The organism is Pseudomonas indica NBRC 103045 (genome assembly GCF_002091635.1).
GTDB lineage: Bacteria > Pseudomonadota > Gammaproteobacteria > Pseudomonadales > Pseudomonadaceae > Pseudomonas_M > Pseudomonas_M indica.
On the sequence record NZ_BDAC01000019.1, the window covers coordinates 1 to 113061 of the forward strand.

103 protein-coding genes and 4 pseudogenes (1 of these 107 only partly in view) are annotated in these 113061 nt (G+C 64.4%); 55 read left to right on the forward strand and 52 right to left on the reverse strand.

Annotated features, from left to right (window positions below; all coding sequences use genetic code 11):
- The 13 genes from PIN01S_RS27245 to PIN01S_RS19760 form a co-directional block, all read right to left on the reverse strand.
- A partial coding sequence (locus PIN01S_RS27245) for an SPM autocatalytic domain-containing protein (protein WP_501193797.1) occupies window positions 1–2347 on the reverse strand: 2347 nt, incomplete at its 3' end.
- Between the two features lie 99 nt (window positions 2348–2446).
- A complete protein-coding gene (locus tag PIN01S_RS26495) occupies window positions 2447–3064 on the reverse strand; it encodes a hypothetical protein (protein ID WP_139198620.1) in 618 nt (205 codons plus the stop codon).
- 338 nt (window positions 3065–3402) lie between these two features.
- On the reverse strand, window positions 3403–4830 hold the full coding sequence (locus PIN01S_RS19710) for an HlyD family type I secretion periplasmic adaptor subunit (protein ID WP_084338126.1): 1428 nt from the start codon (window positions 4828–4830) through the stop codon (window positions 3403–3405).
- 119 nt (window positions 4831–4949) lie between these two features.
- The gene (locus tag PIN01S_RS19715) at window positions 4950–7100 is read right to left on the reverse strand and encodes a type I secretion system permease/ATPase (RefSeq protein ID WP_084338128.1); all 2151 of its coding nucleotides are present in this window, start codon (window positions 7098–7100) and stop codon (window positions 4950–4952) included.
- A gap of 186 nt (window positions 7101–7286) precedes the next feature.
- Complete coding sequence (locus PIN01S_RS19720; protein ID WP_084338130.1) at window positions 7287–8381, reverse strand: PLP-dependent cysteine synthase family protein; 1095 nt, start codon at window positions 8379–8381, stop codon at window positions 7287–7289.
- A gap of 10 nt (window positions 8382–8391) precedes the next feature.
- Complete coding sequence (locus PIN01S_RS19725; protein ID WP_212633104.1) at window positions 8392–9276, reverse strand: DMT family transporter; 885 nt, start codon at window positions 9274–9276, stop codon at window positions 8392–8394.
- A gap of 281 nt (window positions 9277–9557) precedes the next feature.
- Window positions 9558–9890 carry a Na+/H+ antiporter subunit G gene (locus PIN01S_RS19730; protein WP_084338134.1) on the reverse strand — a complete coding sequence of 111 codons (333 nt, stop codon included), beginning with the start codon at window positions 9888–9890 and terminating at the stop codon, window positions 9558–9560.
- Between the two features lie 10 nt (window positions 9891–9900).
- On the reverse strand, window positions 9901–10170 hold the full coding sequence (locus PIN01S_RS19735) for a K+/H+ antiporter subunit F (RefSeq protein WP_084338136.1): 270 nt from the start codon (window positions 10168–10170) through the stop codon (window positions 9901–9903).
- Window positions 10155–10658 carry a Na+/H+ antiporter subunit E gene (locus PIN01S_RS19740; protein WP_084338138.1) on the reverse strand — a complete coding sequence of 168 codons (504 nt, stop codon included), beginning with the start codon at window positions 10656–10658 and terminating at the stop codon, window positions 10155–10157. The genes PIN01S_RS19735 and PIN01S_RS19740 overlap by 16 nt, the downstream gene beginning before the upstream one ends.
- Window positions 10655–12160, reverse strand: coding sequence for a monovalent cation/H+ antiporter subunit D (locus PIN01S_RS19745; RefSeq protein ID WP_084338140.1), 1506 nt, complete (start codon window positions 12158–12160; stop codon window positions 10655–10657). The genes PIN01S_RS19740 and PIN01S_RS19745 overlap by 4 nt, the downstream gene beginning before the upstream one ends.
- Window positions 12157–12486 carry a Na+/H+ antiporter subunit C gene (locus tag PIN01S_RS19750; protein ID WP_084338142.1) on the reverse strand — a complete coding sequence of 110 codons (330 nt, stop codon included), beginning with the start codon at window positions 12484–12486 and terminating at the stop codon, window positions 12157–12159. Before PIN01S_RS19750 ends, PIN01S_RS19745 begins: the two co-directional genes overlap by 4 nt.
- Window position 12487: 1 nt before the next feature.
- Complete coding sequence (locus PIN01S_RS19755; protein WP_084338144.1) at window positions 12488–15280, reverse strand: monovalent cation/H+ antiporter subunit A; 2793 nt, start codon at window positions 15278–15280, stop codon at window positions 12488–12490.
- A gap of 396 nt (window positions 15281–15676) precedes the next feature.
- Window positions 15677–16141 (reverse strand): outer membrane lipoprotein, encoded by a 465-nt coding sequence (locus PIN01S_RS19760; protein WP_084338146.1) that lies wholly within the window; start codon window positions 16139–16141, stop codon window positions 15677–15679.
- Window positions 16142–16353: 212 nt separating this feature from the next.
- Here PIN01S_RS19760 and PIN01S_RS19765 point away from each other — a divergent pair, with 212 nt between their 5' ends.
- Complete coding sequence (locus tag PIN01S_RS19765) at window positions 16354–16590, forward strand: 30S ribosomal protein S3 (RefSeq protein ID WP_084338148.1); 237 nt, start codon at window positions 16354–16356, stop codon at window positions 16588–16590.
- A 97-nt stretch (window positions 16591–16687) separates the two neighbouring features.
- Here the strand turns inward: PIN01S_RS19765 and pdxH are convergent, their stop codons facing one another.
- The 4 genes and pseudogenes from pdxH to PIN01S_RS26505 all read right to left on the reverse strand — a co-directional run.
- Complete coding sequence (gene pdxH / locus PIN01S_RS19770; protein ID WP_084338150.1) at window positions 16688–17335, reverse strand: pyridoxamine 5'-phosphate oxidase; 648 nt, start codon at window positions 17333–17335, stop codon at window positions 16688–16690.
- A 47-nt stretch (window positions 17336–17382) separates the two neighbouring features.
- On the reverse strand, window positions 17383–18048 hold the full coding sequence (locus PIN01S_RS19775) for an OmpA family protein (protein ID WP_084338152.1): 666 nt from the start codon (window positions 18046–18048) through the stop codon (window positions 17383–17385).
- A 293-nt stretch (window positions 18049–18341) separates the two neighbouring features.
- A pseudogene (hepT, locus tag PIN01S_RS26500) lies at window positions 18342–18578 on the reverse strand (type VII toxin-antitoxin system HepT family RNase toxin); the annotation flags it as partial.
- Between the two features lies 1 nt (window position 18579).
- Window positions 18580–18759, reverse strand: a pseudogene (locus tag PIN01S_RS26505) (nucleotidyltransferase domain-containing protein); the annotation flags it as partial.
- Window positions 18760–19250: 491 nt separating this feature from the next.
- Here PIN01S_RS26505 and PIN01S_RS19785 point away from each other — a divergent pair.
- The 3 genes from PIN01S_RS19785 (at window position 19251) to PIN01S_RS19795 (ending at window position 21733) form a co-directional block, all read left to right on the forward strand.
- A complete protein-coding gene (locus PIN01S_RS19785; RefSeq protein ID WP_084338156.1) occupies window positions 19251–19754 on the forward strand; it encodes a BRO-N domain-containing protein in 504 nt (167 codons plus the stop codon).
- Window positions 19755–20061: 307 nt separating this feature from the next.
- A complete protein-coding gene (locus tag PIN01S_RS19790) occupies window positions 20062–20403 on the forward strand; it encodes a helix-turn-helix domain-containing protein (RefSeq protein WP_084338157.1) in 342 nt (113 codons plus the stop codon).
- Window positions 20404–20413: 10 nt separating this feature from the next.
- On the forward strand, window positions 20414–21733 hold the full coding sequence (locus PIN01S_RS19795; RefSeq protein ID WP_139198618.1) for a type II toxin-antitoxin system HipA family toxin: 1320 nt from the start codon (window positions 20414–20416) through the stop codon (window positions 21731–21733).
- 231 nt (window positions 21734–21964) lie between these two features.
- On the opposite strand, the gene PIN01S_RS19800 is transcribed toward PIN01S_RS19795, so the two are convergent.
- The 3 genes from PIN01S_RS19800 to dinG form a co-directional block, all read right to left on the reverse strand.
- The gene (locus PIN01S_RS19800) at window positions 21965–23110 is read right to left on the reverse strand and encodes a serine hydrolase domain-containing protein (protein WP_084338160.1); all 1146 of its coding nucleotides are present in this window, start codon (window positions 23108–23110) and stop codon (window positions 21965–21967) included.
- A 395-nt stretch (window positions 23111–23505) separates the two neighbouring features.
- The gene (locus PIN01S_RS19805) at window positions 23506–25890 is read right to left on the reverse strand and encodes a beta-agarase (RefSeq protein WP_084338162.1); all 2385 of its coding nucleotides are present in this window, start codon (window positions 25888–25890) and stop codon (window positions 23506–23508) included.
- A 76-nt stretch (window positions 25891–25966) separates the two neighbouring features.
- Complete coding sequence (gene dinG, locus PIN01S_RS19810) at window positions 25967–28111, reverse strand: ATP-dependent DNA helicase DinG (protein ID WP_084338164.1); 2145 nt, start codon at window positions 28109–28111, stop codon at window positions 25967–25969.
- Window positions 28112–28201: 90 nt separating this feature from the next.
- Here dinG and PIN01S_RS19815 point away from each other — a divergent pair, with 90 nt between their 5' ends.
- On the forward strand, window positions 28202–28666 hold the full coding sequence (locus PIN01S_RS19815) for a CopD family protein (RefSeq protein WP_084338166.1): 465 nt from the start codon (window positions 28202–28204) through the stop codon (window positions 28664–28666).
- 160 nt (window positions 28667–28826) lie between these two features.
- Here PIN01S_RS19815 and PIN01S_RS19820 read toward each other — a convergent pair whose 3' ends face one another.
- The 4 genes and pseudogenes from PIN01S_RS19820 to PIN01S_RS27250 form a co-directional block, all read right to left on the reverse strand.
- Window positions 28827–29591 carry a collagen pro alpha-chain precursor gene (locus tag PIN01S_RS19820; protein ID WP_084338168.1) on the reverse strand — a complete coding sequence of 255 codons (765 nt, stop codon included), beginning with the start codon at window positions 29589–29591 and terminating at the stop codon, window positions 28827–28829.
- Window positions 29584–29859, reverse strand: a complete 276-nt coding sequence (locus PIN01S_RS19825; RefSeq protein WP_084338170.1) for a DUF1145 domain-containing protein — start codon at window positions 29857–29859, stop codon at window positions 29584–29586. The genes PIN01S_RS19820 and PIN01S_RS19825 overlap by 8 nt, the downstream gene beginning before the upstream one ends.
- 118 nt (window positions 29860–29977) lie before the next feature.
- Window positions 29978–30715 (reverse strand): PA1041 family peptidoglycan-binding anchor lipoprotein, encoded by a 738-nt coding sequence (locus tag PIN01S_RS19830; protein ID WP_084338172.1) that lies wholly within the window; start codon window positions 30713–30715, stop codon window positions 29978–29980.
- 183 nt (window positions 30716–30898) lie between these two features.
- Window positions 30899–31261 (reverse strand): annotated as a pseudogene (locus PIN01S_RS27250) (OmpA family protein); the annotation flags it as partial.
- Between the two features lie 405 nt (window positions 31262–31666).
- Between PIN01S_RS27250 and PIN01S_RS19840 the strand changes: the two are divergent.
- The 3 genes from PIN01S_RS19840 (at window position 31667) to PIN01S_RS19850 (ending at window position 33830) form a co-directional block, all read left to right on the forward strand.
- On the forward strand, window positions 31667–32164 hold the full coding sequence (locus tag PIN01S_RS19840; RefSeq protein ID WP_084338176.1) for a DUF6231 family protein: 498 nt from the start codon (window positions 31667–31669) through the stop codon (window positions 32162–32164).
- A 2-nt stretch (window positions 32165–32166) separates the two neighbouring features.
- Entirely contained in the window at window positions 32167–32655 is a 489-nt protein-coding gene (locus PIN01S_RS19845) for a YchJ family protein (protein WP_084338178.1), read from the forward strand.
- Window positions 32656–32723: 68 nt separating this feature from the next.
- Window positions 32724–33830 (forward strand): hypothetical protein, encoded by a 1107-nt coding sequence (locus tag PIN01S_RS19850; RefSeq protein ID WP_084338180.1) that lies wholly within the window; start codon window positions 32724–32726, stop codon window positions 33828–33830.
- Between the two features lie 36 nt (window positions 33831–33866).
- Here PIN01S_RS19850 and PIN01S_RS19855 read toward each other — a convergent pair whose 3' ends face one another.
- Entirely contained in the window at window positions 33867–34412 is a 546-nt protein-coding gene (locus tag PIN01S_RS19855; RefSeq protein WP_084338182.1) for a hypothetical protein, read from the reverse strand.
- A gap of 115 nt (window positions 34413–34527) precedes the next feature.
- Between PIN01S_RS19855 and PIN01S_RS19860 the strand changes: the two genes are divergently transcribed.
- The 8 genes from PIN01S_RS19860 (at window position 34528) to pdeM (ending at window position 44628) form a co-directional block, all read left to right on the forward strand.
- A complete protein-coding gene (locus tag PIN01S_RS19860) occupies window positions 34528–35025 on the forward strand; it encodes an LEA/WHy family protein (protein ID WP_084338184.1) in 498 nt (165 codons plus the stop codon).
- A 7-nt stretch (window positions 35026–35032) separates the two neighbouring features.
- Complete coding sequence (locus PIN01S_RS19865; protein WP_084338186.1) at window positions 35033–35221, forward strand: SEC-C metal-binding domain-containing protein; 189 nt, start codon at window positions 35033–35035, stop codon at window positions 35219–35221.
- Between the two features lie 7 nt (window positions 35222–35228).
- Window positions 35229–35693, forward strand: coding sequence for a DUF2489 domain-containing protein (locus PIN01S_RS19870; RefSeq protein ID WP_084338188.1), 465 nt, complete (start codon window positions 35229–35231; stop codon window positions 35691–35693).
- 122 nt (window positions 35694–35815) lie between these two features.
- Window positions 35816–38368 carry a penicillin acylase family protein gene (locus PIN01S_RS19875; protein ID WP_084338190.1) on the forward strand — a complete coding sequence of 851 codons (2553 nt, stop codon included), beginning with the start codon at window positions 35816–35818 and terminating at the stop codon, window positions 38366–38368.
- A 293-nt stretch (window positions 38369–38661) separates the two neighbouring features.
- Complete coding sequence (locus PIN01S_RS19880; protein WP_084338192.1) at window positions 38662–39699, forward strand: ligase-associated DNA damage response exonuclease; 1038 nt, start codon at window positions 38662–38664, stop codon at window positions 39697–39699.
- Complete coding sequence (locus PIN01S_RS19885; protein ID WP_084338194.1) at window positions 39696–41390, forward strand: ATP-dependent DNA ligase; 1695 nt, start codon at window positions 39696–39698, stop codon at window positions 41388–41390. Before PIN01S_RS19880 ends, PIN01S_RS19885 begins: the two co-directional genes overlap by 4 nt.
- Window positions 41387–43978 (forward strand): ligase-associated DNA damage response DEXH box helicase, encoded by a 2592-nt coding sequence (locus tag PIN01S_RS19890; protein WP_084338196.1) that lies wholly within the window; start codon window positions 41387–41389, stop codon window positions 43976–43978. The genes PIN01S_RS19885 and PIN01S_RS19890 overlap by 4 nt, the downstream gene beginning before the upstream one ends.
- A complete protein-coding gene (gene pdeM, locus PIN01S_RS19895; RefSeq protein WP_084338197.1) occupies window positions 43975–44628 on the forward strand; it encodes a ligase-associated DNA damage response endonuclease PdeM in 654 nt (217 codons plus the stop codon). Before PIN01S_RS19890 ends, pdeM begins: the two co-directional genes overlap by 4 nt.
- A gap of 15 nt (window positions 44629–44643) precedes the next feature.
- Here the strand turns inward: pdeM and PIN01S_RS19900 are convergent, their stop codons facing one another.
- On the reverse strand, window positions 44644–44877 hold the full coding sequence (locus PIN01S_RS19900) for a hypothetical protein (RefSeq protein WP_084338199.1): 234 nt from the start codon (window positions 44875–44877) through the stop codon (window positions 44644–44646).
- 193 nt (window positions 44878–45070) lie between these two features.
- Here PIN01S_RS19900 and PIN01S_RS19905 point away from each other — a divergent pair, with 193 nt between their 5' ends.
- Together PIN01S_RS19905 and PIN01S_RS19910 are read left to right on the forward strand one after the other, a co-directional pair.
- A complete protein-coding gene (locus PIN01S_RS19905) occupies window positions 45071–46423 on the forward strand; it encodes an erythromycin esterase family protein (RefSeq protein ID WP_084338201.1) in 1353 nt (450 codons plus the stop codon).
- A 3-nt stretch (window positions 46424–46426) separates the two neighbouring features.
- Window positions 46427–47095, forward strand: coding sequence for a phosphoribosyltransferase (locus PIN01S_RS19910; RefSeq protein ID WP_084338203.1), 669 nt, complete (start codon window positions 46427–46429; stop codon window positions 47093–47095).
- Window positions 47096–47114: 19 nt separating this feature from the next.
- Here PIN01S_RS19910 and PIN01S_RS19915 read toward each other — a convergent pair whose 3' ends face one another.
- From PIN01S_RS19915 to apbC, 7 genes are all read right to left on the reverse strand, one after another.
- Window positions 47115–48254 carry a sterol desaturase family protein gene (locus tag PIN01S_RS19915; RefSeq protein WP_084338205.1) on the reverse strand — a complete coding sequence of 380 codons (1140 nt, stop codon included), beginning with the start codon at window positions 48252–48254 and terminating at the stop codon, window positions 47115–47117.
- A 175-nt stretch (window positions 48255–48429) separates the two neighbouring features.
- Window positions 48430–49257 (reverse strand): transporter substrate-binding domain-containing protein, encoded by an 828-nt coding sequence (locus PIN01S_RS19920; protein ID WP_084338207.1) that lies wholly within the window; start codon window positions 49255–49257, stop codon window positions 48430–48432.
- 167 nt (window positions 49258–49424) lie between these two features.
- Window positions 49425–49661, reverse strand: coding sequence for a hypothetical protein (locus PIN01S_RS19925; RefSeq protein WP_084338209.1), 237 nt, complete (start codon window positions 49659–49661; stop codon window positions 49425–49427).
- Window positions 49662–49856: 195 nt separating this feature from the next.
- A complete protein-coding gene (dcd, locus tag PIN01S_RS19930; RefSeq protein WP_084338211.1) occupies window positions 49857–50423 on the reverse strand; it encodes a dCTP deaminase in 567 nt (188 codons plus the stop codon).
- 105 nt (window positions 50424–50528) lie between these two features.
- A complete protein-coding gene (locus PIN01S_RS19935; RefSeq protein WP_084338213.1) occupies window positions 50529–51521 on the reverse strand; it encodes an SDR family oxidoreductase in 993 nt (330 codons plus the stop codon).
- Window positions 51522–51546: 25 nt separating this feature from the next.
- The gene (locus PIN01S_RS19940) at window positions 51547–53007 is read right to left on the reverse strand and encodes a vitamin K epoxide reductase family protein (RefSeq protein ID WP_244506026.1); all 1461 of its coding nucleotides are present in this window, start codon (window positions 53005–53007) and stop codon (window positions 51547–51549) included.
- Between the two features lie 492 nt (window positions 53008–53499).
- Window positions 53500–54594: an iron-sulfur cluster carrier protein ApbC gene (apbC, locus tag PIN01S_RS19945; RefSeq protein ID WP_084338215.1), complete on the reverse strand. Its 1095-nt coding sequence runs from the start codon at window positions 54592–54594 to the stop codon at window positions 53500–53502.
- A 220-nt stretch (window positions 54595–54814) separates the two neighbouring features.
- Between apbC and metG the strand changes: the two genes are divergently transcribed.
- From metG to PIN01S_RS19965, 4 genes are all read left to right on the forward strand, one after another.
- Entirely contained in the window at window positions 54815–56857 is a 2043-nt protein-coding gene (metG, locus tag PIN01S_RS19950) for a methionine--tRNA ligase (protein ID WP_084338331.1), read from the forward strand.
- A gap of 142 nt (window positions 56858–56999) precedes the next feature.
- Window positions 57000–57320: a hypothetical protein gene (locus PIN01S_RS19955; protein ID WP_084338217.1), complete on the forward strand. Its 321-nt coding sequence runs from the start codon at window positions 57000–57002 to the stop codon at window positions 57318–57320.
- Window positions 57320–58438, forward strand: a complete 1119-nt coding sequence (locus PIN01S_RS19960) for a glutathionylspermidine synthase family protein (RefSeq protein WP_084338219.1) — start codon at window positions 57320–57322, stop codon at window positions 58436–58438. Before PIN01S_RS19955 ends, PIN01S_RS19960 begins: the two co-directional genes overlap by 1 nt.
- 30 nt (window positions 58439–58468) lie before the next feature.
- Window positions 58469–58867 (forward strand): DUF350 domain-containing protein, encoded by a 399-nt coding sequence (locus tag PIN01S_RS19965; RefSeq protein WP_084338221.1) that lies wholly within the window; start codon window positions 58469–58471, stop codon window positions 58865–58867.
- A gap of 5 nt (window positions 58868–58872) precedes the next feature.
- Here the strand turns inward: PIN01S_RS19965 and PIN01S_RS19970 are convergent, their stop codons facing one another.
- From PIN01S_RS19970 to PIN01S_RS19995, 6 genes are read right to left on the reverse strand one after another with little or no spacing between them, the layout of a single operon-like run.
- On the reverse strand, window positions 58873–59400 hold the full coding sequence (locus PIN01S_RS19970; RefSeq protein ID WP_244506025.1) for a GspH/FimT family pseudopilin: 528 nt from the start codon (window positions 59398–59400) through the stop codon (window positions 58873–58875).
- Entirely contained in the window at window positions 59397–62429 is a 3033-nt protein-coding gene (locus PIN01S_RS19975) for a pilus assembly protein (protein WP_084338335.1), read from the reverse strand. Before PIN01S_RS19975 ends, PIN01S_RS19970 begins: the two co-directional genes overlap by 4 nt.
- A gap of 23 nt (window positions 62430–62452) precedes the next feature.
- Window positions 62453–62935, reverse strand: coding sequence for a PilX N-terminal domain-containing pilus assembly protein (locus PIN01S_RS19980; protein WP_084338223.1), 483 nt, complete (start codon window positions 62933–62935; stop codon window positions 62453–62455).
- Window positions 62932–64032: a PilW family protein gene (locus PIN01S_RS19985; protein ID WP_084338225.1), complete on the reverse strand. Its 1101-nt coding sequence runs from the start codon at window positions 64030–64032 to the stop codon at window positions 62932–62934. The genes PIN01S_RS19980 and PIN01S_RS19985 overlap by 4 nt, the downstream gene beginning before the upstream one ends.
- A complete protein-coding gene (gene pilV, locus PIN01S_RS19990) occupies window positions 64029–64580 on the reverse strand; it encodes a type IV pilus modification protein PilV (protein WP_084338227.1) in 552 nt (183 codons plus the stop codon). Before pilV ends, PIN01S_RS19985 begins: the two co-directional genes overlap by 4 nt.
- Before the next feature lie 5 nt (window positions 64581–64585).
- The gene (locus tag PIN01S_RS19995) at window positions 64586–64978 is read right to left on the reverse strand and encodes a type IV pilin protein (protein WP_277224561.1); all 393 of its coding nucleotides are present in this window, start codon (window positions 64976–64978) and stop codon (window positions 64586–64588) included.
- A 232-nt stretch (window positions 64979–65210) separates the two neighbouring features.
- On the opposite strand from PIN01S_RS19995, the gene rsxA reads away from it, so the two are divergent.
- From rsxA to PIN01S_RS20035, 8 genes are all read left to right on the forward strand, one after another.
- Complete coding sequence (rsxA, locus tag PIN01S_RS20000) at window positions 65211–65795, forward strand: electron transport complex subunit RsxA (RefSeq protein WP_084338229.1); 585 nt, start codon at window positions 65211–65213, stop codon at window positions 65793–65795.
- On the forward strand, window positions 65792–66364 hold the full coding sequence (gene rsxB, locus PIN01S_RS20005; protein WP_084338231.1) for an electron transport complex subunit RsxB: 573 nt from the start codon (window positions 65792–65794) through the stop codon (window positions 66362–66364). The genes rsxA and rsxB overlap by 4 nt, the downstream gene beginning before the upstream one ends.
- Complete coding sequence (gene rsxC / locus PIN01S_RS20010; protein WP_084338233.1) at window positions 66361–68862, forward strand: electron transport complex subunit RsxC; 2502 nt, start codon at window positions 66361–66363, stop codon at window positions 68860–68862. Before rsxB ends, rsxC begins: the two co-directional genes overlap by 4 nt.
- Window positions 68863–68909: 47 nt before the next feature.
- Entirely contained in the window at window positions 68910–69941 is a 1032-nt protein-coding gene (gene rsxD / locus PIN01S_RS20015) for an electron transport complex subunit RsxD (protein WP_084338235.1), read from the forward strand.
- A gap of 4 nt (window positions 69942–69945) precedes the next feature.
- Window positions 69946–70581, forward strand: a complete 636-nt coding sequence (gene rsxG / locus PIN01S_RS20020; RefSeq protein ID WP_170837222.1) for an electron transport complex subunit RsxG — start codon at window positions 69946–69948, stop codon at window positions 70579–70581.
- The gene (locus PIN01S_RS20025) at window positions 70574–71287 is read left to right on the forward strand and encodes an electron transport complex subunit E (protein WP_084338237.1); all 714 of its coding nucleotides are present in this window, start codon (window positions 70574–70576) and stop codon (window positions 71285–71287) included. The genes rsxG and PIN01S_RS20025 overlap by 8 nt, the downstream gene beginning before the upstream one ends.
- A complete protein-coding gene (nth, locus tag PIN01S_RS20030) occupies window positions 71284–71922 on the forward strand; it encodes an endonuclease III (RefSeq protein WP_084338239.1) in 639 nt (212 codons plus the stop codon). Before PIN01S_RS20025 ends, nth begins: the two co-directional genes overlap by 4 nt.
- A 107-nt stretch (window positions 71923–72029) precedes the next feature.
- The gene (locus tag PIN01S_RS20035; protein WP_084338241.1) at window positions 72030–72212 is read left to right on the forward strand and encodes a PA3496 family putative envelope integrity protein; all 183 of its coding nucleotides are present in this window, start codon (window positions 72030–72032) and stop codon (window positions 72210–72212) included.
- A 127-nt stretch (window positions 72213–72339) separates the two neighbouring features.
- On the opposite strand, the pseudogene PIN01S_RS26515 reads toward PIN01S_RS20035, so the two are convergent.
- The 4 genes and pseudogenes from PIN01S_RS26515 to PIN01S_RS20050 form a co-directional block, all read right to left on the reverse strand.
- Window positions 72340–72490: pseudogene (locus PIN01S_RS26515) on the reverse strand (IS5/IS1182 family transposase); the annotation flags it as partial.
- Between the two features lie 185 nt (window positions 72491–72675).
- Complete coding sequence (gene gloA / locus PIN01S_RS20040) at window positions 72676–73068, reverse strand: lactoylglutathione lyase (protein ID WP_084338243.1); 393 nt, start codon at window positions 73066–73068, stop codon at window positions 72676–72678.
- 82 nt (window positions 73069–73150) lie between these two features.
- The gene (locus PIN01S_RS20045; RefSeq protein WP_084338245.1) at window positions 73151–74368 is read right to left on the reverse strand and encodes an argininosuccinate synthase; all 1218 of its coding nucleotides are present in this window, start codon (window positions 74366–74368) and stop codon (window positions 73151–73153) included.
- Between the two features lie 117 nt (window positions 74369–74485).
- Entirely contained in the window at window positions 74486–75379 is an 894-nt protein-coding gene (locus tag PIN01S_RS20050; protein WP_084338247.1) for a flagellar protein MotY, read from the reverse strand.
- A 162-nt stretch (window positions 75380–75541) separates the two neighbouring features.
- On the opposite strand from PIN01S_RS20050, the gene pyrC reads away from it, so the two are divergent.
- Together pyrC and rnt are read left to right on the forward strand one after the other, a co-directional pair.
- On the forward strand, window positions 75542–76588 hold the full coding sequence (gene pyrC / locus PIN01S_RS20055) for a dihydroorotase (RefSeq protein ID WP_084338249.1): 1047 nt from the start codon (window positions 75542–75544) through the stop codon (window positions 76586–76588).
- Window positions 76585–77259: a ribonuclease T gene (rnt, locus tag PIN01S_RS20060; protein WP_084338251.1), complete on the forward strand. Its 675-nt coding sequence runs from the start codon at window positions 76585–76587 to the stop codon at window positions 77257–77259. The genes pyrC and rnt overlap by 4 nt, the downstream gene beginning before the upstream one ends.
- A gap of 46 nt (window positions 77260–77305) precedes the next feature.
- On the opposite strand, the gene PIN01S_RS20065 is transcribed toward rnt, so the two are convergent.
- Window positions 77306–78640: an IS4 family transposase gene (locus PIN01S_RS20065; RefSeq protein ID WP_169715855.1), complete on the reverse strand. Its 1335-nt coding sequence runs from the start codon at window positions 78638–78640 to the stop codon at window positions 77306–77308.
- A 262-nt stretch (window positions 78641–78902) separates the two neighbouring features.
- Window positions 78903–79505 (reverse strand): peroxiredoxin, encoded by a 603-nt coding sequence (locus tag PIN01S_RS20070; RefSeq protein ID WP_084338253.1) that lies wholly within the window; start codon window positions 79503–79505, stop codon window positions 78903–78905.
- A 293-nt stretch (window positions 79506–79798) separates the two neighbouring features.
- On the opposite strand from PIN01S_RS20070, the gene PIN01S_RS20075 reads away from it, so the two are divergent.
- Window positions 79799–80020 (forward strand): bacterioferritin-associated ferredoxin, encoded by a 222-nt coding sequence (locus PIN01S_RS20075; RefSeq protein ID WP_084338255.1) that lies wholly within the window; start codon window positions 79799–79801, stop codon window positions 80018–80020.
- A gap of 200 nt (window positions 80021–80220) precedes the next feature.
- A complete protein-coding gene (gene bfr / locus PIN01S_RS20080; protein ID WP_084338257.1) occupies window positions 80221–80691 on the forward strand; it encodes a bacterioferritin in 471 nt (156 codons plus the stop codon).
- 41 nt (window positions 80692–80732) lie between these two features.
- On the opposite strand, the gene PIN01S_RS20085 is transcribed toward bfr, so the two are convergent.
- The 3 genes from PIN01S_RS20085 to PIN01S_RS20095 form a co-directional block, all read right to left on the reverse strand.
- The gene (locus PIN01S_RS20085) at window positions 80733–81893 is read right to left on the reverse strand and encodes an MFS transporter (RefSeq protein ID WP_084338259.1); all 1161 of its coding nucleotides are present in this window, start codon (window positions 81891–81893) and stop codon (window positions 80733–80735) included.
- A gap of 111 nt (window positions 81894–82004) precedes the next feature.
- Complete coding sequence (gene grxD / locus PIN01S_RS20090; RefSeq protein ID WP_084338261.1) at window positions 82005–82331, reverse strand: Grx4 family monothiol glutaredoxin; 327 nt, start codon at window positions 82329–82331, stop codon at window positions 82005–82007.
- 105 nt (window positions 82332–82436) lie between these two features.
- Entirely contained in the window at window positions 82437–84548 is a 2112-nt protein-coding gene (locus PIN01S_RS20095) for a molybdopterin oxidoreductase family protein (RefSeq protein WP_084338263.1), read from the reverse strand.
- Between the two features lie 322 nt (window positions 84549–84870).
- On the opposite strand from PIN01S_RS20095, the gene argF reads away from it, so the two are divergent.
- Window positions 84871–85791 (forward strand): ornithine carbamoyltransferase, encoded by a 921-nt coding sequence (argF, locus tag PIN01S_RS20100; RefSeq protein ID WP_084338264.1) that lies wholly within the window; start codon window positions 84871–84873, stop codon window positions 85789–85791.
- Window positions 85788–86897, forward strand: a complete 1110-nt coding sequence (locus PIN01S_RS20105) for an ABC transporter ATP-binding protein (protein ID WP_084338266.1) — start codon at window positions 85788–85790, stop codon at window positions 86895–86897. Before argF ends, PIN01S_RS20105 begins: the two co-directional genes overlap by 4 nt.
- Here PIN01S_RS20105 and PIN01S_RS20110 read toward each other — a convergent pair.
- Together PIN01S_RS20110 and PIN01S_RS20115 are read right to left on the reverse strand one after the other, a co-directional pair.
- Window positions 86879–87946 (reverse strand): GGDEF domain-containing protein, encoded by a 1068-nt coding sequence (locus tag PIN01S_RS20110; protein ID WP_084338268.1) that lies wholly within the window; start codon window positions 87944–87946, stop codon window positions 86879–86881. The genes PIN01S_RS20105 and PIN01S_RS20110 overlap by 19 nt on opposite strands.
- A 67-nt stretch (window positions 87947–88013) precedes the next feature.
- On the reverse strand, window positions 88014–88796 hold the full coding sequence (locus tag PIN01S_RS20115; RefSeq protein ID WP_084338343.1) for a PhzF family phenazine biosynthesis protein: 783 nt from the start codon (window positions 88794–88796) through the stop codon (window positions 88014–88016).
- Between the two features lie 230 nt (window positions 88797–89026).
- Here PIN01S_RS20115 and PIN01S_RS20120 point away from each other — a divergent pair, with 230 nt between their 5' ends.
- From PIN01S_RS20120 to guaD, 11 genes are all read left to right on the forward strand, one after another.
- Window positions 89027–89809, forward strand: coding sequence for a type IV pili methyl-accepting chemotaxis transducer N-terminal domain-containing protein (locus PIN01S_RS20120; RefSeq protein WP_084338270.1), 783 nt, complete (start codon window positions 89027–89029; stop codon window positions 89807–89809).
- 299 nt (window positions 89810–90108) lie between these two features.
- Window positions 90109–90492: a glycine cleavage system protein GcvH gene (gene gcvH / locus PIN01S_RS20125; RefSeq protein ID WP_084338272.1), complete on the forward strand. Its 384-nt coding sequence runs from the start codon at window positions 90109–90111 to the stop codon at window positions 90490–90492.
- Between the two features lie 10 nt (window positions 90493–90502).
- On the forward strand, window positions 90503–93358 hold the full coding sequence (gene gcvP, locus PIN01S_RS20130) for an aminomethyl-transferring glycine dehydrogenase (RefSeq protein ID WP_084338274.1): 2856 nt from the start codon (window positions 90503–90505) through the stop codon (window positions 93356–93358).
- Window positions 93359–93445: 87 nt separating this feature from the next.
- Window positions 93446–94702 carry a serine hydroxymethyltransferase gene (gene glyA / locus PIN01S_RS20135; RefSeq protein WP_084338276.1) on the forward strand — a complete coding sequence of 419 codons (1257 nt, stop codon included), beginning with the start codon at window positions 93446–93448 and terminating at the stop codon, window positions 94700–94702.
- Between the two features lie 54 nt (window positions 94703–94756).
- Entirely contained in the window at window positions 94757–96133 is a 1377-nt protein-coding gene (locus PIN01S_RS20140; RefSeq protein WP_084338278.1) for an L-serine ammonia-lyase, read from the forward strand.
- Window positions 96134–96230: 97 nt separating this feature from the next.
- Window positions 96231–97352, forward strand: a complete 1122-nt coding sequence (gene gcvT / locus PIN01S_RS20145; RefSeq protein ID WP_084338279.1) for a glycine cleavage system aminomethyltransferase GcvT — start codon at window positions 96231–96233, stop codon at window positions 97350–97352.
- A gap of 524 nt (window positions 97353–97876) precedes the next feature.
- Window positions 97877–99334, forward strand: coding sequence for a xanthine dehydrogenase small subunit (xdhA, locus tag PIN01S_RS20150; protein WP_084338281.1), 1458 nt, complete (start codon window positions 97877–97879; stop codon window positions 99332–99334).
- Window positions 99327–101726 (forward strand): xanthine dehydrogenase molybdopterin binding subunit, encoded by a 2400-nt coding sequence (xdhB, locus tag PIN01S_RS20155; protein WP_084338283.1) that lies wholly within the window; start codon window positions 99327–99329, stop codon window positions 101724–101726. Before xdhA ends, xdhB begins: the two co-directional genes overlap by 8 nt.
- Before the next feature lie 64 nt (window positions 101727–101790).
- Entirely contained in the window at window positions 101791–101955 is a 165-nt protein-coding gene (locus PIN01S_RS26800) for a hypothetical protein (protein ID WP_169715856.1), read from the forward strand.
- The gene (xdhC, locus tag PIN01S_RS20160) at window positions 101952–102788 is read left to right on the forward strand and encodes a xanthine dehydrogenase accessory protein XdhC (RefSeq protein WP_084338285.1); all 837 of its coding nucleotides are present in this window, start codon (window positions 101952–101954) and stop codon (window positions 102786–102788) included. Before PIN01S_RS26800 ends, xdhC begins: the two co-directional genes overlap by 4 nt.
- Before the next feature lie 87 nt (window positions 102789–102875).
- Window positions 102876–104180, forward strand: a complete 1305-nt coding sequence (gene guaD, locus PIN01S_RS20165; RefSeq protein ID WP_084338286.1) for a guanine deaminase — start codon at window positions 102876–102878, stop codon at window positions 104178–104180.
- A gap of 202 nt (window positions 104181–104382) precedes the next feature.
- On the opposite strand, the gene PIN01S_RS20170 is transcribed toward guaD, so the two are convergent.
- Window positions 104383–105144 (reverse strand): GntR family transcriptional regulator, encoded by a 762-nt coding sequence (locus PIN01S_RS20170; RefSeq protein ID WP_084338288.1) that lies wholly within the window; start codon window positions 105142–105144, stop codon window positions 104383–104385.
- A gap of 87 nt (window positions 105145–105231) precedes the next feature.
- Here PIN01S_RS20170 and PIN01S_RS26520 point away from each other — a divergent pair, with 87 nt between their 5' ends.
- From PIN01S_RS26520 to PIN01S_RS20180, 3 genes are all read left to right on the forward strand, one after another.
- On the forward strand, window positions 105232–105606 hold the full coding sequence (locus PIN01S_RS26520) for a hypothetical protein (RefSeq protein WP_139198637.1): 375 nt from the start codon (window positions 105232–105234) through the stop codon (window positions 105604–105606).
- Window positions 105607–105729: 123 nt separating this feature from the next.
- The gene (locus tag PIN01S_RS20175) at window positions 105730–107076 is read left to right on the forward strand and encodes an NCS2 family permease (protein WP_084338290.1); all 1347 of its coding nucleotides are present in this window, start codon (window positions 105730–105732) and stop codon (window positions 107074–107076) included.
- A 61-nt stretch (window positions 107077–107137) separates the two neighbouring features.
- Window positions 107138–107764, forward strand: coding sequence for a LysE family translocator (locus PIN01S_RS20180; protein WP_084338292.1), 627 nt, complete (start codon window positions 107138–107140; stop codon window positions 107762–107764).
- A 301-nt stretch (window positions 107765–108065) separates the two neighbouring features.
- On the opposite strand, the gene uraH is transcribed toward PIN01S_RS20180, so the two are convergent.
- Complete coding sequence (gene uraH, locus PIN01S_RS20185) at window positions 108066–108419, reverse strand: hydroxyisourate hydrolase (protein ID WP_084338294.1); 354 nt, start codon at window positions 108417–108419, stop codon at window positions 108066–108068.
- 408 nt (window positions 108420–108827) lie between these two features.
- Between uraH and puuE the strand changes: the two genes are divergently transcribed.
- The 5 genes from puuE to PIN01S_RS20210 all read left to right on the forward strand — a co-directional run.
- Window positions 108828–109760: an allantoinase PuuE gene (gene puuE, locus PIN01S_RS20190; protein WP_084338296.1), complete on the forward strand. Its 933-nt coding sequence runs from the start codon at window positions 108828–108830 to the stop codon at window positions 109758–109760.
- Window positions 109757–110272: a 2-oxo-4-hydroxy-4-carboxy-5-ureidoimidazoline decarboxylase gene (gene uraD, locus PIN01S_RS20195; RefSeq protein ID WP_084338298.1), complete on the forward strand. Its 516-nt coding sequence runs from the start codon at window positions 109757–109759 to the stop codon at window positions 110270–110272. Before puuE ends, uraD begins: the two co-directional genes overlap by 4 nt.
- A gap of 50 nt (window positions 110273–110322) precedes the next feature.
- Window positions 110323–111318: an allantoicase gene (gene alc, locus PIN01S_RS20200; RefSeq protein ID WP_084338300.1), complete on the forward strand. Its 996-nt coding sequence runs from the start codon at window positions 110323–110325 to the stop codon at window positions 111316–111318.
- Window positions 111319–111428: 110 nt separating this feature from the next.
- On the forward strand, window positions 111429–111932 hold the full coding sequence (locus PIN01S_RS20205) for an ureidoglycolate lyase (RefSeq protein ID WP_084338302.1): 504 nt from the start codon (window positions 111429–111431) through the stop codon (window positions 111930–111932).
- Window positions 111933–112124: 192 nt separating this feature from the next.
- Window positions 112125–113061: the 5' portion of a urate hydroxylase PuuD gene (locus tag PIN01S_RS20210; protein WP_084338303.1), read on the forward strand. It continues 365 nt past the right edge of the window; the window shows 937 of its 1302 coding nt (coding positions 1–937); its start codon is at window positions 112125–112127; the stop codon falls past the right edge of the window.

The following is a 113061-nucleotide window of genomic DNA, read 5'->3' on the forward strand; positions in this document are numbered from 1 at the left end:
AACGGCTGATCACGATGTCGCCCGGGGCGATGTCTTCGCCGAATGCGATGGCATCCACCTTCCCGGCGCTGGTGTCGTAGTTGTTGATCGAATCCTGGCCCCAGCCCCGGTTGAAGCGGTACACGTCCGAACCGGCGTCGCCGACGAGGTAGTCGTTACCTTCTCCGCCTTCGAGGATGTCGTTGCCGTTACCGCCGTAGAGTGTGTCGTTACCTTCCCCACCCTTCATGAGGTCATGGCCGTTATTTCCTTGGAGGATATCGTTCCCCGCACCGCCCACGAGTACATCGCTTCCTGTGTTGCCCACCAACGAATCATTGCCGGCAAGGCCGAAGAGATAGCTGTTGCTGGAAATAGCCTGCACCGTTTCGCCGATATCGCTACCGGCAATCAATCCGGGGAAAGCACTCTGGACAGACGTCAATTCGGCAGGTGACAAGGAAAGAATGAAGCTCTCCGCCAACCCCGTCATTTCATTGGGCAGCGACTTGTTCATCGACGAGCCGAGTAGTTCGAGCAGATCGACCAAGCCAGTGGCGTGAGAAGTAGCGAACACCGACTGGAACTTTTCCACTACACCCGAATAATCCAAAGAAAGACCATCAGCAGTCAGATTCAGCTGGACTTCGTCGATATAAGGCTTCAGCCGAGTCTGTAGCAGCAGCCCATCATAAATAGACTGCTTGAGTGCGGCATAAGACTGGTTGAGCAATGCCGCCTGCCCCGCGTTGGGAGCCAAATCCTCTTCCGTCAGGTAGATGACCATGGTCCCCGTTGCTATCCCAGCCAGAGAACGGGTCCCACTGTTTGCACCAACCGAAGATGTCAGAGCGAGTTGGGTATTACCACTGCTGTCCTTCGTCTCTACGCTGCTGAAGTTGAAGAAGCTCTGCCCATTGAAGATTTCCAGCAGCTTGATCTTGTCCAGCAGGGCTTTCTTTTCCAGTTGAGCTTGCGTCGGGCCAGCCTCTTCGCCCATCGAAAGGCTACCGCTGCCACCGGAGGAACCGGACCCCATCAGGTCCTGCCCGGTGTTTTCCCACGAATAAGCGAACTTGAACTCGAACCGCTCGCTGTTCATATCGGAAATGCGTTGATCGAACGTCCGATAGGTACTGCTGCTGGCCCACTCGACCAACAGTTTGTCCAGCAGGGCGAGCTGCTGCTCGCGTGTCTGCGCCTGGGCATATTGAGTGAGTACGTTTTTCAGCCCGGCGTCGAGCATTGCGGCTTCGCGCAAATCCCTGACCGCGCCGGAGCCCTGCATGTTCGGAAGTGCCTTGGCGGCATCATCCAGAGCGATCTTGTCGGTGTAGTGGCGATAGAAGGGATTGGACGCCAGGTCCAGGTTGGCGGCCAGGCTCTGGTTGGCATTGACTTCGCCTTCCGTGCCATCGCCACGGACGAAGCTGCCCACCGCACTGACGATATTGCCATTGGAGTTCTGGCTGCTTTGCGTGGAACCCAGGTTGATCGCCGTGATGTTGTGCTCGGCCAGGGTCTTCAGCTCGCTGGCTTGGCTGATGCCATCCTGGTTAGCGTCCTGCCAGACGCGGACATTGGCGAACTGGGCATCCTTGGCGTCGAATACGCCATCCGCATTGCTATCCAGATCGCTCAAGGCATCGAAGCCATTGACCGCTTTCTGCCCGTTGCTCTTGATGGTATCCACACCGAACAGCTCACGGCCGGTATCGATGGTGCCGTTGCCATTACGGTCCAGCACCAGGAAACCATCGTCGCCCTTGACCCAACCGGTGCCGGTTCTCAAGCCATCGCCATCGAAATCGAAGGTGATGCCGGTATTGGCGGAAGTGGTTTCGATGCCGTCGGCGTCGAGGTCCAGGGTGAGTGGGTCGTAGCGTTGGATGAAGTTGAGGGCGCTTTGATAGTCGGTGTTCGCTGTCGGGTCAATGCCGGCATTTGGATTCAATACCGGAACAATATTCCTCAACCACCAATCGCCAAAATTGTTAAGGAAATCTTCAAAAGCTTGTCCCGAAACGGCATCATACAGACTTGAAAAAATATTCTCGATCAAGCTTGCAAAGTCCTCGGAGCCTGTAGCCCAAAGAACTAGTTCAAAAGCGGCATCACTGCCGTTTTTTATGGCGTCTTGAGAACTTTTATAATCAATTGGTGGAAATTGATCAGCATTAGATCTTAAGTCTGTTTTTTCTTGTTCGCTAAGTGGAGGGTATCCGGAACTTTCCAGCTTTTTGTCGAGTGATTCATACTCTCTTCTCCACGCCTCATTCTCTATATCATAATCGTCTCGTACTGCTTGCATATCCTGAGCGCCTGGGCCAAGAAAATCCAAAACCGGATCATACTCCTTTGCAAGCATAGCGGAGCTCTTTGCAATATCGATCCTGGTATTTAAATTACTACTATCAATATGCTCAAGTATAACTTCTTCCCTAGTAATCATAAAAATCCCCTTCTATCAATTTGACACATTGTTTTTGCGCAATAAGTTTCTGGAAAAAATCCCGACAAGCATTGACACTCCTCCAAGGAGAAACAAAGATAAAACAAGAATTGTCTTGGCCTTCAAATCAGCCATATCCAGCCATTTTTTTACCAGACCACAATCAGCTGCTGATATACCCTTTATGCAGTTCTCCTTGAGAATCTCCATACCTTGATCGCTCCAAGAGCCCTGTAGGTAACTCCATATATGAAGCTTCAATGCGAAGGATGCGTATTGAGCTACTAGAAATAATGCGAACAGAAAAGACGCAAGAACGCATAAGTCTCGAAAACCTTCTTTCGACAATCTCCCATCAATACTTAACTTAATAATCACCGTGGCAGTAAGGAAGGAAAGGATGACTAGAAAAATCTTATCTATCGATAAGAATCTATAGCTAATCAGGTGTCTAACTTGGTCACCTGGGGCGCAGAAAGCAAAACCATTCCTCAAGCATGCGACGGCTTTTTGCATCTCTGCTGTAGAGGCTTCTATTCCATGTGACATGCTGAATGTTTTATACATCCATACTGAAATAATCAAACAAACAAATATCAGGCAAGATATTATTAGGCTTCCAGGCTTGACCATGCGATATACCTTTCGTTTTGTATGCATTGAGAAAAGATGAACAACCATAAAATATAATCACCACATACCGCTACGCCCTCCTGTCTGAACAGAAAACCAGCAACGCAACGTAAAGCACAAGGAAAATATGAGACAAAGCAATACTTGCTGCCCTACACGCAAAACAACCGTCTTACGCTTGATCTCTGCAATGTGCTCGGCAGCTACAACAACAGCCTTATTGTCATCAGTATTTAACTTCTTCCCAAGAAAAATCAACAGACAAGAAAACCGCCAAAATAATCTAATCAACCAGTCCACCTCCACCACTCATCAAAAACATTAAAAAATCATAACCGTTATCTTTCAATCAAACTCTCATCCACATACTCCTTCAACGGACTCAGGAAATAATCGATCACCCTGCGCTTATCCGTTTTCACTTCCGCCCTTACCGCCATGCCCGGCGACAGGGCGATTTCCTTGCCGCCGACCGGGAGGGTCTTTTCCTTCAGTTGGATGCGTGTGCTGTATACGAGGCCAAGTTTTTCGTCTTCGATGGCGTCGTTGGAGACGCTTTGCACGGTGCCGTGGACGACGCCGTATTTGGTGAAGGTGAAGGTCTCGACCTTGATCTCCACTTCCTGGCCGGGGTGGACGAAGCCGATGTCCTTGTTTTCCAGCATGGCCTCCACTTCCACCGGTTGGTCGCTGGGGACGATGACCATCAGGGGCTGGGCTTCGGTGACGACGCCGCCGGGGGTGTGGATGGCGAGTTGTTGCACGGTGCCGTCCACCGGGGTGGTGAGGCGGGTCAGGCGGTCGCGCTGTTCCGCCTTTTTGAGTTCCTGGGTCAGGCTGGCGGCGCGTTGTTCGGCTTCGTGCTGGAGGTCGAGCATGGCCCGGCGGGTCTGGGCGATGACGCGGTGCTGCTGGCGTTCGGCGGCGCTCCGGGCGGCGGTGAGTTCGAGGACGCGAGCCTGCTGGATGGCCAGTTCGCGCTCCTGGTCGAGGCGTGCCTGTTCCTTTTCCAGGTAGGCGTGCTTGGCGACGTAGGCCTTGTCCAGCAGGCGCTTGTAGTCGGCGCTGAGCTGGCGGGTGATGGGCAGGGATTCCTGCAGTTTGCCCACCCAGGCCTTGGCCGCCTGGATTTCCGCCTGGCGCTGTTCGATCTCGGCATCGCCCTGGTCGAGGGCGCTGCGCAGTTCCAGGTATTGGCCGCGCAGCCAGGTATCGGCGGCGCGCTGTTGCTCGGGGGTGGCCTGGGGCAGCAGGGCCGCCAGGGACGCCGGTTCGCGGTCGTGTTCGATGGCGCCCAGCAGGGACCGGGCGCGGGCGCTGTCGACCTGGGCGGCGAGCAGGTCGCTCTTCAGGCGGTCGACGTCGGCACCGGTCATGCTGGCGTCCAGTTCCACCAGCAGGTCGCCGGCCTTCACCTGTTCGCCGTCGTAGACGTGGATGGCCTTGACCACGGCCACTTCGCTGGGCTGGATGATCTTGCTCTTGCCGCTGGGGACGATCTTGCCGCTGGCGGTGGCGACCACGTCGATTTCGCCGACGCAGGCCCAGATCAGGGCGATGACGGCGAAGGCCAGGATGGTCCACTGGATGTAGCGTGGCGCCGGGTGTACCGGTTGTTCCTGCAGGGCCAGGGCGGCGGGCAGGAATTGCACTTCGTGGCTCAGGCGCGGCGGCGCGTCCATGGCCTTGCGCTGCCGCCAGGCGTGGCGCCAGGTGCTGCGGTAGCGGTTGAGCAGGTCGCGGCGAGCGCTGGTGGATTGGGTCATTGCTGAAGTCCCTTGTTCGATGATGCCTTCCTGACGGAGAAGCCTTGGCCGGATATCAAATGGCGTTGAATCGGGCCCCGAGTCCGGCCCCTCACCCTTCTCTCCTCACACCTCCCACTTCACGCTGCCCCTCCCTGTTGCAAACGGTGCAGCCTGGAGTAGTGCCCGGCCTGGTGGGTGAGGAGTTCGGCGTGGGTGCCCTGTTCGACGATCTGCCCGCGGTCCATGACCAGGATGCGGTTGGCGTCGCGCACGGCGGAGAGGCGGTGGGCGATGATGATGACGGTGCGGCCCTGGCAGATGGTTTTCATGTTCTGCTGGACGATCCGTTCGGACTCGTAGTCCAGGGCGCTGGTGGCTTCGTCGAAGATGAGGATGCGCGGGTTGCCCATCAGCGCGCGGGCGATGGCGATGCGTTGGCGCTGGCCGCCGGAGAGCGAGGCGCCGTGTTCGCCGACCACGGTGTCGTAGCCTTCCGGCAGTTCGAGGATGAAGTCGTGGGCGCCGGCCATCCGGGCCGCCTGCATCACCGCGTCGATGGGCGCGCCGGGGTCGGTCAGGGCGATGTTTTCGCGGATGCTGCGGTTGAACAGCATGTTGTCCTGCAGCACCACGCCGATCTGCCGGCGCAGCGAGGAGACGTCGGCCAGGGCGAGGTCCATGCCGTCCACCAGCACCCGGCCCCGCTCGGGGGTGTAGAGCCGCTGCAGCAGGCGCGTCAGGGTGCTCTTGCCGGAGCCGGAGCGGCCGACCACGCCGATCACTTCGCCCGGCTGGATGCTCAGGCTGATGCCGCGCAGGATTTCCGAGCCGTCGGCGCGGTAGCGGAAGTGCACCTGGTCGAATTCGACCTGCCCTGTCAGCGGCGGCAGCGCGCTGCGGCTGGCCTGGGACAGTTCGGTGCGGGTGTTGAGGATGTCGCCCAGGCGCTGTACCGAGACGCCGGTCTGCTGGAAGTTGGTCCACAGCTGGGCGAGGCGCATGATCGGCTGCGACACTCGTCCGGCGAGCATGTTGAAGGCGATCAACTGGCCCACCGAGAGGTCGCCGTCGATCACCAGTCGCGCGCCGAGCCAGAGGGTGGCCACGGTGACCAGCTTGCCGACCAGGCCGACGCCTTCGTTGGCCAGGGTGGAGAGGGTCTGGGTCTTGAAGCTGGCGCTCACATAGCCGGCAAGCTGGTTGTCCCACTTGCGGGTGATCTGCGGTTCGACGGCCATCGCCTTGAGGGTGTCGATGCCGTTGACTGTTTCCACCAGGAACGCCTGGTTCTCCGCGCCGCGGCTGAAGCTCTCGTTGAGGCGCGCGCGCAGGACCGGGGTGATGAACATCGAGAGCAGGAAGTACAGCGGCAGCGAGAGCAGCACCACCAGGGTCAGCCAGCCGCTGTAGAAGAACATCACGGCGATGAACACCACCGAGAACAGGACGTCGAGGATCAGGGTGATGGCGTTGCCGGTGAGGAAGCTGCGGATGTTTTCCAGCTCGCGCACCCGCGCCACCGAGTCGCCGACCCGCCGCGCCTGGAAGTAGGCCAGCGGCAGGGTGACCAGGTGGCGGAACAGTTTCGAGCCCAGCTCCACGTCGATGCGGCTGGCGGTGTGGGCGAACACGTAGCTGCGCAGGCCGGAAAGCAGCGTCTCGAACAGCATGATGCCGAGCAGGCCGATGGCGATCACGTCGAGGGTGGACAGGCCCCGGTGCACCAGCACCTTGTCCATCACCACCTGGAAGAACAGCGGCGTCAGCAGGGCGAAGATCTGCAGCACGAAGGACACCAGCAGCACTTCGCCGAGCAGCTTGCGGTATTTGACGATGGCCGGGATGAACCAGGTGAAGTCGAACTTGGACAGCTCGCCGGCCAGCGCGGCCTCGGAGCGGATCAGGACCAGCTCGCCGGTCCAGCGTGCCTGGAGGTCTTCGAAGCTGAGGACTTCGGGACGTTGGGCGCGGGGGTCGTGGATCAGCGCCTGGCCATCGTCGAGCCGGGCGATGATGAAGAACCGCCCTTCCCCGTCGGCGGCAATCGCCGGCAACGGCGTGTGGCTCAGGCGCACCAGCGTGCTGCGCGCCGGCTTGGCCTTGAGGCCGAGTTTCTTCGCCGACAGCAACAGCTCGGCCTTGCCGAACCGGCGGCCGTCTTCGGCGAATTCGTGGGTGAGTTGTTCGGGGGAAGCGGCCACGTTGTGGAACCGCGCCAGCATCACCAGGCAGGCGAGGCCGGTGTCCAGCTCCGGGGTGGGCTGGGCGTTTGAGTCCTGTGTGTACATCGTTGCGTCCCTGTCAGAAACAAGCGGCCTTGGCCGGGCAAGGCAAAGGGCCGCTATTGTCCCCACTAAGAATCGGGACGCGGCGTGACACTGATCACGCCGAGCACACGAATATCAAAAGGCTTACATAGGGGTCAGAATTGCCCCAGCATGGGTCAGGAAACCCGCTACCGACCCGCGGCTCTCTTACCGCACAATCATCGGCACATCCACCCGCAACGCTTCGCCCCGCTCCGCACAGGCGGCGACTTGCTCGATCAATGGCTCCAGGACGAAGCCCTGGGCGGCGAGCCAGGTGGGATCGTAGTAGGTCGTGGCGTAGCGTTCGCCGCTGTCGCAAAGGATCGCCACCACCGATCCCCGTTCACCTGCCGCAACCATGCGCTGGGCGGCCAGCAAGGCGCCGATCAGGTTGGTGCCGCTGGAGCCGCCGACGCGGCGGCCCAGTCGGCGCGCCAGGTAGTGCATGGCTGCCAGCGACAAGGCATCCGGCACCTTGCACATGGCGTCGATCACCCGGGGCAGGAACGACGCTTCGACGCGCGGCCGGCCGATGCCTTCGATGCGGGAACCGCAATCCAGTCGCAGGCCGGCATCGCCGTCGCGGAAGTAGTCGAAGAACACCGAACGCTCGGCATCGGCGCAGAGCACGCGGGTGGCGTGCTGGCGATAGCGCACGTAGCGCCCCAGGGTCGCGGTGGTGCCGCCGGTGCCGGGGCTCGACACCAGCCAGCTCGGTTCCGGGCAGCGTTCGAAGCGCAGTTGCTGGAAGATCGATTCGGCAATGTTGTTGTTCGCCCGCCAGTCGGTGGCCCGTTCGGCGTAGGTGAACTGGTCCATGAAGTGGCCGCCGCTTTCACGGGCGAGGCGCTCGGACTCCGCGTAGATCTGCGTCGGGTCGTCCACCAGATGGCTTTTCCCGCCGTAGAAGGCGATCTGGGCGATCTTCTCCGGCGAAGTCGACGAGGGCATCACGGCGATGAAAGGCAGCCCCAGCAGCCGGGCGAAATAGGCTTCGGAGATCGCCGTGGAGCCGCTGGAGGCTTCGATCACCGGTGCTCCCGGCTTGAGCCAACCGTTACACAGCGCATAGAGGAATAGCGAGCGGGCCAGGCGGTGTTTGAGGCTGCCGGTGGGGTGGCTGGATTCGTCCTTGAAGTAAAGATCGACACCCGGCAGGCCCGGTACGTCGAGCGGAATCAGGTGTGTGTCGGCGCTGCGCTGGAAATCCGCTTCGATGATGCGGATCGCCTCGCGTGTCCACTGGCGCAGGTCTGTCATTGCGAACCTCTCAGTCAAGAATGCCGGCCGGTGCCGGCGGTGCACTTCGCCACTGGCTCAGCCCAACCCCGGCGAACACCAGTGCGACGGCCAGCATCTGCACCAAGGTAAGGCTTTCGCCCAGCAGCAGCACGGCGAAGATCAGGGTGAACACGGGAATCAGGTTGATGAACCCCGATGCCTGGCTTGCCGGTAGATGGCTGACGCCGAAGTTGTACAGGCCATAGGCGCCCACCGTCACCACCACGCCGAGATAGAACACCGCCCCCAGGCCCAGGGGACTGATGGACGCGGGCATCGGCTCGGTCAGCGCCGCCAACGGCAGGAAGAACAAAGCACCGATGAACGCCTGCATGGCGGTGAGCATGAATGCCGAGTAACGCGTCGAGAGATGCTTGAGCAACAGCGTATAGCCGGTCGCACAGAGCATGGCGAGGAACTCGAAGAAGTTGCCGAGCAACGGCGCCGGCGCATGGTCGTCGACCTCCCCCGCCAGACTCAGCCAGACCGCCCCGACCACCGCCAGGAGGAAGCCGGCCAGGGTGGTACGGCTGACACGCTCACGCAAGAAGAGGAACGCGCCCATGGCCACCAGCAGCGGCAGCAGCGCGGTGATCATCCCGGCCTGGGAGGCGCTGGTCCGTTGCAGCGCCAGGGCTTCGAAGATGAAGTACAGGCAGGGTTCGCAAGCGGCCAGGCCGATCAGGTATTTCCAGTCACCCGGGCGGTAATCGAGACGACCGCGCCAGCGCCAGGCCAGCAGAAACACCAGGCTGCCGAACGCCATGCGGCCGAAGATCACCCACAGCGGCGGCAACTCGCCGAAGGCCAGCTTGAGTGCGATGAACGAGCTGCCCCAGAGCGCCATCGCGATGATCAGGCAGCCGATTGCCATGCCTCTGTTCTGCACCGCCATGTCGCCTCCTCGGTAAAGCGCTCCAGTCTACGAAGAGTCCGGGGCGGACGACAGGCACAGCGGGAAGGGGAAACTGTTCGGTGGGCACTCCTGGATTGCGCCGAGGCTTTTCCGAGCTACGTGTTTGGGTAGGAGCCAGCTCTGCTGGCGAAGCTTCTGCGCTGTCCCATTCGCGAATGAATTCGCTCCCACGAGACAGTCCGGACCGCTTCTGTGGGAGCGAATTCATTCGCGAATATGGGCCGCCATGTTAGGCGACCTTACTGCTCCCAGGGACGGCCGCGGGTTTTCTCGTGCAGGCGCAGTTTCTGCTGCAACGCGGCCTTGGCCAGCATGTGGGCGCTGACCGGGGCGGTGATGAAAAGGAACAGCGTGATCAGCAGCTCATGCAGGCTGAGACCTTGGTCGCGCGCGCCGAAGTAGATCATCGAAGCGATGACCATCCCCCCTACGCCGAGCGTGGTGGCCTTGGTCGGCCCGTGCAGGCGCATGAAGAAATCCGGCAGGCGATACAGGCCGAGGGCGCCGACCAGGGCGAACAGGCTGCCGAGCAACAGGAACAGGGCGACGATGCCTTCAATCCATTCATTCATGACCGTGCCCTTACTCGATGATGTCGCCGCGCAGGAGGTATTTCGCCACCGCCACGGTACCGACGAAGCCCATCACCGCGATCAGCAGGGCCGCCTCGAAATACAGGTCCGAGCCCAGCCAGATGCCGAACAGAACCAGCAGGGCGATGGCGTTGATGTACAGGGTATCCAGGGCCAGGATGCGGTCCGGGAGGTCCGGCCCCTTGAACAGGCGCGCCAGGGTCAGCGCCAGGGCGAGACCGATGATGGCCAGGCAGATCGGAATCACGTAGCCGAGCATGCGAACACCTCCAGCAACGGCGCTTCGTAACGGGCCTTGATGTCGCGGACCAGTTGCTCCTCGTCGGCCACGTCCAGGGTATGGACCAGCAGAGTCTTCCGGTCGTCGCTGAGATCGGCGGATACCGTACCCGGCGTAAGCGAAATGACGCTGGCGAGCATGGTCAGCGCCAGCTCGTCTTCCAGTTGCACCGGAATTTCGACGAAGGCCGGGCGCAACCGGCTCGACGGGCCGAGAATCAAGCGGGCGACCTGCAGGTTGGCGAGCAGGATGTCCCAGATGACATGCAGCAGGAACAGGCACAGCTTGATCGGCTTGCGTATCCGCGGTGGGTTGATCCAGAACACCTGCGTCACCAGCGGAATCAGCCAGCCGAGCAAGGCACCGAGCAGCAGATGGCCCAGGCTGAAGCCGTTGATCAGCAGCAGCCAGACCACCAGCAGACAGATGCTCAGCAAGGGATGAGGCAACCAGCGACTCGGTTTCATGCCGCACCTCCGGGAGTCAGGATCTGCCGGTACAGGTCGAGGTCGTGCAATTGCGCCGCGGTGGCTTCCAGGTACTCCAGCACGGGATGCGCGAAGGCCACCAGTAGCGGACTGAGCAGCAACAGGCCGACACAGGCCAGCAGCCCCTTGCCGTCCCGTTCGGCACTGCCGAGCACGGTCAGGCCGGTTCGCCAGAACAGCGTGCTGCCGGCCCGGCTGAAGGCGATCAGGCTGCCGAGGCTGCCGATCAGGATCACCGGCCACAGCAACACCGCCTGCGGCCCCGGCTGCAAGGCATGCAACAGCAACACCTTGCCGAGGAAGCCGGAGAGCGGCGGCAACCCCACCACCGCAATGGCGCCGATGAAGAACAAGGCGCCCAGCACGTGCGGTTGCAGGAGCGCGGGACCTTGCAGCAGCAGCCCGCCTTTCACGCCCCGCTGACGGGCGATCAGATCGGCGAGGAGGAACAGCGCACCGGTCGCCCAGGTGGTGTGGATCAGGTAATAAAGCGACGCCGACAACGCTTCCGGGGTGCCGATGGCAATGCCGGCCAGCAACGTGCCGACGGAGACGATCACCAGGTAGGCGATCAGCTCCTGCAGGCTGGTCGCCGCCAGGGCACCGATGACGCCGACAGCCAGGGTCAGCAGTGCCAGCGGCCAGAGCCAGTCCAGCGCCATGTTCGCCAGCGAGCCCGCCTCGGCGCCGTAGATCAGCGTGTAGACCCGCAGGATCGAGTAAATCCCCACCTTGGTCATGATGGCGAACAGCGCCGCCACCGGCGCAGTGGCCGAGGCGTAGGTGCGCGGTAGCCAGAAATACAGCGGCAGGAAGGCCGCCTTGAGGCCGAACACCACCAGCAGCAGCATCCCTGCAGCACCCAGCAGCGGTGCCTGGTCGGCGCTGGCCTCGGACACCTTCACCGCCAGGTCGGCCATGTTCAGGGTGCCGGCGATGCCGAAAAGCACGCCGAGGGCGATCAGGAAGAACGAGGAGCCCACCAGGTTAAGCACCACATAGTGCAGCCCGGCCTTCGCCCGCTCCGGCCCGCCGCCGTGCAACAGCAACGAATAGGAAGCGATCAGCAGGATCTCGAAGAAGACGAACAGATTGAACAGGTCGCCAGTGAGAAAGGCGCCGTTGATGCCCATCAGCTGGAACTGGAACAGCGCATGGAAATTGCTGCCCCGGGTATCGTCGCCGCGTGTCGCATAAAGCAGCGAGAAGAGCGCCAGCAGCGCGGTGATGAACAGCATCAACGCACTCAGGCGGTCGAACATCAGGACGATGCCGAACGGCGGGCGCCAATCGCCCAGCGCGTAGACCTGTACCTGCCCGTCGCCGGCCTGGACGAGCAGCCAGGCGCTGACGGCCACCTGCAGCCCCACGCTGAGCAGCGACAGTCGTCGCGTGGCCGGCATACCCAGACGCGCCCCGAGCAGCAACAGGCTGCCGGCGAACATCGGCAGCAACACCGGCAGGATCAACGCATGGTTCATGGCCTGGGCTCCCGGCCGTCCACGTGGTCGTTCTTCAGCTCACCCAGGCTGCGTAGGGACAGCACTACGACGAAAGCGGTCATGGCGAAGCCGATCACGATGGCGGTCAGCACCAGGGCCTGGGGCACCGGGTCGACATGCTCGGCGCTCTTACCGATCACCGCCGCCGCGCCCGTTTGCAGCCGGCCCATGGCGAACAGGAACAGGTTCACCGCGTAGGAAATCAGCGTCAGGCCCATCACCACGGGAAAGGTGCGCGCCCGCAGCAGCAGGTAGACACCGCTGGCCGTCAGCACGCCCAGGGCGATTGCGAACAATGCCTCCATTTCAGAGCACCTCCTTGCCCGCCCTCTCCTGGGTCAACTTGCCCAGGTTGGCGAGAATCAGCAGCGTCGCCCCGACTACCGTCAGGTACACGCCCAGGTCGAACAGCATGGCGGTGGCCAACTCGATGTCGCCCACCAGCGGGATATGGAAATGCCCGAACGCCGAGGTCAGGAACGGCCGACCGAACAACCAACTGCCCACGCCGGTCAGGCCGGCGATCATCACGCCGCCGCCGGCGAGGAAGGTGTAGTTCAGCGGCAGGCGCGATTGCGTCCACTGTACCCCGCTGGCGACGTACTGGAGGATCAGCGCCACGGCGGTGATCAGGCCGGCGATGAAACCGCCGCCCGGCAGGTTATGCCCACGCAGGAAAATGAATACCGAGACCATCAGGGCCATCGGCAGCATGACCCGCGACAGGGTCGAGAGGATCAGCGGGTGGCGATCGCGGGCCCAACTACGGCCTTCCGCGTCCTCACCCGGCTGGAACAGGCGCAGCCCATCGAGCATGGCGTAGATGCCCACCGCCGCAATGGCCAGTACGGTAATCTCGCCCAGGGTGTCGAAACCCCGGAAGTCCACCAAGATCACGTTCACCACGTTCGCCCCACCGCCGCCCGGCACGCTGTTCTCGAGGAAGAACGCGCCGATGCTGTCGTAAGGCCGCGAGAGCACGGCGAATGCCAGCAGCGCGACGACCACGCCGCTGACGATCGCCAGCACGAAGTCGCGCAGCCCACGCAAGCTGCTCGACTCCCCCGGCGTCGCCGATGGCAGGAAGAACAGCGCGAGCATCAGCAGGATGATGGTCACCACCTCCACCGACAGCTGGGTCAGCGCCAGGTCCGGTGCGGAAAAGCGGGCAAACGCCAGGGCAACGAACAGGCCGACCACACTGAGCATCACCAGCGCCACCAGCCGCTGGCGGTGGAACACCACCGTGGTCACCGCCGACAGCGCCAGCAGCACCAGCCCCAGCGCGGTGATCCCGTCGATCGGCGTCAGCTCCCGCGGCCCGCTCAACTGCGGCAACGGGCCGAGGGCCAGGGTCACCACCACCAGGCCGGAGCCAACCAGCAACGCCAGATAACGCTGCAGGGAGCCGCTCTCCAGCCAGCCGGTCAGCCGCACGCAGCCCGCCACCAGGCTTCGCACGCCACGTTCGAAGACCAGCTTGGAATCCACTTCGGGCAGGCCGGCGTACCAGCGGAACAATGGCTGCCGGCACGCATACACCAGAATCCCGCCAAACAGTGCGACGAAGCTCATCATCAGCGGCAGGTTGAAGCCGTGCCAGATCGCCAGGTCGTACTCCGGCAAGGTGCCGCCCAGGCTGGCCGAAGCCGCCGCGGCCAGCAACGGCGCGACGGTGTAGCCGGGCAGCATGCCCACCAGCAGACAGAGAAACACCAGGATTTCCACCGGCACCTTCATGTAGCGCGGCGGCTCATGGGGCGGAAACTTGGGCAGGTTGATCGGCTCGCCGTTGAAGAACACGTCGTGGATGAAGCGCAGCGAATAGGCCACCGAGAAGACCCCTGCCAGGGTCGCCGCCGCCGGGATGACCCAGTTGAAGCTGCCCAGCAGGTGCTGGTGAAGGGTTTCGCTGAAGAACATCTCCTTGCTGAGGAAGCCGTTCAGCAGCGGCACGCCGGCCATCGCCGAGGACGCCACCATCGCCAGCACCGCCGTGTGCGGCAGGTACTTCCACATACCGTTGATACGCCGCATGTCGCGGCTGCCGGTCTCGTGGTCGATGATCCCGGCGGCCATGAACAAGGACGCTTTGAAGGTGGCGTGGTTGATGATGTGGAACACAGCCGCCACGGCCGCCATGGGCGAATCGAGGCCGAACAGCAGGGTGATCAGGCCGAGGTGACTGATGGTCGAATAAGCCAGCAAACCCTTGAGGTCATGCTGGAACAGGGCCATGCAGGCGCCGACCAGCAACGTGGCGAGTCCGGTCAGGCTGACCAGGTAGAACCACCACTCGGAACCGGCCAGCGCCGGGTACAGCCGCGCCAGCAAAAATACCCCGGCCTTCACCATGGTGGCCGAATGCAGATAGGCGGAAACCGGCGTGGGCGCGGCCATCGCCTGGGGCAGCCAGAAATGGAACGGGAACTGCGCCGACTTGGTGAACACCCCGAGCAGCACCAGCACCAGGGCGACCGGATACAGCTCATGGGCGCGAATCGCGTAACCCGCGGCGAGCACCTGGGACAGCTCGAAACTGCCGGCGATATGACCCAGCAGCAACACCCCGGCCAGCAGCGCCAACCCGCCGCCCCCCGTCATCGCCAGCGACATCCGCGCGCCTTTGCGGGCATCCGAACGTTCGCCCCAGAAGCCGATCAGCAGGAAGGAAGACAGGCTGGTCAGTTCCCAGAACACCAGCATCAGCAGCAGGTTTTCCGACAGCACCACTCCGAGCATGGCGCCCATGAACATCAGCAGGAAGGCGAAGAAGCGCCCCATCGGCTCCTTCTTCGCCAGGTAGTAGCGGGCGTAGAGAATGACCAGCAGACCGATGCCGAGAATCAGCAACGCGAAGAGAAAGCCCAGGCCATCCAGCCGCAGGCTGAGGTTCAACCCCAGCTCCGGCAACCAAGTCACACGGAGTCGCAGCACTTCGCCGGCGAACACTTCCGGCTGCATCGACAGTAACAGCACCAGACCGATCATAGGCGCCAGCGCCGCCCCCGCGGCACAGGCCGATCGACCGAAACGCTCCCCGAGCAAGGGCAAGAAAACGCCCAGAAATGGCAAGGCGACAATCAGCGCAAGCGCCATGAGCAAACCCCTTATGCGATCCGTCGGTGCCTGCCGCCAGACATCCGCGGAATCGATCCGCTTCCGGCCCGGCATGACACCGGGCTCGCTTTTGCATATTCACCCACGTTCACCTAAGCCATTGTCGGCACAGGAGAACTCACCGATTATCCATACCTATCGGTGCAGCGTCATGAATTGAATTATTACTAAAACTGTGAGACGGCCCCTGTCGGTCAACCCGGCAATACACCGACGACCGACGGCCCCGTCCCGCGGATATCGCTCCGCATTCCGCGGTGGGTCAGCCGCTCATGCGAAGAAAGCCCGCAAGCGGGCCAATCAGTGGGCATCAATGCGAATTCCGACGCCCGGATACGACGAAGCCGGAGCAGCGGCACCGCTCCGGCTTCTCGATCAATGCGCTACGCGACTGGTGCCATTGACGGTCAGGATGCGCACGCGTTCGCCGACCCGGAAGACTTCATTGGGCTGCACCTCCTGTACGTAGGCGCGCATGGTGCCGTCGTCTTCGCGCACGGTGATCTCCACGCCCTGGGTGCGGGTGATGCCCTCTTCCGCCGCCGCACCGAGCAGGCCACCGGCCACTGCCCCGATCACCGCGGCCACCGCGCTACCGCGTCCGCCACCGACACCGCTGCCGGCCACGCCACCGACCACAGCACCGGCGCCAGCGCCGATCGGCGTCTTGGTGCCTTCGATCTTCACCGGCCGCAAGGACTCGATGGTACCCATGCGCACGGTCTGCACGGTGCGCGCCTCGTCACGGCTGTAGGTATCGCCGGTCAGACTGGAGGCGCAGCCTCCCAAGGCCAGCGTCACCGCAGTGAACGAGGCGACCAGCAGAACGGACTTACGCATAGCAATTCCTCCAGATGGACAGATGTCCCATTAGACCCCGCCGCTCATCCCGCTGTCACGGCGGACTCTTCACAAAATGCATGTCATTCAAGCTTCGTACAGCTTTTCCACCATGCAAGCCGCTCGGAGACACCCGAGGCTTTCCCCTCTCGGAGGCACTTCTAGCCAGTCGTGGAATCGGCTAGGGTGAGCCTCCGTTCGAGAGGACTCCAATGGATTACTTCATTATCGTAGTCGTTACCGTGGCCGGCCTGTACTTCCACTGGTGGCTGTACGTGCGCATCAAGCGCTGGGTGGACCGCGACCTGGCCCTGTCCATGGCCGGACAGGACCCGACCAAGCGTGACTACATGCTGAAACGCCTGGAAGAAGCCCGTGCGCAAGGCATCAAGCGCAAGGACTTGCCGAAATGGCTGGAACAGGCCGCTGCCGACTACCGCGCTCCCTGACGCCATCGCACGTCGGGGTGGCGAATGAATTCGCCCCTACGGGAAAGTGCCACCACATTACGGATAAGCCCTGGCGTAACCCGGGGCCATTCCCGACTCAGGGCGCCAACCGCTCCCGCACCCACTCCCCCGCCTGCAGGCGGTAGTTCAGGCGGTCATGCAGACGGCTCGGACGGCCCTGCCAGAACTCGATACGCTCGGCCAGCAACCGATAACCGCCCCAATGCTCCGGACAATGCGGTGCCTGGTTGAGGAAACGGCGCTCCGTTTCCGCCAGCAATGCCTCCAGTTCGGCGCGATCACGGATCACCCGGCTCTGCGGCGAAGCCCAGGCGCCCAGGCGGCTGCCCAGCGGGCGCACCTGGTAATAGGCATCGGATTCAGCCGGGCTGACCCGCTCGATCCGGCCTTCGATCCGCACCTGGCGCTCCAGGCTCGGCCAGAAGAACGTCATCGCGGCGAAGGGATTGGCCTTGAGCTGGTCGCCCTTGGCACTGTCGTAGTTGGTAAAGAAGGTGAAGCCGCGGTCATCCAGCCCCTTCAACAGCAGCACCCGGCAATGCGGGCGGCCTTCGGCATCCACCGTCGCCAGGCACATGGCGTTCGGCTCCACCGGCGGCTGCTCGGTCTTCACCGCATCGGCGAACCATTGCTGGAAAAGCGCGAAAGGCTCATGGGGAGCCTTTTCTTCGCTGAGGCCGTCACGGGTATAGTCACGGCGCATGTCGGCCAGGGTCTGGGTCATAGGGGCGCTCCTTCTGGACAGAGGCCCCTAGCTTACCCAGCCTGGACTTACTTGGCTTGATCTGCGGCAACGACCTGCGCAACCTTGGTCGGCTGCGCCGCGTCCCCTGCCGGGGCCGGCTGGGAATACCTGGCCACCAGCGCCACCAGGGTCTCCTGCGGAGTGAGAATGACCTCCACGCGGCGATTCAGCGAACGGCCTTCCTTGCTGTCGTTGGCGGCGCGCGGCATGTCGGAGCCCACCCCCTTGAGCATCAGCCGGTCGCGCTGCAGACCGCTGAGACGGAAGATCGCCGCCACGGCCTTGGCCCGGTCCTCGCTCAGGGTCATGTTCGCCTTGGCTTCGCCACTGCTGTCGGCATGGCCGAGCACCAGCACGCCGGTCTTCGTGTCGCCTTCCACCAGCTTGGCGACCCGGCTGAACGGGCCGAGGGTCACCGGCATCAGCATGCTCGGACGGTCGGGGTTGAACGAGTAATCCACCGGCGCGGTCACCACCAGCACGTTCTCACGGCGCTCCAGCTCGAACTTGCTTTCCTTCAGCGCCTCGCGCAGCCGCGGTTCGTACTCATCCAACCAGGCCTGGGTGACCTTGACATCGATCTTCGCCGGCTCGGCCTTGGCTTCCGCCTGGGCCTTTTCGTCACCGCCGAAGAGCGAACAACCGGAAACGGACAACAGCAGAATGAGGGTGGCGCTCTTCAACAACTTCATGAAAGGGGTCATCCATCTTGTTCGAGTTGGAAACCAAGGCCACGAACGCGGCGGCTCACTTGAGATGCAGTGTTGAATTGTGAATGCAAGTGATTAATTGGCAAGGCCTTCGAGACAACAACTGACGAACGGAGAAATAGGCCCTCCGTAGCGCCTGGATGCCCTGCGTAGGAGCCAGCTCTGCTGGCGAAACCTTCGTGCAGACCCATTCGCGAGCACAGCTCGCGCCTACAAGGGCACCGGCTCACATGGGCGAATTCATCCGCGAACGACCGAAATGAGTGCCACAGCACTCAATCGCCAGGACTCCCCGCATCGCGGCGCAGGATCGTCGAGCTGAACACAAGAAACTCATCCAGGTGCTGGGTGATGATGGCAACCGTGATCGGCAGTTGCAGCGTCTGGTACTCATGCACTGCAATGTTCCGGAAGCCCACCATGTTCTTCAAGCCCGCCGCCAGGGACGCCTCGATCCATCCCCCTCTGGCCAGCAACTCGAAGACATCCCGCGCCCTCTGGGGTACGCCGAGAGGCCAACTCGCCAGCAATCTCGAACAAACGCAGCGGCTCGACCTGGCCGGGCACCAGCACTGCCAGATCGACATCACTGCCCGCCGCCGCCGTCCCAGTGGCGTGACTGCCGAACAGATAGACCGCCAGCAGATCGGGCAGCCGTTTTCGCAGGTGTTCGAGTAGTGGATCGGTATTCATGGCGCCACCTTAAGGGCGAAATCGGCATGGGGGGCAAATCTAATGTAAGTCTTCCCCGACTCGACCGACTCGCCACGTCAGCCAGGGGCCATCCCCGAATCTGCGGGGAACACGCCATGGCCTCCTCTTCACTGGGAACGTAGCTCGGTTCATCCCCGCACCCGCGGGGAAAACCCTTGCCGTAACCAATTGTTTTCATAGGACAATTCCGGCCTCTAATTTTTTACCGAAGGAATCGTTCAAAAAACAACCAGCCTCGTGCCCGGCAAGCCGCCTCGAAAGATACCCCCATTCAGCGCTTCTACAACAGCATGTCAGGCAACCGGCTTGTGCAATCCGGCCTGCCTCCCTATCCTCTCGCCCGTCACGGCCAATTCCGTGACCGGGTTTGACAGCCCGCAAGTACTCGACACGTTGCGTTGCCACGCCGCGATAGCTCCTGCTTTGCGGTTGAGTTGCGCATGGGTTAACCAGAACTCGGAGTACCGCTGATGGATGCTGTCTTCACCCCTACCCATTTCCTCCGCCACAACCGCCCCCTGCGTGCCGTTCTGATCGACGATCAGCCCTGGTTCGTTGCCCGCGACCTCGCTCTGTTGATCGGTCACAAGTTGGAGGACCGTATCGTCCACCGGCTGGATGCCGACCAGACGCGCTCGGTCGCCCTCGTCTATGCCGCTGGCGAACCCCAGCCGACGCTGATGATCAGCGAGTCCGGCCTCTATGCGGCGCTGATTTATTACCGCCACCCGGAGAACCGCAGCCTACGCCGGTGGATCACCGGCGAGGTGGTGCCGGCGTTGCGGGGCGAGCCGGAGAAGCCGGAGCCACGGCGCAGTCTGTTGCTCTGGGAGCGGCAGGAGGTGACGTTATTGCACTGGCAGGATTGTTTGTGGGTGCGGTTCAGCGATATGCCGTTCCTGCTGGAGTCGGGCTACCCGCGAGCGAAGATGCGGCGGCCGCGGTTGCTGGGGTTGTGGGCGCGGCGGTCGTGAGGTGTGGGCGGCTCGGTTGGAGCAGTCGGACCGCCGCTGAACGGATCGTGTAGGGGCGAATTCATTCGCCCTTTGGGACGCGGAGCGTCCCGGGAAGCATTCCCACGCGGAGCGTGGGAACGATCAAGTCAAGGGTCGTGTAGGGGCGAATTCATTCGCCCTTTGGGACGCAGAGCGTCACGGGAGGCATTCCCACGCGGAGCGTGGGAACGATCAGTGGCATGGTCTGTACAGCGCGGTTTGCCTTTCATATTTTTGCACCTAAAATCGATCACTAAGCGGTTAGTGTATTTTTTTAGGTGCAAATATGAAGCGACAACAAGCCTCGGCGATGCCCGATCATCTGAGCAGTCAATTGGCCGAGTTGGGTCAGGCGCTGGCGGATAGCCGTATCGCTCGCAAGATCACCCAGGCGGAGGTGGCGGTCAGGGCGAATGTCAGTCGCAACACCATCGTGCGTATCGAACGGGGCGATGCCGGGGTGGCGGTCGGGCAAATTCTTCGTTACCTGGATGCCGTGCGGCCAGGCGTCTCGCTGCAGGCGTTTCTCAGCCAGCCGGACACGGCCGTGGTTCAGATGGAGGCCCAGGGTAAGCGCCAGCGGTCGCGGCCGCTCGGCGAGAAGGAGCTGAAGCGTTATGACTTCTGAACGCGAGCTGATGGTGCATGCCTACCTGCCCGGCGCCACCGTGGCGGTACCGGCCGGGTTGCTGACGCTGACCGAATCCGACACGCAGGTGGTCGCCGCCCGATTCGGCTATGGCTTGCGCTATCTGAAGCGTCCCGGGGCAATCGAGATCGACCCGGTGGATTTGGGCTTTCTCAACGGGCAAGAGGTCGCCGGTCGTGAATTGTTCCCAGAGGGAGCGGCTCTGTTCGGCGGTATTCGGGACGCGGCGCCGGATGCCTGGGGCCGGCGGGTGATCGAGGCGCGACATCGGGCACCGGCCAATGGGTTGCCGGAGTCGGTGTATCTGCGGGAGGCAGGCGGTAATCGCGTCGGCGCGCTGGATATCACCGAACGCGGCGAGGAGCCGAAGGGGCTCGCCCAGGCGGTGGATGTTCGCCGCTTGCATTACCTGCAGGAGGCGGTGGAACGCATTGAGTCCGGCGTCCCCGTTCCGGCCAATCTGCATGCGTTTTTCGAGGCTGGCTCGAGCATGGGCGGCATGCGGCCGAAGGCGACGCTGCTGGATGCGGATGGTAGCCATTGGCTGGCGAAGTTCTCTTCGGTGACGGACCGTGGCTTCAACGTACCGGCGGTGGAGCGGGCAACGCTGGAGCTGGCTCGAGCCGCCGGATTGAGAGTGCCGAAAACGCGCCTGGAAGACCTCGGTGCGGGGCGTTACGCGATGCTGATCGAACGCTTCGACCGTGCCGGTACGGGGGAAGCCGTGGGACGGAGGCACTACATCACGGCGCTGACGCTGATGAACATCCACGAAATGGCTTCCATCGAAAGCAGCTATGCGGCCCTGGCGGACCGGATGCGGCGGTTCTTGAATGCCGAGCATCTGGCCGACGATCTGGCCGAGCTGTTCGACCGCATGGTGTTCAACATTCTGGTCAGCAATGACGACGATCACCTGCGCAACCACGGTTTCATCCTGCAGGAGACGCCTGGGCAGAAGCCCCGCCCGGGGTCACAGGATCCGGAACGGCGGGTGGCGCTGGCTTGGCGGCTAAGCCCGCTGTATGACGTAGTGCCTCGACCGAGCGTTGCAAGCAGCCGTTATCTGCACTTGGGCGTGGGTCAGTATGGGCGCGAGGCCACTCTGACCAATGCACTGTCCTGGGCGGAGCGTTTTGGCCTGCCCTCCTCCATGGCCGTTACCCGGATCGAGCGGATTTGGCGGGCCGTGCGCGAGTGGCGCACGCACTTCGAAGAGGCCGGTGTCAGCGGCGGCGATATCGATGCGGTGGGCTCGGCCTTTCCGCATGCGCGGGATATCGGTGGCAAAGCGTTGGGAATTTGTTGAGCCTGGCTTGGGTACCAGGGGGACGCGGAGCGTCCCGGGAAGCATTCCCACGCGGAGCGTGGGAACGATCAAGGGTCGTGTAGGGGTGAATTCATTCGCCCTTGGGACGCGGAGCGTCCCGGGAAGCATTCCCACGCGGAGCGTGGGAACGATCAAGGGTCGTGTAGGGGTGAATTCATTCGCCCTTGGGACGCGGAGCGTCCCGGGAGGCGTCCCGCGCGGGATCGGAGTTTACAGGCACTCGCCGACGACGCGGGCGAGCTTCTGGGCGCGGGGGTCCATGAGGACGTAAGGGCCGAGGGTGTTGGTGACGAAGCCGAAGGCGAGGTCGCGCTCGGGGTCGGCGAAGCCGCTGGAACCGCCGGCGCCGGGGTGGCCGAAGGCTTTCGGGCCGAGGCCGTAGGTGGCGTTGGCGACGTCCGGCTGGTCGAGCATGCAGCCGAGTCCGAAGCGGGTGCTGGTGAGCAGGGTCTTGTCTTCGCCGCGACAATGCTCGCGGGTGAGTTCGTTGAGCAGATCGGATTCCAGCAGGCTGCCGTCCAGCAGACCGGCATAGAGCCCGGCCAGGGCTCGGGCGTTGCCGTGGCCGTTGGCAGCGGGTTGCTGCATACGACGCCATTCCGGTTTGTTGGTGCTGGTCATGATGGACGGCGGGTTGGTAAAGGCCCGCGTCGGCATGGAGGTGGGCTCGGTCATCATGCACTTGAGCAGACGCTGGGCGGCGGCATCGCCGAGGTTGCCCTTGGCCCGGGCGATGTGGGCGACGCGGGGGAATTCGGCGTCGTCCAGGCCGACATGGAAGTCCAGGCCCAGGGGCTTTGCGGTACGAGCGACGATGGATTCGCCGGGGCCACGGCCGTCGGCGCGTCGCAGCAGTTCGCCCACCAGCCAACCGTAGGTGATCGGGGCATAGCCATGGCCTTCGCCGGGCGTCCACCAAGGCTGCTCGGCGGCCAGGGCCTGAATCATGGCATTCCAGTCGTAGAGGGCTTCGGCGGGGAGCAGTTCATGCAGCGCAGGCAGGCCGGCCTGGTGGCAGAGCAGTTGGCGCAGGGTGATCTTTTCTTTGCCGGCAGCAGCGAACTCGGGCCAGAGGCGCGCGACGGGGGCATCCAGCTCCAGCTTGCCCTCGCCGACCAGTTGCAGGGCGGTGACGGCGGTGAAGGTCTTGGTGCAGGAGAACAGGTTGAGGATGGTGTCGCTGTTCCACGCCTCGGTGCCGTCCTTGTCGGCGACGCCGGCCCAGATATCCACCACGGTTTCGCCGCCGACCTTGATGCAGAGCGCCGCACCGCGTTCCTGGGGATTTTCGAAGAGGGCGGCGAAGGCGTCCTTCACCGCTTCGAATTTCAGGTCGAAAAAGCCTTGAATCTGCACGCGGGCTCCTTGGGATGGTTCGGCAATGCCGCGCATTGTTTCAGCCGGGCGCAGGAATGTGAACCGGTCGGGAGGTGGGATTGTTTATGGGAATGGTTGAAGGGAGTGGAGGGTTATTCAATTGCCGGGGAGGTGTGTAGGCCGAACCTATGTGCGAACCGACAGGCCGTCCCCTCTCCCCAAAGGGGAGAGGGGGGTTGTTCGTGCGAGCGCGCAATACCCTGTAGGGGCGAATTTATTCGCCTGGCAGGTAGCGCAATTCCCTACCCTCGCAAATCCGGACGTTATGCGCAGGGCCGAGAACTTACCCCTCACCCTAGCCCTCGGCTTTGCATCCTTGAAGTCGTTTCCCCTGCGAGGAAAGGCACGTACGGTGCGGGGTCGCATGAACGAGCTTACTGCGCCGGCTGCTGAGGCGGGGCCTGTTCGCCGATCGTCTTCTTCGCTTCTCCCTTGTTGTTCTCACCCACCGGAGCCGGCGGGGCCAGGAGGGTCTTGGGGACGTCGAGGTTGGCCTTGCGCACGGCTTCGACGAAGCCCTGGAACGGGCGATCGGTAATGCCGACCAGGCCGAGGTGGCCGTTCTCGCCGTCGAGCAGACGGCCGGTCACCGGCTGGTCGAGATACTGGAACCAGTGGGCGCCGACGATCATCGGGTCGGTCAGGGCCTGTTTCAGGAAGTGGGCGTAGGCCGGGCCGCGCTCTTCTTCCTTGTAGACCTCGGCGACACCACCCCAGAACGGGCCGCGATCGCGCGAGCCGAAGTGGAACTCAGTGATGAGCACCGGCTTGTCCAGCGCACGCAGGGCGTCGAAGTCGTAGCCCTGCTGCGGCTCGCGGGTATAGAAGTTGAAACTCAGCACGTCGCAATACTGGGCGCAGGCCTCCACCGCCTCGGGGGTGCTGACAGCGAAGCGGCCGCCAAGCAGCAGGTGGTTGGGAGCGTGCCAGTCGAGCGAGTCGGAGATGGTCTTGAAGTAGGTGTCGGCGAACAGCTTCTGGAAGCGTTTGAAGTCTTCCTCGATGGCCGGGTGTTCCGGGCTCGGCAACGGCGCTTCGAAACCGGGGTCCTCCAGCAGCTCCCAGGCTGGCAGGTCGATGCCCCAGGCCGCAGACAGCCCCTGCTGGTTGCGATACTTGTCGCGCAGTTGCTTGAGGAAGGCGCGCTTGGCCGGTACATCGGTGGTCAGGCGCAGGGTGCCGTAGGCCAGGGCGTAGCGGGCTTTGGGATCAGTGCCGACGCCCGCCCAGGCGAGTTCGTTGTCGGCGAAGTAGCCCAGCAGCCAGGGGTCTTCGCGGTGATCGCGGGTGGCGATGGCGATGGCCCGTTCGGCTGCCATGGCGAAGCGCGGATCGAACGGATCGGGGATACCGCCCCACCAGTCGTGGCCGGTGCTGATGGTGGCGTAGTCGCCCTGGATTGACAGCGGCAGCGTATAAGGCATGCGCTTGGCCTCGCCGAGCGCGTTGTCGCTCCAGTTGCCGAGGGTGTTGAACCCCCAGCCCTGCAGGCGGTCGAGGGTCTGGTTAACCCAGCGCTCGGCTTCCGGCACACAGGGCTTTTCCGCCGCGGTGGATTGCGCGGGAGCGGAAGAGCCAGCGGCAGGCTCCCCGGTGGTAGGCGCTGCAGCCTCCGGAGCGGCACCGGCGGGCTTCTGAGGCGCATCCGGCGGGCAAACCTGATCGCCGTAGGTGCGTTGCAGGTTGGCGCGGTAGAAGTCGTACCAGCGGCCCTGGGCGTAGGCGCGGCCCTTGTTGGCGCCGGTGTCGCTGCGGTTGTCACCCTGGCCGTAGAACGCCGCGAGCGGCTCGCCTTCTTTCGGCAGCGCAGTGAACATGCTTTCGCGTCCTTCGACGTAGGTCTGGCTGCCGTTGGCGGTAACGGTGTTCACACCGAGGGAATAGAACGGATGACCTTCGGGGGTGACCAGGTACCAGCGACCGTCATGCTTCTCGGTGCGGAAGAAGCCTCGCGCTTCGAAGGACGGGCCCTTCATCCAGCCGCCGAAGCGGTCCTGCTCGGGGCGTTTATCCAGCCAGCCCTTGAGCTGGTCCTTTTCCTTGACGGATGCCTGCTTGAGCTGGGCGTCGCTGTTCACTTTTTCCGGCCAGCGGGCCCGGGTGTACTGGCCATAGGCATCGACGATGCCGGTGTAGGCCGCTTTCAGCGAGCCTTCGCCCGGTTCGACCAGCACACGTCCGAGCAGGATGTTCTGGTTCGCATCGGGGCGATCCAGGGAAAGGGTGATGGAGCTGACCTGCGCCGGGTTCAATTCGCCTTCGACGAATTCAGCCAGCAGCAGGCGTTGCCCTTCATGTTCGAAGGGCATCGGCGGGCCGGCGCGCATACCGTGGTCGCGCGGCGTGGTGGCGTGCAGCGGGACCAGCAACGTCTGCGCCGGGCCGGCCGGCAGTGCGATACGGCTGGTAAGAGCCTTGCCGTCGCTGCTTTCGATGCGCAGGTCGAGGGTGATGGCCCAGTCCTGGGCGTTCTGGATGCGCAGGCCGAGCACGCCGGCCTGGGACCAGTCCCAGGTGCCCTGTTGGGGGGTGAGCTGCAGGGTCGGCCGCTCACCGACATGGAACACCAGGCGTCGCAACGCTTCGCCCCGGTCGGTGAATTCGGGCTCCAGCGACGGGAGCGCGCTGCCCTGGGTGACCACCTTGGCCACGTCGGTCGGGCGAGCGAAGTTGAAGAGGTTTTGCTGGGCCTCGGGCGCAGCGAATAGCGGAGTGGCCAGCATCAGTGCCACCACGGCGTACAACGGACGACGCATCATGAAAAAAACAGCCTCTCTACTGTCGAGCAGTCAATAGACCACGCCTTACCCGGATGATGCTGTCGATGAGTACCATTTATGCGATTTCCCGGCGGAACGGCGGCAACGCGTTGAGAATCGCTTTGCCATAGCGCTGGGTCACCACCCGGCGATCCAGCAGGGTGATGGTGCCGCGGTCGCTTTCGGTGCGCAGCAGCCGCCCGCAGGCCTGGACCAGGCGCAACGAAGCGTCCGGCACGGCGATTTCCATGAAGGGGTTGCCGCCGCGCGCCTCGATCCATTCCGACAACGCAGCTTCGACGGGATCATCCGGCACGGCGAACGGAATCTTAGCGATTACCACGTGTTCGCAATAGGCTCCCGGCAGGTCGACGCCCTCGGCGAAGCTGGCGAGGCCGAACAGCACGCTGGGCTCGCCATCGTCGACGCGTGCCTTGTGCTTGTTCAGGGTTTCCTGCTTGGACAGGTTGCCCTGGATGAGCACGCGCTTGCGCCAGTCGCGTTCGAGGCCATCGAAGACGTCCTGCATCTGCTTGCGCGAGGAGAACAGCACCAAGGTGCCGCGGGTGCCGTCCACCAGGGCCGGCAATTCGCGGACGATGGCGGCGGTATGGGCGGCGGCGTCGCGCGGGTCGGCGCGCAGGTCCGGCACCTTGAGCAGCCCCGCATCGGCATGGTGGAACGGGCTGGGCACCACGGCGGTGACCGCCACCTTGGGCAGGCCGGCGCGCATGCGGTAGCGGTCGAAACTGTTCAGCGCGGTGAGGGTGGCGGAGGTCACCAGGGCGCCGTAGGCGACGTTCCACAGGTTGCGACGCAGGGTCTCCGCGGCGAGGATCGGGCTGGCGTTGACCTCGATGTCGTAGGCCGCGCCGCTCTCCGCCAGGGTCAGCCAGCGGGCCATGGGCGGGTTGTCTTCCGGGTCTTCGACGGTGAAGGCGGTCCACAGCTCCCAGGTGCCCTGGGCACGGGACAACAGGCTGCCGAACAGGGGATACCACTCCTCCGCCTGGTGACTGGCGACACCAACGCTGGCCTCACCGTCCATGGCCTCCTTGAGCAGCTCGGTGAGCCGGGTGAAGAGGTCGGTGAGCTTGGCGAAGCCCTTTTTCAGCTCCAGCCCCATTTCCCGCAGGTGTTCCGGCACCAGTCCGCCAACGAAACGATGGCGTGGCCGCTCGCGGCCTTCCATGTCTTCACCGGCACGGAAATCGGCGACCTGCTCGCAGGCACTGAACATGAATTGCTGTTGCGTGCGCAGTTCGCGCGCCAGCTCCGGCACGCCTTCGATCAACCGCCCCAGCTCGCCGGGCAGCGGGTGCTGGGCGAGCAACTTGGTGAGGTTCTTTTCCACTTGGCCGAGCCAGTCGGCCGTGGAACGCAGGCGGGTGAAATGGGCGAAATGGCCGATGGCCTTGTCCGGCAGGTGGTGGCCTTCGTCGAAGACGTAGAGCGTTTCGCGCGGATCGGGCAGCACGGCGCCACCGCCCAGCGCCAGGTCGGCGAGGACCATGTCGTGGTTCGTGACGATCACGTCGACCTTGGTCATGCCTTCGCGGGCTTTATAGAAGGCGCACTGCTGGAAATTCGGGCAATGACGGTTGGTGCACTGGCTGTGGTCGGTGGTCAGGCGCGCCCAGTCGGCATCTTCCAGTGCTTCTGGCCAGGCATCGCGGTCGCCGTCCCAGCGGTTGCCGGCGAGCTTTTCGATCATCTGGGTGAAGAGCTTCTGGCTGCGCTCGTCGACGTCGAGCTTGAAGCCTTCTTCTTCGAACAACTGGGCCGTGGCGTTCTGTGCCTGCCCTTCCTGCAACAGCATGTCCAGCTTGGACAGGCACAAATAGCGGCCACGCCCCTTGGCCAGGGCGAAGCTGAAGTTGAGGCCCGAGTTGCGCATCAGGTCCGGCAGGTCCTTGTGCACGATCTGTTCTTGCAGGGCCACGGTAGCGGTGGCAATCACCAGGCGCTTGCCAGCGGCCTTGGCGATGGGAATGGTGGCCAGGCTGTAGGCGACGGTCTTGCCGGTACCGGTCCCCGCCTCCACCGCCACCACCGCCGGTTCGCCATCGCGCTGGCCTTCATCGTTGTGCTTGATCGCGCCGAGCACCTTGGCCACTTCGGCGATCATCAGCCGTTGGCCGTAACGCGGCTTGAGCCCCTTGGCTTCGAGAAAACGAGAATAGGCCCCCTGGATCTGGGCCTTGAGTTCGGGACTGAGCATGGGGAGCGGAAAGCCTGGATAAATTTTCAGTATTTCGAATGGGTGGCTATGATAGCGCGCGTTTCGTTCACCGCCACCGGAGATTGCCGAATGACACCTTTTGCCCTCGTTTACACTCTGCACGTGCTGGCGGCCCTGGTCTGGGTTGGCGGCATGTTCTTCGCCTGGATGGTCCTGCGACCGGCGGCCGTCGCGGTGTTGCAAGCCCCGGAAAGACTCCGGCTGTGGGCGGATGTGTTCCGGCGCTTCTTCGTCTGGGTCTGGGCGGCGGTGGTGGTCCTGCCGATCACCGGCTTCGGCATGCTGCACCTGCGCTTCGCCGGCTTCGAGCAGGCACCCCGCTATGTGCATGTGATGATCGGCCTTTATATCGCGATGCTGGCGCTGTTCCTGCGGGTGCAGGCGCTGCAACTGCCGCAGTTGAACAAGGCCATCGAAGCGCAGGACTGGCCCGCTGGCGGCGCGACGCTGGGGAAGATTCGTCGACTGGTGGGTTTCAATCTGCTGATGGGATTGGTGCTGGTGGCCATCGCGGCGGCACGGCCGGGGTTGTAAGGTCACGCTCGCGAGAAAGACTCTCTTAAACAAACAGCCCCTACGAAAACACGGTTCGTAGGGGCAATTTTATTCGTCCGCTTCCGCTACCTAGGGCGAATGAATTCGCCCCTACCAAGCTGCCCCGTGGCCCACAGGCCGACTGGCCAATGGCTGCAAGCTATTCGAAACGCACCACTTCCAGCTGCCCCTCGGCGCCCTGGGCTCCTGGCTGGCCGGGTTGTCCCGGACGCCCCTTGGCCGCACCGTCGGCACGATAAAGCAGGCAACCCTTGGCCGCGCCACCGGGACCGCCTTCGCCAGGCTCGCCCGCCGGGCCACCCGCACCGCCCTCCAGGCGAATCTGGATACGCTCCACCGGGAAATCGGCCGGCACTTCCAGGCGAACCTTGCCGCCCGGAGCGCCATCCTGGCCATCCCCGCCGTTCTGTCCGTCGTAACCTCGGCCGGCATCGCCCCACAGGCAGCCCGCCGGCTGGCCTTTCGCGCCATCCAGCCCCCGGTAGCCCGGCGTTCCGCGTCCACCGCGGGCATCGATGGAGAGGGACTCCACTTGGACCTGTTCCAAGCGCAGGGCAAGTGTCCGGCCGGCACTGGCCGGTCGGTCGTAGTTGCCCGGCGCGCCACGGGCACCGATATGGCTGCCTTCGGCAATCTCGCCCTGCGCCACGTCGAGGCGGAAAGCGGTCTCGCTCGGTGCGATGCCTATATGCGCGTCGCGCCCCATGCGCAGTTCGCCTACCCGCAACTCGCTGAGGTTGGCCGGCAGCAAGAGGGAGGCATGGTCGGCGATCTCCAGCCGATCCAGTTGCAGAGTGCTGGCATGGGTGGGCAGGCGCAACAGCGAGTGGGGCGCTACCTTGACCAGGGATTCCGCCATGGCCAGCGGAGCGCACAGGCACGCGAGCAAGCACAGGTTACGCATGACGAGCCTCCTTGACGGAAGGCCGTTGCAGGCCGAGGTGAAAGATACCGAAGACCAGCACTTGCAGGCATTCCAGAGCGACTCGCGGCCGGCCCTTCAGGCGCACGCCGAACCAGGCCAGTTCGAGCAGGTGGATGAAGAAAAGCACCGCGCCGGCCGCATTGAGCAGCAGGCCGAATGGATGGGCGAACGGATCGATCAGATTGGCCAGCACCAGCGGCCAGAACAGCAAGGCAGCCACCTTGCCCAGCCCTAAAAACACTGTCATGCCTCCCCCTGCTTTTTTTGATTTGGCCGCACCATAACCCCTTCGCCAGCAACGGGCCAGCATCGAACCGAAAAAAGCACGGGGGCTTCACGCCCCCGCTTCCTCCAACCTCTCATCGCTAGCGAGTGACGTGAATTTCCACGCGCCGGTTCTGCGCCCGCCCGGTGTCGGTGGCGTTGTCCGCAACCGGTCGGCTCTCGCCGAAACCTTCCGTGCTCAGCTTGCTCGCCGGAACGCCCTGAGCGACCAGGAAATCCGCCACGCTCCGTGCCCGTCGCTCCGAAAGCCCCTGGTTGTAGGCATCGCTGCCGACGCTGTCGGTGTGTCCCTGCACCTTGATCTCGATGACGTCCGCCCCCTGCAGACGCCCGCCCACATCCCTCAAGCGGGCACGCGCCCCTTCGGTCAGGTCGGCGGAATCGAAGGCGAACAACACTTCGCCCAGATCGCTGAGCACGATTACCTCGCTTTGTGGCGCAGGCGTCGGCTCGGGTTCCGGGGATTTGGGCGCAGCCGGGTATTCCTTGATCGGACAACCGTTGTGGTGCACCGGCGTATTCTCGGGCGTACCCGAGCATCGGTCGCGCCGGTCGAAGACGCCATCCCCGTCTTCGTCCCCGTCCTGCGCATAGCAGAGCAGACCGCCGACGACCGCGCCGGCCACCGCGCCTCCCGCTGCCCAGGCTGAACTTTCGATGGCGCCGAGGCCGCCGCCGGCCAGACCGCCAATCGCACTGCAGATAGGCCAGTTCCCCTGGTTGAGCGCCGCATCCCCCGTACTGGTGGTGGTGACGCAACCGGTGAGAACACTGCTGACCAGAAGAATCGGGACTACTGTCCTGGCGACAGTACTCATGGTGAGATCTCCTGTGTCGCTGGCGGAATGCCAGTACCAGGAGTTAAGACCAGCGAAGCGGCGCCGACAACCGGCCCGCTACCCGAAGGAGAGAGGTTATTACTGACGCGGTGACTGATGCCCTTCCGGCCGCCCGTATCAGGGGCGGCCGGGTTGGCCTGGTTTCGTGAGCTACGCCACGAATCAGGGACGGGCTTCGACTTCCGCTTCCACGCGACGGTTGATGGCACGGCCTGCATCGGTCGCGTTATCCGCCACCGGACGGGACTCGCCATAACCGACCGTATCGACACGGCTGCCCTCGATGCCGTACTGGTTGACCAGCACGTCGCGCACGGCGTTGGCACGGCGCTCGGACAGCCCCTGGTTGTAGGCGTCGGTACCGATGGAGTCGGTATGGCCTTCGACCACGGTGGAGGTCTGCGGATACTGCTTCATGAAGTCGGCCAGGCTGCGGATGTCGTCATAGCTCTCAGGCTTGACCACCGACTTGTCGAAATCGAACTTCACGTCCAGCTCGACACGCACCGGCTCAGCTGCCTCCGGCATGGGCGTGGGTTCGGGCATGGGTTGTTCCTCGACGGCGGCGACGGTTTCTTCCTCGCCCTGGCCGTGCACCCAGCAATAGGCCCCAGCGGTCGTACCCGCCGCCAAGGCACCCCACCCTGCGTAAGAGCTGCTCTCGATGGCACCAATCGCCGCGCCGGTCAAGCCGCCCAACGCGGCACAAGTCGGCCAATCGCTCTTCTGCAGACCGGCGCAGCCGGTCAAGACGCTGGTCGCCAAAAGCAGGGGTACTGCGGTCCTTGTCATACTCATAAACGAAGTCTCCTCTTTGGGATCGGTCCAAACCGACTCCATGGGAGTAAAGACGCCGGTTTTAAATTCCGCCAGCACTAGGCCAGTGTGTCGCCGCACGTTAGGCTTCATTTTCCACCTCGAGGATTTTCAATGACGGCCTCCACCTCCTCCCTGACGCCACAACAGGCACTCGCCGGCCTGCTCGACCGCCACGCCCCGGAACGCGTCCTGCTGATTGGAGCCAGCCAGCTGCCGGCGCTGGAGGCATTCCGCTCCGCGCACCCGCAAAGCCGGGTGGAGCACGCCGAGGCCGGTCCCCTGCCGGATGCGCTGGCCGCTCAACGCTTCGATCTCGCCCTGCTGGTGGATTGCCTCGAACACCTGCCCAAGCGCACCGGCCTGGAATTGCTCGGTGGCATCCGTAACCTCAATGCGAGCCGCCTGGCCGTGCTGGTCGACCTGCAGGCCTGCGGCTGGCAAGACACCGACTTCTTCGCCCTGGCCATGCAGGCCAGCGAACGCTTCCAGCGCGGCGAGCAGACCCTGACGCTGTTCACCTACGACCTGCGCGACTACAAGCAAGTGCCGGACTGGCTGAACGCCAAGTTTTGGGCCAACCCGGAAAACTTCGGCAAATACTGGTGGTAACCATGAGCCCATCCCTGGACCCCGCCTCCCCCAGTTGCCCCTGCGGCAGCGGCGCCGTTCTGAGCGACTGCTGCGGACGCTACCACGCGGGCACACCGGCCCCCAGCGCCGAGCGCCTCATGCGCTCGCGCTACAGCGCCTATGTGCTGGGCCTGGTCGATTATCTGGTGGCTACCACTCTCCCCGCCCAGCAGGCCGCCCTGGATCGTGCCGCGATCGCCGCCTGGAGCGCGCAAAGCACCTGGCTCGGCCTGGAAGTGGAGAATGCCGAATTGCTCGGCGGCCAGCCGGAGCATGCTTTCGTCACCTTCACCGCGCGCTGGCATGACGGCACGGGCGAACACAGCCACCGCGAGCGTTCGGCCTTCGTCCAGAACGCCGGCCGCTGGTACTTCATCGACCCCACCGCCCCGCTGAAGGCCGGCCGCAATGATCCCTGCCCGTGCGGCAGTGGGCAAAAATTCAAAAAATGCTGTTTCGGCTTTCTTTAATCGCCCGTTGTTGCTTGAGTGTTTGAGCGAGGCCATCCCGGGCCTTCTCGCCAAACAAGGAGCAACATATGCCAGTACGTAAGGGAATAGCTGCCGGCCTGGCGGCCATGGCCTTCAGCGCAACGCTGCAGGCCGACGTCCAGCTCGACCTGGGCAGCACCGAACGCGTCACCCGCCTGTTCGCCTATCCCAACAATTGCCACGTCATCTGCTACCGCAACTGGACGCTGGAGCAGACCGTCGAGCACTACATGACCCAGAGCGTGCAACGCGACGGTTATGCGGACGCGAAAGTGGCGGTGAACCGCGACAACGATCGCCTCTTCCTGACCATCCAGGGCGTACCGGACGGCTACGGCACACCGTTGCAGGCGCTGCTCGAGGCCGGTGACATGGCCTACCAGGGCGCCAGCCGCCTGAACAGCGATGGCAAGTGGCAATACAGTTGGTACTTCTTCCTGCCGCTGGGGATGGCCCTGGAGAACCGCCGCAGCGTGGAGTTGCTGCACTTCCCACCGGACTATTCGCTGACCCAGGCGCAGGACTACCTCGAATCCAAGACCACCGACCGCTGGGCCGACCTGCTCAGCCGCAATGGCATTCCGGCGGAGCAGACGCCTGCCTATCAGACCATCATCGATATCGCCCCCATCGCGGCACCGGCCAGCGCCGGCAGCACACTGGAAGAGGTCTATGACTACTTCCAGGACTACCAGAAGAGCATGGTCGCCCAGCTCACCGCCGGCAGCGGCAAGCAGACCCTACCGATGGTTGCGTTCGGCAGCCCGGTGCGCAACTGGATCAAGCAGCAGTACGGCGTCAGCCTGAACGTGCTCGGCCTGGGGCAGATCAAGCCGGTGGAAGGCAAGTCAGTCGCGGTGCTCGGCAGCAACCACCCCAGTTACATCTGGTATGCGGCCGATCCGGAAAACAACGACGACAACGAAGAGAAGGCCGACCAGGCCGGATTGAAAGTCATGGGCCAGGACATCACCGCCGCCTGCTGGCAAGCCGGCATGGGCAGCGATCCGGGCGCCGATCCGCAGAAGACGCTGGATGCCTGCACCCAGAAGTGGCAAGTCACGGACAAGGTGCAAACCTGCGAGCTGTTCTACACCTCGATCCGCAATCTCACACCGGAACAGGCCGCCGCCAAGTGCGAGACGGACGCCTGACGACACGAGGCCCGCACAGGCGGGCCTCGTTTTCGATCAGACCAGTTTGAGGTGGGAGACATCCGGCGCCGGGGCCGGCGGAGCCGCCTTCGCCTGCCCCATGTCGCTGCCCACCGGTGCCAGGGAGAACTGTTCGAGGTCCACCTTGGGCGCCTGCGGTGCCGGCTTGGCATCCTGCAGGTCGGTGCCTACCGGGGCGATGCCGAAGTCCGGCGCCTCGACCTCGACGAACGCCGCCATGTACTCGTCCCGCGGCGCCACCTTGAGCCGCCCGACCTCGCTGCCCGGTGCGACGGGTTTCGGGGCTTCCGCCGCAACAGGCGGAGGCGCCAGCTCGACCTCCTCGATCTCCGCGTCCAGCGCGGCGACTTCCACCACGGCTCCGGCACGCTCCAGCGTAGCCCGGTATTTTTCCGCGCCAGCCGCGTCGAGATTGCTCTTGATCACTATCCGGCGACCGGAAAACAGCAACGCTATGCGCTGGGCATCGGCCTGGAACAGCTTGGCCAGATTGGCCTTCACCTGCTCCAGTTGCGCGCCCGGTATCAGTTGGCCCGAGAAAGCGATCTCAAAGCGGCTCATACGGTCATACTCCTGTACATATTGGCGCGCAGTATGGCTCAGTTTTTTTTCGGCTCTCAACCGATTGCAGCCAAGCACTTGCTTGTTACACTGAGGCGTCCTTCGGAGTTTTCGAATGTTTTATCAGGCGCAAACGATAAGAATTCTCAGCCTAATGATGTTGTTCGGCCTGGCGACAGGCCTCGCAGGATGCTCCACTTGGCTCACCGGTGGATTCAAGGACCCGGACGTCCAACTCATCAAAGTCGATGTTGTCAGTGCCAAACTGATGAAGCAGGAGTTCCTGCTGCGTTTCCGCATTGCCAATCCCAACGGGATGAGCCTGCCGGTGCGCGGGCTGGTCTACGACATCCACCTCAACGACGTGAAGCTTGCCGAAGGCGAGGCACGGACCTGGTTCACCGTGCCTGCCCATGGCCGCGAAGAGTTCGAGGTGCCGGTGCGCACCAACCTCTGGCGGCACATGAAGTACATCGTCAAGCTGCTCGAGAAGCCCGACCAGCCGATCCGCTATCGCCTCGAAGGCGAGGTCAAGACAGGCCTGATGTTCGGCCGCAGCGTGCACCTTTCGCGGAATGGCGAGATAATTCCCGGCGACTACATTCCGGAGTGATTCACCCATGCACCAAGAACCCCATGTCCATGGTCCCGACTGCAACCACGATCATGACCATGAGCACCACGTCCACGGCCCGCACTGCAACCACGCCCACCAGGAACCGGCGCGCAACCCGCTGAAGGACGTCGGCCGCAACGACCCCTGCCCCTGCGGCAGCCAGAAGAAATTCAAGAAGTGCCACGGCGCCTGACCGCAGCATGGACACGCTGAGCCTGGGCCTGCTGCTCGCCGGCCTGCTGATCATCCTTCCGCTGGCGCTGTATGCGCTGTTTCTCTGGCGGCGCGTCTGGGCCCGCCAGCGAGCGATCAGGGAGGCGGAGCGGGCGCGCCGGGAGCGCCTCGGCAGCGACCTGCGTATCCTGGCCGGCAGCCTGCTCGACGAGCAGTTGCCGCTGATCGAAGGGGCGATCCGCATCAAGGTGCTGATCGACAACTACGACACCGCGCTGAGCAACAACCCGCGCTGCCAGGTCTTCCACCAGTTGTTCGAAGCCACCGCCCACGTGCCCACCCATGCCGCCTGGAAGGCGCTGGAGCGGAACGAGCGGCGCCACCACGAGGCCCGCTTCATGGAGCTGGAGCTGCAGCACAAGGCCGCCGCCCGTGCCAGTGCGCGCTGGCTGCTGGAAGAAGCCTTGCCGCCCCCCGCCAACGACGATTGAACGACCCGCCGTCTCCCGGCTATCCGAAGAGCTGCCGGCCTCTTGCCAGCCACACGGGCGCTCTCTACCTTAGCGCCCCATACCCCGAGCCATCCGCCCTCTCACGTGCCAGGAGCCCCTGCATGCCATCGCGCCTGTTCCGACCGCTGACCAGCCTGACCCTGGGAGCGCTGATTTCCGGGCTGCTGGGCCTGACCGGTTGCCAGTCGCTGTTCGACAGCCGCTACCGCGACAGCGTGCCGCCGGACCAGGGTACCGTGCGCATCCAGGGCCTCGCGCAAAGCGTGGTGGTCCGGCGTAACGCGCTGGGCATGCCGCTGATCGAGACCAATACTTTCCACGATGCGCTGTTCGCCCTGGGCTATGTGCATGCCGGCGACCGCCTGAGCCAGATGGTCGGCATGCGCTTGATGGCCGAAGGCCGGCTGGCGGAAATGGCCGGCCCCGGCGTGCTGGAGATCGACCGCTTCATGCGCGCGGTGAATCTCAAGCAAAGCGCCGACACGCTCTACAAGAACGCCTCGCCACGCATCAAGCAGTTCTTCGAGGTCTACGCCCGTGGCGTGAACGCCTACCTGTTCCGCTACCGCGACAAGCTGCCGATGGACCTGGCCGAATCCGGCTACAAGCCGGCCTACTGGAAACCGGAAGACTCGGTATTGGTGTTCTGCCTGCTGAATTTCGGCCTGTCGGTGAACCTGCAGGAGGAGATCGCCTCCCTGGTGCTGGCGCAGAAGGTGGGGGCCGACAAGCTGTCCTGGCTGATGCCGATCTATCCCGACGAACCCCTGCCCTTCGACGAAGCGGAAAAACTCAAGGGCCTGAACCTCACCGGCAACGCGTTCGCCACGATTCCCGGCCTGCGCCAGGTCGATTCCGCCGCCGCCCAGGTGGCGGCGCTGAACATGCTGGGGGTCGCGGCTTCCAACAACTGGGCCATCGCCCCGCGGAACAGCCGCAGCGGCAAGAGTCTGCTGGCCAACGACACCCACCTGCCGCTGCAGATGCCCTCGGTGTGGAACTTCGTGCAGATCCGTTCGCCGAAATTCCAGGCCGCCGGGGTATCCGTCGCCGGGGTGCCGGCGGTGGTGGCCGGGTTCAACGGCAAGCTGGCCTGGGGCATGACCATGGTCATGGGCGACAACCAGGACCTGTTCCTGGAAAGGCTCAAGCGCGAAGGCAACCGGCTCTACTACCAGGCCGACGGACAGTGGCTCCCGGCTCGCGAACGGCAGGAAACCTTCTTCATCAAGGGTGAGCGACCGATCCGCGAAACCCTCTACGAGACCCGTAACGGCCCGCTGCTGAACAGCGTGCTCGGCGAACGCAAGCACATGCTGCAACCGTTGCAGCTCGCCAGCGGCTACGGCCTGGCGCTGAAACAGGCGTCCATGGACGGCGACCGCAGCCTCGACGCCTTCTTCGACCTGTCCCGCGCCCAGTCGGTGGAACAGGCCTTCGACGCCACCCGCGAAGTGCGCGCCATGGCACTGAACATTCTGTTTGCCGATGCCGAGCATATCGGCTGGCAGGTCACCGGGCGCTTCCCCAACCGCCGCGAAGGCCGTGGACTGCTGCCCTCGCCCGGCTGGGACGACCGCTACGGCTGGGACAGCTTCGCCGACCCGATGCTGTATCCGATGGATCAGGACCCGCCGCAAGGCTGGCTGGGCACCGCCAACCACCGCACCGCGCCCGCCGGCTACGGCGTGCAACTGTCCAACTCCTGGTACTACCCGGAACGCGCCGAACGCATCGCCGAGCTGGCTGGCCGTGGCAAGCATGATCAGCAGAGCATGATCGCCATGCAGTACGACCAGACCACGCCGTTCGCCGCCAAGCTGAAAGCCGTGTTCGAAGACCCCGGCATGGCCCAGCCGCTCAAGCAGGCCATCGATGCCCTGCCCGGCATCGAGCGGGACAAGGCCCGCGAGGCCTTGAGCCGCCTGCTGGCGTTCGACGGCCGCCTCAGCCCGGCTTCGGCGGATGCCGCCCTGTATGGCGCCTTCCTCCATGAAAGTGCGCGGCAGATCTTTCTCGACGAACTCGGCCCGGACGACAGCCCGGCCTGGAGGGCGCTGATCCAGACCGCCAACACCTCCTACTCGGCCCAGGCCGACCACCTGCTCGGGCGCCTCGACAGCCCGTTCTGGGACGACATCCGCACCCCGCAGCAGGAAGACAAGCCGGCGATCCTCGCCCGCAGCCTGGCCGCCGCCGTGACCTTCGTCGAGAGCCACCTGGGCACGGACCGCAAGGCCTGGCAGTGGGGCAAGCTGCACCGCTACGTCTGGGCCACCGAGACCACCCGCCTGGCGCCGTACATGAGCGCCAGCCAACGCGCCGGCATCAACGCGTTGAAAGGTTACCTCGACCGCGGTCCCTATCCCGCCGGCGGCGACCACAGCACGCTGAACGTCTCCGCCTACAACTGGGGGCAGGATTTCGACACCTGGTTGATCCCGGCGATGCGTATCGTCGTCGACTTCGGCCAGAACGAACCGATGATGGGCGTGAACAGCTCCGGCCAGTCCGGCAACCCGGCCAGCCCGCACTATGCCGATGGCATCGACGCCTGGCTCAAGGGCCGCTACGTGACCTTCCCCTTCCAGCCGCAGAACCTGGACAAGGTGTACGGCAGCAAACGCCTGATCCTGATGCCCGCAGGGCGCTGAGGGCTGTAATCGCCCCAACGCCGACCTCGACTCCCGTAGGAGCCAGCTCTGCTGGCGAAGTTTTTGCGCTGCCTGTTTTCGCGAGCAGAGCTCGCTCCTACAAAGGCAGAGCCGGGCCCATTCGCCCGCCCCCCCCCTCGACGGGCGAATGAATTCGCCCCTAGCCGGCCTCGGCTCCCGTAGCAGCCAGCTCTGCTGGCGAAGCTCGCGCCTATACAACCATTTACCGATCCGGGAGTCGGAAGTCAGACAGGCGCAGGCTCGCCGTATTTCCGTCCAAGACACCTATCACTATGGATCTGGTCATCGCCCGCCCCGAAGGTCTCTACTGCCCGCCCGGCGATTTCTACATCGATCCCTGGCGGCCGGTGGAGCGCGCCGTCATCACCCATGCCCACGGCGATCATGCCCGCTGGGGCATGGGGCACTATCTCGCCGCTGCGCCCAGCGAAGGCATCCTGCGGACGCGCCTGGGCCCGGACCTGCCGCTGCAAACCCTGGCCTATGGCGAAAGCCTCGACCACAACGGCGTGACGCTGAGCTTCCACCCCGCCGGCCATGTCCTCGGTTCGGCCCAGGTGCGCCTGGAATACCGCGGCGAAGTCTGGGTCGCCTCCGGTGACTACAAGGTCGAACCGGACGGCACCTGCACCCCCTTCGAGCCGGTACGCTGCCACTGCTTCATCAGCGAATCCACCTTCGGCCTGCCGATCTACCGCTGGCCGACGCAGGCATCCGTATTCCGTGAAATAAACGACTGGTGGCGTGCCAACGCCGCCGTCGGGCGCACCAGCGTGCTGTTCTGCTACGCCCTGGGCAAGGCACAACGCATCCTCCACGGACTCGATGCCGACATCGGACCCATCGTCGTGCACGGTGCGGTGGAGCCGCTCAACCGGGTCTACCGCGAGGCCGGCGTGCACCTCCCCGATACGCTTTACGCCGGCGACCTGGCGAAGAACGACCCGCGCCTGCGCCAGGCCATCGTCCTCGCCCCGCCCTCGGCCGGCGGCAGCACCTGGATGCGTCGCTTCGGCGATTATTCCGACGCCTTCGCCAGCGGCTGGATGATGTTGCGCGGCACTCGGCGCCGGCGCGGTGTCGATCGCGGCTTCGTGCTTTCCGATCACGCCGACTGGCCGGGCCTGCTCTGGGCCATCGAGCAGACCGGCGCCGAGCGGGTGATGGTCACCCACGGTTCGGTGGCGGTGCTGGTGCGCTACCTCTGCGAACAGGGGCTCGATGCCCAGGCGTTCGACACCGAATACGGCGACGAGGAAGAAGCCGACCTGGTGGCCCGCCAGGAAAGCACAGAGGGAGACGCCGGATGAAGGCCTTCGCCGAACTCTACGCGCGCCTCGACGCCACCACCTCGAGCAACGCCAAGCTGGCCGCGATGCGCGACTACTTCCGCGAGGCGCCGGCGGAAGACGCCGCCTGGGCGGTCTACTTCCTCGCCGGAGGGCGACCGCGCCAACTGGTGCCGACCCGGCTGCTGCGCGACACCGCCACCCGTGCCGCCGGCCTCCCCGACTGGCTGTTCGAGGAAAGCTACCAAGCGGTCGGCGACCTGGCGGAAACCATCTCCCTCCTGCTCCCGGAATCCCACCACACCTCGGACGACGGCCTCGCCGTGTGGATGCAGGAGAAACTGCTTCCTCTGCGCGGTCTGCCGCCGGAAGAGCTGGCCGAACGCCTGCCGCCGCTCTGGGCGCAACTGGACCGCCCGAGCCTGATGCTCTGCCTCAAGCTGGTCACCGGGGCGTTCCGCGTCGGCGTGTCGAAACTCCTGGTCACCCGCGCGCTGGCCGCCGTCGCCGACATCGACCCGAAGCGCGTGGCCCAGCGCCTGGTGGGCTATACCGACCTGTCGCATCGCCCCAGCGCCGACAGCTTCCAGGCGCTGATCGCCCCGGAGTCGGACGACGAACATGCCCAGCGCGGCGGCCAGCCCTATCCGTTCTTTCTTGCCCATCCGCTGCAAGCCGAGATCGAGCGCTTCGCCGGTCTGCTCGGCCCGCCGTCCGACTGGTTGGTGGAATGGAAGTGGGACGGTATCCGCGCGCAACTGGTAAAGCGCGACGGCCGCCTGTGGGTCTGGTCGCGCGGCGAGGAACTGGTCAGCGAGCGCTTCCCGGAGTTGGAGCGGCTCGCGGATTGCCTGCCCGACGGCAGCGTGCTGGACGGCGAGATCGTCGCCTGGAAGGACGGCCGCGTGCAGCCCTTCGCCCTGTTGCAGCAGCGCATCGGGCGCAAGACGTTGACCGCGAAGGTGCTGGAGCAGGCACCCGCGGCGGTACTCGCCTACGACCTGCTGGAATGGCAGGGCGAGGATTGGCGGCAACGGCCGCTGGGCGAACGCCGCGCCTGTCTGGAGCAGGTAGTCGCCCGCTGCTCGGGGGACGCGGCGATCCAGGCCGACCTGCTCGACGAGCACGCAGCGGCGGTGGAGCACGCCGTGCTGATGCTCTCGCCCCTGGTGGAGGGTACCGACTGGCACGACCTCGCCCGCCAGCGCGAAGCCTCCCGCGAGCGAGGGGTCGAAGGGATGATGCTCAAGGCCCGCGACTCCCGCTACGGCGTGGGCCGGACCAAGGATGTCGGCGTCTGGTGGAAATGGAAGATCGACCCCTACTCGGTGGATGCCGTGCTGATCTACGCCCAGCGCGGCCATGGCCGGCGCGCCAGCCTGTACACCGACTTCACCTTCGCGGTCTGGGACGGCGCGCCCGACGATCCCGAGCGCAAGCTGGTGCCGTTCGCCAAGGCCTACTCCGGGTTGACCGACGAGGAAATGCGCCAGGTGGACGCCATCGTCCGCCGCACCACGGTGGAGAAATTCGGCCCGGTGCGCAGCGTTACCCCAACCCTGGTGTTCGAGCTGGGCTTCGAAGGCATCGCCGCCAGCAACCGTCATAAGAGCGGCATCGCCGTGCGCTTCCCGCGCATGCTGCGCTGGCGCCACGACAAGCCGGTGGAAGAAGCCGACACCCTGGAAACCCTGCGGGCGCTGCTGCCATGAGCCCATCCCCACACCTCGCCGGTGCCTGGTTTGCCCGCCAGGGCTGGTCGCCGTTCGCCTTTCAGGAACGGGTCTGGCAGGCGGTGGCCGAGGGCGAGTCCGGCCTGCTGCATGCCAGTACCGGCGCCGGCAAGACCTACGCGGTCTGGTTCGCCGCATTGCACCGCTTCGCCGAGGGCGGCAGCGCCACGGCCTCGAACCAGAGCGCGCCCTTGACCGTTCTCTGGATCACGCCGATGCGCGCCCTCGCCGCCGACACCGCACGCGCCCTGGAGGCGCCGCTGAAGGACCTGGACATCGCCTGGGACATCGGCCTGCGTACCGGCGACACCGGCAGCGCCGAGCGCGCCCGCCAGGGGCGCCGCCTGCCGAGCGCGCTGGTCACCACCCCGGAAAGCCTGACCCTGCTGCTCACCCGCGCCGATGCCCGCCAGGCCTTCGCCGGACTGCGCATGCTGGTGGTGGACGAGTGGCACGAACTGCTCGGCAACAAGCGCGGCGTGCAATTGCAATTGGCCCTGGCACGCCTGCGCCAATGGAATCCGACGCTGATCGTCTGGGGCCTTTCCGCCACCCTGGGCAATCAGACGCATGCCCTGGAGGTATTGCTTCACCCCGGCCATGGGCGACTGGTCCAGGGGCTGACACCCAAGACCTTGCAGGTCGATACCCTGCTGCCGCCCACGCTGGAACGCTTCCCCTGGGCCGGCCATCTCGGCCTGCGCATGCTGCCCCAGGTAGTCGAGGAACTGGAGACGGCAGCCACCTCGCTGGTGTTCACTAACACCCGCTCCCAGGCCGAGCTGTGGTACCAGGCGCTGCTCGATGCGCGTCCGGACTGGGCCGGGCTGATCGCCCTGCACCATGGTTCGCTGTCCCGCGAGGTCCGCGATTGGGTGGAGCGCGGGCTCAAGGATGGCCGGCTCAAGGCGGTGGTCTGCACCTCCAGCCTCGACCTCGGGGTGGATTTCCTGCCGGTGGAGCGGGTGTTGCAGATCGGTTCGCCGAAAGGCGTGGCCCGGCTGATGCAGCGCGCCGGGCGCTCCGGCCACGCACCGGGGCGGCCGTCGCGAGTGACCCTGGTACCGACCCATAGCCTGGAACTGGTGGAAGCCGCTGCCGCCCGGGATGCGGTGGCAGCGCGCCGGGTCGAGGCGCGGCTGTCGCCGGAAAAGCCGCTGGATGTGCTGGTCCAGCACTTGGTCAGCATGGCCCTCGGCGGCGGTTTCCGGCCCGATGCCCTGTTCGCCGAAGTCCGCCATGCCTGGGCCTATCGCCACCTGGGCGAAGCCAAATGGGCCTGGGCCCTGGCTTTCGTCCGCCATGGCGGCCATTCCCTCACCGCCTACCCCGACTACCGGCGCGTCGAGCCGGACGAGCACGGCGTCTGGCGCGTGCCGAGCCGGCGCCTGGCGCTGCGCCATCGAATGAGCATCGGCACCATCGTCAGCGATGCCGCTCTCACCGTGAAGTTCTGGCGCCAGGGTGGCAGCGGTGGCGCCCTCGGTTCGGTGGAGGAAGGCTTCATCGCCCGCCTGCGCCCCGGCGATTGCTTCCTGTTCGCCGGCCGCCTGCTGGAGCTGGTGCGGGTGGACAACATGACCGTCTACGTCCGCCGGGCCAGCGGCCGCAAGCCCGCCGTGCCGCGCTGGAATGGCGGACGCATGCCACTTTCCACCGAGCTGGCCGATGCTCTGGTGGACCAGCTCGGCGCCGCCGCACGCGGCGAATTCGCCAACGTCGAGATGCAACGGGTACGTCCACTGCTGGAGGTACAGCAGGCCTGGTCGGCGCTGCCCACGGCAACCAGCCTGCTCGCCGAGGTGTTGAAGTCCCGCGAGGGCTGGCACCTGTTCCTCTACCCGTTCGCCGGCCGCCACGTTCACTTGGGCCTGGCCAACCTGCTCGCCTGGCGGGTCGCGCAGCGCCAACCGGTCACGTTCTCCATTGCCGTCAACGACTACGGCTTCGAATTGCTCTCCCCCACCGAGGTGGACTGGGCGCGCTGGCTGACGCCCGCCCTGTTCGGCCACGAACACCTGCTCGCCGATGTCCTGGCCAGCCTCAATGCCGGCGAGATGGCGCGCCGGCGCTTCCGGGAAATCGCGCGGATCGCCGGGCTGGTGTTTTCCGGCTATCCCGGTGCGCAGAAAAGCGCACGCCAGTTGCAGGCGTCCAGCGGGCTGTTCTTCGAAGTGTTCCGCCAGTACGACCCGGACAACCTGTTGCTCGCCCAGGCCGAGGAAGAAGTGCTGCGCCAGGAGCTGGACGTGACACGCCTGGAGCAAGCGCTACGCCGCCTGCAAGAACGGCACCTGGATATCCGCCCGATCAAGCGCCCCACCCCGCTGGCCTTCCCTCTGCTGGTCGAACGCTTCCGCGAAGGCATGAGCACGGAAAAACTGGCCGACCGCATCGCCCGCATGGTCCGCGACCTGGAGAAAGCAGCCGGACCCGGTGGGCCGGAGAGCGCCGTCGAGATCGGCCAACCGTCGCTCGAACGCGACGATGACCTGTCCCGCCGGCCTCGCGCGCCGCGCCAGCGCAAGACGGGCCTGCCCCGGCAACGGAAGACGGCCGGCCGATGAGCAGCCACCATGTCCTGCCCCTCGTCGGCACCGAACTCTGGCTGCTTGGCGAGAAGGCGGCCTACTGGCCGGAGCAACGGACCCTGCTGGTCGCCGATATTCACTTCGGCAAGGCCGCCGCCTATCGCCGCCTCGGTCAGCCGGTTCCGCAGGGCACCACCACGAACAACCTGCGCCGGCTGGATGCCTTGCTGGATCGTCACGCCTGTTCCCGGTTGGTGTTTCTCGGCGATTTCCTGCATGCGCCGGAATCCCACGCTCCGGCCACCCTCGCCCGCCTGGGCGAATGGCGGGAGCGCCATGCCGCGCTGCCGATGACCCTGGTGCGCGGCAACCATGACCGCCGCGCCGGGGATCCGCCCGCCACGCTGAACATTGAGGTGGTCGGTGAGCCCTTGTACCTGGGGCCGTTCGCCCTGTGCCACGAGCCCGTCCGCGAGGCGGAGCACGTGGTGCTGGCCGGTCATTTGCACCCGACGTTCCGCCTGGCCGGCAAGGGACGCCAGAGCCTGCGCCTGCCGTGCTTCAGCGTCGAAGACGGGTTCATTCTGCTGCCGGCGTTCGGCGATTTCACGGGCGGCATGGAATTGCCCGCCGCACCGGGGCGGCGGGTATTCGTGGTTGCCGATGGGGAGATCTGGCCGGTCTAGACGGCCTTCGGGGATTCAATCGCTGGATTCGGAAATGCCGGTGATGGTCACGCCATAACGTTGCAGCAAATCCTGCGCGGGGCCCTCCAACCCCTCGTCCTGGTTGGTGGGTTCCAGCGGTTCGTAACGCTTGGCCGCCTCTTCGCGAACCAGCTCGATCGCTTGCTCCATGCCGGGCTTCTCGGCCGATTCCGTCGTGATCATGGCGGTATTGCCGTCTTTGTTGAAGGTGATGATCCACTTCGCCATGCCCTTGCCACCTCTCTGTCCAGACTATCCAGGCCACAGCCGCGCGGACGCGCTGCGTTCCCATTAGACCCGCCGGACCAGAGCAGTTCGCGCCATGCCGGCGGCCCATCCGTCGCGGCCCTGGAACACCAGGCATTCGGCCCCGGTCAGCTTCTATGACGCCCCATGAAAAGACAGCAGAGGAGGAGACCCCATGGGCACGCTTTCAGAGAAGCTCCGCTCCGCCCTCCCGTCCAAACGTCCCACCGCCGAGCTGGCCACCCTGCTGCAACGTTACGCCGAACCGCTGCCGGCGCTGGACGACCCGGCCTTCGGCGATCCGTTCGACCGCTACGGCGACGCCCGGGTGGTGCTGATCGGCGAAGCCAGCCATGGCACCTCGGAGTTCTACCGCGCCCGCGCCGCCATCACCCGCCGGCTGATCGAGCGGCATGGCTTCAACATCGTCGCCGCCGAGGCGGACTGGCCGGATGCCGCGCAGATCGACCGCTACGTACGCGGCCAGCAGCCGCCGACCTGGCGCCACGACGCCTTCGAGCGCTTTCCCACCTGGATGTGGCGTAACCAGGAGGTCGGCGACTTCACCGATTGGCTGCACGGCTATAACCAGGCCCGTGCCGCCGATGAACGCGTTGAATTCCGCGGGCTCGACGTGTACAGCCTGGGCGCCTCGATCAGCGCGGTGCTGCGCTACCTCGACCGCGTCGACCCCGAAGCCGCCAAGGCCGCGCGACGCCGCTATGGCTGCCTGACACCCTGGCAGGAAGAACCGGCCTACTACGGCCACAACGTGCTCTACGGGCAGAAGGAGCCGTGCGAAGACGTGGTGGTGGAACAGCTCAACGCCCTGCTCGAACAGCGGCTGAACTACCTCGGCGAGGATGGCGAGAGTTTCTTCGACGCGGCGCAGAACGCCCGCGTGGTGCGCTCCGCCGAGCAGTACTACCGCATCATGTACCGTGGCTCGACGGAATCCTGGAACCTGCGCGACCGACACATGTTCGACACCCTGCGGGCGCTGATGGAGCACCGGGGCACCGGGGCCAAGGCCGTGGTCTGGGCGCATAACTCGCACATCGGCAACGCCGCGGCGACCTCCATGGGTTGGACTGGAGAATTCAACATCGGCGAACTCTGCCGCACCGCCTGGGGCAGCGACGCGGTGCTGATCGGCATGGGCACCGACCGGGGCCTGGTGGCGGCAGCCAGCAACTGGGACGACCCGATGCAGATCAAGCAGGTCCGCCCCTCGCGCAGCGACAGTTGGGAACAGGCGTTCCTTCTCGCCGGCGTGCCGGCATCACTTACCGATTGGCGCGCGGCGGACCGCCACGAGCTGCGCAACGCCCTCGCCGCACCGCGCCTGGAGCGGGCCATCGGGGTCATCTATCGCCCCGAGAGCGAACGCGCCAGCCACTACTTCGACGCGGTGCTGGCGGAACAATTCGACGCCTGGCTGTGGTTCGAGGAAACCCGTGCCGTCACGCCGCTCGGCCCGCGCCAGCCGAAGTCCGGCACCCCGGAAACCTACCCGTTCGGAGAGTGAGTCATGCGTGCCCTGGCCCGATCGCCGCATCTGTTTCCCGACCGGCGCAGTGCCGGTCTGGAGCTGGCCGAAGCATTGACGCCCTACGCCGCCGACCATCCGTTGGTGCTGGCCCTGCCGCGGGGCGGCGTGCCGGTGGCCTATGAGATCGCCCGAACCTTGAAGGCGCCGTTGGATCTGGTTTTGGTACGCAAGATCGGCGCACCGGGCTACGAGGAGCTGGGCCTGGGCGCAGTCATCGACGGCGCCGATCCGCAGTGGGTGCTCAATGAAGAAGTGGTGCGTCAGGTGCATCCGCCGGAGGGCTGGTTCGAAGCGGAGATGCAGCGCCAGTTGGTCGAACTGGAGCGGCGCCGCCGTCTCTACTGCGGCGACCGTCCCGCGCCGAACGTCGGCGGCCATGTGGTGATCGTGGTGGATGACGGTATTGCCACCGGCGGCACGGTGCGGGCGGTCCTGAAGGGACTGGCCAAGGCCGGGCCGAGCCAATTGGTGCTCGCCGTGCCGGTGGGCCCGCGGGATGTGATCGAAGACCTGCGCAGCCAAGTGGACGAACTGGTCTGCCTGGCGATGCCGGAGCCTTTCATCGCCGTGGGCCAGCATTACGCCGACTTCGCCCAGACCACCGACGAGGAAGTGATCGCCCTGCTGGCACGCAGCCGGACCGGCTAAGCGGTCCGGCTGCGGCCTCTCATTGGGCCTTTTTGACGGGGCGCTGGAAGGCGTACAGGTGCTGGCGCAGGATGCCGTCCGGCAGCGCCTTGCCCAACACGCCGTAACGGCTCGGCCATTCCTTCGGCGGCAGCTTGAAGGTGCCAAACAGCATGTCCACCAGCGGCAGGTGGATGGCGTAGTTCTTGTACGCGTAGGCCGGGTCCTTGGCGTGGTGCCAGTGATGGTAGCGCGGCAGCACCAGCAGGTAGTTCAGCCAGCCGCCGTCGATGCGCACGTTGGCATGGGCCAGCACGGCCTGGATGCCCACCAGGATCACGTAGGCATTCAGCGCCTGCGACGAGAAGCCCATCAGCAGCAGCGGCACCAGCACGGCGGTGCGGGTCAGGAGGATTTCGACGAAGTGAATCCGCGAGCCGGCCAGCCAGTCCATCGCCGTGCTGGAGTGGTGCACGGCATGGAAGCGCCACAGCCAGGGAATGGTGTGATACAGGCGGTGCAGCCAGTACTGGCCGAGGTCGGCCACGAACACCGCGAGGACGAACTGGACGAACCACGGCAGCGCCTGCACCTTCGCCTGGAACCCGCCGGACACCGCCCAGCCCACCACCAGCGTAGAGGATGCGGTGGCAAAGATCAGGATGAACTGCACCAGCATGTGGCTGACGAAGAAATAGGCCAGGTCGGTACGCCAGTGCGGACGCAGGATGTTCTGCTCGGGGTCCTTGGCGTAGAGCTTTTCCAGAGGAATGAAGACGATCGCCGAGACCAGCAGGGCCAGCACGAACCAGTCCAGGCCCAGGGAATACGGGGTCTGGCCGATTTCCTCGAACTGGATGTTGGTGCCGCCGAGCAGGACCGCCAGTCCCGATGCCACCAGTCCGGTGAAGCCCAGGCGCTTCCGGCGGTTACGCAGGATGTTGAGAGTGCCGAGGGAGAAGGACACCACCAGCCCCAGCAACAGGGTGCTGCGGGCGAACTGCTCGGTATAGACCTGGCGCAGCTCGGTGGTGGTCAGCCATTGCGGGAACAGGAAGCACAGCACCGCGAGCAGGCTGAGCAACCCCAGCGCGGCGGACAGATAGCCGCTGATACGGCCGTCGCCCCAGCGGAAGGCGGCGTGGCCGTGGCGTTGAAAATAGTCTTTGAGCGCTTGCATCGATTCCTCCTTGACGATGGCGGAAAGCCATTCCTTTTGTTGACGCCGCGTGGCGTCGACGCGCCACGCGGTCTGTCTGTGTCATGCCCGTGAGTGAGAAGTCGCTCACGGGAGCGTTAGCAGCGCTGTGGGCGATGAATTCGCCCCTACGGCTCCAGAGCCACGCCGCGCCAGCTTACGGCTTGTTCGCCGCCTGCCAGGGATAGTTCAGCCACTGGTCGAAACGCTTGGCGAACGTACCGCTTTCGATGTCCTGGCGCAGCCATTGGTCGACGAACTGCTTGAACACCAGGTCCCTCGGTATCAGGTAGGCCTTTTCCGAGAAGTCGAACGGCTGGTCCGGATGCAGGGCGCAGAGTTCGGGGTGCAGGCGCGATTGCAGGCGGGTCTCGACGGCGTCGGTCATCATCAGGTCGGCCTTGCCCTGGACGATCTGCTCGAAAATGGTGACGTTGTCCGGGTGCATCACGATTTCGGCCTGCTTCAGGTTGGCCCGGGCGAATTTCTCGTTGGTGCCGCCTGGATTGACGATGGCGCGCACGCCGGCGCGGTCGATCTGCTCCAGGCTCTGGAACTTGTCCTTGTTGCTGCACAGGGTGATCGGCGTCTTGCCGTCACGCATGTAGGGCTGGGAGAAGAACGCCACCTTCTGCCGTTCCAGACTGACCGAGACGCCGCTCATGGCGACGTCGTACTTGTCCGCCGCCAGGTCCGCCATCAGGGTCGGCCAACTGGTGGGCACCAGCTCCAGCTTCACGCCCAGGGCCTTGGCCAGGGACTCGCCCATTTCCACATCGAGGCCGATGAACTGGCCGCTCTTCGGGTCCTTGTAGCTGAAGGGTTTGTAGTCGCCGGTGGTGCCGACCCGCAGCACCCCGCTTTCGAGGATGCGGTCGAGGCGGTTGGGTTCGGCCTGGGCGGCGGTCAGCGCCTGGCTGGCCAGCAACAGACAAGCGACGGTCAACTGCGCCACGGAGGCGCGGAAAAGGCGAAATGGATGCATGACGTGTCCTTACCGAGATGGGTTTGCCGGAGCATTATCGACCCCGACAGGATGCCTTGCCTGAGACCTGGCTTGCATCTTTCCGTTTGCAGATTGCCGCCCGGAGGTTGTCCGGGCGGAGTCATTGTCTTCAGACCCTGTCTACGAACTCGCGAGCTGTAACGCTCTCAGGCCACCGGGGCGGGCGGCGGCTGATCCGGAACCGTGGGCTCGCCCGGCTCTCCCGGCTGCGGTTGTTGAGGTGGCGGCTCGGGGGTGTCGGGGCCCGGCTGGCCGGGAATGCCGCCGGCCCGCAGAAAGTCACTGAAGTCTTCGACGGGCAGAGTCATCCCGGCGAAGGGAAACTCCACCGGCAGACCGCCCCAGGACAGCTCGGCGGGGGAAATGCGTGGCGCGTTGATCATGGCAGACCTCCAATGGTACTCGGCCGGCTCCGGCACCCAGGATCGTCCCCTGGCGCTCCGCTCACTCTCGGCCGGCCTGTCAGAGGATAGAGTCCGGGAACGGCAAGGAATTCCGTCGCGTCGTCGGCTGCTCACCGTAGGCCAGAAACGAAAGAGCCGGGCATCCGCCCGGCTCTCATCAGCGCAAAACAGCCATCAGGTCTTCGGCAGGGTAACGCCGGTCTGCCCCTGGTACTTGCCGCCCCGGTCACGGTACGACACCTCGCAGGCCTCGTCGGATTCGAGGAACAGCATCTGCGCCACGCCCTCGTTGGCGTAGATCTTCGCCGGCAGCGTGGTGGTGTTGGAGAACTCCAGGGTCACGTGCCCTTCCCACTCGGGCTCCAGCGGCGTGACGTTGACGATGATGCCGCAACGGGCATAGGTGCTCTTGCCGAGGCAGATGGTCAGGACGTTGCGCGGGATGCGGAAGTACTCGACGGTACGCGCCAGGGCGAAGGAGTTCGGCGGGATGATGCAGACGTCGCTCTTGACGTCGACGAAGCTCTTCTCATCGAAGTTCTTCGGGTCCACGGTGGCCGAGTTGATGTTGGTGAAGACCTTGAATTCATCGGCACAACGCACGTCGTAACCGTAGCTGGACACACCGTAGGAGATCAGCCGCTCGTTGCCTTCGGTGCGCACCTGGCGCTCGACGAAAGGCTCGATCATGCCGTGTTCCTGGGCCATGCGGCGAATCCACTTGTCCGATTTAATGCTCATGGCGGGCGTCCTGAGTCAGCTGGCGGGTAAAAAGCAAGCGCGCATCTTACCGGGGCCGGCGATGCGGTTCAAAGGGGATCGGCTGACCGGCGCGACCAACCCGGCTCACCCCAGCGCCAGCAGAATCAGCGCGACCACCAGCGCCACGCCGGCAATGCCGACGGCGATCAGCTTGCCCACCGTTTCCGAACTCAGGCACAGCGCCTTGTCCAGCGCCTGGTCGCCGAAGCGGCCGGCGGTGCGGTGCAGTCCGTCGACCGGGCCGAACAGGTTGTCGGGGCGGCCGGGCTCGGCGTCTTCCTGGCTGAACTGGCCGTTGTAGGCCTGCGTGGCCATCATCCGGTCCAGGGTGCCGGGGATCAGCTGGCTGCCGATGATGGCCTGGATGGTGGCCTTGCCCAGCCAGAGTTCCCGCGGCGCATCGACGGCAGCCCGCAGGATCGCGCGGGCGGCGACTTCCGGCGTGTGGATCGGCGGAACCGGCTGCGGCCGCTTGTCGATCCGGCTGCGCGCCCAATCGAATTGCGGCGTGTTGTGCGCCGGCAACTGCACCATGGTGAGGCGGACATGGCTCTTGTCGTGGATCAGCTCGCAGCGCAGCGCGTCGGTGAAACCACGGATGGCGAACTTGGCGGCGCAGTAGGCCGATTGCAGCGGAATCGCCCGGTAGGACAGCGCCGAGCCGACCTGGACGATGGTGCCGCGGTCGCGTGGCCGCATGTGCCGCAAAGCCGCCAGCGTACCGTGTACGAAGCCCAGGTAGGTGACCTCGGTGACCCGCCGGTACTCGTCCGCAGTCATCTGGCTGACCGGGGCGTACACGGTGACCATCGCCGAATTGACCCAGACCTCGATCGGCCCCAGCTCCGCCTCGAAGCGATCGGCGGCCCGCTCCAGTGCCCCGGCGTCAGCCACATCGGCGGCAATCGCCAAGGCCGTGGCGCCGGCCTTGCGTAGCTCCTCCTCGGTATCGGCCAGGCCCTTCTCGCTCCGGGCGATCAGCCCGACGCGGTAACCGGCACGGGCGAAGGCATGGGCGGCGGCGCGGCCGACACCCGCGCTGGCGCCGCAGATCACGGCGGTAGAGGTATGGGTCATGGTGAACTCCCTGTTGCCACTGAATTCATTTCAACAACGCGTTCCAACCGGCGTAGCGATGGCGGATCGCACCGCGCGGCACACTGGCGATCATCACCAATACCCCCGCTGCCAGACTGCCGACGAGCGCACCGGGACCCGCGCCGTCGAGCAGCCAGGGGGCCGCCAGCAGCCACGCGCCGATGGGCAGGTTGAGCCAGCGCAGCGGACGGGCGACTTCGGCCATGGCGAGGACGCCGATGGTGATCAGCAGCGCCCCCATCAGGTGATCGCTGTCGGCCATGGCCCCGCTGCTGCCGAAGATCAGTCGCGTGCACATCAGCCACAGGCCGATCAGGCAGACGATCACCAGCCCCCAGGGCAGATTGACCCCGCGCAGGGCCTTGAGCCCCATGTCGCCGAGGCCGCCTTCGAATTCCGGGGTATCGTCCGCGCGGGCACCCTCCATGGCATCGCCCATGAAGAAGGTGCGCCAGAAGGGGTTGCGCCGGTGCAGGGCATCCTTGAGGAACTGCCCCATGGCCACCAGTTCGTCGAGGGCATAGGGCATCATCACCAGCATCGCGGCCGCCTGCAGCAGGCACAGGCTGCACCAGGTACCGATGACGATGGGCTGGGCGATGATGAAGAAAATGCTCACCGCTCCCAGCGGCACCACCACCACACCGAACGCCGCCACCATCCAGGGCATGGTCCGCCAGCGACGCGCGTCGCCCATCACCGCCATCAGCAGCTCGATCATGTAGGCCATGACGCCTACCCCGGCATCCGCCACCGGCCAGGCCTTGGACATGTCCGAAGTGATGATGGTCTCCGTGCCATTGGGTTCGGTGCCGAAGAACGGGTCCCAGGCATTGGCGGTATGGCCAAGCTGGTAAGCGGCGAGATAGTGCGCCAGGAGGATGCCGAGCAGTGCCAGCACGACGATCGGCAGGCGCTGCAGCCAGGTCGAGGGGTTGTAATCCCAGCCGGGAGGGAGCGAGGCCTTCTGCATCATGCCCTCCATGCTCATGCCCGGCATCATCGGTACCAGCACGGAAAAGGCGATGACCAGCCCACCGACCAGCAACCCGCCGCTGTAGCTGGCCGGCGAAGGCGTCCAGAACAGCAGCGGCGCGAACATCAGCCAGAGACCGAGCGCTGCGTTGGCCCACTGCGCCCAGCTCAGGCGTTTCAGCGACAGGATGGAGAACAGCACGATCAGCGCGCCGTCCAGCATGTCCGAGCCGGTCATCAGCAACGCGCGGGTGGCGACGTCGGGGAGGCCGCGCTCAGCGGTGACCCGCGCCAGGTCGAGATCATCGGGGCCGATGTTCGAATAGCCGAGGATGAATGGCTGGGCGAGCAACCAGAAACCCAGGCCGATATTGGCGAAATGACACCAGAGCGTGGCGATGCGGCGCTGCTGCATCAGCCGCATGTGCGCGTCCATGCCCTGGTCGCCGGCCATCGCATCCTTGCGCAGATAGTGAGCCTGATGCTCCATGCCGTGCATGCCTCGCGGGTTGGGCCGGCTCCTGCGAGCCGGCATTTCGAGAGGGGTACTGAAAAATACCGACCAGGGTGGTCCGGATGAGTTCGCGAAGCGGGCCAGGAGGCAGGAGTGCGGTGGCTTTCGTAGGAGCCAGCTCTGCTGGCGAAACTTCTGTGGGGCCCGATTCGCGAGCAGAGTCCGTTCCCACAAGGCTGGGGCGGCTTAGGTAGGGGCGGACTCATTCGCCCAGCCCACCCTCGCCGGGCGAATAAATTCGTCCCTTGTGCCCCAACAACCCACAGGCGCGGACTTTCGTAGGAGCCAGCTCTGCTGGCGAAGCTTCTGCGTGGTCCAATTCGCGAGCAGAGCTCGCTCCTACAAGACCGGACCGGCTATGTAGGGGCGAATTCATTCGCGAAGGGCCAGCGGGATCGCCAGGAAAAGCACGGGACGGCCCGGCGAAACACCGCGACGGCGGCGCCCCGCACGGGCCAGGGGCAGGGCTTAGTCGTCGGAAATCACGATATTCGGCATCGTCGGCGCCGCCTGCTCGCTCTGGGCGATGCGCGCGCCGACACTGCGGGCCATGGCCTGGTAGATCATGGCGATCTGGCTTTCCGGATCGGCGATGGCGGTCGGCTTGCCGGCGTCGGCCTGCATGCGGATCGCCATGGACAGCGGCAGCGACGCCAGCAGCTCGACGCCGTATTGCGCGGCCAGTTTCTCGCCGCCGCCTTCGCCGAACAGGTGCTCGGCATGGCCGCAGTTGGAGCAGATGTGGATGGCCATGTTCTCCACCACCCCGAGGACCGGAATGTTGACCTTGCGGAACATCTCCACGCCCTTCTTGGCATCGAGCAGCGCCAGGTCCTGCGGCGTGGTCACGATCACCGCGCCGGCCACCGGCACCTTCTGCGCCAGGGTCAGCTGGATGTCGCCGGTGCCGGGCGGCATGTCCACCACCAGGTAATCGAGATTGTCCCAGGCGGTCTGGGTGATCAGCTGGATCAGCGCACCGGAAACCATCGGCCCGCGCCAGACCATGGGGGTGTTGTCGTCGGTGAGGAAGGCCATGGACATGACCTGCACGCCATGGGCCTCCAGCGGCACGAACCACTTCTGCTCCTTCACCTGCGGGCGTGTACCCTCCGGGATGCCGAACATGATGCCCTGGCTGGGGCCGTAGATATCCGCATCCAGCACACCCACCCGTGCCCCTTCGCGGGCCAGGGCCAGGGCCAGGTTGGCGGCGGTGGTGGACTTGCCCACGCCGCCCTTGCCGGAAGCCACGGCGATCACGTTCTTCACGTTGGTCAACGCCGGCACCTGGCCCTGTGCCTTGTGCGGGGCGATCACGCAATCCACCTGGACGCTTGCCTGGCTCACGCCATCGAGGTTTTCCAGGGCCATCTGCAGCAACTGGGCGAGGCCGTTCTTGAACAGACCGGCGGCGTAACCCAGTTCCAGCCGCACGGAAACGCGGTCGCCCTGGATATCGATCCCGCGCAGGCAGCCGGCGCTGACGGGGTCCTGGTTGAGATGCGGGTCGATGTACTGGCGCAGTGCAGCTTCCACCGCGTCGCGGGTAACGGTGCTCATGACTGACTCCAACGATAGGCCGAGCGAGATAGACGGCCATCCTACAGGAACAGCGGCTGCAAGCTGCAAGCTGCAAGCTGCAAGCTGCAAGCTGCAAGCTGCAAGCTGCAAGCGAATCAGTATGGCCCTCACAGGCTTTTGCTTGCCGCTTATGGCTTGCAGCTTGCAGCTTCCTTTATAGTTGCGGACTTCCCTCGTGTTACCAGTGCAGCCGATCACCATGTCCGAAGCCCGCAAGATTCTCGTCACCAGCGCCCTGCCCTACGCCAACGGTTCGATCCACCTGGGTCACATGCTGGAGTACATCCAGACCGATATGTGGGTGCGCTTCCAGAAACTGCGCGGCAACCAATGCATCTATGTCTGCGCCGACGATGCCCACGGCTCCGCGATCATGCTGCGCGCCGAAAAGGAAGGCATCACCCCGGAGCAGTTGATCGCCAACGTCAAGGCCGAGCACACCGCCGACTTCGCCGACTTCCTGGTCGGCTTCGACAACTACCACTCCACCCACTCGGACGAGAACCGCGAGCTGTCGAGCGCCATCTACCTGAAGCTGCGCGACGCCGGGCACATCGCCACCCGTGCCGTGACCCAGTATTTCGACCCCGAAAAGGGCATGTTCCTCGCCGATCGCTTCATCAAGGGCACCTGCCCGAAATGCGGCGCCGAGGACCAGTACGGCGACAACTGCGAGAAATGCGGCGCCACTTACGCCCCCACCGAGCTGAAGAATCCCAAATCCGCCATCTCCGGCGCCACGCCGGTGTTGAAGGAATCCCAGCACTTCTTCTTCAAGCTGCCGGATTTCGAGGCCATGCTGAAAAGCTGGACCCGCAGCGGCACCCTGCAGGAGGCGGTGGCCAACAAGATCGCCGAATGGCTCGACAGCGGCCTGCAGGAATGGGACATCAGCCGCGACGCCCCCTACTTCGGCTTCGAGATTCCCGGCGAGCCGGGCAAATACTTCTACGTCTGGCTGGATGCGCCGATCGGCTACATGGCCAGCTTCAAGAACCTCTGCGACCGCACGCCGGACCTGGACTTCGATGCCTTCTGGGGCAAGGACTCCAGCGCCGAGCTGTACCACTTCATCGGCAAGGACATCGTCAACTTCCACGCGCTGTTCTGGCCGGCCATGCTCGAAGGCGCCGGCTATCGCAAGCCGACCGGCGTGAACGTGCACGGCTACCTGACCGTCAACGGGCAGAAGATGTCCAAGTCGCGCGGCACCTTCATCAAGGCGCGCACCTACCTGGACCACCTGAATCCCGAATACCTGCGCTACTACTACGCGGCCAAGCTCGGCCGCGGCGTCGATGACCTCGACCTCAACCTCGAAGACTTCGTGCAGAAGGTCAACTCGGACCTGGTGGGCAAGGTGGTCAACATCGCCAGCCGCTGCGCCGGGTTCATTCACAAGGGCAACGCCGGGGTCCTGGTGGCCGGCAATGCCGCTCCCGAACTGACCGACGCCTTCCTCGACGCCGCGCCGGGCATCGCCGAAGCCTACGAGGCCCGCGATTTCTCCCGCGCCATGCGCGAGATCATGGCCCTGGCCGACCGCGCCAACGCCTGGATCGCCGACAAGGCGCCCTGGGCCCTGGCCAAGCAGGACGGCAAGCAGGCCGAGGTGCAGGAAATCTGCGCCCTCGGCGTCAACCTGTTCCGTCAGTTGGTGATCTTCCTCAAACCCGTGCTGCCGAAACTGGCGGAGGCCGCGGAAGCCTTCCTCAACGTCGCCCCGCTGCGCTGGGACGACCATGCGACCCTGCTGGCCAACCACCAGTTGAATGCCTTCACCCCCCTGATGACCCGTATCGAGCCTGCGAAAATCGACGCCATGATCGAAGCCTCCAAGGAAGACCTCGCCGCCACCGAAGCCACCGCCAAGCCCGCCGGGAACGGCGAACTGGCGAAAGACCCGCTTGCCGCTGAAATCACCTTCGACACCTTCGCCGCGGTCGACCTGCGCATCGCCCTGATCGAGAAGGCCGAATTCGTCGAGGGCGCCGACAAGCTGCTGCGCCTGTCGCTGGACATCGGCGACGAAAAACGCAACGTCTTCTCCGGCATCAAGAGCGCCTACCCCGACCCGAGCAAGCTGGAAGGCCGCCTGACCCTCTACGTCGCCAACCTCGCCGCGCGCAAGATGAAGTTCGGCGTCTCCGAAGGCATGGTCCTGGCCGCCGGCCCCGGCGGCGAGGAAATCTACCTGCTCAGCCCGGACAGCGGCGCCAAACCGGGGCAGCGTGTGAAGTAACACACCGAAACACGCCCTCCTCCTGCTGTAGATTCCCCGGCCCACGGCGGGCCGGGGCAGTTCCTTTCGAGCCCTGAGCCTTGACTTGAACGGCTGGCGCTCCTGCGCGCATGGACACCAACGCCAAGGACGACACTTCGCCATGAAGAAATCCACTCTGGTCATCAATACGTTGCTGACAGGCGGCGTGCTCACGGCGCTGCTCCACCACAACGCGGTCTACCGCGATAACTACGCCAGCCGAGAGGACTGCCTCGCCGACTGGAACCAGAATCCAGCCAACTGCGAGGCGAGCGGCGGCTCTGGTACAGCGGGGGGATCTGGTGGCGGCTTCTACCGCGGCCCCACTTACGAAGAGGGAAGCCGTCCAAGGACGCCGCAGCAGCAGCGCGTGGCCTTCCGTGAGATGGTCAAGCGCAGCGGCTTCGGCAGTTCCGGCGCACGCTTTTCCGGAGGCGGCTGATGCGATGCCTGCCCAGCCAACCACGGCCACACTGGCGCGAACAGTGCGAGTCCCTGGGCTTCACCTTCCACAGCATCGATGGACGCTATTGGGACGAAACCAAGGCCTATCGCTTCACTCTGGCGCAGATCGAACACCTGGAAGCCGTGACCGAGGACCTCCACCAACGCTGTCTGGAGGCCATCGACTGGATCATCCGAGAAGAGCATTTCGCGCCCTTCGGCCTTTCACCCAGCGCAATCCAACTGGTTCAACGCTCCTGGCGCCGCAAGGAGCCAAGCCTGTACGGGCGCTTCGATTTTTCATGGAACGGCAGCGGCGAGCCCAAGCTGCTGGAGTACAACGCCGATACACCAACCGGCCTGCTCGAAACCAGCGTAATCCAGTGGTATTGGCTACAGGATTGCCAACCGGGCGCCGACCAGTTCAACTCACTGCACGAAAAGCTGATTGCGCGCTGGCGGCAGATCGCACCGCGCCAGCCGATGTACTTCGCCGCCCAGCAGGACCATGAGGAAGATACCGGTAACCTGCTCTATCTGCTGGATACCGCGCACCAGGCCGGTCTGACGACACGCTACCTACCCATCGAGCAAATCGGCTTCAGCGCCCTGCAGCAGCGTTTCGTCGATGAAAACGACCATCCCATCGAGCACTGTTTCAAGCTTTACCCGTGGGAATGGTTGATCGAGGAAGAGTTCGGCCGGCACATCGCAGCCAGCGAGATCCGCTTCCTCGAGCCCGCCTGGAAGCTGCTGCTGTCGTGCAAGGCGATCCTGCCGATCCTCTGGCAGTTGTTCCCCGAGCATCCGAATCTGCTACCCGCCAGCTTCACCGATAACCTGTCCGGCGCCCATGTACGAAAGCCGCTCTACTCACGGGAAGGTAGCAACATCCAGATTGTTGCCCCAGGCATCGACGAACGGAGCGACGGTCCCTACCGGGAAGAAGCCGGCATCTACCAGGCCTTCGCCCCGCTCCCGCGTTTCGGCGACAGTCACACCGTGATCGGTAGTTGGGTCGTCGGCGATGCCGCCGCCGGGATCGGTATTCGTGAGGACTCCAGTCTGATTACCCGGGATAGTAGCCGCTTCATCCCGCACTTCTTTATCGAATGACCGCACATCGCGTTGACAAGGAACGCCGCCATGACACTGCTTCAGACCCTACCGAACTTTTTCCTCTACCTGTCCAGCGCACTGGCGCTGTTCTGCCTGTTCATCGGCCTTTACATCCGGCTGACGCCCTACCATGAACTGGAACTGATCCGCCAAGGCAACACTGCCGCTGCCTGTGCTCTGCTGGGGACCGCCCTGGGCTTCGTGCTGCCACTGGCCAGCAGCATCGCCCATAGCGCCAGCCTGCGCGACATGCTGGTCTGGGGTGGCATCGCCATGCTGGTGCAGGGGCTCGTCTTCCTCGGCAGTGCGCGCCTGATACCGGAACTGAAGCAGGGAATCGTCGAAGGCAAGGTCGCCCACGGGTTATTCCTGGGCGGCTGCGCCCTGTGCGTCGGTATCGTCAACGCCGCCTGCCTGGTGTACTGAGTCGATCACGAACAACTCCCCGTACTCGTCCTGGTAACGGTCGTCCGCCCGGTCGCCGAGACGGTGACCACGCGTTCCTGACTCCCCGTTGGCGATGAGCGGCACACGGTGATGGTTGCCTGGGTGGAGCCGAAGCCGCTGGGTTGGAAGGTGAGGCTATTGGTGGTGGTGGACAGCAGATAGCCGGAGGCCGCCGGTTGTTCGCGACGGATGACGGTGGTGCCGGCGAGGACGATCCAGCCCTGTTCCCAGCCGCCACTGGTGGTGCAACTGGTGCCGTTGGCGGACTTGCACAGGGTCACGGGGGTCCGGCGCTTCATGGCTTCGCTCTTGGCCAGTTGGGCGCTGACGACGAGGCTGTTGCTGTAGGTGCGCAGGCGGTTGCTCAGGACGAAACTGTCGAACGCCGGTACCGCGATGCCCGCCAGGATGGCCAGCACCGCCATTGCCACCAGCAGTTCGACGAGGGTGAAGCCCCGGCAATCCGCGGCTCCGATCGCAGGCAGGTGCATGCCCATGGCGCTCTTCCTCATTCCTCGACGTTCCAGTAGACCCGCGCGGTCGGCTGTACGACCGAGAGCTGCTTGACGTCGGGGCTACCCTCCAGCGCCGACTCCGGATTGGCGCCGATGATGAACGGCCGCGTGGTCCCATCGTCCAGGGTCACCATGCCCGCCACCGGCGACGGCGGCAGCCCGTCCCCCGCAAGATCCAGATAACGCTGGCCATCCACGCCTTCGGCGGTGAGGTAGTTGATGTTGTAGACCCGCGCTTCACCCAGGGTGGCACAGACGCCGGAGGTGGGTACGGAGGGCTGGTGGGTGCTGAAGGTCACTTGGCCGAACACGGTGATGGCCGAGGTGACCACCTGCTCGGTGGGGCTCAGCGCCAGGTACCAGCCCTTCTTCTGCGACAGTTGGGTGTTCGTCGGGGTGGTGTTGCCGCTGATGGCCAGGAGGGAATTCAGGCACAGGCGCGCAGCGCCGCAGTTGGTGGACTCGCTGGTAAGCCAGTTGGCATCGCCCGGGCGGTCTTTCAGCATGAAGAAGTAATTGGTGACGCTGGTCGCGCTGGTGTAGTTGGACACCGGCTTCTCGCGGTCCCCCGAGCCGAGCAGCAGGATATAGCCCGAGGTATCCGCCACCACATCCGGGGCGAACATGAACTTGCGGTTGGCCGTGCAGTTCGTCCCGCTACCACAACCCAGTGCGGCGATACGGGTGATGCTCCAGTTGGCCGGCGTATTCGTCCCCATGGTGATGCGGTAGATGTTGCCGCCCAGATCGGCGGTGTAGGCATAGAGCGCCAGACCGTTGCTGCCGGGCACGATGGTCATGTCCGCCACCACGCTGCGTTCGGTGTCGAAGGTCCTGAGCAGCTCACCGGTATCGGCGTCCATCACATAGATCTTGTTGCCCTTGGTCGAGCTGGTGCAGGTGTTGGGGTCGGCATCCTCGCAGGTGTCGTAGCCGCCGCCCATCATCAGGAGCGGCGCCGTGCCCGCGCTATAACCGGCGGCCTTGAAGAGTTTCGGCGTGGACCAGGTCTGGCCGATCCCACTGAAGCCGGTGGAACAGCCCGTATCGCTGACCGTGCCGGAGGCCGGGAAATTGGAGGGGCAGCCCCTCTTCCACTTGAGCGAAGGCGAATCGGGGTTGCTCACATTGAAGGCGTACAGCGCCCGTCCACCGCGGCGCATGGTGGCGTAGATCCAAGCGGTATTGCCGTCCTTGTAGGCCGCGACGGGCCCGTCCATGCCATAGGATTTCGGCTGAGGTGTCGGCGTCCCGGTGGTGTGCCCGGGGTAGCTGATGGTGACGGCGTTGTCGTACAGCCGCTTGAGCGAGCCGTAGAACTCCGGCGGTATGAACGACCAGAGCTCCTGCCCGGCAAGGTAGTTGCCGAAGTTCGCCGCACGATTGCCATTCACCGCGCGCAGGGCCCCGTCGTTTCCGCCATAGAACACCACGACCCGGGGCGAGCTGTCGGTGCCATAGTTGATCGCCACCGGCCGCGAGTGCACCACATCGCCATGCACCGATGGCCGCACCTCGGTGGTGCCGTCCCTGCCGTTCTCGTCTTTCAGGTCCTGCCCCCGCGACCAATTGATCAGGCTGTCGCGCTCGGTGGCGCTGCCGACGCCCAGCAGGCTCTGGGTGATCGCGGTATTGGCGGTGTTGAACGAGGTCAACGCATTGCAGGAACCAAAGCTGGGAGAGCAGGTATGGACCGTGCGGGAGCCATCACGGCGCAGCACGTAGGCTTGGGCGCCCTTCTCGACGATGTTGCCGTCCGGGTAGTTGGAGGCATCCGAGCCCGCCACGGCCAGGCATTCGCCCCGAGGGCTGAACGACCAGTAATTGTCCGTCGCGGTAGGCGTCCAGAAACTGCGCGCACACTCGGCGATGAATCCGCGTTCGGCGTTGATCGCCCGATTGTTGTCGGCGTCCAGCAGTCTCAGGTCGCCGCTGACCAACCCGAGCTTGTACTGCTTCAGGTTGCCGAACCAGCGCGGAAATGAGTCCTCGTCCGGACGGAACATGCCGACGAACACTTGGTTGAGGTAGGTGCCCTGGGTATTGACGCTGATCGGCAGGCTCACCGAGGCGAAGGCACTGTTGGTCGACTGGATCTCAGAAAAGATCGTTGCCAGCGCATCGGCGATCTGCGAGCCGCTGCTGGCCACGTCGAAGTACTTGCCGCTGCTGACCCGGGCGACGCTCTGCAGCAGCGCCGTCCAGCCGGGCCCCTGGCCGGAGGTGACCTTGTTGATATCGATGGTGTAGGTGGTGATCGCCTCGGGGCTTTTCTTCATGAAGCGTGCCCACTCGTCCGCGACGTTACCCTGCGAGCCGCTGGGCGAAATCGGAATGGTGGTCGTCGAACCGCCCAGCCGCTCCAGCGCGGCCGTCGCCTGCTCGATATCGCTGGAGTTGTCCTGGGCGGCACCGTTGCTGATGTAGATGACGTAGTTCTTAGCGCAGCCGGACACGATGGGGTTGTTATAGGTGGTGGCCGTCTTGCTCGATAGGGCGTTGCCGCTCAGGGCATAGATGGCGTCGGAAGCGGTACTGATGCCCCGGTTGCCGGTGAAGTCCGTTTTCGCCTTGTTGTTGCCGGCGTGCGGCGTGCCACCGGAAAAGTACAGGTAGGCCTCTTCCATGGCCTTGCTGATCTTGCCGCCGTTGGATTTGTCGGCGTTCTTGTCCAGGCTGCGCACGAGGTTCTGCATCAGCACCTTGTTGGCAGCGGTCAGCGGCCGGATCGCCGCCCGCAGGTAGGCACCGTCGTTACCCGCGTTCGCGCCGCCGCTCTCGGTGAAGAGCATCAGCCCCAGGCGAAACTTGTCGGCCGGCAAGGCGTCCACCACCGAGACGAGCGCGGCGATCTCGTTGTCGAACGGGGTGCTCCAATTCGCCGTATTGTCGAGGATGATCAGCACGTTGGGCGCGCCCGTCGCGTTGGGCGGAGTGCCCAGGAACAGGTCGATGTCCTCCGCCTGCGACAATCCGGATAACCCGGCTGCCATGGCCAATAGCACCATGCGAATGTACGACCTCATAACACGCACCTCATCGAGCCCATTCAGGGGCATACCGCATTTTTCTGGGCGTCGGAGAGCAGGACGCGAACACCGGAGCGCACCCGTACCGAGGCCCCGCTGGCTGGATCGTCCACCGTCGCGACCATCTCCCAGAGGGTGTTCCAGGTGGAGTTGGACATGCCCACCAGGGTCAGGCTGCTCGGTGCCGTGGCACTCGCCAGGCTGGCCCGGACGCATTCCGGCCGGGACACCTGCACGACGTAATCCGTCCGATCGTCCCGATTCAGGTCAACATTGACGGCCTGCGCCACCGGCGCCGTGGTGAACGCCGAACCCACCACCTGCTCGATCGCCACGTCGGCAGCCGACAGCGCTTCGCTGCGCCACTGCTGGTTGCCCACCACTTCCAGGTTGGTGGTGCTCTGGGTGAAGGCGGACGACACCATCAGGGTCAACAGCAGCAACATGATCAGCGCGATGATCAGCGCCATCCCTCGCTGCTTGGGGGGTGCCTTGGCATTCATGGGGTTTCCCTCCTGCCGGAGATGTTCACCAGGCGGACCGTGCTGGAATAGACATGGCGTTGGAAAGCGTCGGTAAACGGGCCGAAGGTTTCCCCCGCCAACGAGTAGGTCTTGGTGCTGCTGTAGCCCGGGGTGGATTGCAGGTTGCGCACCAGCAGATGGACCTTGACCACCACTGTGCCCACCAGTTGGGCGAGGCTGCACGGGGTGGCCGAGCGGCACGTGGTGTCGGCGGCGCCGTCGCCCCGGTTGGTAGCGGAGACCTTGTTCTCGGTATCCGCCCAGGCGATTGCCGCCGCATAGTTCACCGCCGCGCCGGAATCGCTGAGGTTGTCGACGCCGAACTCGAAGCGCATGGCCTCGACCCCTTCGATCAACGGCTCCGCCGCTTGCTGGACGAGCACGCCACCCTGCAGATCGAAGCGAGAGCGCATCAGGGTCGGAATACCGTCGCCCGGCGTCACCGCATAGGTGCGCAGGTAATAGATGTTGTTGACGTACTGGCGCTTCTCCGCTGGCGTCGAGCAATCGCGTTTGCGCAGGGAAAAGCCCGTGGTGGCGAGCAGGTAGCGGCTTTCGCCTTCGCAACCGGAGGTCTGCCAATAAAGCTTGCCGGCGGTGTCCGCCTCGCAGTTGCCCACGCCCGCCACGCAGGTTTGCACATGCCGGACCACCAGCACGTCGCTGTTGGGTACCTTGTCGGGAAGCTGGGTGGTGCAACCGGACGGCACGCCGGCATAGAGCTGCACAGGCACACCGATCAGGTTGGTGCGATGCGCCGTGTCCCAGGAAGCATAGTCGGCGCAGGGCGCCGGGATGGCCGTCGGATAGTCGCCCGGGATACCGGTCGCCACCAAGTCGTCGAACTCGGGGATATAGCCATTCCAGAAGCCGGCATGCATCAGGTCGTCGCGCAGCACCTTGATCGCCAACCGGCCGTTTTCCATTTGCGTGTTGGTCTTGGCCATCTCCGTATTGGTACGGCTCATGTCCAGGTACAGCGTCAGGATCGCGGCGGTCAGGATCAGGGCGATGGTCATGGCCACCATCAATTCGATCAGGCCGAAACCACGCTGCACTCGGTTCGACGGGCTCATAGCGGGGCGATCCGGACAAGGGTGGTGACCACGCGACGGCAGCGGTCATCGGTGCATTGACTGCCGGTGCCGCCGTCGTAGAGGTTCTGTCCGCAGGTGGTGCCGGCTACCGGGGCGCTCAACGGCGCCATCCCCTGCCACGCCACCGTGATCAGGTACTGGCCGCTACCGAGCGATTCCACGCAGCCGCGCCCGCCGATCATCGCGCCGACCCGGCTGGCATCGCTGATTTCGGCGGCCCCCTGCAAGGCTTCGCACCATTCCTTGGCATCGCGCTGCTGCTGGGTGGTCGTGGCGGTGGGGCAGGTCATGCCCGCGCCGAGGGGGTTGGCGCTACCCGTTACATAGCTGGCCGCCGCGTTGCGATTGGCGGCGAGCCGGTTGGCCATATCGTCGAGCAGGAGCAACGCCTGCGAACGCTGGTAGGCTTCCATCTCGGATTGCTGCAGGCGGGCCTGCAACCCCATCACCCCGAGCAGGCCGATGGCCAGGATCACCATGGTGACCAGCACTTCGACGAGGCTGACGCCTGCTTGCCGACCGTTCATGGGCGTCACCACTTATCCGCGGGCGTCTTCACCCCTTCGCTGTTCAGGGTGAGATTGCCGTCGCTGGCCTGGCTGCCGATGGCGGTGAAGGTAATGGTGAACGAAGGCACCGTGCCGGTGCCGACGGAGATAGCGTAGCTGTAATTGCGGCTGACTTCGGACGGCAATCGATAGCCGCTGGCTTCGAGCGCGGTCTTGTCGGCATAGGCCCGGTTGGCGAGAAGGAACTGCTTCTCCCGGTTGGCGATGTCCATCATCTGCGCCTGGGCCGCGACCCGGTTGCCACGAATGACGTACTGCCGATAGCTGGGCCAGGCGATGGAAGCCAGGATGCCGATGATGGCGACCACCACCATCAGTTCGATGAGGGTAAAACCGCGCGTCCGTTGATACGCCACACTCGTTCTCCATGGGAGGCTGATTGCGCCGTTGTCACCGTCCATGCTGGTCAGGCCCGCCGACAGGTCGGGCATACCATCACTGGTATAAACTAACTTTTAGCAACAAAGCTGTAGGACAATCTTTCGCGTCGTTTAGTCGCAGCATAGTTCCAATTGCAGCGGCCCAAGCAGTTCCCGATAATAGGCGCCCCTTTTTTCAGGCCTTTCCAGCCGCGACGGTGCTCCACGCATGACCGAACTCGCCCTGATCATGGTTAGCGCCATACTGGTCAACAACTTCGTGCTGGTTCAGTTCCTTGGACTCTGCCCGTTCATGGGCGTTTCGAAGAAAATCGAAACGGCCATCGGCCTGTCGCTGGCAACCACCTTCGTACTGACGCTGGCGGCTATGTGCAGCTACCTGGTGCAGCAGTACGTGCTCAAGCCGCTGGACCTGGAGTTCCTGCGTACCATCAGCTTCATCCTGGTCATCGCCGTGGTCGTGCAGTTCACCGAGATGGTGGTGAACAAGACCAGCCCCCTGCTCTACCGCGTGCTCGGCATCTTCCTGCCGCTGATCACCACCAACTGCATCGTGCTCGGCGTCGCGCTGCTGAACGCCAACAAGGCCGAATTCACCTTCATCACCGCCACCGCCAACGGCTTCGCCGCCGGCCTGGGCTTTTCCCTGGTGCTGGTGTTATTCGCCGCCATGCGCGAGCGCATCGCTATCGCCGATGTGCCCAAGTCGTTCCAGGGCGCGGCCATCGGCATGGTCACCGCCGGCCTGATGTCGCTGGCCTTCATGGGCTTCACGGGGTTGATCAAGCTATGAGCCTGGTCGTCGTCGCCATCCTCGCCCTGCTCGCACTCTGCCTGATGTGCGGGGCGATCCTCGGGTTCGCCGCGGTGCGTTTCCGCGTCGAGGGCGACCCCATCGCCGAACAGATCAACGCCCTGCTGCCGCAGACCCAGTGCGGCCAGTGCGGCTATCCGGGCTGCAAGCCCTACGCCGAGGCCATCGCCAACGGCGACAAGATCAACAAGTGCCCACCGGGCGGCGAGGCCACCATCCAGGCCCTGGCCGACCTGCTCGATGTCGAGCCGGAACCGCTGGACGCGGCCGAGGAAGTCCCGCCGCGCGTGGCCTACATCCGCGAGGCCGAGTGCATCGGCTGCACCAAGTGCATCCAGGCCTGCCCGGTGGACGCCATCGTCGGCGCGGCACGGCAGATGCACACGGTGATCGTCTCCGAGTGCACCGGCTGCGACCTCTGCGTGGAGCCCTGTCCGGTGGATTGCATCGACATGATCGAGTTGGGCAGTAACGTGCAAAGCTGGAAATGGGACCTGCCACTGGCCCCAGGTCAACTGATCGCCAGCGACCGGGAGCAGGCCGCATGACGTCGTTGAAAGTCTGGGATATTCACGGCGGCATCCATCCGGCGGAACGCAAGACCCTCTCCAACCACACGCCGATCCAGCCGGCCCCGCTGCCCAAGCGCCTGGTCATGCCGCTCGGCCAGCACATCGGCAGCCCCGCCGAACCCTGCGTCACGCTGGGCGAACGGGTCCTCAAGGGCCAGAAGATCGCCGAGGCGAGCAGCTTCGTCAGCGCCCCGGTGCATGCCCCTACCTCCGGGGTGGTCAGCTTCATCGGTCCGCAGCCCTACCCGCACGTGTCCGGCATGCCCGCCGCCGCCATCGTCATCGACAGCGACGGCCTCGACGAATGGATCGAGCTGGCCCCCTGCGCCGACTACCGCAGCCTGGAGCCCTCGGCCCTACTCGAACGCATCCGCCAGGCAGGCATCGCCGGCCTCGGCGGCGCCGGCTTCCCCACGGCAGTGAAACTGACGGCGCGGCCGCAGCAGAAAATCCACACGCTGATCATCAACGGCACCGAGTGCGAGCCCTACATCACCGCCGATGACCTGTTGATGCGCGAAAAGGCTGCCGAACTGGTCGCCGGCATCGAGATTCTCGCCCACCTGATCCAGCCCGCCGAGGTGCTGATCGGCATCGAAGACAACAAGCCGGAGGCCATCGCAGCGGTGCGCGCGGCCGTTGGCGAGCGGCCGTTCAGCGTACGGGTGTTCCCGACCAAGTACCCGTCCGGCGGCGAGAAGCAACTGATCCAGATCCTCACCGGCAAGGAAGTCCCCTCCGGCGGCCTGCCGGCGGACATCGGCATGCTCTGCCAGAACGTCGGCACCTGCGTCGCCATCCATGACGCCGTCCTGCTCGGCCAGCCGCTGATTTCGCGGATCACCACCCTGACCGGCGAAGCCCTGGCGCGATCGATGAACGTGGAGGCGCTGATCGGCACACCGGTGGGCGAGCTGCTGGCATTCGCCGGCCTCGACTCGTCGAAGCTCAACCGCCTGATCATGGGTGGCCCGATGATGGGCTTCACCCTGCCATCCATGGACGTACCGCTGGTGAAGACCAGCAACTGCCTGCTCGCCAGCACGGCTACCGAACTGCCGCCGCCTCCTCCGGCGCTGCCGTGCATCCGCTGCGGCGAATGCGCCGAAGCCTGCCCGGCCAGCCTGTTGCCCCAGCAATTGCACTTCTTCGCCCTAGGCCAGGACCACGAACAGCTCAAGGCCTACAACCTGTTCGACTGCATCGAATGCGGCGCCTGTGCCTACGTCTGCCCGTCGAACATCCCGCTGGTGCAGTACTACCGCGCCGCCAAAGGCGAGATTCGCGAGCTGGAGCAAAAGCAGCAGAAAGCCGAACACTCCAAGCAGCGCTTCGAGCTGCGCCAGGAACGCCTGCGCCGCGCCGAAGAACAGAAGGAAGCCGAACGCAAGGCGCGCGCCGAAAAGGCCGCACGGGCCAAGGCCCTGCAGGCGGAAAGCGCCTCGGTGCCCAGCCAGGAAGCCCCGGCCGCAGGCGTCCCGGCGCAAAAAGCCGGTGGGCTCAGCGACGAACAGAAGAAACTGAAGATCGAGGCCAGCATGGCCCAGGTCGCCCTGAAAAAGGCCGAGAAACAACTGGCCACCCACGACACGCCGGAGCTGCAAGCCCAGGTCGCCGAACTGCGCGCCGCCGCCGAAGCGGCGCAGAAGGCCCTGGATGCCGCCCTTGCAGCCGCGCCACCCAGCACAGCGGCTTTGCCCGCCAAGCCGGCAGACGACGGAGCGCTGAAGAAGGCCAAGATCGACGCGGCCATGCTCAAGGCGCAGATTCGCAAGGCGGAAAAGGTCGAGGCTCCTAGCGCCGAGCAGCAGGCCGAGCTGGAGCAACTGCGCAGCCAGCTCGCCGCCGCCGAGAAAGCTCTCGCCGAGCTGGAAAGCCAGGCAGCGCCCGCCGCCACCAGCGCCAAGCCGGCCGACGACGGAGCGCTGAAGAAAGCCAAGATCGACGCCGCCATGCTCAAGGCGCAGATTCGCAAGGCCGAAAAGGTCGAGGCTCCTAGCGCCGAGCAGCAGGCCGAGCTGGAGCAGTTGCGCAGCCAGCTCGCCGCCGCCGAGAAAGTCCTCGCCGAGCTGGAAGGCCAAATTCCGGCCGCCGAGCCCAAGCCGGAAGCCCAAGCCATCGATCCGCTGAAGAAAGCCAAGATCGAACTGGCCATGAAGCGCGCGGAACTGAAGAAAGCTGAAAAAACCGTGACCGACGACGCCGAGCTGAGCAAGCTGCGCGACGCCGTCCGCGATGCGGAGGAGGCCTTGCATGCCGCCGAAGCGACCACCAATCGGCCCGAGCCGGACCGCGCATTGGTGGACAAACGCCCGGTGGACGACAGGACCCGCGAACTGAAAACCGAAATCGCTTTCGCCCGTGCCGACCTGCGCAAGCTGGAGCGCGACGAGAACGCACCGGCGGATGCCCTGGATGCGGCCCGCGCCCGGCTCGCCGAAGCCGAGCGCCGCCTGGGCAAGCACACGAACTGACCGACAGCCCTCCTGCGGGAGGACGCAAGCGAACGACCGGAGAGCCGATGGCCCTGCCACGCATCACCTCGCCCCACGCCAAGGGCAGCAACCGGACCCAGCGGGTCATGCTGCTGGTACTCGCCGCCACCCTGCCCGGCGCGCTGGCCCTGACCTGGCTCTATGGCGTCGGCACGCTGGCCAACCTGTGCCTGGCGAGCGCCGTGGCGCTCGCCACCGAAGCGGCGATCCTGCGGCTGCGCCAACGCCCCGTACTGTTCTTCCTGCAGGATGGCAGCGCACTGGTCACCGCCGTCCTGCTCGCCCTGGCCCTGCCCCCCTATTCCCCCTGGTGGCTGACGCTGATCGCCACCGCCTTCGCCATCGTCTTCGGCAAGCAGCTTTACGGCGGGCTCGGGCAGAACCCGTTCAACCCGGCCATGATCGGCTATGTCGTGGTGCTGATTTCCTTCCCGGTGGAAATGACCAGTTGGCCTGCCGCCCACAGCGTAGGCATCGGCGAAGGGCTGAAGCAGATCTTCGGCATCGCCGCACTACCCGACGGCTGGGCCCACGCCACCGCGCTGGACAGCCTGAAGATCAACAACCGCCTGACCATGGACGAACTGCGCGCACAGAACCCGGCCTTCGGCCAGTTCGGCGGCGCCGGCGCGGAATGGGTCAACCTGGCGTTCCTGGCCGGCGGCCTCTTCCTGCTCTACAAGCGCCTGTTCAGTTGGCATGCACCGGTCGGGATGCTCGCCACCCTGGCCCTGATGAGCCTGATCTTCTGGAACGGCACCGGCTCGGATACCCACGGCTCGCCCCTGTTCCACCTGCTCAGCGGCGCCACCATGCTCGGTGCCTTCTTCATCGTCACCGACCCGGTCAGCGGCGCCACCAGCCAGCTCGGCCGGCTGATCTTCGGTGCGGGCGTCGGCATCCTCGTCTACGTGATCCGGACCTGGGGCGGCTACCCGGACGGTGTCGCCTTCGCCGTGCTGCTGATGAACCTGGCGGCGCCGACCATCGACTACTACACCCGCCCGCGCACCTACGGCCACCGCAAGGCCGAGCGCGGCTTCAAGCTGGGAGAATGACGCCGTGCTGCCTGAAATCAGCCGTTCGATGCTGAAGAACAGCCTGGTCCTCGGCCTGTTCGCCGTGGCCACGGTGGGCGTGGTGAGCCTGATCCAGCAAAGCACCGCCGCGCGCATCGAGCGTTCCGCCCACGAGGCGCAGATACGCGTGCTCGGCGAAATCCTCCCGGCCGGCAGCTACGACAACCACTTGCTGGACAACAGCATCGAGCTGCACGACCCACTGCTGGGCAGCAAGGCTCCGCAACCGGCCTATATCGCGCTCAAGGAAGGCAAGCCCACCGCGATCATCCTCCAGGCCACGGCGCCGGATGGCTACAGCGGGGCTATTCGCCTGCTGGTCGGCATCCAGGCGGACGGCCGCCTCGCCGGTGTGCGCGTACTCAGCCACCGGGAAACCCCTGGCTTGGGCGACCGGATCGAGCTGGCCAAGAGTCCCTGGATGCACGGGTTCGAGGGTAAATCGCTGACCAATCCCGGCGAAGCCGGCTGGGCGGTGAAGAAGGATCGCGGCGAGTTCGACCAGTTCGCCGGCGCCACCATCACGCCGCGGGCGGTGGTCAAGGCGGTGCACAAGGCCCTGCAATTCTTCGATGCACACAAGGCGGAGCTGTTCGCCGAGGTGAACCCCAATGGCTAATCCCAGTTATCGCGAGCTGACCTTCAACGGCCTGTGGAAGAACAATCCGGCGCTGGTCCAGTTACTCGGCCTCTGCCCGCTGCTGGGGGTGAGCAACTCCACCGTCAACGCCCTGGGCCTGGGGCTCGCCACCGCCCTGGTGCTGACCTGCTCCAACCTCGCGGTGTCGCTGGTGCGCGGGGTCGTCAACACCGCGGTGCGGCTGCCCGCCTTCGTGATGATCATCGCTGCGCTGACCACCTGCATCGAGCTGCTGATGCAGGCGTTCACCTACGAGCTGTATCAGATCCTCGGCATTTTCATCCCGCTGATCACCACCAACTGTGTGATCCTCGGCCGCGCCGATGGCTTCGCCGCCAAGCACAATCCGGCGCTGGCCAGCTTCGACGGCCTGATGATGGGGTTCGGCTTCTGCCTGGTGCTGGTGGTGTTGGGCGGCCTGCGCGAGCTGTTCGGCACCGGCGCGCTGTTCGCCAACATGCACCTGCTGTTCGGCCCGGTCGCCGCCGATTGGCAGGTCACCGTATTCCCCGAGTACAAAGGCTTCCTGTTGGCGATCCTGCCGCCCGGTGCGTTCCTTGTCCTGGGCCTGCTAATTGCTCTGAAGAACCGCGTCGACGAGAGCCTTGCCGAACGCGCCAAGGCACGCCAGCCGCAGGTTCCCGTACAGAGTCGCCGCGTTCGCGTGACCGGAGTGATCGAATGAACGCTGCCAAGCGCCTGGAGATTTTCCGCCGTCTGCACGAAGACAACCCCAACCCGACCACCGAGCTGGCCTTCACAACGCCCTTCGAGCTGCTGATCGCCGTGATTCTGTCGGCCCAGGCCACCGACGTCGGGGTGAACAAGGCCACGGCGAAGCTGTTTCCGGTCGCCAATACGCCCGAAGCCATTCATGCGCTGGGGGTGGAAGGGCTTTCCGAGTACATCAAGACCATCGGCCTCTACAACAGCAAGGCCAAGAACGTCATCGAGACCTGCCGGATTCTCATCGAGAAGCACGGCAGCCAGGTCCCGGACAACCGCGAAGACCTCGAAGCCCTGCCCGGCGTGGGCCGCAAGACCGCCAACGTGGTACTGAACACCGCCTTCCGCCAGCCGACCATGGCGGTGGACACGCACATCTTCCGGGTCGCCAACCGCACCAACATTGCGCCTGGCAAGAACGTCCTGGAAGTGGAACGCAAGCTGGTGAAGTTCGTCCCCAAGGATTATCTGCTCGACGCCCACCACTGGTTGATTCTTCATGGCCGCTACGTGTGCAAGGCGCGCAAGCCATTGTGTGGCAGTTGCCGGATCGAGGATTTGTGCGAGTACAAGCACAAGACATCGGACGATTGATCGTTTATTGCGATTACTGACCAGTCGATTGAAAAAATCTTTTTTACCCGCTCCGGCTTTGCCGCTATAAGGTGCGCCAATAGCACCCCGTAGCCTGGAGTGAATACATGGCCACTGACAAAGCTGAAATCGAACTCGAAGATGACTTCGTCGCGGAAGATTCGGAAGAAGCAGCCGAAGCCGCTGTGGAAGTAGCCAAGACCAATCTCACCAAGCGTCGCATCATCGACAACTACCTCGAAGAGCGCCGCCTGCAGAAGCAACTCGCCGATTACGATTTCGATCTCTGACGGTTCGTCGAAATGAAAAAGCCCCGCCGAACAGAGCGTGTGAAAACGCTCTGACGATAGGCAAATCCAACGCCCCGACTGGTTCGGGGCGTTGGCGTTTTTGATGCTTGGAAATGGCAAGCGGGATTTATCCCAACAGTTCGATCAACCGACGGGCACCAAGTACATTGATGGCGCGTTTCAGGTTGTAGGCGTTGACCGCCAGGGCCATTTCCGTACGCGCTCCCCCGCAGTTGTCGGAGCAGGAAGCGGCCATTACCCAGGATCCACTGCTTCATGATCCTCTGGCACCAGCTCCTCCAACGTGGGTGGAAACAAGCTGCTTTGCTGACGACCTTCGCCCTGGATGTATCCCATAAACAACAATGCCCCCATCGACCGATGGAGGCATTGTCTTCAGCTTGCACGCAGACTGCTAGGTTTTCACACAGCCTGCGGAGCGGGGCTTTTTGTTGCGTCGCCGTCAGTCGTTGCGCGACGGCGAAAGCAGCTCGATCTTGTAGCCGTCCGGGTCCTCGACGAAGGCCAGAATGCTGCTCCCGTGCTTCATCGGCCCCGGCTCGCGGGTGATCTTGCCACCGCGGGCGCGGATGTCTTCGCAGGCCTTGTAGACATCCTCCACTTCCAGGGCGATATGGCCGTAGCCGGTGCCCAACTCGTACTTGTCGACGCCCCAGTTGTAGGTCAGTTCGATCACACTGTTGTGCGCCTCGTCGCCATAGCCGACGAACGCCAGAGTGAACTGTCCGTCCGGGTAATCCTTGCGCCGCAGCAGGGTCATGCCCAGCACTTCGGTGTAGAAGGCGATGGATTTATCCAGGTCGCCGACGCGCAGCATGGTATGCAACAGTCGCATCGTTCTTCTCCTCATGGCTATGAATGGCGAACCCCGGCTTGTGGCCGGGGTTCGCGTTTACCGCTTGCAGCCTGCCGCTGTCTTAGAACAGCTTGCGGCCCTTGTTCGCCGCAATGCGCATGCGCAGGGCGTTGAGCTTGATGAAACCGGCCGCATCAGCCTGATTGTAGGCACCGCCGTCTTCCTCGAAGGTCGCGATGTTCAGGTCGAACAGCGAATCGTCGGACTTGCGGCCGACCACGATGACGTTGCCCTTGTACAGCTTCAGGCGCACGACACCGTTCACGTTGGCCTGTGAGGCGTCGATCATCTGCTGCAGCATCAGGCGCTCGGGGCTCCACCAGTAGCCGGTGTAGATCAGGCTGGCGTAGCGCGGCATCAGCTCATCCTTCAGGTGAGCGACTTCGCGGTCCAGGGTGATCGACTCGATGGCGCGGTGCGCCTTGAGCATGATGGTGCCGCCGGGGGTCTCGTAGCAGCCGCGGGACTTCATGCCGACATAGCGGTTCTCGACGATGTCGAGGCGGCCGATGCCGTTTTCGCCGCCGATGCGGTTCAGCTCGGTCAGCACCTGGGCCGGGGTCATGTCCTTGCCGTCGATGGCGACGATGTCGCCGGCGCGGTAGGTCAGCTCGATGTAGGTGGGGGTATCCGGCGCGGCCTCGGGGGACTTGGTCCAGCGCCACATGTCCTCTTCGTGCTCGGTCCAGGTGTCTTCCAGCACGCCGCCTTCATAGGAAATGTGCAGCAGGTTGGCGTCCATGGAATACGGGGACTTCTTCTTGCCGTGGCGCTCGATCGGAATGCCGTGCTTTTCGGCGTAATCCATCAGCTTCTCGCGGGACAGCAGGTCCCACTCGCGCCAGGGAGCGATCACCTTGACGCCCGGCTTGAGCGCATAGGCGCCCAGCTCGAAACGAACCTGGTCGTTACCCTTGCCAGTGGCGCCGTGGGAAATGGCGTCGGCGCCGGTTTCGTTGGCGATCTCGATCAGACGCTTGGCGATCAACGGACGGGCGATGGAAGTACCCAGCAGGTACTCGCCCTCGTAGACGGCATTGGCACGGAACATCGGGTAGACGAAATCGCGCACGAACTCTTCGCGCAGATCGTCGATGTAGATTTCCTTGACGCCCAGCGCCTTGGCCTTGGCGCGAGCGGGTTCCACTTCCTCGCCCTGGCCGAGATCGGCAGTGAAAGTCACCACCTCGCAGGCATAGGTATCCTGCAGCCACTTGAGAATCACCGAAGTATCCAGGCCACCGGAATACGCCAGGACAACCTTCTTCACGTCCGCCATGCCATCCACTCCACGGGGTTGTTCGCAAAACCCGTGATTCTACTGGCCTATGCGGCCAATTTACAGGGGCGCGACAGCTTCTGACGACGAAGCGACGGAATCTTACGGATGCGCGACTCAGGAAGCCTCGCCCGGTGCCGCCGCAGGAGCCACGGATTGGGCCTCGCGCTCCAGACGCAAAGTCACCCGACGGTTCTTCGCCCGGTTGGCTTCGTTGGTGTTCGGTGCCAGCGGGTAGCGCTCACCATGGAAGCGCAGGGTGATCTGCTCGGCCGGCACGCCGTTGGCCTGGAGGTATTCCTGCACCGCCAATGCCCGTCGCCGCGACAGATCGCGGTTGGTCAGCCGGTTGCCGCTGTTGTCCGAGTGGCCGTCGAGCAGTATGCGGTTGACGCTGGGGTCCGCCTTGAGAAATTGCAGGATGATGTCCAGCTTGGCCCGTCCCAGGTCGTCCAGGGCAGTTCCGCCGCTGGGAAAACCGATCTGCGCCTGTTTGATCTGATCGAAGTTCACCGGCAGCAGCTTCGCCGTGCAGGCCAGGTAATCGTTGTAGGCCTGCTCGAATTTGGCCGGAAGCAGACGCACTTCCAACGCCTCGCCGCCTTGCTGCGTGCGATGGCGCACGACCGGGCTGCGTCCTTCGAGCAAACCGCTGAGCAGACGGGCCGCCTGTTGCTGGGAGCTGTTGAACGGAATCTCGCCGCTACCGACGCTGACCACGCCGAGCGAAATGTCCCCGCGCCCCGGCTGCCAGGGTGCGGCAGCCGCCAGCAGGGTCGCGGAACCGGGGCCCATCCAGCGCTCGCCGGCCTTGAGGCGGAAGGTCGCCTGCTCACCGGCACGGCGGACGAACTCGCCGCTGCCGAAACGGGTGACCGGCTGCGCCAGGCGGCATTCGAATTGATCGCCCTCCACCTTCCACTCCACCTTTTCCAGGCGCGTCTGAAAGGTGATGGCCGTGGCCGGCAGGCTGGCGAACAGGCTGAGCAGGGCGAAATAGCGCAGGCGCACGGCGGGCTCCGGAAGGGATGAGTACTCTTCCGAGGTATCGGTGCGCGACGAAAAAACTTGAGCGCCAGGGCCCATTGCTACGATCCGGGGCACGTGCGGCGTGCCGCCGCGGGCCTTTTCCGGTAGCATTGCACGCCACGTTTCACCCGCCTGGAATTCCCCATGTCCGACCGCCTGACCCTGCTGCGTCCCGACGACTGGCATATCCACCTGCGCGACGGCGCCGCCCTGACCCAGACTGTCGCCGATGTCGCGCGGACCTTCGGCCGTGCCATCATCATGCCTAACCTGGTGCCGCCGGTCCGCAATGCCGAACAAGCCGACGCCTACCGCCATCGCATCCTCGCCGCCCGCCCCGCCGGCAGTCGCTTCGAGCCGCTGATGGTGCTCTACCTCACCGACCGCACCACGCCTGCGGAAATCCGCGAGGCCAAGGCCAGCGGTTTCGTGCATGCCGCCAAGCTCTACCCGGCCGGCGCCACCACCAACTCGGACTCCGGCGTCACCCGTATCGACAACATCTTCGCGGCGCTGGAAGCCATGGCCGAAGTCGGCCTGCCGCTGCTGGTGCACGGTGAAGTCACGCGCAGCGAAGTAGACGTGTTCGACCGCGAGAAGATGTTCATCGACGAGCACCTGACCCGTGTGGTGGAGCGCTTCCCGACCCTCAAAGTGGTGTTCGAACACATCACCACCGGCGATGCGGTGCAGTTCGTCCAGGGCTCTTCCAGCAACGTGGGCGCCACCATCACCGCCCATCACCTGCTCTACAACCGCAACCATATGCTGGTGGGCGGTATTCGTCCGCATTTCTATTGCCTACCGATCCTCAAGCGCAACGTGCACCAGGAGGCCCTGCTGGACGCCGCCACCAGCGGCAGCCCGAAATTCTTCCTCGGCACCGACTCCGCGCCCCATGCCCGCCATGCCAAGGAAGCCGCCTGCGGTTGCGCCGGTTGCTACACCGCCTATGCCGCCATCGAGCTGTACGCGGAAGCCTTCGAGCAGCGCAATGCCCTGGACAAGCTGGAAGCCTTCGCCAGCCACCATGGCCCCGATTTCTATGGTTTGCCACGGAACAGCGAGCAGATCACGCTGGTCCGTGAAGAATGGACGGCGCCGGCGAGCCTGCCGTTCGGCGAGCAGACCGTCGTTCCGCTGCGCGCCGGTGAAACACTGCGCTGGCGCCTGCTGGAGAATCCTGCGTGAGCGAAGACCTGTACGACGAAGAACTCGACGGCAGCCTCCCCCCCGGCCCCCGTCACCCCATGGCGCGCCGCTTCCGCGGCTACCTGCCGGTCGTGGTAGACGTGGAATGCGGCGGCTTCAATCCGGCCACCGATGCGTTGCTGGAAATCGCCGCGGTTACCATCGGCATCGATGAGAAGGGCTTCCTTTTCCCCGAGCACACCCACTTCTTCCGTGTCGAACCGTTCGAAGGCGCCAACATCGAGGCCGCCGCGCTGGAGTTCACCGGCATCAAGCTGGATCACCCGCTGCGCATGGCCGTGGCCGAAGAGCATGCGCTGCATGAAATCTTCCGCAGCGTGCGCAAGGCGGTGAAAGCCAACGGTTGCAAGCGCGCCATCCTGGTCGGCCACAACAGCAACTTCGACCTGGCGTTCCTGAATGCCGCGGTGACCCGCACCGGCATCAAGCGCAACCCCTTCCACCCCTTCTCCAGCTTCGACACCGCCACCCTGGCCGGCCTCGCCTATGGCCAGACCGTGCTGGCCAAAGCTTGCCAGGCTGCCGGTATCGAGTTCGACGGCCGTGAAGCCCACTCGGCGCGCTACGACACCGAGAAGACCGCCGACCTGTTCTGCGGCATCGTCAACCGCTGGAAGGAGCTCGGCGGCTGGCAGGACTTCGACGACTGATCAATTCCCCGGAAAAGAAAAAACCCGGCCAAGGCCGTAATGCTGTTCACTTAAGCGGAGCGGCCTTTCGATCCACGGGATAGCGGGTCTTTGAAATCTTCACCGTCCTTGGTCGTGATGGCCTGGGGCGGTGATCCAGAAACAGCCCGCCGATTCCCGCCCTTAACTCCGACAAACGTCTTCCGGTTGCTGAAATCGGGTTGGCCGCCGCCATTACGATCAGCTGCACGGCGATGTAGTGGGCTACGGGTTTGAAGCGGATCTCACATGGAGAGCGGCCAAAGGCGACGGCAGCCTGGCTGGCTTCCCGGCGGATAATGTTGTAGGCCAGCAACAAGCCCCAGACCTCCTGGTAAACCAGTTCCTTTACCTTGCTACGCAGGGTCACTGCATTTTGCTGCAGAGAACTCTTGATATCCCTGAAGCCCAGTTCGATCTCCCAACGCTCCCGATACAACGTGGCGATGGCCTTGGCGCTGTAAGTGTCCACAGGCAGCGAGGTGAGTACGGTTTTGATCTTGCCCTTTACCTCGTAGCTAACCTCGCGCACGTCCCAGTGCGTTGGCAGGTTGGGGTTACGCTTTCTGGCCTGAGCCGACACCTTCATACGCAGCAGGCGGTCGCCCTTGCCGTAGCGAGCGACTTCTTCGCTGACCAGCGCCTTGCGGGCCGGAATCAGCCAGTGCCGATCTTCCTCTGACGTGGCCAGGCTCAGCAGTAAATCGGCACTCCAGAAGCCCTTATCGAATAGCGTCACCGAGTGGCTGGGAATCTGCTGCAAAAACTCATTGGCCAGGCGCATTTCACTGCGTCGATAGGGACTCAGTTGGGCATCGAGAATCAGATGCGAGCGCACGTTCATCAAGGCCACCAGCCTCAGCATGGGAAAGGGCGTCTGACGGTCGGTGGCGGTATTGCCGGAGCCGAAATGCTCTCGGAGTTCGGCAGTATCCGGGGTGCGCAGGAGCGCACCATCCACGGCCAAAACCTGCAGCCCTTGCCAGGTATCACCGTCATAGCGCTCGCAGCCCCATTGGTTACCCGTCTGGCGGAACAGCCACTCAACCGGATCGGCCCCCAGCCGTTTGCGCGCCTCGGTGACACCGCTCCTGGCCAGCAGGTCGAGAGAGGCCAGGCCCTGAGCGCAGATGTTCAGGCGTCGTGCGACCTCATGAACCGGCTCGTCGCGGAACAAGGCCATGCCCAGTACCAGCCAGAGTACCTGGTCGCTGGGCAAGCGCCGCCTCCGTATGGTGGCCTGGGCGGACAGGTCCAGCGCGGATGCCACCCACTCGATCGGGATGTTTTGGGTGAAGGCGCTCAGATCGGAGAAGTTGAACAGTTCGCCTAAGTCGAGCAGTTGCTGTTGCAGCAGAGACATAAAAAATCCGATGCCAGTGACCTGGCATCGGATTTTCGAGGAAGCCCCGCCTGGGCTCAAATGCTTAAGTGAACAGCATTACGGCCAAGGCCGGGTTTTTTCATGATCGGAACGTGCCTCAGAACCTGTTTACGATCTTGCGAGCTAGAGCGAGACAAGGCAAAAACAGCCGAAGAAGCGCAGTTTACGTATTTGTAAATGAGCATTCTGAGGCTGTTTTTAACGCAGTATCGCCGACGCGCAGCAGATCGTAGGCAGGTTCTTACAGGTTGGAGGCGTTCTCGGCCAGGTACTTGGCCACGCCTTCCGGCGAAGCGGTCATACCCTTGTCGCCCTTCTTCCAGTTGGCCGGGCAGACTTCGCCGTGCTCTTCGGTGAACTGCAGGGCGTCGACCAGACGCAGCAGCTCGTCCATGTTGCGACCCAGCGGCAGGTCGTTGACGATCTGCGAACGCACCACGCCTTCCTTGTCGATCAGGAACGCGCCACGGAAGGCGACGCCGCCTTCGGATTCGACATCGTAGGCCTTGGCGATTTCATGCTTCACGTCGGCAGCCAGGGTGTACTTGACCGGGCCGATGCCGCCCTTGTCCACCGGGGTGTTGCGCCAGGCGTTGTGGCTGAAGTGGGAGTCGATGGAAACACCGATCACTTCCACGTTACGAGCCTGGAACTCGGGGATACGGTGGTCCAAGGCGATGAGTTCGGACGGGCAGACGAAGGTGAAGTCCAGCGGGTAGAAGAACACCAGGCCGTATTTGCCTTTGATGGCCGAGGACAGAGTGAAGCTATCGACGATCTCGCCATTGCCGAGCACGGCAGCAACGGTGAAATCGGGCGCTTTTTTACCAACGAGTACGCTCATTCCAGAATCTCCTTGAGTCATGAGGTGAGGTGCTAGGCCGGTCCCAGGTTGACACCCGCACGCGACAGCGCGATGACGCGGCCCGCTCCGCAAGGGCCGTCCATGATACACCCCGGATTCCGCCCACGCCCACCGCTTTTTTCCCTACTCCCACCAGGCCAAACCCTTGTTTGGCAACATGCTTTCAATTCGGGGACGGCTCTATCACGCGGCATCCGGCCAAACTTTTGACAATCATTCTCATTAAGATTAGTATCTTTCGCATCAGCCATTTCTGTACCGGGCCTTACCCTATGTACGTGTGTCTTTGCCAGGGTGTCACCGACGGTCAAATCCGTGATGCGATCTATGAAGGTTGCTGCAGTTACAAGGATGTCCGCGAAACTCTGGGAGTAGGCACCCAATGCGGGAAATGTGCCTGCCTGGCCAAGCAGGTGGTTCGTGAGACTCTCACCGAAGTGCAGAGCAGCCAAGGCGTGATGACCTACCCCGCCGGGAATTTCGTCGCAGCCTGAACACTCAGCGTTAAAACGAGCCGGACTTGATGTCCGGCTTTTTTATGCCCTGAATTCAAGCGGTTAGCGCTTCAATGCGGAACGAAAACATTCCTATTCGGATTAGATTTTGCTGATATTTCAATAACTTAGGGTTTGACAGCATTTTTTGGCAGGACCAGACTTGCCTATTACACACCACAGCAGGGGCAAGGCTCACCATGAAAGGCGACAAGCAAGTCATCCAGCATCTCAACAAGATCCTCGGCAATGAGCTGGTCGCGATCAATCAGTATTTCCTGCACGCGCGCATGTACGAGGATTGGGGCCTGAAGAAGCTCGGCCACCACGAGTACCACGAATCCATCGATGAAATGAAGCACGCGGACAAGCTGATCAAGCGCATCCTCTTCCTGGAGGGCCTGCCCAATCTGCAAGACCTGGGCAAGCTGCTGATCGGCGAGAACACCAAGGAGATGCTTGAGTGCGATCTCAAGCTGGAACAGCAGGCACTGCCTGACCTCAAGACCGCCATCGCGTATTGCGAAAGCGTCGGCGACTACGGCAGCCGCGAGCTGCTGGAAGACATCCTCGAATCCGAGGAAGAGCATATCGACTGGCTGGAAACCCAACTCGATCTGATCACCAAGGTCGGCATGGAAAACTATCTGCAGTCGCAGATGGACGAGTAACGTTCGCTGTGCATGAAGGCGGGGCTGATGCCCCGCTTTTTTTATGCCTGCCGTCCGGCATCCGGGCGTTTTACCCAAGGCGAGCCGAGTATGAGGAACACGCACAGTCCCACCACGCTCAACAGCGCCAGGCGCAGGCCAATGTAGTGGGCTAGCAGGCCGATCAGCGGCGGCCCCAGCAACAGCCCGCCGTAGCCCAGCGTTGCCACGGCCGCCACGCCAACCGAGGTATCCACCCCCGGCCGGTTGCCCGCCGCACTGAATACGATCGGCACGATCACCGACAAGCCCAATCCGGCCAGAGCGAACCCGATGATGGCCCAGGGAGCGCTCGGCCCGAACAGCGCCAGCAGCATCCCGGCGGTCGCCAGGATCGACAACCCACGAAGCAGGCTGACGTCGGCGAACAGCACCCGTAGCCGATCGCCGAACAGGCGGCCGAACACCATGGTCGCCGAGAACGCCGCGAAGCCTAGCGCCGCGACACGCTCGGAGCTGGCGAACACGTCATGCAGCAGCAAGGCGCTCCAGTCGGCGATCGCCCCTTCCGATACGAACGAGCAGAGTGCCAGCAGACCCAGCCCGAGAACCGGTAATGGCGGCAAGACCAACAACGGCGCCTTGGACTCCACCGGCTTGGGCGGAGGATCGGGCAGGAAGCGTTTCCGGGACCAGGGCAAGGCCAGCAAACCCGGCACAGCGATCAGGGAGAAATGCCAGAACGGCGGCCAGCTCGCCAAGGCTGCGGCTCCCAGCGCCCCGACCAATCCACCGAGACTGTACATGCCATGCATGCCGGAGAGACAGGGACGCCCAAGCAGGCGCTCCACCTCCACCGCCTGGGTGTTCACCGCCACATCCAGGGCACCGCTGGCCATACCGATCAGGAAGAGCATAGCCGCCAGGTGCCAGGCATTCCCAACCAGGCCGAGCAGCGGAAACAACAACAGCAGGACGAGGCAGGAAACGCTGAGAATCATGCGTGCACCGAGGCGACGCACCAGCACGCCGGTCAGCGGAAATGCCAGCAAGGCGCCGAAGCCGAGCCCCAGCAACGCCTGGCCGAGTGCGCGCTCGTCGAGGGCGGCCTGCGCCTTCAGGGCCGGTATGCGCGCCATCGCGCTGCCATGCAGCAGCCCGTTGACGGCGAAGCAATAGGCGCAGGCCCAGCGGGCCATGTGCGCCGGAGAAATCGAAGTCATGAAACCGCCTCTTCCGATGAGTCGCTGGACGAGAGCCGCTGCCAGGCAGGAAAAAACAGCCCAAAAACAAAGACCCCGCCAAGCGGGGTCTCGTTCGACACAACCGCCGGGTCAGGCGTCGGCTTTGTTCACCGCGTTCTTGATAAGCTGCTGCAGCTCACCCTTCTCGAACAGTTCCGCCATGATGTCGCTGCCGCCGACCAGCTCGCCGTTCACCCACAGTTGCGGGAAGGTCGGCCAGTTGGCGTATTTCGGCAGGTTCGCGCGGATTTCCGGGTTCTGCAGGATGTCGACGTAGGCGAATTTCTCGCCACAGGCCATCACCACCTGCGCAGCGCGCGCCGAGAAGCCGCACTGCGGCGCATTCGGCGAGCCTTTCATGTACAGCAGGACGGTGTTGTTGGCGATCTGTTCTTTGATGGTTTCGATGATATCCATTGGCTCACCTCGGCTGGACTTCCCGACCCCTGGGTCGGCACGGTGGCCGCATTGTAGCGGAAAGCCGAGCATGACGCTCGGCCTTACCGACCTCGGCATACCGTTTCAGGCCGCCTCCACTTCCACCGGGACCCCATTTAGCACGGCATTGCCGGACAACGCATCGAGCCGACGCTCATCGGTGAGGTCGTTGGCACTGGCCCCCGGCTGCGCGCTGGCGACGGTCATTTGCACGCCCGGTCGTGCATGCCCCCAGCCATGGGGCAGGCTGACCACGCCCGGCATCATCTCGTCGCTGGCGACGACCTCCACCTCGACGGCACCGACCCGCGAGCGCACCCGCACCCGCTGCCCGTCTACCAGTCCGCGCTGGGCCAGGTCTTCCGGGTTCATCAGCAACTGATGGCGCGGCTTTCCCTTCACCAGCCGGTGATAGTTGTGCATCCAGGAATTGTTGCTGCGCACATGGCGACGACCGATCAACATCAGCTCGCCCTCCTTGGGCAACGGCGCCGTAGCGAAGCGCTGCAGGTCGGCCAGCAGAGGAGCCGGCGCCGCCTCGACCGCCTTGCTCTCGGTCTTCAACCGGGCAGCCAGGTTGGGCCGCAACGGCCCCAGGTCGATCCCGTGGGGGTAGTCGCGCAAGGTCGCCAGCGACAGCTTATGTTCGGAGTTGTCGCCATAGGCGCCCATGCGCAGGCCCATGTCGATCATTTTTTCCGGCGGCAACGTCGGCTTCAGCTCGATACCGGTGCGCGCGGCGAACGCCTTGGCCAGACCGACGAAGATTTCCCAGTCGTGCAGCGCACCCTCGGGCTTGCTCAGTACCGCCTCGTTGAAGCGGGTGACGTTGCGCACGGCGAAGACGTTGAAGGTGGTGTCGTAGTGGTCATGCTCCAGCGGCGCAGTAGGCGGCAGGATCAGGTCGGCGTAGCGGGTCGTCTCGTTGATGTAGAGATCGATGCTGAGCATGAAATCCAGGCCATCCAGCGCCTGCTCGAGTTGCCGCCCGTTCGGCGTGGACAGCACCGGATTGCCGGCGATGGTGATCAGCGCGTGGATCTGCCCCTCGCCCGGGGTGAGCATCTCTTCGGCCAGCGCCGAGACCGGCAGCTCCCCGCCGTATTCCGGCAGGCCGGACACCCGGCTCTGCCAGCGATTGAAACGCAGCCCGCCCGACGAAGAAGCGACCAGATCCACCGCCGGCGACGTGCAGAGCGCTCCACCTTCGCGATCGAGGTTGCCGGTAACCAGGTTGATCAGTTGCACCAGCCACTGGCACAGGGTGCCGAACGCCTGGGTGGACACGCCCATGCGGCCGTAGCACACCGCAGATTCGGCCGCGGCGAAATCGCGGGCCAACTGGCGGATTTCCGCAGCCGGCACACCGCAACGGCCGCTCATGGCCTCGGCGGTGAACGACGAAATCGCCTGACGTACCTCGTCCAGCCCCTGGACAGGCAAGTGACACACACGGGTCAGGCCCTCCTCGAACAGAGTGTTCAGGACGCCCAGCAACAGCGCCGCGTCCTCGCCGGGGCGCACGAACAAGTGCTGGTCGGCGATGGCGGCGGTTTCGCTGCGTCGCGGGTCCACCACCACCAACCGGCCGCCCCGCGCCTTCAGTGCCTTCAAACGTTTCTCGACGTCGGGCACGGTCATGATGCTGCCGTTGGACGCCAGGGGATTGCCGCCGAGGATCAGCATGAACTGGGTGTGATCGATGTCGGGGATCGGAATCAGCAGACCGTGGCCGTACATGAACTGGCTGGACAGGTGGTGCGGCAACTGATCCACGGAAGTGGCGGAATAGCGATTGCGGGTCTTCAGCAGGCCGAGGAAATAGTTGCTATGGGTCAACAGCCCGTAGTTGTGCACGCTGGGGTTGCCCTGGTACACGGCGACGGCGTTCTGCCCATGACGCGCCTGGATGTCGGCCAGACGCTCGGCAACCAGCACGAACGCCTCGTCCCAGGCGATGGCCTGCCATTTGCCGCCGACCCGGCGCATCGGCTGGCGCAGGCGGTCCGGGTCGTTCTGGATGTCCTGCAGGGCGACGGCCTTGGGGCAGATATGGCCGCGGCTGAAGCTGTCCTGGGCATCGCCCTTGATGGAAAGAATCTGCTCGGCGCCGTTTTCCAGGGTCTCGGTCTCGATGGTCAGCCCGCAGATGGCTTCGCAGAGATGGCACGCACGGTGATGGAGGGTCTTGCTCATGGCTCGCCTCGTTCTTATCTAGCCGACCGGTCTAATCGCCGGGGAAGGACCAACTATGGCGGCTAATGGCGAACTCCGCCATGAGCGTTCGTCCCATGAATCGGTTGCTATCAGGCGAGCCGATCATCGCGCCCGGAGGGGCCTCCGCTGCATTTACCCGCGCGGGCCAAGGGGGCAATTTGCACCAGCTCGTCATTTGCTTATAAGATCGCGCCTTCCCCGTTTCGTCGCCTCCGTGCGGCCCCCGCCGCTGGTCCCGTCCGTTTTTCCTCCGAAAACCCCGGCCCCAGGACCTTCGGCCCGTTGGAATAGGTATTACAAGATGAGCGTAAGGCACTTTCTCTCGTTGATGGACTGCACGCCCCAGGAGCTGGTCGGCCTGATTCGTCGCGGCATCGAGTTGAAGGACCTGCGCAACCGAGGCGTGCTCTTCGAGCCGCTGAAGAACCGCGTGCTGGGCATGATCTTCGAGAAGGCCTCGACCCGAACCCGCCTCTCCTTCGAGGCCGGCATGATCCAGCTCGGCGGCCAGGCGATCTTCCTGTCCCCGCGCGACACCCAACTGGGCCGCGGCGAGCCGGTCAGCGACTGCGCCCAGGTCATGTCGCGCATGCTCGATGCGGTGATGATCCGCACCTTCGCCCACAGCACCCTCACCGAGTTCGCCACCAACTCCCAGGCGCCGGTGATCAACGGCCTGTCGGACGACCTGCACCCCTGCCAGTTGCTGGCGGACATGCAGACCTTCCTCGAACATCGCGGCTCGATCCAGGGCAAGACCGTGGCCTGGATCGGCGACGGCAACAACATGTGCAACTCCTATATAGAAGCGGCACTGCAATTCGACTTCCAGTTGCGCATTGCCTGCCCGGAGGGCTATGAGCCCAAGGCCGAATTCCTCGCCCAAGCAGGCGACCGCGTCCAGGTCCTGCGCGACCCGCACGCAGCGGTGGCGGGCGCCCACCTGATCAGCACCGACGTCTGGACCTCCATGGGCCAGGAAGCCGAAGCGGCGGAGCGCCTGGCGCTGTTCAAGCCCTATCAGGTGACCCGCGAACTGCTCGACAGCGCCGCCGACGATGTACTCTTCATGCACTGCCTGCCGGCTCACCGTGGCGAGGAAATCAGCATGGACCTGCTCGACGACCCGCGCGCCGTGGTCTGGGACCAGGCGGAGAATCGCCTGCACGCCCAGAAGGCGCTGCTGGAATTCCTCGTCGAACCGGCCTATCACCACGCATGAGCCACGAACTGCTGCTCAACCTGCGCGACCTCGCCTGTGGCTATCAGGAACACCGGGTCGTGCAGAACCTCAATCTGCACCTCAACGCCGGCGACATCGGTTGCCTGCTCGGCCCTTCCGGCTGCGGCAAGACCACCACGTTGCGCGCCATCGCCGGCTTCGAGCCGGTGGCGGAAGGCGAAATCCAGCTCGCCGGCGAAGTGATTTCCCGCCCCGGCTTCACCCTGGCCCCGGAGAAGCGCCGGATCGGCATGGTGTTCCAGGACTACGCGCTGTTCCCGCACCTGACCGTCGAAGAGAACATCGCTTTCGGTATCCGCAAGCACCCGGAACGGGAGCGCGTCACCACCGAGCTGCTCGAACTGGTCAAGCTGCAGCAGCACGGCAAACGCTACCCCCATGAACTGTCCGGCGGCCAGCAGCAACGCGTGGCCCTGGCCCGTGCCCTGGCGCCGGAACCGCGCCTGCTGCTGCTCGACGAGCCGTTCTCCAACCTCGATGGGGAACTGCGCCGGCGCCTCAGCCATGAAGTCCGGGAAATCCTCAAGACGCGCGGTACCAGCGCCATCCTGGTCACCCACGACCAGGAAGAAGCCTTCGCCGTCAGCGATCATGTCGGCGTGTTCAACCAGGGTCGCCTGGAGCAGTGGGACACCCCGTACAACCTCTATCACGAACCCCTGACTCCCTTCGTCGCCAGCTTCATCGGCCAGGGTTATTTCATTCGCGGCCAATTGCTCAGCCCCGATGCAGTCCAGACCGAACTGGGCACCATCAGCGGCAACCGTGCCTACACCTGGCCGCTCGGTTCGGCGGTGGACGTGCTGCTGCGCCCGGACGACATCGTCTATGCCCCGGACAGCCAACTGAAGGCGCGGATCGTCGGCAAGACCTTCCTCGGCGCCGCCACGCTCTACCGGTTGCAGATGCCCACCGGCAGCCAGCTGGAATCGATCTTCCCCAGCCACGCCGATCACCAGCCCGGCGAAGACATCGGTATCCGTGTGGCCGCCGACCACCTGGTGGCCTTCCCTGCCCTGGGCAGCGTGGCCGCGCAGGTCGATCTGCGCGATTCAGGTGTCCGGCGCTACAACAGCACCACCTGATCGCGGCCATCATCCTTGGCCCGGTAAAGCGCCTCGTCGCAACGCTGCAAGACATCCTCCCAAGGTTCCGGGCTACGGTAGGCGCTGACGCCGACGGACAGGGTCAGGCGTAGCCCGGGGCACTCGTCCCATTGCACGTCCGCCATCGTTTCCCGCAGACGCTGGAGCACCCGTTGCGCGCCCTCCGGATCGGTGCGAGTCAGCGCCAGGAGAAACTCTTCGCCACCGAGGCGCGCGACGAAATCCGCGTTACGCACCGAACGCTGCAGCAGTCCCGCCAACTGACGCAGCACCGCATCGCCGCCGGAGTGCCCGTAGCGGTCGTTCACCGCCTTGAAGAAGTCCAGGTCGATCAGACACAGCACGAAATCGTAGCCGCCCCGGTCCGCCAGCGCTTTCTGCTGGGACAGCATGGTCTTGGCGAACCGCCGGTTGTACAACCCGGTCAGCTCGTCGGTGATAGCCTGCTGCTGGATCTGCCCAAAGGCCCGCTGCAACTCGCGGTTGCGCAACTGCAAGGTCTGACGCAGCCCGCTCATTTCCAGGCCGAGCATGGATACCCCGAGCAACAGCACGAAGAACTCCAGCGCCTGGATCAGCTCCTGACGCAACTCGATGCCCTCGCGGCGCTGCAAGGCGATCAGCAGCAGCGCATAGCAGATCGCGCAGAACACACCGACCCGCACGAAGCCCTTCAGGTCCAGGCGGAAGGCGCCGAACATCAGGACGATCAGGGCCATCATCAGGAACAGCGAGCGCAGGCTGCCAGCGAAGTAGGCGCTGACGAACACCACCAGGATGGACCAGCACATCTGCGGCAAGGTTAGGCTGGGCTCGCGAAAGCGCAGGTTGAGATCGAAGCGCACCAGCAGGAAAAAAATCACGCAACTGGCCAGCACCACGAAGCTCAGCACCAGCATGCCTTGCAGGTGCAACTGCATGTAGCCGGCGAGAAACGCCAGCCAGCAGAGCAGGAGGTATAGCCATGACGCGCTGCTGGCCAGGAGAATGCGGCGCAAGCGCAGGCGCTGCTTCTGGGAGGGCTGCATCGGCGCTCCTTCTAAGGGTGTGGGTGCACCGCAGTATAGCCAGAGGGCGACCGTCGGCCAGCGGCGATCACCCGAGCCAGAGCGTACCGCTGGCCACCAGCACAGAATGACCGGCGATCTTCACCCGCCCGCCATCCAGTTGGCACATCAGCTCGCCCCCGCGCGCCGAGCACTGGAACGCGGACAGCCGGGTCTTGCCGAGCCGCTCTGCCCAGTAAGGGATCAGGCTGCAATGCGCCGAACCGGTGACCGGGTCCTCGTCGATACCAATGGCCGGGGCGAAGAAGCGCGAAACGAAGTCGTGGCGCACGCCGGGCGCGGTGATGATCACGCCCTGCCAGGGCAACCGGGCCAGGGCGGCGAAATCCGGCGTGCAGTCACGCACCACCTGCTCCGAATCCAGCACCACCAGCAACTTGTCGGCTGCCAGCACCTGTTGCGGTGTTATCCCCAACGCAGCGACCAGCGCCTCGTCCGCTGCCACCTCCTGCGGCTGCAGCGCCGGGAAGTCGAGTACCAGCCGGCCGCCCTCGCGCGTCACCCGCAGCTCGCCGGACTTGCAGATGAAATCGATGCGCTCGCCCGGCTCCTGGTAGCGATCAAACAACACATGGGCACTGGCCAGCGTCGCGTGGCCGCACAGCGGCACCTCTGCGCGCGGAGTGAACCAGCGGATATGCCAGGCCGCACCTTCTTTCACCAGGAAGGCGGTTTCCGCCAGATTGTGTTCGGCGGCGATCTTCTGCATCAGCGCATCGTCCAGCCAGGCGTCCAGGCGGTAGACCATCGCCGGGTTGCCGCTGAACGGGCTGTGGGTGAACGCATCGACCTGATGAAATTCGAGATGCATGGAACGGCTCTCCTTGGCAACGAAAAGGGCGATCAGCATGCCCTGTTTGCGCCTCATGCGAGCAGCACACTTTTCGTTTTTTCTTCCATAACAGAAAACTGTCCGTTTTTTACTTTGGTCAAGGACAGCCGGCACGTCCCCCACCAAGCTTCGCCCCACCTGGCGAACGCCAGGACGACGCCCTCCAGCCGCCCTCTCCCACGGCGCATCGCTTCAGAAGGAACCTCGCCATGCCCACCCGCCTGCTTTCCCTCCTCCTGCTGGGACTCAGCCTCCTCGCTTCCGCCAGCCAGGCCGCCCTCAGCGATGCCGAAGCGCTGAACATGGCCGGCATGCAACGCATGCTCAGCCAGCGCATCGTCAAGAATTACCTGATGATCGGCGCCGATGTGCGCACCGACCAGGCCGCCCAGCAGCTCGACGAGAGCCTGGCGACCTTCGAAAGCAATTACCAGGCGCTGAACACCTATGCGCCGACCCCGGACATTCGCCAGGCCCTGACCAGTTCGGAAGAAACCTGGCGAACCTACCGGGAACTGGCCCTGTCATCTCCCGACCGGAAAAACGCCGTGCAGATGTTGGCCCTGAGCGATCGCCTGCTCGCCGACAGCGAACGCGTGGTGCAACTGGTCGAAGCCCATAGCGGTAACCGCGCCTCGCAACTGGTCAACCGCAGCGGCCGGCAACGGATGCTCAGCCAGCGTATCGCCACGCTGTACCTCGCCCTGAGTTGGAAGCTGCCGGTGGAGGGGTTGGAAGCGAACTTCAACCAGGCAGTGACAGAATTCGATCAGGCCCTGCACGACCTGATCGCCGCACAGCAGAACACCGCCGCGATCAACAAGGCGCTGGAACAGGCGAACGCCCAATGGCGCTACGCCCGCGCCGGCTTCCGCCTGAGTGCGGATTCGCGTTACGTCCCGACGGTAATCGCGACCACGACCGAGACCCTGCTCCGGCAAATGAACGAACTGACCAGCCAGTACGAAGGCGTCATGCGCAGCGGGAGCTGACGCCCGTCACACTTCCGTAACGAAATCGCTACAGCGTAGCGATTTCGAAACAATTCCCTGAAAACCGCATGGTTTCTATGCCTTGCGCCAATCCCCGAGGCCGGCTCCTCACCGCCGTAGCGAATTCGCTACAGCCAATTTGATCGACTTCACCCTTTAATAACTTAACTAATTGAATTTAAAAGAAAAAACTCAAATGGCACCCTGCTTGCTATAGCCGGACCAACGCTCGCGGTACCGACGAGCGAATCCAACGCCCGCCTTACCAACGGGCGAGTCCGACTGTTTAGGGAGTTCCCATGAGCGAGTTGCGTTTCACCGTCGATCACGAATGGCTGCGTCTGGAAGCCGATGGCCTGGTCACCGTCGGCATCACCCCCTTCGCCCAGGATGCCTTGGGCGACGTGGTCTTCGTCCAGTTGCCGGAACTGCGCGGCTATGCCGCCGGCGAGGAAGTGGCGGTACTGGAATCGGTGAAAGCCGCCAGCAACATCGTCATGCCGCTGGAAGGCGAAGTGGTCGAAGTGAACGGCGAACTGGAAGGCAGCCCGGAGCGCGTCAACGAGGCGCCGCTGACCGACGGCTGGTTCTTCCGCTTCCGCCCGGTGGACGCTTCGGCGGTGGCCGGCCTGCTCGACCAGGAAGCCTACGACCGCCTGCTGCAAGCCAACGCCCACGCCTGAGAAAGCCCCGATGACCGACCTGACCACCCGTAACGAATTCATCGCCCGCCATATCGGCCCGCGCGAGGCCGATATCGCCGCCATGCTCCAGCATCTCGGCTACGACTCCCTGGAAGCGCTCACCGCCAGCGTCATCCCGGACAGCATCAAGGGCACCAGCGTGCTGAACCTGCCGGAAGGCCTGAGCGAAGCCGACGCACTCGCCGAGATCAAGGCCATCGCTGGCCGCAACCAGCTGTTCACCCAGCACATCGGCCAGGGCTACTACCCCTGCCACACCCCGGCGCCGATCCTGCGCAACCTGCTGGAGAACCCGGCCTGGTACACCGCCTATACGCCCTACCAGCCGGAAATCTCCCAGGGACGCCTGGAAGCCCTGCTCAACTTCCAGACCCTGATCAGCGACCTTACCGGCCTGCCGATCGCCAACGCCTCGCTGCTCGACGAAGGTACCGCTGCCGCCGAAGCCATGACCTTCTGCAAGCGCCTGTCGAAGAACAAGGCCAGCAACACTTTCTTCGCCTCGAAGCATTGCCACCCGCAGACCCTCGACGTCCTGCGCACCCGTGCCGAGCCCCTGGGCATCGAGGTGGTGGTCGGCGACGAGCGCCAAATCGATGACGTCTCCGCCTATTTCGGCGCGCTGCTGCAATACCCGGCCAGCAATGGCGACATCTTCGACTACCGCGCCCTGACCGAACGTTTCCATGCCGCCAACGCCCTGGTGGCGGTCGCCGCCGACCTGCTGGCCCTGACCCTGCTCAGCGCTCCCGGCGAATTCGGTGCCGACGTCGCTATCGGCAGCGCCCAGCGCTTCGGCGTACCGCTCGGCTTCGGCGGCCCGCACGCGGCCTACTTCGCCACCCGCGACGCCTTCAAGCGCGACATGCCGGGCCGCCTGGTCGGCGTCTCCATCGACCGCTTCGGCAAGCCGGCCTACCGCCTGGCCATGCAGACCCGCGAACAGCATATCCGCCGCGAGAAGGCCACCAGCAACATCTGCACCGCGCAGGTCCTGTTGGCCAACATCGCCAGCATGTACGCCGTCTACCACGGCCCGGCCGGCCTCACCCGCATCGCCCGCCGCGTGCACCGCCTGACCGCGATCCTCGCCCAGGGCCTGGCCAAGCTGGGCTATAGCGCCGAGCAGGTGCATTTCTTCGACACCCTGACCCTGACCACCGGCGCGCGCACTGCGCAACTGCATGCCCAGGCCCGGGCGATGCGCATCAACCTGCGCGAAATCGATGGCGAACACCTCGGCCTGTCCCTGGACGAGACCACCGACCAGGCCGGCGTCGAGCGCCTGTGGGAACTCTTCGCCGAGCCCGGCCAGAGCCTGCCGGACTTCGCCGAGCTGGCGAAAAACGTCGCCGACCGCCTGCCGGAAGCGCTGCTGCGCCAGTCGGCGATCCTCCAGCACCCGGTGTTCAACCGCTACCACTCGGAAACCGAGCTGATGCGCTACATGCGCAAGCTGGCCGACAAGGACCTGGCGCTGGACCGCAGCATGATCCCGCTCGGCTCCTGCACCATGAAGCTGAACGCCGCCAGCGAGATGCTGCCGATCACCTGGGCCGAGTTCGGCAACCTGCACCCCTTCGCTCCGGCCGAGCAGAGCCAGGGCTACCAGCAGCTCACCGCCGAGCTGGAGGCCATGCTCTGCGCCGCCACCGGCTATGACGCCGTGTCCCTGCAGCCGAACGCCGGCTCCCAAGGCGAATACGCCGGCCTTCTGGCGATCCGCGCCTATCACCACAGCCGTGGCGACCATCAGCGCGACATCTGCCTGATCCCCTCCTCCGCCCACGGCACCAACCCGGCCACCGCCAACATGGCCGGCATGCGTGTGGTAGTGGTCGGCTGCGACGCACGCGGCAACGTGGACATCGACGACCTGCGCGCCAAGGCCGCCGAGCACCAGGCCCGCCTCGCCGCGCTGATGATCACCTACCCGTCCACCCACGGGGTGTTCGAGGAAGGCATCCGCGAAATCTGCGCCATCATTCACGACCACGGCGGCCAGGTGTATATCGACGGCGCTAACATGAACGCGATGGTCGGCCTCTGCGCCCCCGGCAAGTTCGGCGGCGACGTGTCCCACCTGAACCTGCACAAGACTTTCTGCATCCCCCACGGCGGCGGCGGCCCGGGCGTCGGCCCGATCGGCGTGAAGTCCCACCTGGCGCCCTTCCTGCCCGGCCATGGCCACATGGCGCGCAAGGAAGGCGCGGTGAGCGCGGCGCCGTTCGGCAGCGCCAGCATCCTGCCGATCTCCTGGATGTACATGAAGATGATGGGCGGCGAGGGCCTCAAGCGCGCCTCGCAACTGGCCATCCTCAACGCCAACTACATCGCCCGTCGCCTGGAGGAGCACTACCCGGTGCTCTACACCGGCGGCAACGGCCTGGTGGCGCACGAGTGCATCCTCGACATCCGTCCGCTCAAGGACACCAGCGGCATCAGCGTCGACGACGTAGCCAAGCGCCTGATCGACTTCGGCTTCCATGCGCCGACCATGTCCTTCCCGGTGGCCGGCACCCTGATGATCGAGCCGACCGAGAGCGAGTCCAAGGAAGAGCTGGACCGCTTCATCGACGCCATGATCGCCATCCGCCAGGAAATCCACGCGGTGGAGAACGGCGCGCTGGACAAGGATGACAACCCGCTGAAGAACGCGCCGCACACCGCGGCCGAGTTGGTCGGCGAATGGAGCCATCCGTACAGCCGCGAACAGGCCGTGTACCCGGCCGCCTCGCTGGTGGACGGCAAGTACTGGCCGCCGGTGGGCCGCATCGACAACGTGTACGGCGACCGCAACCTGGTCTGCGCCTGCCCGTCCATCGAGGCGTACCAGGACGCGTAAGCACAAACGGGGCCGGCCATGCGCCGGCCCCGCTCCTCGCGCGCAGGGGCGTGACAGCCCCCTCACAACAACAACGAGAACCCCACCATGTTCAGCAAGCACGATCAACTGCAAGGCTACGATGACGCCCTGCTCGCCGCGATCAGCGAAGAAGAGCAACGTCAGGAAGATCACATCGAACTGATCGCCTCCGAGAACTACACCAGCAAGCGCGTGATGCAGGCCCAGGGCAGCGGCCTGACCAATAAATACGCCGAAGGCTATCCGGGCAAGCGCTACTACGGCGGCTGCGAGCACGTCGACAAGGTCGAGGCCCTGGCCATCGCCCGCGCCAAGGAACTGTTCGGCGCCGATTACGCCAACGTCCAACCGCACTCCGGCTCCCAGGCCAACAGCGCCGTATACCTGGCCCTGCTGCAGGCCGGCGACACCATTCTCGGCATGAGCCTGGCCCACGGCGGCCACCTGACCCACGGGGCCAAGGTGTCGTCCTCGGGCAAGCTGTACAACGCCGTACAGTACGGCCTCGACCCGGCCACCGGCCTGATCGACTACGACGAAGTGGAACGCCTGGCCGTCGAGCACAAGCCGAAGATGATCGTCGCCGGCTTCTCCGCCTACTCCAAGACCCTCGACTTCCCGCGCTTCCGCGCCATCGCCGACAAGGTGGGTGCGCTGCTGTTCGTCGACATGGCCCACGTGGCCGGTCTGGTCGCCGCCGGTCTGTACCCGAACCCGATCCCCTTCGCCGACGTGGTCACCACCACCACCCACAAGACCCTGCGCGGTCCGCGTGGCGGCCTGATCCTGGCCAAGGCCAACGAAGAGATCGAGAAGAAGCTCAACGCCGCGGTGTTCCCCGGCGCTCAGGGCGGCCCGCTGATGCACGTGATCGCCGCCAAGGCGGTGTGCTTCAAGGAAGCGCTGGAACCGGGCTTTAAGGACTACCAGGCGCAGGTCATCAAGAACGCCCAGGCGATGGCCAAGGTGTTCATGGACCGCGGCTACGACGTGGTCTCCGGCGGCACCGACAACCATCTGATGCTGATCAGCCTGGTCAAACAGGGCTTGACCGGCAAGGCCGCCGACGCGGCACTGGGTGCGGCCCATATCACAGTGAACAAGAATGCCGTACCGAACGACCCGCAGTCGCCGTTCGTCACCTCCGGCATCCGCATCGGCACCCCGGCCGTGACTACCCGTGGCTTCAAGGAAGGCGAATGCCGTGCGTTGGCCGGCTGGATCTGCGACATCCTCGACGACATCGAGAACCCTGCGGTGGTCGAGCGCGTCCGTGGTCAGGTGGCCGATCTTTGCGCGACCTTCCCGGTCTACGCTGATTGATAAGGTGATGTTCCGGGGCGGCCCTCCGCCCCGGACGACGAGCGAGTACACACCATGTCCCTCAGCGTTTTCGACCTGTTCAAGATCGGCATCGGCCCCTCCAGCTCCCATACCGTCGGCCCCATGCGTGCCGCGGCGCGCTTCGTCGAAGGCCTGCGCCGCGAGGGTCTGCTGGAAACGACCGCCTCGGTCAGAGTGGAGCTGTACGGCTCTCTCGGCGCCACCGGCAAGGGCCACGGCAGCGACAAGGCCGTGCTGCTCGGCCTGGAAGGCGAGCAGCCGGACCTGGTCGACACGACCACGATTCCCGCGCGGCTGGAGGCGATCCGCCAGTCCGGCGAACTGAAACTGCTCGGCGAAAAGACGATCCGCTTCGTCGAGAAAGAACACCTGGCGATGATCCGCAAGCCGCTGGATTACCACCCCAACGGCATGATCTTCCGCGCCTTCGATGCCGCCGGCCTGCAATTGCGCAGCCGCGAGTATTACTCGGTGGGCGGCGGCTTCGTGGTGGATGACAGCGCCGCCGGCGCCGACCGCATCGTGGAAGACCAAACCCCACTGCCCTACCCGTTCAAGACCGCCAAGGACCTGCTGGCCCATTGCGCCGAACACGGCCTGTCCATCAGCCAGGTCATGCGCGAGAACGAGAAAGCCTGGCGCCCGGACGAGGAAACCCGTGCCGGCCTGCTGCGCATCTGGCAGGTGATGCAGGATTGCGTGGCCGCTGGCTGCCGCACCGAAGGCATCATGCCCGGCGGGCTCAAGGTCAAGCGCCGCGCCGCCGGCCTCTACCGCCAGCTCAGCCAGAACCCGGAAGCCAACCTGCGAGACTCCCTCAGCGTGCTCGACTGGGTGAACCTCTATGCCCTGGCGGTGAACGAGGAAAACGCCAGCGGCGGCCGGGTGGTCACCGCGCCCACCAACGGCGCGGCGGGCATCGTCCCAGCGGTGCTGCACTACTACACCCGCTTCATCCCCGGCGCCAACGACGATGGTGTGATCCGCTTCCTGCTCACCGCCGCCGCCATCGGCATCCTCTACAAGGAAAACGCCTCCATCTCCGGCGCCGAAGTCGGCTGCCAAGGCGAGGTCGGCGTGGCCTGCTCGATGGCCGCCGGCGCCCTCTGCGAAGTGCTCGGCGGCACCCCGCAGCAGGTGGAGAATGCCGCCGAGATCGGCATGGAGCACAACCTCGGCCTGACCTGCGACCCGGTCGGCGGGCTGGTCCAGGTGCCCTGCATCGAGCGCAACGCCATGGGCTCGGTGAAGGCGATCAACGCTGCGCGCATGGCGCTGCGCGGCGATGGCCAGCATTTCATCTCGCTGGACAAAGTGATCCGCACCATGCGCCAGACCGGTGCCGACATGAAAAGCAAATACAAGGAAACCGCTCGCGGTGGCCTGGCCGTGAACATCATCGAATGCTGAGAGCAGCGGCAAGCTTCAAGCGGTAAGCCGCAAGTAGCGCCGATGCGACCGATTTGTTTAGTGAGGCCTGCGGCCTGCAGCCTCGGAAGGAGAAAAGATGAGTACCGAAACCCTGGCTAAAACTCCCTTGCACGCCCTGCATCTCGAACTGGGCGCGCGCATGGTGCCGTTCGCCGGCTACGACATGCCCGTCCAATATCCCCTGGGCGTGCTCAAGGAGCACCTGCACACCCGCGAGCAGGCCGGCCTGTTCGACGTGTCGCACATGGGCCAGATCATCCTGCGTGGCGAGAACGCCGCCCGCGCCCTGGAAACCCTGGTGCCGGTGGATATCGTCGACCTGCCTGCCGGAATGCAGCGCTATGCGATGTTCACCGACGAAAACGGCGGCATCCTCGACGACCTGATGGTCGCCAACACCGGCGAGTTCCTCTTCCTGGTGGTCAACGCCGCCTGCAAGGAGCAGGACCTGGCCCACCTGCAGAAGCACATCGGAAACCAGTGCCAGATCGAAAGCCTGTTCGAAAGCCGCGCCCTGCTCGCCCTGCAAGGCCCCAAGGCGGTGGACGTGCTGAGCCGCCTGGCACCCGAGGTGGCGAAGATGACCTTCATGCAGTTCGCCCGCGTCACCCTGCAGGGCGTGGACTGCTTCGTCAGCCGCTCCGGCTACACCGGCGAGGACGGCTACGAGATTTCCGTCCCGGTGGAGCAGGCCGAACGCCTGGCCCGCACCCTGCTGGCCGAGCCGGAAGTGCAGCCCATCGGCCTCGGCGCCCGCGACTCCCTGCGCCTGGAAGCCGGCCTGTGCCTCTATGGCCATGACATGAGCACCGCCACCACGCCGATCGAAGCCAGCCTGACCTGGGCCATCTCCAAGGCCCGCCGCGCCGATGGCGCGCGCGCCGGCGGCTTCCCCGGCGCCGAGCGGATCTTCGCCCAACAGCACGACGGCGTGGCCAGCAAACGCGTCGGCCTGCTGCCGCAGGAACGCGTGCCGGTACGCGAAGGCGCGGAAATCGTCGATGCCGACGGCAACGTCATCGGCCAGGTGTGTAGCGGCGGCTTCGGCCCGACCCTGGGCGCGCCGGTGGCCATGGGCTACGTGCAGGCCGCCAAGACCGCGCTGGACAGCGACGTCTGGGCCCTGGTGCGCGGCAAGCGCGTACCGATGAAAGTCGCCAAGACCCCGTTCGTGCCGCAGCGCTACTATCGCGGCTGACCGCCCCACCCAAGACCCGGCATTCGCCGGGTCTTTTTTATCGCGGATGAATCCGCCTCACATGACGCCCCCCTCAGCCCGCCGGCGAATAAATTCGCCCCTACACGGGTTCCCCCTCGCCCTCCGGGGCGGTGTTGAGCCATGCACATTTTTTCCGAAATCACTGCACACCGTAGGAGCCAGCTCTGCTGGCGAAATGTTGGTGGGGCCTGTCGCAGACAGAGCCCGTTCCAACAAAGGTCAGGCCACATTTGTAGGGACGAATTCATTCGCCCCCCCTCCGCCGAGCGAATAATTCGACCCTACAACAGAGTCCCTGGCACGAATCACGCATCGCTCTTTCCGCGCCGTTGAGCGGCTCATAACCGGATGCCATGAAATTTTCTGACTTTAAGGTCAGATTTTTGTTGACCCAAAAGTCAGACCTTACTACATTGGCTTTCATACGAGCCCCGGAACCCGCCTGCGCGGCCCCCTCGCGCCGAGACGGGCTCTGACAACAATAAAAGTGCCTGGAGGTTGCCTTGATCCAGTTTTTACTCAACCGGGAGCTGCGCACCGAGCGTGCCCTCGACCCCAACGTCACGGTGCTGAACTATCTGCGGGAGCACCTCGGCAAGTCCGGAACCAAGGAAGGCTGCGCCTCCGGCGATTGCGGCGCGTGCACCGTGGTGGTCGGCGAGCTGGACGGTGCGGACGGCCAAGAGCGAATCCGCTACCGCACCCTCAATTCCTGCCTGACCTTCGTCTCCTCGCTGCACGGCAAGCAGCTCATCACCGTCGAAGACCTCAAGCACAGTGGCCAACTGCACAGCGTCCAGCAGGCCATGGTGGACTGCCACGGCTCGCAGTGCGGGTTCTGCACCCCCGGCTTCGTCATGTCGCTGTTCGCCCTGCAGAAGAACCGGGCCACCGGTGGCGCCGACAAGGCACAGGCCCACGAAGCCCTGGCCGGCAACCTGTGCCGCTGCACCGGTTACCGCCCGATCCTCGAAGCCGCCGAGCAGGCCTGCTGCCAGCAACAGCCGGACCAGTTCGACGCCGCCGAAGCCGAGACCATCGCCCGGCTCAAGGCCATCGCCCCGCGCGAAACCGCCGAGCTGAACAGCGGCGATAAGCGCTGCCTGCTGCCGCTGACCGTCGCCGACCTGGCCGACATCTACACCGCCAACCCGCAGGCCCGGCTGCTCGCCGGCGGCACCGACCTGGCGCTGGAAGTCACCCAGTTCCACCGTGAGCTGCCGGTGATGATCTATGTCGGCCATATCACCGAGATGAAGCGCGTCGAACGCTTCGACGACCGTCTCGAAATCGGCGCGGCCACCCCGCTGACCGACTGCTACGACGCGCTGGCCGCCGAATATCCGGACTTCGGCGAGCTGCTGCACCGCTTCGCCTCCCTGCAGATTCGCAACCAGGGCACCCTCGGCGGCAACATCGGCAACGCCTCGCCGATCGGCGACGCCCCGCCGCTGCTGATAGCCCTCGGCGCCCGGATCGTTCTCAACAAGGGCGGCGAGCGTCGCACCCTGGCGCTGGAGGACTACTTCCTCGACTACAAGGTGACGGCCCGCCAGGACGCCGAGTTCATCGAGAAAATCATCGTGCCGCGCGCCCGGCCGAACCAGACATTCCGCGCCTACAAGGTGTCCAAACGTCTGGACGACGACATTTCCGCCGTCTGCGCCGCGTTCAACCTGACCGTAGAGGATGGCGAAGTGAAGGAAGCCCGCATCGCCTTCGGCGGCATGGCCGCCATTCCGAAGCGCGCCGCCGCCTGCGAAGCCGCCCTGCTGGGCGCCGCCTGGTACCCGGCGGTGATCGAGCGTGCCTGCGAAGCCCTGGCCAAGGACTTCACCCCGCTCACCGACTTCCGCGCCAGCCGCGAATACCGCCTGCTGACCGCCCAGAACCTGCTGCGTAAATACTTCCTCGAGGTGCAATCGCCCGAGGTCGAGACACGGGTGACCGCATATGTCTAACCACAACAAGATGACCAAGAGCCAGGACGAACTGGCAGCCCTGTTCCGTGCCGAACTGACCACCGGTGTCGGTCGTCCCGTGAAGCACGAGAGCGCGCCCAAGCATGTCTCCGGCGAAGCGGTGTACATCGACGACCGCCTGGAATTTCCCAACCAGTTGCACGTCTATGCGCGTATGAGCGACCGCGCCCACGCTCGCATCGTGCGCATCGACACCGCCCCCTGCTATGAAATCCCCGGCGTGGCCATCGCCATTACCAGCCAGGACGTCCCCGGCCAGTTGGACATCGGCCCGGTGGTGGCCGGCGACCCGCTGCTGGCGGACGGCAAGGTGGAATATGTCGGCCAGCCGGTGATCGCGGTCGCCGCCGACAGCCTGGAAACCGCGCGCAAGGCGGCCATGGCCGCGATCATCGAATACGAAGACCTGGAGCCGGTGCTGGACGTGGAAGAGGCCCTGCGCAAGCGCCACTTCGTCCTCGACAGCCACCAGCACAAGCGCGGCGACTCGGCCGCCGCCCTCGCCGCCGCACCGCGCCGCCTGCAAGGCACGCTGCACATCGGCGGGCAGGAACACTTCTACCTGGAAACGCAGATTTCCTCGGTGATGCCCACCGAAGACGGCGGCATGATCGTCTACTGCTCCACCCAGAACCCCACCGAAGTGCAGAAACTGGTCGCCGAGGTGCTCGGTGTGCCGATGAACAAGATCGTCATCGATATGCGCCGCATGGGCGGCGGCTTCGGCGGCAAGGAGACCCAGGCCGCCGGCCCGGCCTGCCTGTGCGCGGTGATCGCCCACCTGACCGGGCGGCCGACCAAGATGCGCCTGCCACGCATGGAAGACATGACCATGACCGGCAAGCGCCACCCGTTCTTCGTCCAATACGACGTGGGCTACGACGACGACGGCCTGCTGCACGGCATCGAGATCGAACTGGCCGGCAACTGCGGCTACTCGCCGGACCTGTCCGGCTCCATCGTCGACCGCGCCATGTTCCACTCGGACAACGCCTACTATCTGGGCGACGCCACCGTGATCGGTCATCGCTGCAAGACCAACACCGCCTCGAACACCGCCTATCGTGGCTTCGGCGGGCCGCAGGGGATGGTCGCCATCGAGGAGATCATGGACGCCGTCGCGCGCAGCCTCGGCAAGGACCCGCTGGACGTGCGCAAGCGCAACTACTACGGCAAGGATGAGCGCAACGTCACCCACTACTACCAGACCGTGGAGCACAACATGCTCCAGGAAATGACCGCCGAGCTGGAAGCCAGCGCCGAATACGCCAGGCGCCGCGAGGAAATCCGCACGTTCAACGCCAGGAGCCCGGTACTGAAGAAGGGCCTGGCGCTGACCCCGGTGAAATTCGGCATCAGCTTCACCGCCACCTTCCTCAACCAGGCCGGCGCTCTGATCCACATCTACACCGACGGCAGCATTCACCTGAACCATGGCGGCACCGAGATGGGCCAGGGCCTGAACACCAAGGTCGCCCAGGTGGTGGCCGAAGTCTTCCAGGTGGACGTCGAGCGCATCCAGATCACCGCGACCAACACCGACAAGGTGCCGAACACCTCGCCGACCGCCGCTTCCAGTGGCGCCGATCTGAACGGCAAGGCCGCGCAGAACGCCGCCGAGACCATCAAGAAGCGCCTGGTGGAATTCGCCGCGCGGCACTTCAAGGTCACCGAGGAAGACGTCGAGTTCCGCAACGGCCAGGTGCGCGTGCGCGACCAGTTCCTCGCCTTCGAGGCGCTGATCCAGCTCGCCTACTTCAACCAGGTCTCGCTCTCCAGCACCGGCTTCTACCGCACGCCGAAGATTTTCTACGACCGCGAGAAAGCCGCCGGCCGGCCGTTCTACTACTACGCCTACGGTGCCGCCTGCTCGGAGGTGATCGTCGATACCCTCACTGGCGAGTACAAGATGCTGCGCAGTGACATCCTCCACGACGTCGGCGCCTCGCTGAACCCGGCCATCGACATCGGCCAGGTGGAAGGCGGCTTCGTCCAGGGCATGGGCTGGCTGACCATGGAAGAGCTGGTGTGGAACGACCAGGGCAAGCTGATGACCAACGGTCCGGCCAGCTACAAGATCCCGGCCGTGGCGGACATGCCCCTGGACCTGCGGGTGAAGCTCGTGGAGAACCGCAAGAACCCGGAGGACACCGTGTTCCACTCCAAGGCCGTGGGCGAGCCGCCGTTCATGCTTGGCATTTCCGTGTGGTGCGCGATCAAGGACGCGGTGGCCAGCCTCGCCGACTACCAGGCACAGCCCCGGATCGACGCCCCGGCGACGCCGGAGCGCGTGCTCTGGGGCGTGCAGCAGATGAAAGCGCTGCAGCAGGCGGCCGCTCCGGCGACCGCCACCGAAGCCGAACCGGCCTGACCGCACAGGCCGACGGGAGCGGATTCGCGCTGAATCCGCTCCCGCAAGAAACGGGTGCACAACAATGACAAGACACACCGAACATCAACCGGATACCCCGGCCACGCAGGGCCGCGAAACCCTGCCGCCGCTGTTCCTGCTGGAGCCGCCGGCCCCTCGTCCGCAGAAGGACGACTGGCGCCTGTCGCGCACCGCCAAGCCCCTGCGCACCTGGAGGCTGAGCAAATGAGCAACACCGGATGGATCGGCGCCCTCGCCGAGCTGCAACAAAAGGGCGAGCCCTGCGTGCTGGTGACCATCATCGAAGAGCGCGGCTCCACCCCGCGCAATGCCGGCTCGAAGATGATCGTCACCCGCGAGCGCATCTTCGAGACCATCGGCGGCGGCCATCTGGAATACAAGGCCATGGAACTGGCGCGCGAGATGCTGGAAAACCGCAGCCAGGAAACCCGCCTGGAGCGCTTCAGCCTGGGCGCCAGCCTCGGCCAGTGCTGCGGCGGCGCCACCGTGCTGCTGTTCGAACCCATGGGCCAGCCGCAGGCGACCATCGCCGTGTTCGGCGCCGGCCACGTCGGTCGTGCCCTGGTGCCGCTGCTCGCCAGCCTGCCGTGCAAGGTGCGCTGGATCGACTCGCGGGAGAACGAATTCCCCGAACAAGTCCCGGCCGGCGTGGAGAAAGTGATCAACGACGAGGTGGTGGACGAAGTGGATGCGATGCCCTCCGGCAGCTACTTCATCGTCATGACCCACAACCACCCGTTGGACCTGGAACTGACCGCCGCCATCCTCAAGCGCAACGACTTCGCCTACTACGGGCTGATCGGCTCGCGCACCAAGCGCGTGAAGTTCGAGCATCGCCTGCGCGAGCGCGGCTTCCAGGCCGAGGTCATACAGCGCATGCGCTGCCCCATGGGCCTGCCGGAAGTGAAAGGCAAGCTGCCCATCGAGATCGCGGTGTCCATCGCCGGCGAAGTGATCGCCACCTACAACGCCCATTTCGGCGCCGAGACCCGCAAGGGCGAGACCGTGACCAAGCTGCTGCCCGCCTCCCGTCGCGGCTGACTGCGGATGGGGCGACACGCCGTTCTCGCGCCTCGCCCCGTCCGCACGCCCACACCACAGCCTTCATTCGATTGAGCCAAGCGTGACATGAACGAAAAACTGAAAGCCTACCGCGCCGCCATCCTGCACAGCCTCGCCGACCCGAGCGAGGTCGGTATCGAGCAGTCCTACCAGTATTTCGAAGACGGCGTGCTGCTCGTCGAGGACGGCCGGGTGGTGAAAGTCGGCGCCGCCGAAGACCTGCTGCCGACGCTGAAAGGCGTCGAGGTGGTCGAATACCGCGACGCCCTCATCACCCCTGGTTTCATCGACACCCACATCCACTACCCGCAGACCGGCATGATCGCCTCCTACGGCGAACAACTGCTGGACTGGCTGAACACCTACACCTTCCCCACCGAGCGCCAGTTCGCCGACAAGGCCCACGCCAGCGACGTGGCGAACATCTTCCTCAAGGAGCTGCTGCGCAACGGCACCACCACCGCGCTGGTCTTCGGCACCGTGCACAAGCAGTCGGTGGATGCCTTCTTCGAGGCCGCCCAGGCGCTGAACCTGCGGATGATCGCCGGCAAGGTGCTGATGGACCGCAACGCCCCGGACTACCTGACGGACACGGCGGAATCCGGCTATGCCGACAGCAAGGAGCTGATCGAACGCTGGCACGGCAAGGGCCGCCTACACTATGCGGTAACCCCGCGCTTCGCGCCGACCAGCACTCCGGAGCAACTGACCCTGGCCGGCAAGCTGCTCGCCGAATACCCGGACCTGTACATGCACACCCACCTGTCCGAGAACCGCAAGGAGATCGAGTGGGTGCGCGAGCTGTTCCCCGAGCGCAGCGGCTACCTGGACGTCTATGACCACTACCGGCTGCTCGGCGCGCGCTCGGTGTTCGCCCACGGCGTGCACCTCTGCGACCACGAATGCCAGCGCCTCGGCGAGACCGGCTCGGCCATCGCCTTCTGCCCCACCTCCAACCTGTTCCTCGGCAGCGGCCTGTTCGACCTGGACAAGCTGGAGCGCCACGGCGTGCGCGTCGGCCTGGGCACCGATGTGGGCGCCGGCACCAGCTTCTCCCAGTTGCAGTCGCTGAACGAGGCGTACAAGGTCCTGCAACTCCAGGGCAAGAAGCTCGACCCGTTCAAGTCGCTGTACCTGGCAACCCTGGGCGGCGCCCGTGCACTGTACCTGGACGACAAGATCGGCAACTTCGCCCAGGGCAAGGACGCGGACTTCGTGGTGCTCGACTACCGAGCCACCCCGCTGATGACCTATCGCCTGCAGCAAGCCAATACGCTGGAAGAAAAACTCTTCGCCCTGATGACCCTCGGCGACGACCGCGCAGTGAAGGAAACCTTCGCCACCGGGCAGTCGGTGCATCGACGCGGTTGAACGGGTTTCTCGTAGAGGCGAATTCATTCGCCTGGCCGGCTGCACATTGATCGTTCCCACGCTCCGCGTGGGAATGCAACGCCAGACGCTCCGCGTCTGCGGGACGCGGAGCGTCCCTGGAGGGGTTCCCACGCGGAGCATGGGAACCATCGGCGGGCTATCGCAAGGCTTTTCCGTAGGGGCGAATAAATTCGCCCTACCCTCACCGCGTGGCGGCGCGGCCGGCCTTCTTCTTCGTCTGCAGCAGGTGCGAGAACACCGCGTGCAGGTCGTCCGAAGCGCTGTCCTCGTCGAGGTTGAGCTTGCTGTCGATGTGATCCATGTGATGCATCATCAGGGTCACCGCCTTGTCCTTGTCGCGAGCCTCGATGGCGTCGATCAACTCGTTGTGCTCGTCGTAGGAACAATGCTGGCGACCGCTGCTTTCGTACTGGGCGATGATCAGCGAGGTCTGCGACACCAGGCTGCGCTGGAAGCTGATCAGCGGTGCGTTCTTCGCCGCCTCGGCCAGCTTCAGGTGGAACTCGCCGGAGAGACGGATGCCGGCGCCACGGTCGCCGCGGGAGAAGCAGGCCTGTTCCTCGGAGACCATCTGGCGCAGCTCGGCAAGCTGCTCGGCGGTGGCATGCTCCACCGCCAGCTCGGTGATGGCGCGCTCCACCATACGTCGCGCGAAGAAGATCTGCCGCGCTTCCTCGACACTGGGGCTGGCCACCACTGCCCCGCGATTCGGTCGCAGCAGCACCACGCCCTCGTGGGCCAGCCGGGAAAGCGCGCGGCGGATGATGGTGCGGCTCACGCCGAAGATCTCGCCCAATGCCTCCTCGCTCAGCTTGGTCCCGGGGGCCAGGCGCTGTTCGAGGATGGCATCGAAGATATGGGCGTAGACGACATCGTCCTGAGTCCCGCTGCGGCTCTTGCCGGCACGCGGCTGCTTCTTGAGGGGCTGCAACTGTTCGTTCATGGGGGCTCGCGTCAATGAGGGTCGGCGGATATCCGAACTCTACTGCCTTTCACCGCTACGAGGGTAAGTGTAACGGTGAATCTGGGTATGAAAGTGCCTGCATTGTACACAATCGCTTGGATTCGCACACTTTTCGTACAGGATTATGAGGCCTGCGCACTTTCAGTGCCGGGTTCTGGCCATCGCACGATTTCCTCCTTTCTCAGTGAAGTGCCGTTAGTTTTTTCTTCACCAAGCCCTTCGCTTCTTATGCCTTTATCCCCTCCGTTCGCCGGCGACCCCGGTTCAAAAAGTCGTCAACAGCCGTCGCACATAAACGCCAACCGATTGATTCCAAAGAAGATTACAAATGCTTTTGAAGCATCGTTCGAGCAACACAGGTCCACTGCTGAGTACGATCCAATCGTCCCGCCAACGCAACAACGAAAACATTATTTGATTTTTTTGTATACAAAAGCATAATCTGCCTGTGCGACTTTTTGACCCACAGGTCAGAAACCGATTTTCGGCACGCACACCCAGCACCCCGCCTCAGAGAGCGAACCGCTCTGGGTGACGACACAACAAGAGAATGAGGAACACCCTGTGGAAAGCGCGAAACAAGAACAACAGGCTACTCAGGCAATGCGTACCGGACCCGGTTGGCTCGACCGCTTCTTCAAGCTCAGCGAACACCGCACCAGCGTGCGGACCGAGTTGCTGGCCGGCCTGACGACCTTCGTCACCATGGCCTACATCATCTTCGTCAACCCCAACATCATGGCCAACGCCGGCGTCGACCACGGTGCCGCGTTCGTCGCCACCTGCATCGGTGCGGCGCTCGGCTGCTTCCTCATGGGCCTGTATGCCAACTGGCCGGTGGGCCTGGCGCCGGGCATGGGGCTCAACGCCTTTTTCACCTACACCGTGGTCGGCGAAATGGGCTACAGCTGGCAGATCGCCCTGGGCGCGGTGTTCCTCTCCGGCATCCTGTTCATGATCATGAGCCTGTCGCGCATCCGCGAGTGGCTGCTCAACAGCATCCCCATGAGCCTGCGCTTCGCCATGGGCGCGGGGGTCGGCCTGTTCCTCGGCCTGATCGGCCTGAAGACCGCCGGCATCGTGGTGGACAGCCCGGCGACGCTGCTGACCATGGGTTCCTTCCAGGAGCCGTCGGCCCTGCTCGCCGCGATCTGCTTCCTGCTGATCGCCGTGCTCAGCCACCGCAACGTGTTCGGCGCCATCCTCTTCAGCATCCTCGCCGTCACCCTCGCAGGCTGGGCGCTGGGCCTGGTGGAATACCAGGGGCTGATCTCGATGCCGCCGAGCCTGGCGCCCACCTTCCTGGCCATGGACATCGCCGGTGCGCTCAACGTGGGGATGATCAGCGTCATCCTGGCCTTCCTCTTCGTGAACATGTTCGATACCGCCGGGACCCTGATGGGGGTCGCCCATCGCGCCAACCTGGTGGACGACGACGGCAAGATCCAGAACCTGTCCCGCGCCTTGAAGGCCGACAGTACCTCCAGCGTGGTCGGCGCCCTGGTCGGCTGCCCGCCGGTGACCAGCTACGTGGAAAGCGCCTCGGGCGTCGCCGCCGGCGGCCGCACCGGCCTGACCGCCATCACCGTCGGCCTGCTGTTCCTCGCCGCCATGTTCTTCGCCCCGCTGGCGGGCATGATCCCGGCCTATGCCACCGCCGGCGCGCTGATCTACGTGGCGATGCTGATGATGAGCGGCATGGCCCACATCGACTGGAAGGACCATACCGACACCATCCCGGCCATCGTGACCGTGGTGATGATGCCGCTGACCTTCTCCATCGCCAACGGCATCGCCCTGGGCTTCCTCACCTACGCGACGTTGAAGCTGCTCACCGGCCAGCGCGACAAGGTGTCGATCAGCCTGTACGTGTTGTGTGCGATATTCATCGCCAAGTTCGCCTTCCTCTGAGGCGACATAGCCCCCGCCCCACCGCCATGCCGGTGGGGCTTTCGTTCATGGAGAGGTATCGATGAGTCTGGAAACCTGGCTGCTGTACGCCAGTGCCGCCCTGGTGGTGATCCTGATCCCCGGCCCGCTGTCGCTGCTGATGATCAGCAACAGCCTGAACTACGGCCTGCGCCGCTCCTGGCCGGCCTTCCTCGGTGGGGTCAGCGCCTCGATCTGCCTGCTCAGCGCCTCCGCCCTCGGGCTCGGCGCATTGCTGCTGGCCTCGGAGCAGGTGTTCAGCCTGCTGAAGATTCTCGGGGCGGTCTATCTGTTCTACCTCGCCTGGCAGAGCTGGCAGGAATCGCGCCGCGACGTCCGTACCGCCAGCGCTGACGAAGCGCCGGCCAATCCGGCGTTCCGCGCCCTGTTCTGGCGCGCCTTCGGCCTGGGCGCGAGCAATCCCAAGGACATCCTGTTCTTCGCCGCCTTCCTGCCGCAGTTTCTCAGCGCCGACCGTCCGTTCGTACCGCAACTGCTGACCATGATCGCCACCTGGGCGGTGCTGGACCTCGCCTGCAAGCTCGCCTACGGCCTCGGCGCCCACGGCGCCTCGCGCTACCTGCGCAGCGGTAAGGGCCAGGCCTGGTTCAACCGCATCAGCGCCGGCCTGTTCGGAGGCGCCGGCGCGGCGTCGTTGTTGAGCCGGTAGAACCAGAGCGATCCATGGCAAGGCGGCTTCGGCCGCCTTTTTCATTGGGCCGCCCATTCCTGAAGCTGGCGATGCTCCCCCGGGCGAATGAATTCGCCCCTGCACGGACTACCCCCTCTCCTACTGGGAGTCGGGCCAAGTACATTCCCCAAGTCACCGTAGGAGCGAATTCGTTCGCCCATTGCGCGACCATACAAACCGCGCCCCACTCAGCACACCCAATACCCAGACATAAAAAAGCCCGCAGTGTGCGCGGGCCAAGGGAGACTCTGACGGATCAGAGCGACGGTAGTCGGTGAATCTAGCTGCCCCGGTACGTGGAGTAGCTGTACGGCGAAATCAGCAACGGCACATGGTAGTGATCCTGCTCCGCGGAGATGCCGAAGCGCAGCACCACCACGTCGAGGAAGGCCGGTTCCGGGAGGGCGACGCCACGGGCGCGGTAGTAATCGCCGGCATGGAAGTGCAGCTGGTACACACCGCTGCGGTAATCCTCGCCTTGCAGCAAGGGCGCGTCGCAGCGGCCGTCGTGGTTGGTTTCCACCTGGGCGACCCGCTCCAGCCGCTCGGCTTCGACCCGGTACAGCTCGATGCGGATACCGCTGCCGGGGCAGCCGTGGGCGGCATCCAGTACATGCGTCGTCAAACGTCCCATAGTTGCTGGGCCCCGTTGCGCCGAACGCTCACGGGGCCACGCCTCCTCTTGGTTCTTCGGTTGAAATCGATTGCCCGGCCGGGCCTGGCCAAGCCGAACATGCCGTGAGCATAGCACGGCAACGGGAAAAACAAGACACTTTCACAAAAAATTGTACACAATTATCACCACAAGATCGCTTCCTCGACGAAGCCAGAAGCCCGTCCGTTTTATCTGAAGACTTACCAGGAAGCGCCTTACAGGCACCACTTCTGACCACTCAGGCAAGTTTCTTGCAAACCTCTAGCACCGCAAATTGTGGAAATTTTCGATTTACAAAATGCAATTTGATTTGTATACAATTGACTCATCGCGGTCTGCCACAGTCTGCTGTAGCGACCCATCCACTCTCGGAAAAGGAAGATTGCAGTGAGCGCCGACTACCCACGCGACCTGATCGGTTACGGCAACAACCCGCCTCATCCCCGCTGGCCGGGCGATGCCCGCATCGCCCTGTCCTTCGTGCTGAACTACGAGGAAGGCGGCGAGCGAAACATCCTCCATGGCGACAAGGAGTCCGAGGCGTTCCTCTCCGAGATGGTGGCCGCCCAGCCGCTGCAAGGCGTGCGCCACATGAGCATGGAATCGCTCTACGAATACGGCAGCCGCGCCGGCGTCTGGCGCCTGCTCAAGCTATTCAAGCGCCACGACATCCCGCTGACCATCTTCGCCGTGGCCATGGCCGCCCAGCGTCATCCCGAGGCGATCAAGGCGATGGTCGCCGAAGGCCATGAGATCTGCAGCCACGGCTACCGCTGGATCGACTACCAGTACATGAACGAAGCGGAAGAGCGCGAGCACATGCTCGAGGCGATCCGCATCCTCACCGAGCTGACCGGCGAACGCCCGCTCGGCTGGTACACCGGCCGCACCAGCCCGAACACCCGTCGCCTGGTGCGCGAGGAAGGCGGCTTCTTCTACGACTCCGACACCTACGACGATGACCTGCCCTACTGGGACCCGGAAAGCACACCGGAAAAGCCGCACCTGGTGATCCCCTATACCCTGGACACCAACGACATGCGCTTCACCCAGGTACAGGGCTTCAACAAGGGCGACGACTTCTTCGAATACCTGAAGGACGCCTTCGACGTGCTCTATGCCGAAGGTGCCGAAGGCGCGCCGAAGATGCTCTCCATCGGCATGCACTGCCGCCTGCTCGGCCGCCCGGCGCGACTGGCCTCGCTGGCCCGCTTCCTCGACTATGTGAAAAGCCACGACAAGGTCTGGTGTGCCCGTCGCATCGACATCGCCCGCCACTGGCACGCCACCCACCCGTTCACCGCGGAGAGCGCGAAATGAGCCGCTTCCAGACCCTGACCCCGTCCAGCCTCGACCGCGACGCCTTCGTCGCCGCCTTCGCCGACATCTACGAGCACTCGCCCTGGGTCGCCGAGAAAGCCTATGACCTGGGCGCGGACGCCAGCCTGGACGACATCGACGGCCTGCACCAACGCATGGCCGACATCCTGCTCAGTGCCAGCCGCGATGCCCAGTTGGCGCTGATCAACGCTCACCCGGACCTGGCCGGCAAGGCCGCGGTCCGCGGCGAGCTGACCGCCTCCTCCACCTCGGAGCAGGCCGGTGCGGGCATCCACGAATGCACCCCCGAGGAATTCGCCCGCTTCACCGAACTGAACGATGCCTACAAGGCCAAGTTCGGCTTTCCTTTCATCATGGCGGTGAAAGGCAGCAACCGGCACCAGATCCTGGCGGCCTTCGAAGAGCGTATCCACAACACGCCCGACGAGGAATTCGCCCGCGCCCTGGCCGAGATCAACAAGATCGCGCTGTTCCGCCTGCAACAGCTCTGACGCGGACACACACCGCCCCTTCCACCCCGCCCCGTTCAAGGCAGATAGACATGAGAACCTACGCCGCACCCTTCGAGAAATTCGTCAACCTGGCCGACGCCCGCCTCGGCACCCAGGCGATCTACGTCACCGACGACTGGTTCGCCGACGTCAACCGGCTGTTCCAGCCCACCCCGGCGGTCTGGAAGGAGGGTGTGTTCGACGACAACGGCAAGTGGATGGACGGCTGGGAATCCCGCCGCAAGCGTTTCGAAGGCTACGACTACGCGGTGATCCGCCTCGGCGTGCCCGGCTCGATCAAGGGCGTGGACATCGACACCAGCCACTTCACCGGCAACTACCCGCCGTCCGCTTCGCTGGAAGCCTGTTTCGTCGCCGACGGCGACCCGACCGACGACACCGTCTGGACCGAAGTGCTGCCGGCCGTCGAACTGCAAGGCAACAGCCACCACTACCACGCGATCGACGACAGCCAGGCCTACACCCACCTGCGCTTCAACATCTTCCCGGACGGCGGCGTGGCACGCCTGCGCGTGTACGGCATTCCCTACCGCGACTGGAGCAGCGTCGGCGACAACGAGCAGATCGACCTGGCCGCCGCGCTCAACGGCGGCCGTGCCCTGGCTTGCTCCGACGAACACTTCGGGCGTATGAGCAACATCCTCAACCCGGGCCGTGGCGTGAACATGGGCGACGGCTGGGAAACCGCGCGCCGCCGTACCCCGGGCAACGACTGGGTGATCGTCGCCCTCGGCCATCCGGGCGAGATCGAGCGCATCGTGGTCGACACCCTGCACTTCAAGGGCAACTACCCGGACAGCTGCTCGATCCAGGCGGCCTACGTGAAAGGCGGCACCGACAGCCAGATCGAGACCCAGAGCCTGTTCTGGCGCGAGCTGCTGCCGAGCCAGAAGCTGCAGATGCACCAGGAGCACGAGTTCGTCGAGCAGATCGCCAAGCTCGGCCCGGTCACCCACGTGCGCCTGAACGTGTTCCCGGACGGCGGCGTCAGCCGGCTGCGCCTGTTCGGCAAAGTGGCCCGCTGAAGCAACCCACCCTGCCCTCTCCCGCCCATGGGAGAGGAGCAAGGAGAAACGACAGAGAGAACACCTTTCCCAACGGAAAGGACTGAACAAACCGGACAAGCAGAACCCGCATGCGCACATTGACCATCGAGCCGTTGACCAAGGAAGCCTTCGCCCCCTTCGGAGATGTCATCGAAACCGAGGGCAGCGACTACTTCATGATCAACAACGGCTCCACCCGCCGTTATCACAAGCTGGCCACGGTCGAGACCGCTCAGCCGGAGGATAAGGCGATCATCAGCATCTTCAGCGCCGAAGCCCTGGAAATGCCGCTGGTCATCCGCATGCTGGAACGTCACCCGCTGGGCAGCCAGGCGTTCATCCCGCTGCTCGGCAACCCCTTTCTGGTCGTGGTCGCGCCACTTGGCGATGCACCTGTACCGGACCTCGTCCGCGCCTTCCGCAGCAACGGCAGGCAGGGCGTCAATTACCACCGCGGCGTCTGGCACCACCCGGTGCTGACGATCGAAAAGCGGGATGAATTCCTGGTGGTCGATCGCAGCGGTTCAGGGAACAACTGCGACGAGTACTTCTTCACGGAGGGCGAACAGCTCCTCCTCGACCCCCAACCCTAAGCTCTTTATGAAAAGTCGCCGAGCGAAGGTCAGGCAAGGCAAAAACAGGCGAAGAAGCGGAGTTTACGGCTGTAAATGAGCATTCTGAGCCTGTTTTTAACGCAGCATCACCGAGCGCAGGCACTTTTCGTACAGAGTCAATAAGAAAGCCTGGTCGCCTGGCCCGCCAAGCACCGGGAAGAGGTAACTATCGTGGACGCACATCTGACCGAGTGGCTTAACCTGGGCATTCGCTGGATCCATATGATCACCGGCATCGCCTGGATCGGCGCCTCCTTCTACTTCGTCTGGCTGGAAAACAACCTCAACCGCAGCAACCCCCGCGAAGGGCTGTCCGGAGACCTCTGGGCCATCCACGGCGGCGGCATCTACCATCTGGAAAAATACAAGCTGGCTCCGCCGAAAATGCCGGAGAACCTGCACTGGTTCAAATGGGAGGCCTACTTCACCTGGATGTCGGGCGTCGCCCTGCTGATGGTGGTCTACTACCTGAACCCGAGCCTCTACCTGATCGCCCCCGGCAGCGATCTCAGCCCGGCCGCCGCCGTGCTGATCGGCTTCGGCTCGCTGGCCGTCGGCTGGCTGGTGTACGACCAGCTCTGCGACTCGCCCCTGGGCAAGCAGCCGGCCCTGCTCGGCGCGGTCCTGTTCGTGCTGGTGGTGTTCGCCGCCTGGGGTTACACCCAGATATTCAGCGGCCGTGCCGCCTACATCCATGTCGGCGCGCTGATCGGCACCATCATGGTCGGCAATGTGTTCCGCATCATCATGCCGGCCCAGCGCGCACTGGTTAAGGCCATCGAGGAAAACCGCACCCCGGACCCGGTGCTGCCGGCCAAGGGCCTGCTGCGTTCGCGCCACAACAACTACTTCACCCTGCCGGTGCTGTTCATCATGATCAGCAACCACTTCCCGAGCACCTACGGCAGCCAGTACAACTGGGCGATCCTGGCCGGCATCTCGGTACTGGCGGTGCTGGTGCGGCATTACTTCAACACCCGCCACGAGAGCGGCAAGTTCGCCTGGACCCTGCCGGTAGCGGCGCTGGGCATGATCTGCCTGGCCTTCGTCACCACCCCGAACCGCCAGCCGGCCACCCCCAGCGTCGCCACGGCGCAGGTCGTGGAGC

What these genes read in the sequence shown, in the direction of transcription:
- PIN01S_RS26495 (WP_139198620.1), bottom strand. Translation starts at nt 3,064, where the DNA reads ATGGTCAAGCCTGGAAGCCTAATAATATCTTGCCTGATATTTGTTTGT.
- PIN01S_RS19710 (WP_084338126.1), bottom strand. Translation starts at nt 4,830, where the DNA reads ATGACCCAATCCACCAGCGCTCGCCGCGACCTGCTCAACCGCTACCGC.
- PIN01S_RS19715 (WP_084338128.1), bottom strand. Translation starts at nt 7,100, where the DNA reads ATGTACACACAGGACTCAAACGCCCAGCCCACCCCGGAGCTGGACACC.
- PIN01S_RS19720 (WP_084338130.1), bottom strand. Translation starts at nt 8,381, where the DNA reads ATGACAGACCTGCGCCAGTGGACACGCGAGGCGATCCGCATCATCGAA.
- PIN01S_RS19725 (WP_212633104.1), bottom strand. Translation starts at nt 9,276, where the DNA reads ATGGCAATCGGCTGCCTGATCATCGCGATGGCGCTCTGGGGCAGCTCG.
- PIN01S_RS19730 (WP_084338134.1), bottom strand. Translation starts at nt 9,890, where the DNA reads ATGAATGAATGGATTGAAGGCATCGTCGCCCTGTTCCTGTTGCTCGGC.
- PIN01S_RS19735 (WP_084338136.1), bottom strand. Translation starts at nt 10,170, where the DNA reads ATGCTCGGCTACGTGATTCCGATCTGCCTGGCCATCATCGGTCTCGCC.
- PIN01S_RS19740 (WP_084338138.1), bottom strand. Translation starts at nt 10,658, where the DNA reads ATGAAACCGAGTCGCTGGTTGCCTCATCCCTTGCTGAGCATCTGTCTG.
- PIN01S_RS19745 (WP_084338140.1), bottom strand. Translation starts at nt 12,160, where the DNA reads ATGAACCATGCGTTGATCCTGCCGGTGTTGCTGCCGATGTTCGCCGGC.
- PIN01S_RS19750 (WP_084338142.1), bottom strand. Translation starts at nt 12,486, where the DNA reads ATGGAGGCATTGTTCGCAATCGCCCTGGGCGTGCTGACGGCCAGCGGT.
- PIN01S_RS19755 (WP_084338144.1), bottom strand. Translation starts at nt 15,280, where the DNA reads ATGGCGCTTGCGCTGATTGTCGCCTTGCCATTTCTGGGCGTTTTCTTG.
- PIN01S_RS19760 (WP_084338146.1), bottom strand. Translation starts at nt 16,141, where the DNA reads ATGCGTAAGTCCGTTCTGCTGGTCGCCTCGTTCACTGCGGTGACGCTG.
- PIN01S_RS19765 (WP_084338148.1), top strand. Translation starts at nt 16,354, where the DNA reads ATGGATTACTTCATTATCGTAGTCGTTACCGTGGCCGGCCTGTACTTC.
- pdxH (WP_084338150.1), bottom strand. Translation starts at nt 17,335, where the DNA reads ATGACCCAGACCCTGGCCGACATGCGCCGTGACTATACCCGTGACGGC.
- PIN01S_RS19775 (WP_084338152.1), bottom strand. Translation starts at nt 18,048, where the DNA reads ATGAAGTTGTTGAAGAGCGCCACCCTCATTCTGCTGTTGTCCGTTTCC.
- PIN01S_RS19785 (WP_084338156.1), top strand. Translation starts at nt 19,251, where the DNA reads ATGGATGCTGTCTTCACCCCTACCCATTTCCTCCGCCACAACCGCCCC.
- PIN01S_RS19790 (WP_084338157.1), top strand. Translation starts at nt 20,062, where the DNA reads ATGAAGCGACAACAAGCCTCGGCGATGCCCGATCATCTGAGCAGTCAA.
- PIN01S_RS19795 (WP_139198618.1), top strand. Translation starts at nt 20,414, where the DNA reads ATGGTGCATGCCTACCTGCCCGGCGCCACCGTGGCGGTACCGGCCGGG.
- PIN01S_RS19805 (WP_084338162.1), bottom strand. Translation starts at nt 25,890, where the DNA reads ATGATGCGTCGTCCGTTGTACGCCGTGGTGGCACTGATGCTGGCCACT.
- dinG (WP_084338164.1), bottom strand. Translation starts at nt 28,111, where the DNA reads ATGCTCAGTCCCGAACTCAAGGCCCAGATCCAGGGGGCCTATTCTCGT.
- PIN01S_RS19815 (WP_084338166.1), top strand. Translation starts at nt 28,202, where the DNA reads ATGACACCTTTTGCCCTCGTTTACACTCTGCACGTGCTGGCGGCCCTG.
- PIN01S_RS19820 (WP_084338168.1), bottom strand. Translation starts at nt 29,591, where the DNA reads ATGCGTAACCTGTGCTTGCTCGCGTGCCTGTGCGCTCCGCTGGCCATG.
- PIN01S_RS19825 (WP_084338170.1), bottom strand. Translation starts at nt 29,859, where the DNA reads ATGACAGTGTTTTTAGGGCTGGGCAAGGTGGCTGCCTTGCTGTTCTGG.
- PIN01S_RS19830 (WP_084338172.1), bottom strand. Translation starts at nt 30,715, where the DNA reads ATGAGTACTGTCGCCAGGACAGTAGTCCCGATTCTTCTGGTCAGCAGT.
- PIN01S_RS19840 (WP_084338176.1), top strand. Translation starts at nt 31,667, where the DNA reads ATGACGGCCTCCACCTCCTCCCTGACGCCACAACAGGCACTCGCCGGC.
- PIN01S_RS19845 (WP_084338178.1), top strand. Translation starts at nt 32,167, where the DNA reads ATGAGCCCATCCCTGGACCCCGCCTCCCCCAGTTGCCCCTGCGGCAGC.
- PIN01S_RS19850 (WP_084338180.1), top strand. Translation starts at nt 32,724, where the DNA reads ATGCCAGTACGTAAGGGAATAGCTGCCGGCCTGGCGGCCATGGCCTTC.
- PIN01S_RS19855 (WP_084338182.1), bottom strand. Translation starts at nt 34,412, where the DNA reads ATGAGCCGCTTTGAGATCGCTTTCTCGGGCCAACTGATACCGGGCGCG.
- PIN01S_RS19860 (WP_084338184.1), top strand. Translation starts at nt 34,528, where the DNA reads ATGTTTTATCAGGCGCAAACGATAAGAATTCTCAGCCTAATGATGTTG.
- PIN01S_RS19865 (WP_084338186.1), top strand. Translation starts at nt 35,033, where the DNA reads ATGCACCAAGAACCCCATGTCCATGGTCCCGACTGCAACCACGATCAT.
- PIN01S_RS19870 (WP_084338188.1), top strand. Translation starts at nt 35,229, where the DNA reads ATGGACACGCTGAGCCTGGGCCTGCTGCTCGCCGGCCTGCTGATCATC.
- PIN01S_RS19875 (WP_084338190.1), top strand. Translation starts at nt 35,816, where the DNA reads ATGCCATCGCGCCTGTTCCGACCGCTGACCAGCCTGACCCTGGGAGCG.
- PIN01S_RS19880 (WP_084338192.1), top strand. Translation starts at nt 38,662, where the DNA reads ATGGATCTGGTCATCGCCCGCCCCGAAGGTCTCTACTGCCCGCCCGGC.
- PIN01S_RS19885 (WP_084338194.1), top strand. Translation starts at nt 39,696, where the DNA reads ATGAAGGCCTTCGCCGAACTCTACGCGCGCCTCGACGCCACCACCTCG.
- PIN01S_RS19890 (WP_084338196.1), top strand. Translation starts at nt 41,387, where the DNA reads ATGAGCCCATCCCCACACCTCGCCGGTGCCTGGTTTGCCCGCCAGGGC.
- pdeM (WP_084338197.1), top strand. Translation starts at nt 43,975, where the DNA reads ATGAGCAGCCACCATGTCCTGCCCCTCGTCGGCACCGAACTCTGGCTG.
- PIN01S_RS19900 (WP_084338199.1), bottom strand. Translation starts at nt 44,877, where the DNA reads ATGGCGAAGTGGATCATCACCTTCAACAAAGACGGCAATACCGCCATG.
- PIN01S_RS19905 (WP_084338201.1), top strand. Translation starts at nt 45,071, where the DNA reads ATGGGCACGCTTTCAGAGAAGCTCCGCTCCGCCCTCCCGTCCAAACGT.
- PIN01S_RS19910 (WP_084338203.1), top strand. Translation starts at nt 46,427, where the DNA reads ATGCGTGCCCTGGCCCGATCGCCGCATCTGTTTCCCGACCGGCGCAGT.
- PIN01S_RS19915 (WP_084338205.1), bottom strand. Translation starts at nt 48,254, where the DNA reads ATGCAAGCGCTCAAAGACTATTTTCAACGCCACGGCCACGCCGCCTTC.
- PIN01S_RS19920 (WP_084338207.1), bottom strand. Translation starts at nt 49,257, where the DNA reads ATGCATCCATTTCGCCTTTTCCGCGCCTCCGTGGCGCAGTTGACCGTC.
- PIN01S_RS19925 (WP_084338209.1), bottom strand. Translation starts at nt 49,661, where the DNA reads ATGATCAACGCGCCACGCATTTCCCCCGCCGAGCTGTCCTGGGGCGGT.
- dcd (WP_084338211.1), bottom strand. Translation starts at nt 50,423, where the DNA reads ATGAGCATTAAATCGGACAAGTGGATTCGCCGCATGGCCCAGGAACAC.
- PIN01S_RS19935 (WP_084338213.1), bottom strand. Translation starts at nt 51,521, where the DNA reads ATGACCCATACCTCTACCGCCGTGATCTGCGGCGCCAGCGCGGGTGTC.
- PIN01S_RS19940 (WP_244506026.1), bottom strand. Translation starts at nt 53,007, where the DNA reads ATGGAGCATCAGGCTCACTATCTGCGCAAGGATGCGATGGCCGGCGAC.
- apbC (WP_084338215.1), bottom strand. Translation starts at nt 54,594, where the DNA reads ATGAGCACCGTTACCCGCGACGCGGTGGAAGCTGCACTGCGCCAGTAC.
- metG (WP_084338331.1), top strand. Translation starts at nt 54,815, where the DNA reads ATGTCCGAAGCCCGCAAGATTCTCGTCACCAGCGCCCTGCCCTACGCC.
- PIN01S_RS19955 (WP_084338217.1), top strand. Translation starts at nt 57,000, where the DNA reads ATGAAGAAATCCACTCTGGTCATCAATACGTTGCTGACAGGCGGCGTG.
- PIN01S_RS19960 (WP_084338219.1), top strand. Translation starts at nt 57,320, where the DNA reads ATGCGATGCCTGCCCAGCCAACCACGGCCACACTGGCGCGAACAGTGC.
- PIN01S_RS19965 (WP_084338221.1), top strand. Translation starts at nt 58,469, where the DNA reads ATGACACTGCTTCAGACCCTACCGAACTTTTTCCTCTACCTGTCCAGC.
- PIN01S_RS19970 (WP_244506025.1), bottom strand. Translation starts at nt 59,400, where the DNA reads ATGAGGAAGAGCGCCATGGGCATGCACCTGCCTGCGATCGGAGCCGCG.
- PIN01S_RS19975 (WP_084338335.1), bottom strand. Translation starts at nt 62,429, where the DNA reads ATGAGGTCGTACATTCGCATGGTGCTATTGGCCATGGCAGCCGGGTTA.
- PIN01S_RS19980 (WP_084338223.1), bottom strand. Translation starts at nt 62,935, where the DNA reads ATGAATGCCAAGGCACCCCCCAAGCAGCGAGGGATGGCGCTGATCATC.
- PIN01S_RS19985 (WP_084338225.1), bottom strand. Translation starts at nt 64,032, where the DNA reads ATGAGCCCGTCGAACCGAGTGCAGCGTGGTTTCGGCCTGATCGAATTG.
- pilV (WP_084338227.1), bottom strand. Translation starts at nt 64,580, where the DNA reads ATGAACGGTCGGCAAGCAGGCGTCAGCCTCGTCGAAGTGCTGGTCACC.
- rsxA (WP_084338229.1), top strand. Translation starts at nt 65,211, where the DNA reads ATGACCGAACTCGCCCTGATCATGGTTAGCGCCATACTGGTCAACAAC.
- rsxB (WP_084338231.1), top strand. Translation starts at nt 65,792, where the DNA reads ATGAGCCTGGTCGTCGTCGCCATCCTCGCCCTGCTCGCACTCTGCCTG.
- rsxC (WP_084338233.1), top strand. Translation starts at nt 66,361, where the DNA reads ATGACGTCGTTGAAAGTCTGGGATATTCACGGCGGCATCCATCCGGCG.
- rsxD (WP_084338235.1), top strand. Translation starts at nt 68,910, where the DNA reads ATGGCCCTGCCACGCATCACCTCGCCCCACGCCAAGGGCAGCAACCGG.
- PIN01S_RS20025 (WP_084338237.1), top strand. Translation starts at nt 70,574, where the DNA reads ATGGCTAATCCCAGTTATCGCGAGCTGACCTTCAACGGCCTGTGGAAG.
- nth (WP_084338239.1), top strand. Translation starts at nt 71,284, where the DNA reads ATGAACGCTGCCAAGCGCCTGGAGATTTTCCGCCGTCTGCACGAAGAC.
- PIN01S_RS20035 (WP_084338241.1), top strand. Translation starts at nt 72,030, where the DNA reads ATGGCCACTGACAAAGCTGAAATCGAACTCGAAGATGACTTCGTCGCG.
- gloA (WP_084338243.1), bottom strand. Translation starts at nt 73,068, where the DNA reads ATGCGACTGTTGCATACCATGCTGCGCGTCGGCGACCTGGATAAATCC.
- PIN01S_RS20045 (WP_084338245.1), bottom strand. Translation starts at nt 74,368, where the DNA reads ATGGCGGACGTGAAGAAGGTTGTCCTGGCGTATTCCGGTGGCCTGGAT.
- pyrC (WP_084338249.1), top strand. Translation starts at nt 75,542, where the DNA reads ATGTCCGACCGCCTGACCCTGCTGCGTCCCGACGACTGGCATATCCAC.
- PIN01S_RS20065 (WP_169715855.1), bottom strand. Translation starts at nt 78,640, where the DNA reads ATGTCTCTGCTGCAACAGCAACTGCTCGACTTAGGCGAACTGTTCAAC.
- PIN01S_RS20070 (WP_084338253.1), bottom strand. Translation starts at nt 79,505, where the DNA reads ATGAGCGTACTCGTTGGTAAAAAAGCGCCCGATTTCACCGTTGCTGCC.
- PIN01S_RS20075 (WP_084338255.1), top strand. Translation starts at nt 79,799, where the DNA reads ATGTACGTGTGTCTTTGCCAGGGTGTCACCGACGGTCAAATCCGTGAT.
- bfr (WP_084338257.1), top strand. Translation starts at nt 80,221, where the DNA reads ATGAAAGGCGACAAGCAAGTCATCCAGCATCTCAACAAGATCCTCGGC.
- PIN01S_RS20085 (WP_084338259.1), bottom strand. Translation starts at nt 81,893, where the DNA reads ATGACTTCGATTTCTCCGGCGCACATGGCCCGCTGGGCCTGCGCCTAT.
- grxD (WP_084338261.1), bottom strand. Translation starts at nt 82,331, where the DNA reads ATGGATATCATCGAAACCATCAAAGAACAGATCGCCAACAACACCGTC.
- PIN01S_RS20095 (WP_084338263.1), bottom strand. Translation starts at nt 84,548, where the DNA reads ATGAGCAAGACCCTCCATCACCGTGCGTGCCATCTCTGCGAAGCCATC.
- argF (WP_084338264.1), top strand. Translation starts at nt 84,871, where the DNA reads ATGAGCGTAAGGCACTTTCTCTCGTTGATGGACTGCACGCCCCAGGAG.
- PIN01S_RS20105 (WP_084338266.1), top strand. Translation starts at nt 85,788, where the DNA reads ATGAGCCACGAACTGCTGCTCAACCTGCGCGACCTCGCCTGTGGCTAT.
- PIN01S_RS20110 (WP_084338268.1), bottom strand. Translation starts at nt 87,946, where the DNA reads ATGCAGCCCTCCCAGAAGCAGCGCCTGCGCTTGCGCCGCATTCTCCTG.
- PIN01S_RS20115 (WP_084338343.1), bottom strand. Translation starts at nt 88,796, where the DNA reads ATGCATCTCGAATTTCATCAGGTCGATGCGTTCACCCACAGCCCGTTC.
- PIN01S_RS20120 (WP_084338270.1), top strand. Translation starts at nt 89,027, where the DNA reads ATGCCCACCCGCCTGCTTTCCCTCCTCCTGCTGGGACTCAGCCTCCTC.
- gcvH (WP_084338272.1), top strand. Translation starts at nt 90,109, where the DNA reads ATGAGCGAGTTGCGTTTCACCGTCGATCACGAATGGCTGCGTCTGGAA.
- gcvP (WP_084338274.1), top strand. Translation starts at nt 90,503, where the DNA reads ATGACCGACCTGACCACCCGTAACGAATTCATCGCCCGCCATATCGGC.
- glyA (WP_084338276.1), top strand. Translation starts at nt 93,446, where the DNA reads ATGTTCAGCAAGCACGATCAACTGCAAGGCTACGATGACGCCCTGCTC.
- PIN01S_RS20140 (WP_084338278.1), top strand. Translation starts at nt 94,757, where the DNA reads ATGTCCCTCAGCGTTTTCGACCTGTTCAAGATCGGCATCGGCCCCTCC.
- gcvT (WP_084338279.1), top strand. Translation starts at nt 96,231, where the DNA reads ATGAGTACCGAAACCCTGGCTAAAACTCCCTTGCACGCCCTGCATCTC.
- xdhB (WP_084338283.1), top strand. Translation starts at nt 99,327, where the DNA reads ATGTCTAACCACAACAAGATGACCAAGAGCCAGGACGAACTGGCAGCC.
- PIN01S_RS26800 (WP_169715856.1), top strand. Translation starts at nt 101,791, where the DNA reads ATGACAAGACACACCGAACATCAACCGGATACCCCGGCCACGCAGGGC.
- xdhC (WP_084338285.1), top strand. Translation starts at nt 101,952, where the DNA reads ATGAGCAACACCGGATGGATCGGCGCCCTCGCCGAGCTGCAACAAAAG.
- guaD (WP_084338286.1), top strand. Translation starts at nt 102,876, where the DNA reads ATGAACGAAAAACTGAAAGCCTACCGCGCCGCCATCCTGCACAGCCTC.
- PIN01S_RS20170 (WP_084338288.1), bottom strand. Translation starts at nt 105,144, where the DNA reads ATGAACGAACAGTTGCAGCCCCTCAAGAAGCAGCCGCGTGCCGGCAAG.
- PIN01S_RS26520 (WP_139198637.1), top strand. Translation starts at nt 105,232, where the DNA reads ATGAAAGTGCCTGCATTGTACACAATCGCTTGGATTCGCACACTTTTC.
- PIN01S_RS20180 (WP_084338292.1), top strand. Translation starts at nt 107,138, where the DNA reads ATGAGTCTGGAAACCTGGCTGCTGTACGCCAGTGCCGCCCTGGTGGTG.
- uraH (WP_084338294.1), bottom strand. Translation starts at nt 108,419, where the DNA reads ATGGGACGTTTGACGACGCATGTACTGGATGCCGCCCACGGCTGCCCC.
- uraD (WP_084338298.1), top strand. Translation starts at nt 109,757, where the DNA reads ATGAGCCGCTTCCAGACCCTGACCCCGTCCAGCCTCGACCGCGACGCC.
- alc (WP_084338300.1), top strand. Translation starts at nt 110,323, where the DNA reads ATGAGAACCTACGCCGCACCCTTCGAGAAATTCGTCAACCTGGCCGAC.
- PIN01S_RS20205 (WP_084338302.1), top strand. Translation starts at nt 111,429, where the DNA reads ATGCGCACATTGACCATCGAGCCGTTGACCAAGGAAGCCTTCGCCCCC.